The 95,000-nt window shown below is 63.5% G+C and carries 83 protein-coding genes and 2 rRNA genes (1 of these 85 running past the window's edge); 51 read left to right on the top strand and 34 right to left on the bottom strand.

Features of this window, described 5'->3' with window-relative positions:
* The 3 genes from R3E49_RS03990 to R3E49_RS03980 all read left to right on the top strand — a co-directional run.
* Positions 1-2,309: ribosomal RNA gene (locus tag R3E49_RS03990) — 23S ribosomal RNA — on the top strand (it extends 594 nt beyond the left edge of the window).
* 209 nt (positions 2,310-2,518) lie between these two features.
* Positions 2,519-2,634, top strand: a 5S ribosomal RNA gene (gene rrf / locus R3E49_RS03985).
* Between the two features lie 429 nt (positions 2,635-3,063).
* Complete coding sequence (locus R3E49_RS03980; protein ID WP_371293868.1) at positions 3,064-3,459, top strand: hypothetical protein; 396 nt, start codon at positions 3,064-3,066, stop codon at positions 3,457-3,459.
* Positions 3,460-3,581: 122 nt separating this feature from the next.
* Here the strand turns inward: R3E49_RS03980 and R3E49_RS03975 are convergent, their stop codons facing one another.
* Positions 3,582-4,850: a choice-of-anchor F family protein gene (locus R3E49_RS03975; protein WP_371293867.1), complete on the bottom strand. Its 1,269-nt coding sequence runs from the start codon at positions 4,848-4,850 to the stop codon at positions 3,582-3,584.
* 335 nt (positions 4,851-5,185) lie between these two features.
* Between R3E49_RS03975 and R3E49_RS03970 the strand changes: the two genes are divergently transcribed.
* Complete coding sequence (locus tag R3E49_RS03970; RefSeq protein WP_371293866.1) at positions 5,186-6,289, top strand: MipA/OmpV family protein; 1,104 nt, start codon at positions 5,186-5,188, stop codon at positions 6,287-6,289.
* 4 nt (positions 6,290-6,293) lie between these two features.
* Here R3E49_RS03970 and R3E49_RS03965 read toward each other — a convergent pair whose 3' ends face one another.
* Complete coding sequence (locus R3E49_RS03965; protein ID WP_371293865.1) at positions 6,294-8,126, bottom strand: ferrous iron transporter B; 1,833 nt, start codon at positions 8,124-8,126, stop codon at positions 6,294-6,296.
* Complete coding sequence (locus R3E49_RS03960) at positions 8,123-8,389, bottom strand: ferrous iron transport protein A (protein ID WP_371293864.1); 267 nt, start codon at positions 8,387-8,389, stop codon at positions 8,123-8,125. Before R3E49_RS03960 ends, R3E49_RS03965 begins: the two co-directional genes overlap by 4 nt.
* 227 nt (positions 8,390-8,616) lie before the next feature.
* On the opposite strand from R3E49_RS03960, the gene R3E49_RS03955 reads away from it, so the two are divergent.
* The 3 genes from R3E49_RS03955 (at position 8,617) to R3E49_RS03945 (ending at position 10,375) form a co-directional block, all read left to right on the top strand.
* On the top strand, positions 8,617-8,835 hold the full coding sequence (locus tag R3E49_RS03955) for an EF-hand domain-containing protein (RefSeq protein ID WP_371293863.1): 219 nt from the start codon (positions 8,617-8,619) through the stop codon (positions 8,833-8,835).
* 71 nt (positions 8,836-8,906) lie between these two features.
* Positions 8,907-9,344: an alternative ribosome rescue aminoacyl-tRNA hydrolase ArfB gene (gene arfB / locus R3E49_RS03950; RefSeq protein WP_371293862.1), complete on the top strand. Its 438-nt coding sequence runs from the start codon at positions 8,907-8,909 to the stop codon at positions 9,342-9,344.
* 71 nt (positions 9,345-9,415) lie between these two features.
* Positions 9,416-10,375 (top strand): hypothetical protein, encoded by a 960-nt coding sequence (locus R3E49_RS03945; protein WP_371293861.1) that lies wholly within the window; start codon positions 9,416-9,418, stop codon positions 10,373-10,375.
* A gap of 2 nt (positions 10,376-10,377) precedes the next feature.
* Here R3E49_RS03945 and R3E49_RS03940 read toward each other — a convergent pair whose 3' ends face one another.
* Positions 10,378-12,714, bottom strand: a complete 2,337-nt coding sequence (locus R3E49_RS03940) for a Tex family protein (RefSeq protein WP_371293860.1) — start codon at positions 12,712-12,714, stop codon at positions 10,378-10,380.
* Between the two features lie 123 nt (positions 12,715-12,837).
* On the opposite strand from R3E49_RS03940, the gene R3E49_RS03935 reads away from it, so the two are divergent.
* Positions 12,838-13,341, top strand: coding sequence for a histidine phosphatase family protein (locus R3E49_RS03935; RefSeq protein WP_371293859.1), 504 nt, complete (start codon positions 12,838-12,840; stop codon positions 13,339-13,341).
* Here R3E49_RS03935 and R3E49_RS03930 read toward each other — a convergent pair.
* Both R3E49_RS03930 and R3E49_RS03925 read right to left on the bottom strand, forming a co-directional pair.
* A complete protein-coding gene (locus R3E49_RS03930) occupies positions 13,338-14,309 on the bottom strand; it encodes a glutathione S-transferase family protein (RefSeq protein WP_371293858.1) in 972 nt (323 codons plus the stop codon). The genes R3E49_RS03935 and R3E49_RS03930 overlap by 4 nt on opposite strands.
* A gap of 109 nt (positions 14,310-14,418) precedes the next feature.
* On the bottom strand, positions 14,419-15,306 hold the full coding sequence (locus R3E49_RS03925) for a LysR family transcriptional regulator (RefSeq protein WP_371293857.1): 888 nt from the start codon (positions 15,304-15,306) through the stop codon (positions 14,419-14,421).
* A gap of 104 nt (positions 15,307-15,410) precedes the next feature.
* Here R3E49_RS03925 and R3E49_RS03920 point away from each other — a divergent pair, with 104 nt between their 5' ends.
* The 4 genes from R3E49_RS03920 (at position 15,411) to R3E49_RS03905 (ending at position 18,647) form a co-directional block, all read left to right on the top strand.
* Positions 15,411-16,250 carry a pirin family protein gene (locus R3E49_RS03920; protein WP_371293856.1) on the top strand — a complete coding sequence of 280 codons (840 nt, stop codon included), beginning with the start codon at positions 15,411-15,413 and terminating at the stop codon, positions 16,248-16,250.
* Positions 16,251-16,349: 99 nt separating this feature from the next.
* The gene (locus R3E49_RS03915; RefSeq protein WP_371293855.1) at positions 16,350-16,664 is read left to right on the top strand and encodes a hypothetical protein; all 315 of its coding nucleotides are present in this window, start codon (positions 16,350-16,352) and stop codon (positions 16,662-16,664) included.
* Between the two features lie 42 nt (positions 16,665-16,706).
* On the top strand, positions 16,707-17,993 hold the full coding sequence (locus R3E49_RS03910; protein ID WP_371293854.1) for a dicarboxylate/amino acid:cation symporter: 1,287 nt from the start codon (positions 16,707-16,709) through the stop codon (positions 17,991-17,993).
* A gap of 3 nt (positions 17,994-17,996) precedes the next feature.
* Positions 17,997-18,647: an MBL fold metallo-hydrolase gene (locus R3E49_RS03905; RefSeq protein WP_371293853.1), complete on the top strand. Its 651-nt coding sequence runs from the start codon at positions 17,997-17,999 to the stop codon at positions 18,645-18,647.
* A 15-nt stretch (positions 18,648-18,662) separates the two neighbouring features.
* Here R3E49_RS03905 and R3E49_RS03900 read toward each other — a convergent pair whose 3' ends face one another.
* The 13 genes from R3E49_RS03900 to R3E49_RS03840 all read right to left on the bottom strand — a co-directional run bounded on the left by R3E49_RS03900 (position 18,663) and on the right by R3E49_RS03840 (position 32,949).
* A complete protein-coding gene (locus R3E49_RS03900; RefSeq protein WP_371293852.1) occupies positions 18,663-20,093 on the bottom strand; it encodes a M48 family metalloprotease in 1,431 nt (476 codons plus the stop codon).
* 9 nt (positions 20,094-20,102) lie between these two features.
* Entirely contained in the window at positions 20,103-20,765 is a 663-nt protein-coding gene (locus tag R3E49_RS03895) for a hypothetical protein (RefSeq protein WP_371293851.1), read from the bottom strand.
* The gene (locus R3E49_RS03890; RefSeq protein ID WP_371293850.1) at positions 20,762-21,418 is read right to left on the bottom strand and encodes a hypothetical protein; all 657 of its coding nucleotides are present in this window, start codon (positions 21,416-21,418) and stop codon (positions 20,762-20,764) included. The genes R3E49_RS03895 and R3E49_RS03890 overlap by 4 nt, the downstream gene beginning before the upstream one ends.
* Positions 21,402-22,397: a vWA domain-containing protein gene (locus tag R3E49_RS03885; protein ID WP_290746566.1), complete on the bottom strand. Its 996-nt coding sequence runs from the start codon at positions 22,395-22,397 to the stop codon at positions 21,402-21,404. The genes R3E49_RS03890 and R3E49_RS03885 overlap by 17 nt, the downstream gene beginning before the upstream one ends.
* Before the next feature lie 8 nt (positions 22,398-22,405).
* Positions 22,406-23,470 carry a VWA domain-containing protein gene (locus R3E49_RS03880; RefSeq protein WP_371293849.1) on the bottom strand — a complete coding sequence of 355 codons (1,065 nt, stop codon included), beginning with the start codon at positions 23,468-23,470 and terminating at the stop codon, positions 22,406-22,408.
* Positions 23,471-23,482: 12 nt separating this feature from the next.
* Complete coding sequence (locus tag R3E49_RS03875) at positions 23,483-24,739, bottom strand: hypothetical protein (RefSeq protein ID WP_371293848.1); 1,257 nt, start codon at positions 24,737-24,739, stop codon at positions 23,483-23,485.
* Between the two features lies 1 nt (position 24,740).
* Positions 24,741-25,538, bottom strand: coding sequence for a MotA/TolQ/ExbB proton channel family protein (locus R3E49_RS03870; protein ID WP_290746558.1), 798 nt, complete (start codon positions 25,536-25,538; stop codon positions 24,741-24,743).
* A gap of 9 nt (positions 25,539-25,547) precedes the next feature.
* On the bottom strand, positions 25,548-25,802 hold the full coding sequence (locus R3E49_RS03865) for a hypothetical protein (protein ID WP_371293847.1): 255 nt from the start codon (positions 25,800-25,802) through the stop codon (positions 25,548-25,550).
* Positions 25,803-25,809: 7 nt separating this feature from the next.
* Positions 25,810-27,879 carry a PEGA domain-containing protein gene (locus R3E49_RS03860; RefSeq protein ID WP_371293846.1) on the bottom strand — a complete coding sequence of 690 codons (2,070 nt, stop codon included), beginning with the start codon at positions 27,877-27,879 and terminating at the stop codon, positions 25,810-25,812.
* Positions 27,880-29,409 carry a hypothetical protein gene (locus R3E49_RS03855; RefSeq protein ID WP_371293845.1) on the bottom strand — a complete coding sequence of 510 codons (1,530 nt, stop codon included), beginning with the start codon at positions 29,407-29,409 and terminating at the stop codon, positions 27,880-27,882.
* Between the two features lie 33 nt (positions 29,410-29,442).
* Positions 29,443-30,636, bottom strand: a complete 1,194-nt coding sequence (locus tag R3E49_RS03850; protein WP_371293844.1) for a hypothetical protein — start codon at positions 30,634-30,636, stop codon at positions 29,443-29,445.
* The gene (locus R3E49_RS03845; protein WP_371293843.1) at positions 30,633-31,505 is read right to left on the bottom strand and encodes a hypothetical protein; all 873 of its coding nucleotides are present in this window, start codon (positions 31,503-31,505) and stop codon (positions 30,633-30,635) included. Before R3E49_RS03845 ends, R3E49_RS03850 begins: the two co-directional genes overlap by 4 nt.
* Positions 31,506-31,728: 223 nt before the next feature.
* On the bottom strand, positions 31,729-32,949 hold the full coding sequence (locus R3E49_RS03840; RefSeq protein WP_371293842.1) for a hypothetical protein: 1,221 nt from the start codon (positions 32,947-32,949) through the stop codon (positions 31,729-31,731).
* Between the two features lie 150 nt (positions 32,950-33,099).
* On the opposite strand from R3E49_RS03840, the gene R3E49_RS03835 reads away from it, so the two are divergent.
* Complete coding sequence (locus R3E49_RS03835; protein WP_371293841.1) at positions 33,100-33,912, top strand: thioesterase family protein; 813 nt, start codon at positions 33,100-33,102, stop codon at positions 33,910-33,912.
* On the opposite strand, the gene ggt is transcribed toward R3E49_RS03835, so the two are convergent.
* The gene (ggt, locus tag R3E49_RS03830) at positions 33,906-35,645 is read right to left on the bottom strand and encodes a gamma-glutamyltransferase (protein WP_371293840.1); all 1,740 of its coding nucleotides are present in this window, start codon (positions 35,643-35,645) and stop codon (positions 33,906-33,908) included. The two genes, R3E49_RS03835 and ggt, sit on opposite strands and share 7 nt — an antisense overlap.
* Positions 35,646-35,739: 94 nt before the next feature.
* Between ggt and R3E49_RS03825 the strand changes: the two genes are divergently transcribed.
* From R3E49_RS03825 to R3E49_RS03815, 3 genes are read left to right on the top strand one after another with little or no spacing between them, the layout of a single operon-like run.
* Complete coding sequence (locus R3E49_RS03825) at positions 35,740-36,045, top strand: hypothetical protein (protein WP_371293839.1); 306 nt, start codon at positions 35,740-35,742, stop codon at positions 36,043-36,045.
* Between the two features lie 27 nt (positions 36,046-36,072).
* Positions 36,073-36,708: a pyridoxamine 5'-phosphate oxidase gene (gene pdxH, locus R3E49_RS03820; protein WP_371293838.1), complete on the top strand. Its 636-nt coding sequence runs from the start codon at positions 36,073-36,075 to the stop codon at positions 36,706-36,708.
* Positions 36,709-36,744: 36 nt separating this feature from the next.
* Positions 36,745-37,200: a lipocalin-like domain-containing protein gene (locus R3E49_RS03815; protein WP_371293837.1), complete on the top strand. Its 456-nt coding sequence runs from the start codon at positions 36,745-36,747 to the stop codon at positions 37,198-37,200.
* Here R3E49_RS03815 and R3E49_RS03810 read toward each other — a convergent pair whose 3' ends face one another.
* Positions 37,201-38,490: a CinA family nicotinamide mononucleotide deamidase-related protein gene (locus tag R3E49_RS03810; RefSeq protein WP_371293836.1), complete on the bottom strand. Its 1,290-nt coding sequence runs from the start codon at positions 38,488-38,490 to the stop codon at positions 37,201-37,203.
* Between the two features lie 117 nt (positions 38,491-38,607).
* Here R3E49_RS03810 and R3E49_RS03805 point away from each other — a divergent pair, with 117 nt between their 5' ends.
* The 4 genes from R3E49_RS03805 (at position 38,608) to R3E49_RS03790 (ending at position 41,997) form a co-directional block, all read left to right on the top strand.
* A complete protein-coding gene (locus R3E49_RS03805; protein ID WP_371293835.1) occupies positions 38,608-39,183 on the top strand; it encodes an NUDIX domain-containing protein in 576 nt (191 codons plus the stop codon).
* A 144-nt stretch (positions 39,184-39,327) separates the two neighbouring features.
* Complete coding sequence (locus R3E49_RS03800) at positions 39,328-39,960, top strand: FKBP-type peptidyl-prolyl cis-trans isomerase (protein ID WP_371293834.1); 633 nt, start codon at positions 39,328-39,330, stop codon at positions 39,958-39,960.
* Positions 39,961-39,965: 5 nt separating this feature from the next.
* Positions 39,966-41,129, top strand: a complete 1,164-nt coding sequence (locus tag R3E49_RS03795; RefSeq protein WP_371293833.1) for an iron-containing alcohol dehydrogenase — start codon at positions 39,966-39,968, stop codon at positions 41,127-41,129.
* Between the two features lie 79 nt (positions 41,130-41,208).
* Positions 41,209-41,997 (top strand): ParA family protein, encoded by a 789-nt coding sequence (locus tag R3E49_RS03790; protein WP_290746510.1) that lies wholly within the window; start codon positions 41,209-41,211, stop codon positions 41,995-41,997.
* 15 nt (positions 41,998-42,012) lie between these two features.
* On the opposite strand, the gene R3E49_RS03785 is transcribed toward R3E49_RS03790, so the two are convergent.
* A complete protein-coding gene (locus tag R3E49_RS03785) occupies positions 42,013-43,140 on the bottom strand; it encodes a nitronate monooxygenase (RefSeq protein ID WP_290746507.1) in 1,128 nt (375 codons plus the stop codon).
* Positions 43,141-43,335: 195 nt separating this feature from the next.
* On the opposite strand from R3E49_RS03785, the gene R3E49_RS03780 reads away from it, so the two are divergent.
* Together R3E49_RS03780 and R3E49_RS03775 are read left to right on the top strand one after the other, a co-directional pair.
* Positions 43,336-43,962, top strand: a complete 627-nt coding sequence (locus tag R3E49_RS03780; protein WP_371293832.1) for a phosphoadenosine phosphosulfate reductase family protein — start codon at positions 43,336-43,338, stop codon at positions 43,960-43,962.
* A 110-nt stretch (positions 43,963-44,072) separates the two neighbouring features.
* Positions 44,073-45,335, top strand: coding sequence for a tetratricopeptide repeat protein (locus R3E49_RS03775; RefSeq protein ID WP_371293831.1), 1,263 nt, complete (start codon positions 44,073-44,075; stop codon positions 45,333-45,335).
* On the opposite strand, the gene R3E49_RS03770 is transcribed toward R3E49_RS03775, so the two are convergent.
* Positions 45,296-45,697, bottom strand: a complete 402-nt coding sequence (locus tag R3E49_RS03770; RefSeq protein WP_371293830.1) for a PPOX class F420-dependent oxidoreductase — start codon at positions 45,695-45,697, stop codon at positions 45,296-45,298. The genes R3E49_RS03775 and R3E49_RS03770 overlap by 40 nt on opposite strands.
* A 98-nt stretch (positions 45,698-45,795) precedes the next feature.
* Here R3E49_RS03770 and R3E49_RS03765 point away from each other — a divergent pair, with 98 nt between their 5' ends.
* From R3E49_RS03765 to asnS, 3 genes are all read left to right on the top strand, one after another.
* Positions 45,796-46,749, top strand: coding sequence for an SDR family NAD(P)-dependent oxidoreductase (locus R3E49_RS03765; protein ID WP_371293829.1), 954 nt, complete (start codon positions 45,796-45,798; stop codon positions 46,747-46,749).
* Entirely contained in the window at positions 46,749-47,306 is a 558-nt protein-coding gene (locus R3E49_RS03760) for a hypothetical protein (RefSeq protein ID WP_371293828.1), read from the top strand. Before R3E49_RS03765 ends, R3E49_RS03760 begins: the two co-directional genes overlap by 1 nt.
* Positions 47,307-47,384: 78 nt before the next feature.
* On the top strand, positions 47,385-48,782 hold the full coding sequence (asnS, locus tag R3E49_RS03755) for an asparagine--tRNA ligase (RefSeq protein ID WP_371293827.1): 1,398 nt from the start codon (positions 47,385-47,387) through the stop codon (positions 48,780-48,782).
* A 76-nt stretch (positions 48,783-48,858) separates the two neighbouring features.
* Here asnS and R3E49_RS03750 read toward each other — a convergent pair whose 3' ends face one another.
* Positions 48,859-50,850: a VacB/RNase II family 3'-5' exoribonuclease gene (locus R3E49_RS03750; protein ID WP_371293826.1), complete on the bottom strand. Its 1,992-nt coding sequence runs from the start codon at positions 50,848-50,850 to the stop codon at positions 48,859-48,861.
* Positions 50,851-51,115: 265 nt separating this feature from the next.
* On the opposite strand from R3E49_RS03750, the gene R3E49_RS03745 reads away from it, so the two are divergent.
* Positions 51,116-52,552: a PhoH family protein gene (locus R3E49_RS03745; RefSeq protein ID WP_290746483.1), complete on the top strand. Its 1,437-nt coding sequence runs from the start codon at positions 51,116-51,118 to the stop codon at positions 52,550-52,552.
* A gap of 85 nt (positions 52,553-52,637) precedes the next feature.
* On the top strand, positions 52,638-53,510 hold the full coding sequence (gene asd / locus R3E49_RS03740) for an archaetidylserine decarboxylase (protein WP_371293825.1): 873 nt from the start codon (positions 52,638-52,640) through the stop codon (positions 53,508-53,510).
* On the opposite strand, the gene rsgA is transcribed toward asd, so the two are convergent.
* Positions 53,498-54,514, bottom strand: coding sequence for a small ribosomal subunit biogenesis GTPase RsgA (gene rsgA, locus R3E49_RS03735; RefSeq protein ID WP_371293824.1), 1,017 nt, complete (start codon positions 54,512-54,514; stop codon positions 53,498-53,500). The two genes, asd and rsgA, sit on opposite strands and share 13 nt — an antisense overlap.
* Before the next feature lie 86 nt (positions 54,515-54,600).
* Between rsgA and orn the strand changes: the two genes are divergently transcribed.
* Positions 54,601-55,146, top strand: coding sequence for an oligoribonuclease (orn, locus tag R3E49_RS03730; protein WP_371293823.1), 546 nt, complete (start codon positions 54,601-54,603; stop codon positions 55,144-55,146).
* Here the strand turns inward: orn and queG are convergent.
* Positions 55,055-56,203, bottom strand: a complete 1,149-nt coding sequence (gene queG, locus R3E49_RS03725) for a tRNA epoxyqueuosine(34) reductase QueG (protein WP_371293822.1) — start codon at positions 56,201-56,203, stop codon at positions 55,055-55,057. The genes orn and queG overlap by 92 nt on opposite strands.
* Positions 56,204-56,309: 106 nt before the next feature.
* On the opposite strand from queG, the gene R3E49_RS03720 reads away from it, so the two are divergent.
* The 12 genes from R3E49_RS03720 to R3E49_RS03665 all read left to right on the top strand — a co-directional run bounded on the left by R3E49_RS03720 (position 56,310) and on the right by R3E49_RS03665 (position 69,106).
* Positions 56,310-57,821, top strand: a complete 1,512-nt coding sequence (locus R3E49_RS03720; protein ID WP_371293821.1) for an NAD(P)H-hydrate dehydratase — start codon at positions 56,310-56,312, stop codon at positions 57,819-57,821.
* The gene (gene tsaE, locus R3E49_RS03715; RefSeq protein WP_371293820.1) at positions 57,818-58,294 is read left to right on the top strand and encodes a tRNA (adenosine(37)-N6)-threonylcarbamoyltransferase complex ATPase subunit type 1 TsaE; all 477 of its coding nucleotides are present in this window, start codon (positions 57,818-57,820) and stop codon (positions 58,292-58,294) included. Before R3E49_RS03720 ends, tsaE begins: the two co-directional genes overlap by 4 nt.
* Before the next feature lie 24 nt (positions 58,295-58,318).
* Positions 58,319-59,644: an N-acetylmuramoyl-L-alanine amidase gene (locus tag R3E49_RS03710; protein WP_371293819.1), complete on the top strand. Its 1,326-nt coding sequence runs from the start codon at positions 58,319-58,321 to the stop codon at positions 59,642-59,644.
* A 20-nt stretch (positions 59,645-59,664) separates the two neighbouring features.
* Complete coding sequence (mutL, locus tag R3E49_RS03705) at positions 59,665-61,467, top strand: DNA mismatch repair endonuclease MutL (RefSeq protein WP_371293818.1); 1,803 nt, start codon at positions 59,665-59,667, stop codon at positions 61,465-61,467.
* A 6-nt stretch (positions 61,468-61,473) separates the two neighbouring features.
* Positions 61,474-62,460: a tRNA (adenosine(37)-N6)-dimethylallyltransferase MiaA gene (gene miaA / locus R3E49_RS03700; RefSeq protein WP_371293817.1), complete on the top strand. Its 987-nt coding sequence runs from the start codon at positions 61,474-61,476 to the stop codon at positions 62,458-62,460.
* A 137-nt stretch (positions 62,461-62,597) separates the two neighbouring features.
* Entirely contained in the window at positions 62,598-62,849 is a 252-nt protein-coding gene (gene hfq, locus R3E49_RS03695) for an RNA chaperone Hfq (RefSeq protein ID WP_290746451.1), read from the top strand.
* A 65-nt stretch (positions 62,850-62,914) separates the two neighbouring features.
* A complete protein-coding gene (gene hflX / locus R3E49_RS03690; protein ID WP_371293816.1) occupies positions 62,915-64,186 on the top strand; it encodes a ribosome rescue GTPase HflX in 1,272 nt (423 codons plus the stop codon).
* 65 nt (positions 64,187-64,251) lie between these two features.
* Positions 64,252-65,412, top strand: a complete 1,161-nt coding sequence (hflK, locus tag R3E49_RS03685; RefSeq protein WP_371293815.1) for an FtsH protease activity modulator HflK — start codon at positions 64,252-64,254, stop codon at positions 65,410-65,412.
* 1 nt (position 65,413) lies between these two features.
* Entirely contained in the window at positions 65,414-66,289 is an 876-nt protein-coding gene (hflC, locus tag R3E49_RS03680) for a protease modulator HflC (RefSeq protein ID WP_371293814.1), read from the top strand.
* A 124-nt stretch (positions 66,290-66,413) separates the two neighbouring features.
* Complete coding sequence (locus R3E49_RS03675; RefSeq protein WP_371293813.1) at positions 66,414-66,605, top strand: DUF2065 domain-containing protein; 192 nt, start codon at positions 66,414-66,416, stop codon at positions 66,603-66,605.
* Between the two features lie 9 nt (positions 66,606-66,614).
* Positions 66,615-67,784: an ATP phosphoribosyltransferase regulatory subunit gene (locus R3E49_RS03670; protein ID WP_371293812.1), complete on the top strand. Its 1,170-nt coding sequence runs from the start codon at positions 66,615-66,617 to the stop codon at positions 67,782-67,784.
* 23 nt (positions 67,785-67,807) lie between these two features.
* Positions 67,808-69,106 (top strand): adenylosuccinate synthase, encoded by a 1,299-nt coding sequence (locus tag R3E49_RS03665; RefSeq protein ID WP_371293811.1) that lies wholly within the window; start codon positions 67,808-67,810, stop codon positions 69,104-69,106.
* Positions 69,107-69,115: 9 nt separating this feature from the next.
* On the opposite strand, the gene R3E49_RS03660 is transcribed toward R3E49_RS03665, so the two are convergent.
* The 4 genes from R3E49_RS03660 to R3E49_RS03645 form a co-directional block, all read right to left on the bottom strand.
* A complete protein-coding gene (locus R3E49_RS03660) occupies positions 69,116-69,514 on the bottom strand; it encodes a helix-turn-helix domain-containing protein (RefSeq protein WP_371293810.1) in 399 nt (132 codons plus the stop codon).
* Positions 69,515-69,664: 150 nt separating this feature from the next.
* A complete protein-coding gene (locus R3E49_RS03655) occupies positions 69,665-71,635 on the bottom strand; it encodes a M48 family metallopeptidase (RefSeq protein WP_371293809.1) in 1,971 nt (656 codons plus the stop codon).
* A 31-nt stretch (positions 71,636-71,666) separates the two neighbouring features.
* Complete coding sequence (locus R3E49_RS03650; protein ID WP_371293808.1) at positions 71,667-72,263, bottom strand: LemA family protein; 597 nt, start codon at positions 72,261-72,263, stop codon at positions 71,667-71,669.
* A 67-nt stretch (positions 72,264-72,330) separates the two neighbouring features.
* Positions 72,331-74,445 carry a molybdopterin oxidoreductase family protein gene (locus R3E49_RS03645; protein WP_371293807.1) on the bottom strand — a complete coding sequence of 705 codons (2,115 nt, stop codon included), beginning with the start codon at positions 74,443-74,445 and terminating at the stop codon, positions 72,331-72,333.
* Positions 74,446-74,586: 141 nt separating this feature from the next.
* On the opposite strand from R3E49_RS03645, the gene R3E49_RS03640 reads away from it, so the two are divergent.
* Genes R3E49_RS03640 through R3E49_RS03630 form a run of 3 tightly spaced genes read left to right on the top strand, consistent with a single transcriptional unit; the run spans position 74,587 to position 78,001 of the window.
* Positions 74,587-76,035: a circularly permuted type 2 ATP-grasp protein gene (locus tag R3E49_RS03640; protein ID WP_371293806.1), complete on the top strand. Its 1,449-nt coding sequence runs from the start codon at positions 74,587-74,589 to the stop codon at positions 76,033-76,035.
* Positions 76,032-76,970 (top strand): alpha-E domain-containing protein, encoded by a 939-nt coding sequence (locus tag R3E49_RS03635; RefSeq protein WP_371293805.1) that lies wholly within the window; start codon positions 76,032-76,034, stop codon positions 76,968-76,970. Before R3E49_RS03640 ends, R3E49_RS03635 begins: the two co-directional genes overlap by 4 nt.
* Positions 76,967-78,001 carry a putative zinc-binding metallopeptidase gene (locus tag R3E49_RS03630; protein WP_371293804.1) on the top strand — a complete coding sequence of 345 codons (1,035 nt, stop codon included), beginning with the start codon at positions 76,967-76,969 and terminating at the stop codon, positions 77,999-78,001. The genes R3E49_RS03635 and R3E49_RS03630 overlap by 4 nt, the downstream gene beginning before the upstream one ends.
* Here R3E49_RS03630 and R3E49_RS03625 read toward each other — a convergent pair.
* The 3 genes from R3E49_RS03625 to R3E49_RS03615 are packed head-to-tail and all read right to left on the bottom strand — an operon-like array spanning position 77,998 to position 81,248.
* Positions 77,998-78,897, bottom strand: coding sequence for a ribose-phosphate diphosphokinase (locus tag R3E49_RS03625; RefSeq protein WP_371293803.1), 900 nt, complete (start codon positions 78,895-78,897; stop codon positions 77,998-78,000). The two genes, R3E49_RS03630 and R3E49_RS03625, sit on opposite strands and share 4 nt — an antisense overlap.
* Positions 78,897-80,489, bottom strand: coding sequence for a thymidine phosphorylase family protein (locus R3E49_RS03620; protein ID WP_371293802.1), 1,593 nt, complete (start codon positions 80,487-80,489; stop codon positions 78,897-78,899). Before R3E49_RS03620 ends, R3E49_RS03625 begins: the two co-directional genes overlap by 1 nt.
* A 3-nt stretch (positions 80,490-80,492) precedes the next feature.
* Positions 80,493-81,248, bottom strand: a complete 756-nt coding sequence (locus R3E49_RS03615; RefSeq protein ID WP_371293801.1) for a peptidase — start codon at positions 81,246-81,248, stop codon at positions 80,493-80,495.
* A gap of 205 nt (positions 81,249-81,453) precedes the next feature.
* On the opposite strand from R3E49_RS03615, the gene R3E49_RS03610 reads away from it, so the two are divergent.
* Together R3E49_RS03610 and R3E49_RS03605 are read left to right on the top strand one after the other, a co-directional pair.
* Positions 81,454-82,587: an efflux RND transporter periplasmic adaptor subunit gene (locus tag R3E49_RS03610; RefSeq protein ID WP_371293800.1), complete on the top strand. Its 1,134-nt coding sequence runs from the start codon at positions 81,454-81,456 to the stop codon at positions 82,585-82,587.
* Position 82,588: 1 nt separating this feature from the next.
* Positions 82,589-85,663 carry an efflux RND transporter permease subunit gene (locus R3E49_RS03605; RefSeq protein ID WP_371293799.1) on the top strand — a complete coding sequence of 1,025 codons (3,075 nt, stop codon included), beginning with the start codon at positions 82,589-82,591 and terminating at the stop codon, positions 85,661-85,663.
* 28 nt (positions 85,664-85,691) lie between these two features.
* On the opposite strand, the gene R3E49_RS03600 is transcribed toward R3E49_RS03605, so the two are convergent.
* Positions 85,692-86,561 carry an FkbM family methyltransferase gene (locus R3E49_RS03600; protein ID WP_371293798.1) on the bottom strand — a complete coding sequence of 290 codons (870 nt, stop codon included), beginning with the start codon at positions 86,559-86,561 and terminating at the stop codon, positions 85,692-85,694.
* A 94-nt stretch (positions 86,562-86,655) separates the two neighbouring features.
* Between R3E49_RS03600 and R3E49_RS03595 the strand changes: the two genes are divergently transcribed.
* The 6 genes from R3E49_RS03595 (at position 86,656) to solA (ending at position 94,889) form a co-directional block, all read left to right on the top strand.
* The gene (locus R3E49_RS03595; RefSeq protein WP_371293797.1) at positions 86,656-87,024 is read left to right on the top strand and encodes a hypothetical protein; all 369 of its coding nucleotides are present in this window, start codon (positions 86,656-86,658) and stop codon (positions 87,022-87,024) included.
* Positions 87,025-87,241: 217 nt separating this feature from the next.
* Complete coding sequence (locus tag R3E49_RS03590) at positions 87,242-88,567, top strand: TolC family protein (protein ID WP_371293796.1); 1,326 nt, start codon at positions 87,242-87,244, stop codon at positions 88,565-88,567.
* Entirely contained in the window at positions 88,564-89,826 is a 1,263-nt protein-coding gene (locus tag R3E49_RS03585) for an efflux RND transporter periplasmic adaptor subunit (RefSeq protein WP_371293795.1), read from the top strand. The genes R3E49_RS03590 and R3E49_RS03585 overlap by 4 nt, the downstream gene beginning before the upstream one ends.
* Complete coding sequence (locus R3E49_RS03580; RefSeq protein ID WP_371293794.1) at positions 89,823-92,960, top strand: efflux RND transporter permease subunit; 3,138 nt, start codon at positions 89,823-89,825, stop codon at positions 92,958-92,960. Before R3E49_RS03585 ends, R3E49_RS03580 begins: the two co-directional genes overlap by 4 nt.
* A 50-nt stretch (positions 92,961-93,010) precedes the next feature.
* On the top strand, positions 93,011-93,745 hold the full coding sequence (locus R3E49_RS03575) for a MauE/DoxX family redox-associated membrane protein (RefSeq protein WP_371293793.1): 735 nt from the start codon (positions 93,011-93,013) through the stop codon (positions 93,743-93,745).
* A 52-nt stretch (positions 93,746-93,797) separates the two neighbouring features.
* Positions 93,798-94,889, top strand: coding sequence for an N-methyl-L-tryptophan oxidase (gene solA / locus R3E49_RS03570; RefSeq protein ID WP_371293792.1), 1,092 nt, complete (start codon positions 93,798-93,800; stop codon positions 94,887-94,889).
* The last annotated feature ends 111 nt before the right edge of the window (positions 94,890-95,000 follow it).

Here is a 95,000-nt window from a genome sequence, read left to right as displayed (position 1 = left end):
TCTGTAGCAAGCTTAACCGAGTAGGGGAGGCGTAGGGAAACCGAGTCTTAATAGGGCGTACAGTTGCAGGCAATAGACCCGAAACCGGGCGATCTATCCATGGCCAGGCTGAAGGTTGGGTAACACTAACTGGAGGGCCGAACCCACGTATGTTGAAAAATGCGGGGATGAGCTGTGGATCGGAGTGAAAGGCTAATCAAGCCCGGAGATAGCTGGTTCTCCTCGAAATCTATTTAGGTAGAGCGTCGTGTCTTACCCTGGGGGGTAGAGCACTGTTTGGGCTAGGGGGTCATCCCGACTTACCAACCCCATGCAAACTCCGAATACCCAGGAGTACAATCACGGCAGGCAGACGGCGGGTGCTAACGTCCGTCGTCGAGAGGGCAACAACCCAGACCGCCAGCTAAGGTCCCCAATACCAGTTAAGTGGGAAACGATGTGGGAAGGCTTAGACAGCTAGGAGGTTGGCTTAGAAGCAGCCATCCTTTAAAGAAAGCGTAATAGCTCACTAGTCGAGTCGGCCTGCGCGGAAGATTTAACGGGGCTAAACTGGTAACCGAAGCTGCGGATGCGTGCTTGCACGCATGGTAGAGGAGCGTTCTGTAAGCCGTTGAAGGTGAATCGTGAGGTTTGCTGGAGGTATCAGAAGTGCGAATGCTGACATGAGTAACGACAAGGGGGGTGAAAAACCTCCCCGCCGGAAGATCAAGGTTTCCTGCGCAACGCTAATCGGCGCAGGGTGAGTCGGCCCCTAAGGCGAGGGCGAAAGCCGTAGTCGATGGGAAACGGGTTAATATTCCTGTACTTCTTCATAATGCGATGGGGGGACGGAGAAGGCTAGGCCAGCGCGGCGATGGTTGTCCGCGTTTAAGGCAGTAGGCTGGTTGCTTAGGTAAATCCGGGCGGCCCAGGTCGAGAGCTGATGACGAGTGCTACTGAGAGGTAGCGCGAAGTGGTTGATGCCATGCTTCCAAGAAAAGCCTCTAAGCTTCAGTTATGAAGGAACCGTACTGTAAACCGACACAGGTGATCAGGTAGAGAATACCAAGGCGCTTGAGAGAACTCGGGTGAAGGAACTAGGCAAAATGGTACCGTAACTTCGGGAGAAGGTACGCCGGTTTGGGTGATGGGACTTGCTCCCTGAGCCTGGGCTGGCCGAAGTGACCAGGTGGCTGCGACTGTTTATTAAAAACATAGCACTCTGCAAACACGAAAGTGGACGTATAGGGTGTGACGCCTGCCCGGTGCCGGAAGGTTAATTGATGGGGTTAGCTTCGGCGAAGCTCTTGATCGAAGCCCCGGTAAACGGCGGCCGTAACTATAACGGTCCTAAGGTAGCGAAATTCCTTGTCGGGTAAGTTCCGACCTGCACGAATGGCGTAACGATGGCCACACTGTCTCCACCCGAGACTCAGTGAAATTGAAATCGCTGTTAAGATGCAGTGTACCCGCGGCTAGACGGAAAGACCCCGTGAACCTTTACTATAGCTTCACACTGGACTTTGACTTTACTTGTGTAGGATAGGTGGGAGGCTTTGAAGCAGTGGCGCCAGTCATTGTGGAGCCAACCTTGAAATACCACCCTGGTATGTTTGAGGTTCTAACTCAGGCCCGTTATCCGGGTCGAGGACAGTGTGTGGTGGGTAGTTTGACTGGGGCGGTCTCCTCCCAAAGAGTAACGGAGGAGCACGAAGGTGCGCTAATCATGGTCGGAAATCATGAGGTTAGTGTAAAGGCACAAGCGCGCTTGACTGCGAGTCTGACAAGACGAGCAGGTACGAAAGTAGGTCTTAGTGATCCGGTGGTTCTGTATGGAAGGGCCATCGCTCAACGGATAAAAGGTACTCCGGGGATAACAGGCTGATACCGCCCAAGAGTTCACATCGACGGCGGTGTTTGGCACCTCGATGTCGGCTCATCACATCCTGGGGCTGAAGCCGGTCCCAAGGGTATGGCTGTTCGCCATTTAAAGTGGTACGCGAGCTGGGTTTAGAACGTCGTGAGACAGTTCGGTCCCTATCTGCCGTGGGCGTTGGAGATTTGAGGAAAGCTGCTCCTAGTACGAGAGGACCGGAGTGGACGAACCTCTGGTGTTCGGGTTGTCACGCCAGTGGCATTGCCCGGTAGCTATGTTCGGACAGGATAACCGCTGAAAGCATCTAAGCGGGAAGCCCCTCCCAAGATAAGTTCTCCCTGGGGACTTGATCCCCCTGAAGGGCCGTTGAAGACTACAACGTTGATAGGCTGGGTGTGGAAGCGCGGTAACGCGTTGAGCTAACCAGTACTAATTGCCCGTGAGGCTTGACCATATAATCCAAGTGATTTGCGTGGCGTATGCCACACGAGCGCTGGATGTTGTGACAAGTCGTAGTGAGATGGATGTAAGCGCCAGTAGTCATGGCGAGATGTACGTCAGTACAGCGCGTGAACAGCGGTATCAGCTTGATTTACCACCCTATTTGACAAGACGAGGGCAGCGCAAGGCGCGCGTAAGACCCGACTCGGTCAAGCCAGTTTGCCTGGCGACCATAGAGCGTTGGAACCACCTGACCCCATCCCGAACTCAGTAGTGAAACGACGCATCGCCGATGGTAGTGTGGGGTCTCCCCATGTGAGAGTAGGTCATCGCCAGGCTTCTAAACCCAAACCCCGAAGTACACTGTGCTTCGGGGTTTTTTATGGCCCGCAGCAGCGGCGTTACACAGGCGCTGACCTACGCTCACACCCGTGTGAAGCAGGGGTAGGCTCTCGCCAGGCTTCTAAACCCAAACCCCGAAGTACACTGTGCTTCGGGGTTTTTTATGGCCGCAGCAGCGGCGTTACACAGGCGCTGACCTACGCTCACACCCGGGTGAAGCAGGGGTGGGCTCTCGCCAGGTTTTAATACCAGGGTTGTATGTCGGCTAAGTATGGCAGCAGACAGACGACAGTCACGTCTGTGTCTAGACTTATAACGCTCGATGCAGCAAGTAACGTGTAGCCAGATTGGTCGCACGGCTTTGTGAAGCAGTACGTGTCGACCAGAGTGACTTACTAATGACAACTATCAAGAAGGAAGTTTCCATGAAGATCAAATCGTTTGCTATGGCTACCGGGTTCTGCCTTTTCGGCGTGCAGCTTGTGTGGGCGCAGGGCCAGGAGCCTGCAATGGAGATGCAGCAAGTTCAGAACCAGGAGCAGGTTTTTGGCGGGCAACTCATGAGTGAGCAGGAGCGTCAGCAATATCATCAGCAGCTGCAGCAGATGGACACGCAGGAGCAACGGGACGCCTTTCGCAGCCAGCACCATGATCTGATGCAAGAGCGGGCGCGCCAACAGGGCATCACATTGCCCAATGAACCGGGTTCCGCCAGCGGAAAGGGCATGAGCGGTAGTAAAGGCATGGGGCAGGGCAGGAATATGGGCTCAGGACAACCGGGGGCAGGCCATTCCGGGGCAGGCAAGGGAAAGGGGTCCTGAGCCTGTCAGAACCGGGTTCAGTCTGGCTTTGGTCGTGCAGGTTGATTAGCTGTTACATAAAAAGCCGCTGGCGACGAGCTACGTCGCCAGCGGCTCCGGCTGAGAAGTATAGATAGCGTTACTCAGCCAGCTGTGGTTTTGCTTCGGCCAGCGCGACGCCAGCCAGCCAACAGGAGTCCCAGCCCCGTTGCAAACAGGGCGAGCGCGCCGGGCTCCGGTACCGCCCTTGCAGAGCCGCTGAGGCGCAAGGTGAAGGTGCTCTGGTCAGCCAGGTCAAAACCCACCGGATCAATAAAGTAGGTCACGTTAAACTTGGCCAGGTCCTCAATTGCTCCGGTGCCAGCCAGGCAGGCAGTTCCCAAAGGAACGTCAGCGCATGCCGAAAGAACAAGACCACTCACCAGCGCTTGCGCCGTTAATGCGGCCTCCACGGCGGCAATATCGTCATACTGAACGCCTTCGTTTCCAACAGCGGTGGGCAAAATATTGCCATCACCATCAATACCCCGGTTCATGATCCATTTGTCCAGGCTGGCATCGTAGTGCGCCATCAAGACGTTATCGGTAGCCGGATCGCCGTCATCGTCGTAGAAATAGCCATCGGGCGTCATGGAATAGGACATCCAGTCACCGAACAGGGCCTCATAGCCGTATTCGTCGCCAAACAGGCCCGTGGTCTGGAACAGGTCCTCGTTCACGAGGTTCAGGTTGAAGCCGCTGCGCTCCCCGCTGAAATAGCCTCGGAGGCGGCCACGGTCTTCGTCCTCACCAAACAGTCCTTGGGCAAAGAGTGAGCTGAACTCGCTGTTCCTTGGGTTTTCGCCGAAGTTGAAAAAGCTCAAGCCGTCGTCGGCGGTGGATGCGATAAAATCATCTCCGATGCCGAATCCCAAGCCGATATTGAACCCGCCAAGGGCGCTGCCTGTATTGTTGCCGTACTTCTGGAAGACCTTGTAGAGTCCATCATTGCCGTCTGCAAGTGTGCCGTCGCTCAGGTTGAACACCAGGTCAATAGGCTCGAAACCGGTGCGGTCCAGTTTGAAACGCTTGCCGCTCTGGAAGGGCCCATTACAGGTGGAGTCGCCAGCGGCCATGATGCAGTTGTCCACCGGTGACGTCGAGTCTTCGGCGGGTGCGTCGCTCACGACCTTCAGTCCGGGTGCCGCGCCTTCATCGAGGTCGTACTTGATGTAGCCGCTGCTGGTCGCACCGCCGCTGGTTGGCGAGGCATCATAAATAGTACTGAAGTAGTTCCCATCAGCGTCGGGCCCTGAACCGAGTACATTGCCGAGGTCCCAGCTGTCTATTGCGGCACCGAACGCGGCGCTCGAGGTGACTCCTGCTATCGCCACTGCCAGCGATGACTGCAGAAAGTGGTGCATCATTTTCATAGTCGTTCTCCTGAACGTTGTCTGAGCCGATGTGCGACTGTGGCGCCAAAACGGATTGTAGGGCGCCAACAGCGAATGCCGAGCAGAGTTCATGCCATTACATTAGAAATAACTAAATAACAGATGGTTATAAACTGTTTGTAGGGGGTGGGGGGGTACTCAGCATGGGGCGTCGGACCTATTGTGTAAAAAAGCCTGACGCAGCCTGCGTGCCCGCCCGAACGCATTCCGCGTCGGTGGCCATGCGCAGGAATGCGCGGAAAATCGCTGTTATCCAGGGCGCGGCCCCGGCGATAATGATTATCGCTTTCTTCGTTGCGGAGCCAGACGCCACAATGCGATACCCTCGACACCTGCTACTGCTGTTCCTGTTGGGTGCCTCGACGGCGGGGGCCAGTGAAATCGTCGTGCAGGTCCGTAATCTGCCTGAGACGGGGACCCTGGTCCTGCAGGTGTACGATGATCCCAATGCTTTCGGTGTGTTCCGCCGGCCCGCGCGGGAGCTGCAGTATGAGATCCGCACCGGGCAGCAATACCGCATTCCCGATGCGCCGTCGGGCGACATTGCGGTACTGGTTTACCTTGATGAAAACAACAACCGGGCGCTGGATCGGAACTTTATTGGTATTCCCCGCGAGCCGCTTGGCCTGTCGAACAACTACCAACCCAAAGGACCGCCGAGTTTTCAGCGAGCTGCGTTCACCGCGCAGCCGGGCAGCCGGATTGACCTGGACATCGCCCTCTTTGCGGTACTGGGCGAAACCGGCCAGTGGGGCGTAGGTCTGGGCGCTATTGGCCGCAGCAGTCCCTATGTCGGCTCCGATACCAACGTTATTCAGCCGATCCCCGCAGTGACCTATTTCGGCGAGCGCCTGCAGTGGGTTGGGCCGAGCCTGCGCTACGGCGTGTGGGGCAGTGATGACCTGCGGCTGGCATTGACAGGGTCCTACCGTGTGGGCGCCTATGAGGAAAGTGACAGTCCTGCACTCGACGGGCTGGGCGATCGCGAGAGCACCCTGATGGGGGGCCTCGCACTGGTTTACGAAGGCGCCCGAGGCTTCACCCTGGATCTGGGTTACGAGCACGATCTGCTCGACCAGATCGGAGGTGGGTCCGTTGTGGCGCGCCTGTCGCGCGGCTTCCAGTTCGGAAATTTGCGTCTCACACCGGGTATAGGCGCAAACTGGATCAGTGGGGGGTTGGCCAATCACGATTTCGGTGTGCCGGCTGCTGCGGCCACGGCAAGTCGGCCGGCCTATCACCTCAGCGACACCTTCACCGCTGAAGTGGGGCTGGGCGTGTTCTATGAATTCACAGAAAACTGGCGCGCGGTGTTCAATGTAGCGCTGGAACAGCTCGGTAGCGACATCACAGACAGCCCGATTGTCGATACCGATCAGGTGATCAAGGGCTTCGCCGCTGTCACCTACACCTTCTGATTCCCTAGAACAGCGTGGCGACCTGATAGACCAGGAAGGCCGCCACGTAGGCCAGCACGAAGTACGCGCCAAACATTTTCAATGCCAGGGTGCCGGAGCGCGCCTCTTTCGACAGGATAGCCATTGTCGACACGCATTGCAGGGCAATGGCGAAAAACACCAACAGGGCCAGGCCCGAAGCGACGGTGAGATCACTGTTCTGGATCTGCTCGACCAGGGGCACCATGTTTTCCTCGGCACCCTCAATACCGAAAATGGTGCCCAGTGTGCCAACAAACACCTCGCGTGCCAGGAAGGAGGTCAGGATGGCCACGCCGTAGCGCCAGTCGAGGCCCAGGGGCGCAAACAGCGGCTCGATCAACCGGCCCAGGTGGCCCAGCCAGGATTGACCGAGGTCGGCGCCAAAATTGGGGAAGTAACCCAGCACCCAGACCACGAGTGTCACCGTAAAGATGATTTTGCCGGCCTTGACCACAAAGTGCTTCGCGCGATTGAAGGCGTTGCGCAGCAGCGGCTTGACCCCCGGTAAGCGGTAAGGGGGCAGCTCGAGGACGAAGGGCAGGTCGTCGAACTGGTCTTTTCGTGCACGGGATACCACGCCGGTGATAATCAGCGCCATCAGCATGCCGAAGAAATAGATACCGAACATGGCCAGCCCCTGCCATCCCACCAGGCCACCGAGGAACGTGTCACCCGGTATAAAGGCGGCGATCAGCAGGGCATAGACGGGGAGGCGGGCCGAACACGGCATCAGCGGTATGGCCATGTAGGTGAGCAGGCGCTTCCGCGGCGAGTCCACCGCCCGGGCCGCATAGATGCCCGGAATGGCGCAGGCGACGCCGGACAGCATGGGCACAAAGCTCTTGCCGGTCAGCCCGAAGTAGCGCAGCGGCTTGTGACAGATCAGCGTGGCCCGCGCCATGTAGCCGGAATCCTCCAGCAGGCCAATCACAAACGTCAGCACAAAAATCTGCGGTACGAAGACAAGAAATGCCCCGATGCCGCTGAACAGCGCGTCGGCGGTAAAATCCTGCAGCACCTGACTGCCGATGAGCGGTACGATCCTGTCGGCAATCCACGCCAGCGAACCCTCGATGGCATCCATGGCCGGTGTCGACCAGGTGAAGATCGACTGGAACAGCAGGTACATGATCCCGAAGAACGCAACACCTCCGGTCAGGGAGTGGAGGAAGAAAGCATCCAGTCGATTCTGTGTGCGTACCAGCACATCACCGCGCGGCCCAAGGCGTTGCGCGAGCTGGTGCGCGGTGCCCCTGAGAAGCTCGTCCGGTGTGCCCGTGAGGTGTGGTCGCTGCCGCGGCCTGTCTGCCGTGCGGGTGGCCCTGATGTGCTCGGAGATCTCCGCCAGCCCCTTGCCGGAACGTGCCGAAATCGGCAGCACCCGGGTGTGGATTGCAGTCTCCAGCGCCGGCAGGTCAATGCTCAGATTGTTCGCTTCCAGCACATCGATCATGTTGGCCAGCACGGTGACCGGCTTGTCGTGCAATTCGCACTCACGGATTACCTGCAGCGTGAAAAAGAGGCTTTTTTCCAGCCGCGTGGCATCGATCAGGCACAGTACATGCTCGACGTCGGCATCAGCGAGGGCCTTTTCGAACTGGGCCACCGCCACCTTTTCCTCTGCTGAAATCGCTTTCAGGGAGTAGGTGCCGGGAAAGTCGACCAGGTACACATCGTCCATACCCTGCAACTTGCCACTGGCGACATCGACGGTTATGCCAGGGAAGTTTGCAACCTTCTGCGACAACCCGGTGAGGCGGTTGAACAGCATGCTCTTGCCCGAGTTGGGGCTGCCGATCAGCAGGACCTTGGTCACAGCCCGGTACTCTCTACAAGAATGTGATCCGCAATCTCGTCATCCAGCGAATAAATGGTGTTGTTGACGCGGTAGACCTTGGGGGCACCGAACCCCGGGGACTGCAGGCAGGACACCGTTTCGCCGGGGTAGAAGCCAAACTCCATAAGGCGTACCTTGTAGGCCTCTGCCAGCAGATCGTCATAGCCGGCGATGGCACAGTGTTCCCCGCGGCGCAGTGACCACAGCGTTTTCGGCGCCCCCGAGGGCTGCGTTTTCTTCATTGGCGGTGTCACCCGAGTGTGGGGAGTGGTTGTCGCGATCTGTGCGCGCACCATAACGCGAACGATTCCCATTTGGAAGGGTTTTCCTCGGCGACGGGCCGGGTATCATGTGCGGGCTACTCCATTATACTCCACGTGTTGGCGAACCGGTGCCAGAGACTGGCGGTTGGCCGGGAGCGTAGCCACGTGTTTACTGTCACCCTGGTGCACTTGTGAGGAGTCAAAAAATGTCCGACGTGTCAGAGCAGGAACTGCGGGAAAACTTTGATCATTTTGACCGCAATGGCGACGGTAAAATTGAGTTGAAGGAGTTTGCGGCATTGCTGGAAGGCCTGGATGCTCTCGAGCCCGGGGAGGACCCACAGGTCGGGTTCCAGGCCATCGACAGCGACGGCAGCGGCGTGGTCGAGTTTGATGAGTTTGTCGCCTGGTTCCAGGACCGCTAGGCGCGCCACCCTCAGCGCAGCACGCCCCGGCAGCTGCCGCGTGAACCGCTACATTCGAGGTGCGACACTGCATGGCAGAACAGGACACACTGCAGATCAGCGCAACGCTGGCCGTGCCGCTGGATGAGGTTGAACTGCATGCGATTCGGGCACAGGGTGCCGGGGGGCAGAACGTGAACAAGGTCTCCACCGCCATACACCTGCGTTTCAATGCTGTGGCGTCTTCCCTCCCCGAAAACTGTATTGCCGCGTTGCTTGCCTGTCGGGACAGCCGTATTTCGGAAGAAGGGGTCGTTACCATCAAGGCGCAGCGATTCCGCAGTCAGGCGAAAAATCGGGAGGACGCCCTGGTGCGCCTTGCCGAGTTGATCGCCGAGTGCTGCCGTCCGCGCAAAGCGCGCAGGCCGACGAGGCCCACCCTCGCCTCCAGACGCAAGCGGCTGGATAAGAAGCAGCAGCGCGGCACCCTCAAAGCCCAGCGCCGTCCCGTCAGGCGGGGAGACGAATAATACCTTTCCTGCGTCGACCGCGTATGTGGGCAGCTTCAACCAACCGCCGCGACCGTTACCTGGTACCGTCATTGTATCGAGTGTTGGTCGCCTCGCTACTGATGGCGGGGATGGCGGGGATGGCGGCCGAGCCCGGCGCCACGCCGGTCATGGAAGCCTCCCGTTTTCAGCGTCTGGTAGAGCAACTGGCGGCTGACGACGCCGGTCGGCAGCAGTTTGCGGATATCGCGCTGATGGAACTGGCCGAGGTGCTGCTCGCGGAGGCGGCACTGGCGCGGCGCCAGGCCGCAGATGGGGAAGCCGGCGCTCGCAGCCCTCTCGGCTGGGCGGTCGCGGTCGAACAGTACGCGGGCGAGGTGCTGCGCCTGCAGCGCGCGGTGCAGGCAAACAAGCCGGTCCAGCTGCTGTTGCCGCCGCTGGCGGACCCGGCGATACAGGTGGGCGCTGCCAGCGTTATGCTCAGTCACCCCCGCCGAGACCAGCAGGGGGTACTGGAAGCGCGCATTGCCTCGGCGTTCTGCGCAAACAATGACTGTGCCCGCGTGTTGGCCCCAACAACGGCGCCGCAGGCCGCCAAACAGGAACCGATACCCATCACGGCAGAGACGCCGGAGCCCACGTGGAGTTTCACGCGCGATGGCAATGTCTGTGCACAGCGCGGATTGCGCGTGGAATTCCCGCCGCCCGCGGAGCGCGCGGGCAGTCGGTTGGTGGATGAGCGTGCGCTGTGCCAGCAGCTGTTCGCTGAGCTGAACAACCTGGCGCTGGAATTGCGCTGGCAGATGCGCCAGGGCGTGACGCTGGAGTGGTCCGCGATGGTGAGCACGTCGCTGCCGCAGCGCACCGATCATGCGCTACTGCTCAACAGTGCCGGTGATACCCTGCTCATTGCGCTGCCGCTACTGCACGGTACCCCCGGCCTACTGTACGTGTTGTTGCCCTGGCTCGCCGCCGAAGTGGGCAGTGGGCCCCCGGCAGACATCACCCTCGACGCGGTCAAGCTGGGCTGGACAACGCCCGCTTCGCGCTGACCCTAGCGGTCGCTGCGCGCCCTGGCAAACGCCGCGGCGAGAGCCGTTGAGGGTTCTGCACCCTTGCTGGCAGCCTTGTGCGTGGCGCTGCCCCGCGCGGCTGATTTTGGCCCGGCGCCTCGCGGTTCCTGCCGCCGCCCGCCCGGTTGGCGTGCAGCGTCCTGCGCCTTGTCGTTGAGGCGCATGCTCAGGGCAATGCGCTTGCGCTCCAGGTCCACTTCCATGACTTTAACTTTCACCACGTCACCGGCCTTTACCACCTCATGCGGATCCTTGATGAAGCGGTCAGCGAGAACCGATATGTGCACGAGGCCGTCCTGGTGGACGCCGACATCCACAAAGGCCCCGAAATTGGTCACGTTGGTCACCGTGCCCTCCAGCACCATGTCTGGCTTCAGGTCGGCGATCTTCTCGACGCCGTCCTGGAAGCTCGCCATGCGGAACTCCGGACGGGGATCGCGCCCCGGTTTGTCCAGTTCACGGAGGATATCGAGTACCGTGGGCAGGCCCACCTGTTCGGTGACGTAGTCGCTGGGCCGCACGCTGCGCAGGAATGCGGAGTCGCCAATCAGGCTGGACAGGGATCGCTGCTGGCGCTCTGCAATGCGCTCGACCAGCGGGTAGGATTCGGGGTGTACGGCGGAGGCATCAAGCGGGTTGCAGCCGTTGTTGATGCGCAGGAAGCCCGCCGCCTGCTCAAAGGTTTTCTCGCCGAAGCGCGGCACCTGCAGGAGGTCTCTGCGGCTGGCGAAGCTGCCGGCCTGGTCGCGCAGTGCCACAATGTTGTTGGCCAGATTCTGGTTCAGGCCCGATACCCGCGCCAGCAGCGGTACCGACGCTGTATTCACGTCCACCCCCACGGCGTTCACACAGTCCTCGACGACGGCGTCCAGCTGGCGTGCCAGCTGGACCTGGCTGACGTCATGTTGGTACTGGCCGACACCGATGGATTTCGGGTCGATTTTCACCAGCTCGGCCAGTGGGTCCTGCAAGCGCCGGGCAATGGACACAGCGCCGCGTATGGTCACGTCGAGGTCGGGGAACTCCCGCGCAGCGAACTCCGAAGCGGAGTAGATGGAGGCGCCGGATTCGTTCACCATGACCTTGCGGCAGTTCAGCTCGGGGTGTTCCTGCAGCAGGTCGCCGACGAACTTGTCAGTTTCCCGGCTGGCGGTACCATTGCCGATGGCGATGAGTTCGACCCCATGCTTCTGTATCAGCCGCAGCAGTTCCGCGCTGGCCTCGCGCGTGCGCTTTTGCGGCGGGTGGGGAAACAGTGCGCCGTGGTCCACCACTTTGCCTGTGGCATCAACAACGGCCAGTTTCACGCCGGTGCGCAGACCCGGATCGAGCCCGATCGTGACATGGGCTCCCGCGGGTGCTGCCAGCAGCAGGTCCTTCAGGTTGCGGGCGAAGACGCCAATCGCTTCCTGCTCGGCACGCTCCCGCAGCTGCGTGAGCAGATCGGTCTGCAGGTGGCTGAGCAGTTTGACCCGCCAGGTCCAGCGCACCGTATCTGCCAGCCAGCGATCAGCGGCGCGTCCGGCGTCGCGAATCGACCAGTGATCCGCGATCATGGCTTCGCAGGGGTGTGCATCTCCCGGCTTTTCTTCCGGGTCGAGCAGCAGGTCGAGCTGCAGGAAACCTTCATTGCGTCCGCGGAACATGGCCAGTGCCCGGTGCGAAGGCGTCGTTGCCAGCGGCTCTGTGTGTTCGAAGTAGTCGCGGAACTTGGCGCCCTCGGCTTCCTTGCCGGGCACCAGGCGGGAAGCGAGCAGGGCGTTCTCCAGCAGGAAGCTGCGCAGGCGCGCCAGCAGGTCGGCATCCTCTGCAAAGCGTTCCATCAGGATCTGTCGCGCACCGTCGAGAGCCGCCTTGATATCGGCAATACCCTGATCCGGGTTCAGGTAGGATTCGGCGAGTGCCTCGGGGCTCTGCTGCGGATCCGCGAGCAGTGCCTCTGCCAGCGGTTCCAGGCCCGCCTCCCGGGCAATCTGCGCCTTGGTGCGGCGCTTGGGTTTGTAGGGCAGGTAGAGGTCTTCGAGCCGGTTTTTGGTGTCGGCCTCCAGCAGTGCCTGTTCCAGCGCCGGGCTGAGCTTGTCCTGTTCAGCAATCGACTTGAGAATGGCTGCGCGGCGCTCGTCCAGTTCCCGCAGGTAGCGCAGGCGTTCATCAAGGTGGCGCATCTGCGTGTCATCCAGCCCGCCCGTGACCTCTTTCCGATAGCGTGAGATGAAGGGCACGGTGGCGCCGTCGTCCAGCAGGCCGATGGCGGCGCTGATCTGGCTTTCGCTGACGGCGAGTTCTTCGGCGATACGCTGGGAAATGCTCTTGCTCATGGTGTCCGGTGCGGTCCTGTAGTGTCGCGGCGCGCCATTATGCGTGACCCCGGCGCCGAAAACGATCTGGTTTTTTTCGTCGTTTTGTGCGTGACTAGCCGGGTGGGGAGAGAGGAAAACCCGATGAAAATCCTGCACATCCTGCGTCACGCCAAGTCCGATTGGGGGGAGCCGGGTCTCGCCGACCACGAGCGGCCACTGAACGCCCGAGGGCTGCGTGACGCACCGCGCATGGGTGCGGCGTTGCAGCGGCAGCTGGCGCCCATGGGTATCCATGCCAGCACGGCGCGGCGCGCGCAGATGACCCTGCAGGGCCTGTGCGCGGGCTGGCCCGGACTGGCCGCAGCATCACATTGCAGTGAACCGGATCTGTACACCTTCAGCGCAACGGACCTGCTGGCCTGGTTACGCGCCCGCCCCGACGAGGCGCAGCTGTTTCTGATCGGGCACAATCCGGGTCTGACCGACCTGGCCAACCAGCTGCTGCCGGCGCTGCGGCTGGCCAACCTGCCGACGGCGGGCTATCTGCGCATGCAGCTGCCTGTGCAGCACTGGGCGTCCGTGGGCGACGTCGCCGGGACCCTGCAGCAGCAGCTGTTCCCCAGGGACCTGCCGCCGGGCGGTTAGCGGCGCCCGTGGGCTGATGCGTAGTCGATGTCGGGGCCGACGGGCACCACGCCGGTTGGATTGATGTTGCGATGCGACGCGTAGTAGTGGGTTTTGATGTGGTCGAAATCCACCGTGTCCGCCACGCCCGGACGCTGGTAGATATCGCGGATGTACCCCGGCAGGTGCCGGTAGTCCTCCAGCCGCTGCCGGTTGCACTTGAAATGCCCGTGGTACACGGCGTCGAAGCGGATCAGTGTGGTGAACAGGCGAATGTCTGCCTCGGTCAGGGTGGTGCCGGTCAGGTACCGCTGATGCGCAAGGTGTGCATCGATGTGGTCAAGCTCCGCGAACAGGGCATGGTAGGCCTCTTCGTAGGCCTGCTGTGTGGTGGCAAAGCCCGCGCGGTATACGCCGTTGTTGATGGCGGGGTAAATGCGCGCATTCCAGTGGTCAATGGCGGCGCGCTCGGACGGGCCATACAGGTCGAGCGTGTTCCCGGTGATGTCATTGAAGGCACTGTTGAACATGCGAATGATGTCAGCGGATTCGTTGCTGACAATGGTATTGCGTTCGCGGTCCCAGAGCACCGGCACCGTTACCCGCCCGGTGTAGGTGGGGTCCGCCCGGGTGTAGACCTGATGGTGGAAGTCGGCGCCGCCCACCCTGTCGCCGGTGCTGCCTGCGTCACGATCGAAGGTCCAGCCGTTCTCCAGCATCAGGGGGCTGACCACCGACACATCAATGAGCGCTTCCAGGCCCTTCAACGCCCGCACGATCAGCGTTCGATGGGCCCAGGGGCAGGCGAGGGATACGTACAGGTGATAGCGCCCGGATGCGGCGGCAAACCCGCTGTCTCCCGTCGCGCCCGCCGCGCCGTCGGCGGTGACCCAGTGCCTGAACCGGGCGCTCTCGCGGACAAAGCGTCCCTCGTTGCTGTCAGTGTCGTACCAGACGTCCTGCCACTGCCCGTTAACCAGCATACCCATCGCACTGCTCCTGTCGTGTCTGTTTCTCAGGAGTGTGAATTCGAAGAACTGCTTTTAAAAGCGCATAATTTTGACAAAATCTTTCTAAAAAATAGAACCAATGTGCCCTTTATGCTGCCGCGGGGCCTTGCCGGCTGAATAGCTCAGCGAGGTAACGCGCGGCGGGGCCGGCACAGTCGGGGTCGGCAACCGTCAGGTACAACGTCGCGTGGCGGCGGGCTCCCTGCTCCAGCGGCAGTGCTTCCAGCTCGCCTGCGTCCAGGGCGGTTGAGATGCGCGTGCGCGGCAGCCAGGCGAAGCCGAGTCCACGACTGACCAGCTCAATGGATGTGGCCACGTGGCTTACGGTCCAGCGCTGCTCCGCGCCGAGCCAGCCGGCGTCGGTGCGCCGGTCCTGGGCGGAGTCGCGAATGACGATTTGTCGCTCCCGCGCAAGATCCTGTAGCGTCAGGGTGCGGCCCAGCGCGTGCAGAGCGTGCCCGCGCGCCGCGACGGCAACGAATTCGGCCTGCATGACGGGCTCGCCGAGGAAGCCCGCGGGAACCGAGCTCGCAATCAGTAACCCGACTTCGCCCCGCAGCAGGCGCTCCTCGCCACCGGAAAGGACAGTCTCGTAAAGCGCTATCCGGGTATTGGGATAGCGATGGGAGAACGCCGCCATCACCTGGGCCAGTTGTGCCGTGGGGTATAACTCATCCACCGCCAGATGAATCTCCGCCTCCGTACCCTGCGCGAGGCTGCTGGCGACGTCCTCCAGCTGGGCTGCCTGTGTCAGCAGCTGGGAGGCACGGCGCAACATTAATGTGCCTGCCTCGGTAAGCTGCGCCTTGCGGCCCACGACTTCCAGCAGTCTGACGCCCAGCTGGTCCTGCAGTTTGTGCACCGCATGATTGATGGTCGACTGGCTCTTGTGGATGGCCGCGGCGGCCTGGGCGAATCCGCCGTGTTCGATCACGGCCTGCAGCATGCGCCACTGTTCAAGTGTTGTGCGGTTCACATCCTGACCTTTCTTTATTATCGAAAGTAACAGGCGAAATAATGCAATTTATTTTCGCAAATAACGAGCTTAATCTGCGCCAACAGCCACCGGGAGCAATGTGTATGAACGATCGTTCGGTACAGGAGATACGCCGGGCCAGGCCTGCCCAGGACGGAGACGGCGTGGCGATTCAGCGGGTGACCGGCATGCGGCATGCGGCGATGGACCCGTTTCTCATGCTCGATGAACTCCGCGCGCAGCGCCGGGAAGATTTGGGGGGCGGTTTCCCGCCGCACCCCCATCGGGGTATGCAAACGCTGACGTACATGAAGCACGGCGGCATTATCCACGAGGACAGCCGGGGCAATCGCGGTGAGATTCGCGATGGCGGCGTGCAGTGGATGTCGGCTGGGCGCGGCATTATCCACTCTGAGATGCCCACCGCGGACACCGAGGGCCTGCACGGCTTTCAGCTCTGGATCAACCTGCCCGCGGCGGAAAAGCTGAGTGAGCCCCGCTACCGGGATATTCCGGCGTCAGCGCTAACGCATGTCGAGGGCGACGGCTACGTCGCTGCCGTGATCGCCGGTGAGTGGCAGCTGGGTGAGTGGCTCGGCCATGGACCCTTGCGGGAACTCGTCCCGCGGGCCGCGCTGGTTGACCTCACGCTGCATCCCCGGGCGACCCTTGCGCTGCTCGTGCCGCCCGGTGATGCCCTGCTGGCCTATGTGTATGCAGGGTCGCTTGACCAGTCGGCCCAGCCCATTACGGCGGGGGAGCTGGCCATTACGACGCACGGGGATCGCTGGTCACTGCGCGCCGGTAGCGCAGGGGCCTCCCTGCTACTGCTGCGTGGGGAGCCGGTTGCCGAACCTGTTGCCCAGTACGGCCCCTTCGTGATGAACACGCAGGCCGAACTTGAGCAGGCGATTCGCGACTACCAGTCGGGCGAGTTCGGCTGATCGCTGGCGGACCATTGTCTGCCGCGGTAACCGACAGGACGGCTGCGTTTATGTGGTGGCGGTGGTACCCTAGCGCTTTGCCATGGGAAAGGATGAGTCATGCTGCGATATCCGGCGCTGTGCCTGATTTTGCTGCTCACGGGGTGTGGTGTAAACCAGCCTCCAGCGCCAGAGCCACCGCAGGAGCAACCCGCCGGGGTGGCATCGCCTGAGGTGGTGGACGCGCCGTTGCAGAGCGCGAGTAGTGAACAGGTCTGCACGGAGCCTCGACCGCAGGTGTGCACGATGGAATACAACCCCGTGTGTGCGCTGCGCGACGGCGGACAGCGCGAGACGCTGTCCTCGCCCTGCAATGCCTGTGCCGATGCGGGCGTGGTCAGCCATACACCGGGAGTGTGCGACAGCGATGCCTGATGTCGTGATCCGGGCGCCAAGCGGCTGGAGGCTCGCCCTGCAATGAGCCTGACCAAGCGCATTCTCCTTGCGATGGTGGCCGGTATTGTCCTCGGTTCCCTGTGCAACCTGTTGTTGCAGAGCAGTGAGCTGGCCGACGTCTGGCGTCGGGTGGTCAATGAGTGGCTGGTGCTTGGCGTTTTCGACGTCGTTGGCCGCATGTTTGTGGCCTCACTGAAACTGCTGGTAGTGCCCCTGGTGCTGGTATCGCTTATCTGTGGCTCGAGCTCTCTGGGCGACAGTGCCCGCATGGGCCCCATCGCGGTGAAAACCATCCTGTTCTACCTGGCGACCACGGCCATCGCCATCAGCATCGCCCTGCTCGCGGCGGTGGCCATCGGCCCGGGTGCCGGCGTGGAAATGGCGGGGGATGCGCAATTTGAGGTGGCCAAGCCACCGCCGCTCACTGATGTGCTGGTGGGCATCGTGCCCTCCAACCCGATCGCCGCCATGGCCGAAGGCAACATGTTACAGGTGATCGTGTTTGCGCTGCTCTTCGGTTACGCCATTTCCCACGCCGGTGAGCCGGGGCGTCGCATCGCCAGCTTTTTTACCGACATGGAAGCGGTGATCATGAAGATGGTGGGCCTGCTCATGGAGCTGGCCCCCTGGGGAGTGTTTGCCCTGCTCGCCAAACTGTTTGCCGAGATGGGCATCAGTGCCATCATGGATCTCGCCGCCTATTTCTTCACGGTCCTCGCGGTGCTGCTGTTCCACGGTCTGGTGACCTACAGCGCCATGCTGGCGACCATCGCCCGGGTGTCTCCGCGAATGATGATGCACAAGATGCGCTCGGTGTGGGCCTTTGCCTTCAGCACCGCCTCCTCGGGTGCCACCTTGCCGATTACCCTGCGTACCGTGGAGCGCCGGCTGGGTGTACACAGTTCCGTTGCCGGGTTTACCGTGCCACTCGGGGCCACGATCAACATGGATGGAACGGCGATCATGCAGGGCGTTGCCACGGTGTTTATCGCCCAGGTGTATGGCGTGGAACTGGGCATGGCGGCGTATCTGACGGTGATTCTTACCGCCACTCTCGCCTCCATCGGCACTGCGGCAGTGCCCGGTGTCGGTCTGGTTACGCTGGCGCTGGTGCTGGAACAGGCCGGTCTGCCGGTTGAGGGGATCGCTCTCATCATCGGTGTCGATCGCCTGCTGGACATGGTGCGCACCGCAGTCAACGTCACTGGCGACGCCACCGTAGCCGTGATTGTGGGTAAAAGTGAAAACCAGCTCGACATGGCGGTCTTTGGTGACCCCCGTGCCGACCTGGAGTCGAACCGGAAGTAAACCATGTCTATTCAGGTGACGATCGTGCCGGTCACGGCCTACCAGCAGAACTGCTCCATCATCAAATGCCTGGACACCGGGCGCGGGGCCCTGGTGGACCCCGGTGGTGATGTCGAACGCCTGTTGCAGGCCGCAGAAAAAATGGGGGCAACACTAGAGAAAATATTGCTGACCCATGGCCATATGGATCACTGCGCTGCAGCGGATGTGTTGCGCCAGCAGCTGGGTGTGCCGATTGAGGGGCCTGAAAAAGAGGACGCGTTCTGGATTGACCGTCTGCCCGAGTGGTGCAGGATGTCAGGCTTTCCGCACGCCGATGCCTTTGTTCCCGACCGCTGGCTGGAGCAGGGTGACACGGTGACAGTGGGCGCGCAGACCCTGCAGGTCTTTCATTGCCCTGGCCATACCCCGGGCCATGTGGTGTTTCTGCACGCGGGACAGCGGGTGGCCTGGGTGGGCGATGTGCTGTTCCAGGGCTCCATCGGGCGCACCGATTTCCCGCGAGGCGATCACGACCAGTTGATTGCCAGCATTCGCGAAACGTTGTTTCCCCTGGGCGACGATATCACCTTTGTCCCCGGCCACGGCCCCACCTCAACGTTCGGCCAGGAGCGTCGCAGCAACCCGTTCGTGTCTGACACACGTTACGGCTGACGGTGGTTCCGCCGACTACTGGATAATCTTGATCCAGTCCCCGGTGCGCGGCTCACCACTGGGATACAGCCCATTCAGCAGCCGCAGCTGTGCTTCCGCATCCGGTAGCCGAATACTGGCAGCGAGGCTGGCCATGGTGGCGCCCCGTGGTACCTGGATATAGCGCACATAACGCTGTTCACCGGCATTGCGTTCCTGTGGATGCAGCGGGCGGAAGCTCTGGATCATTGCCAGCAGGTCGGCGTCCGCGGCTTTGAATTTGTCAGCCTTGCCCTCAAACAGGAATTGCCAGTTGTGATTGATCACCGCCAGGCGCCGTGTCTCTCCGCCGCCACTGGCGAGGGCGCTGTACCCCTGCAGACCCGCCTGCTCAAGGTCCAGGCCATGGCTGATGCCGCCGCTGGCCGCCGCCTCCAGGGCCTGTTGCGGGGTTTGTTGCGGGTCCGGTTTCTGCAGGGTAATGGTGAGGCTGGCGCTGCCATCTGCGGCGCTGGCGACGATCGCGCGGCTGCCACTGCTGACCTGCCAGCCCGGCGGGTAGGCAAAACTGAACGCCAGCTTGTTGTGGTAATAGCGGTTGTCTTCACGTTTTATGCGCGGGCCCCAGGGTAGCCCATCCGTGCGCCGCTGAAACTCGCCGGGTATACTGGGATCCTCTAGCACCTGCCCGGTGTCCAACTCGCTGGCGGCGCGGATCACGGTTTGCAGACGCTGGTCGTTGCGCGGGTGTGTGGCGTAAAGCCCGTGGTAGGTGCCGGCGGGCTTGCCGCCCGCCTTGGCGCGCACGCGCTGATACTGCTCCTGGTCCTTGAGCACGCCAATCACGTTCAACAGTGCGTCGGGCTCATAGCCGCTCAGGTACATATAACGCGCCCCCAGACCGTCCGCCTCCAGTTCGTGCTCCCGGCCGTAGCCACGAACCAGCTCGGTGCCGTACATGCCCGCGGAGTCCATGATGTCCCGGCTGCCGGTGAGCACACCGGCGGTGACTGCCAGCACCTGTGTGGTGAGTGATCCGGCGCGCTGGCGGGCGGCGTGCCGCGCCGTAACGTGGGCGATCTCATGGCCGAGCACGCCGGCCAGTTCGGCTTCGGAGTCGAGGTAGGCGAGCAGTCCGCGGTGGATATAGACATAGCCGCCCGGTGTTGCGAAGGCATTCAGGTCCGGGCTGTCGATGACGGTGAAGGTGAAGGGCAGGTCTGGCCGGTCGCTGTTGGCGACCAGGCGCTGACCGACACGGTTCACGTAGTCCTGCAGCTCCCGGTCATCGTAGATTGCACCCTCTTTCTGGATCTCGGCGTACATCTCCTGCCCGATCTTCGCTTCCTTGGATTCACTCATGACCACCACGCTGGCACCACCGGTTGCGGGGTTGCCGGCGCAGCCGGTGAGCGCGGCGAGCAGTGCAAGGCCCAGCGCGGCGTGACGTATGAGTGCGGTCATCATGGGCGGCTCCTAGGGTGTGTGCGAGAGGAACTCCAGCAGCTGGTCGCCCACGCTGTCGCAGGCAGTGCCCTGAACCGGAGCGATAATGGGAATCGGCAGCACCACGGCGGGCATATAGGACTGGCCACTGGCCGTGGCGCTGATGCGGCCGACCTCGGCGCGCTGAGTAAAATCCCAGATGGTGGCTTCGTAGCTGGCGTCGTCAGACCAGGTGCCGAAGCCGAAGCAGCCAGCGCCGCCCGGACCGATACCGCAGGTCATGGAACCCGCTGAGTCGCCCCGTACCGTGCTGCCGTCAATCCAGATCATGTACCGCGTCTGCAGGGCCGCAAACTTTTCGGCCACATCGCGGTGCTCGAAGAGTTTTTCCAGATCCGAGGGGCGCAGGGGCGCGGTGCGCGGTTCGAACCATGGGTAGAGAGCATTGAGAAACTCCAGTTCATCGATCACGCGAATCGAGGGGTCGCGTGCTTCGATATGCCCGCCGACACAGCTGATAAAGCCCGGTTCAGTCTCGTAGTCGCTGGCGTGGCGGCGACCGAGAATCACCACCGAAGCGTTACCGATACCGGCCGTCGGTGAATTGAATACCATCTGGTCCACGGTGGCGTTCACGCAGCCGGTCAACCAGGGCAGGAGCACGGCACCCATCAGCAGGAGACGCAGGCTCACGGTAGCACCTGGGCCTGGCCGCCAGCACGGGGCAGGCTGTTGAGCCAGGCCTCAACCTGCGGCACACGGGTAAAGGTGGTGGCGAAATGCGCACCTGCATCGCGCAGGGCGACGATGGCGGCCAGCCGTACGGCACCTTCATCGCTCTGCATGAACGCTGTGGGGGTTTTGCCATACGCCGGCATGGTCCATTCCGCAATGGGGTCTCCGCCCATAGTGACCAGTTGGAAACGGTAGCGCATCCAGATCTCGTAGACCTTGACGTTGGTGTGCGCCGGGATGGCGTACTGTAATTCATCGACCGAGGGCAGCAGGACGGCATCCACCAGCGGATTCATCTGCCCCGGCCCCGGTTTGCCGTTCATGAACACCACCTGGCGGAACATGCCCCTGAGCAGGGTGTGCCACAGTTCCACCTGTGCCTGGCCGGTATTCACCAGCCAGCTGGATTCTGCCCGTCCGCTGGCCTCGTCGAAGAACTCGTGATTGGCGAAGTCGTCGTCGTACCAGATGCCCAGCGTCAACGGCAGCGGGTTCATCACCGGGTCGGGGAACTCGCTCTCGACAACCACCTGTTTGGTGCCGCAGCCCGCGAGCAGGCAGGCGAGCACCAGCGCCGCGAGCCAGAGGCCGCGCTCAGGGGCGGTAGTCATTGAGCCCGACAAAGGTGCCTCCATTGCGATACGTCATCTCTCTCATCAGCGCCGCGAAGCGGTGTGCGGTGTTCTGCTGGGCGGGCGCCTGTGAATAGAGTACGGGAAAACCCACGGCATGGATGCGTATCAGGCGCTGGTCACCGCTGTCGCGGTTGAGCCGGTCAACGGTGGTAAGCACCTGGCTGATCGAGTTGCCGGTAAAGTCGTCGCCGAACACGTAGATGCTAATGCGTTTCTTCCCATCGTAAAAGCTGCGAATGGCCTGGGTGATGCCCTCCACCGGGCTCGAGTTGCTGAACACGTTCCAGTTGCGCAGATTCTGGATGATCGCCGTGCGCCGCGCGGCGGTATCCGGTATCCACTGGCCGCGATAGCGGCTGAACATGTAGTCACCCATATCGTTCATCACCTGGATACCCTTCACCTCCGGGTAGATACTCAGCACGGACTCGACCTCTCTCAGCACTCGCTCCCAGGCGTAATAGAACATGGAGCCGGACGTGTCGATAACAAAGATGATGTACTCGCTGTCGACCGGTATGCCGCCAATATAATTGTTTTTTGCCTGCGACTGCTGGGCCTGCAGGCGCTTCTGTTCCTCGGTGAGCGACTGGCGTGCAATGGCCAGCTGCTCGGCGATCACATCACTGGTGCTGGCGTTGACCTGCAGGCTGTCGTGGCGGGAGCGCGTGCTGGCCAGTTGTGCCTGGAGAATGGCGATGCGCTCGCGGTAGGCCGACAGCTGTTCCTGGCGCGCGTTCAGGTCGCGGTTGAGGATGCGCGTTTCGCCCCGTATCTCGAACACTTGCTCCTGCAGCTCGGCAACCTTGCCCTGCAGGTTGACGGTGGACGCCTCTATGATTTGCGGCTGCACCGTTTTGGTAATCATCAACAGCAGGATCACGGCGCCAAAGCCACAGCAGATGACGTCGAGAAACGACAGCGAGAATTCTTCGGTGGTGCGTCGCTTGCGCATGTCGACTCCTAGGGCCAGTCCCGCGAGGGCGTCATGAAGCTGCCACGGGTCGCCTGGGCAAGTTGCCAGAACGCCGAAGCCGCCATCGGGTCCCCCTCCATCGGCGCAAGAATGATATTCACGGGCACGTTCCGTGGCAGCCGCCGCAGCGCCTGCTGATAGAGGTCCAGGCGCTGTTTGCCGCTGACGGTGCTGCCACGCGGCGCCGTGGTGCCCTGGGTCGGCAGGCCGTCCGTAATCAGGAATATGTTATCGGCTGCCGGGCTCAACCGCCCCAGGGCGATGAAGGCATTTTCCAGGCTGGTGCCGCCGCTGGGCAGGATGCTGCGCAGGGCGCGTGTGGCGGATTCCAGCTGCGGCTGATTGGCAACCTCCAGCCACTTGCCGGCGGTTTCCGGCAGCGCAAAGCCGGCCTCCGAATTGAAGGTAATGATCTGGTAGCTGCTGCCGACCGGCAGCTGGGCCGTCAGCCAGTCAACGGTGCTCAGTGCGCGGCTCCACTTCTCCGCTACACGTTGTATTTCGGCACCCATATTGCGCAGGCGGATAATATTGACCAGGCGATCAGCCAGCATGCTGGATGAAACATCCAGCAGGATCACGATATGCCGCCCGCCCAGATTGAGCCCGGTCAGGTACTGGCGGTTGCCGTCGCCGCTGGTGTCCTCGGTGGATTCCCGCAGGCGCTGCACTTCGGCCTCCAGTGCCTGAATCTGGGATTTGAGCCGCTCCAGGTCGGGGCTGCTGCTGGTGGCATCGCGCAGGCCCGCGATCAGCGCTTCATACTCGTCGATCTCCTCTGTCACCCGTGTGGCCCTGCCCTGGGCCTCCACCATCTGCTGGTCGATGTCACTCAGGGCGTTGCGCAGTTTCACCAGCCCGGCTTCGCCGTCGGCGATATCCTCCTCCAGCAGGTTGACTTCCGAGAGCAGGTCGCGGTTCAGCTCGCGCGATTGCACTTCTATGGAGTGGTCAATGATCAGAAAAACCAGCACGACTGCGCCGAAGCCGCAGGACATGATGTCCAGAAAGCTCAGGTTGAAGGTGGTAAAGCCGCGCTTGCGCCTTGCCATGCTGAGCCTCGCCTACTCGCTGACCCGGATCAGCAGGGCCTCGGTGCCGTCCGCCAGTTGCAGGCGATCCCCGCTCGCAACGCAGTCCCCGTCGTGACACGGCCCGTTGTTGACCGTCAATTCCCCCGCATCCGGCCCTGCATGCAGCCGCCAGCCACCAGCGGCATCCGCCACCAGGGACCAGCCTGCGCCCAGTGAGGTGCCATCAACCCGCAGTGCGCGGGCCTCGGCATGACGCAGCAGGTGCGTTGCGCGGGGCAGCGGCTTCGGCGCCGCCGGCTCTGGCGCAGTGTTGGCCGCTGCGCCTGCCGCGGCGGGCAGGCGCTCGACAAAGACCAGGGCTTCGGCGCGCTGCAGCAGGCGCGGCTCGTGCAGGGCCAGTGCACGCTGCATATCGCCGTCCTGCAACACGATCGCCGCCAGGCGTGACCGCAGCTCTGGCAGGAGGGCAGCCACAGGATCCAGCATCAGTGTCGGTGGGTGTTCGCGGGGCAGGTTGCCGGTGACCGCGTCGAGCAGGGTGCGGCTGGCGGCCTGCAGGTCATGGCGCGTCAGTCGCGCGTGGTAGCCGTTCACGCTCAGGCTGGTCTCGGCGGCGTCGCGCAGGGTGCGCAGGGTGCCGGGCAGGGCATTGTAAAGCTGCTGCTCGGTTTCCGCACGGCGGCGGGGATCGAATCGGGTCTGGCGAATGAACGCGCTGGCCGCTGCCTCGACCACCCGCTCCTGCAGCGCCAGCAGCCCGCAGCCGGGCAGTGGCGTTACCTTGTGCAGGAGGACCTCCGTCCCGTCGCGACGTACTTCGCTGAGCAGCGCCTGATGCAGCTGGATCTCCAGGTGGAACAGGGTGGTCTCCGGAGGGTGAAGACTGGCCAGGGCGACACTGCGGTTGACCAGGCCCACCGCCGCAAACGGGCACTGCTGGATAATCCCCAAAAGCAGCGCGACCTGTTCCTTGCGCATGCTGCCTGGCGCGGCCAGCAACAGCTCATCCGGTGCACCGGCCTCCCGGTGCAGCGCCTGCAGATGGGCGTGGACCAGGTCGGCGGTGTGTCTGGCCGGTCCCAGCGCGGGCTGCAGTGCGTCGGTATTGAGTTGCCACCAGTAGCGCGTGGAAATGTCACGCGGCCGCAGCCGTGCTGCCGCGCGCGCATCCTGCCCGAACCGGTACTGCCCGGCGTCCAGCAGGGCATAGCCGGGGCTGCTCAGGTGCAGGTCACCGTGCCAGATCTGCAGGTTACTGTCGTGAATGTCGAGCCAGGCGACCGGCATATCAGTGAGCCACCAGATGGCGCAGCAGTCGCTTGTCGGCGTAGCGCTGGCAGTCCAGCACCAGTTTCTCCTGCGACTGTTGCAGCTGGTGCAGGCAGAACATGATGATGATGCTCAGCACCAGCGCGACGAACGTGCTGTTGAAGGCGACGCCGAGGCTCACCGTGACACCGGAAATATCGCCCTCGACGGCCTTGTAGGCCTGCGCGAGTGCATCGCCGATGCCGCGCACCGTCCCGATGAAGCCGATGGAGGGAATTGCCCAGGCAATGTAGCGCACCATCGACAGTTCCGAGTCGAGCCGATCGGACTCCACTTCGCACTCCTCCTTGATGGTGTTGGACACCGCCTGGATGCTGCCCGTGGTGGCGAAACGCTGCAGTGCGCTTAACAGCGTGCGCGGCAGCAGATAGTCCTGCTCCGCGGCGGGAAGCGCCTCCAGTGAACGGCTGTACTCGCGCGCATCCTCCGGCAGCAGGGTGGTGCCATCGGGGATATCGAGCAGTGCACGTTCCAGCAGCGCCTGTTCGCGCAGGGTACTGCGGCCCTTGTAGGCCATGATGGCCAGGGCCCACAACAGCAGAATGAAGCAGGCTTCCTGCTCGAAGTCCCGTATGACAACCGCCAGGCTGCGCTCTGGCACGATGTCCTCACCGGCGGCCTGCAGCGCCATCTGCTCCTGCAGCTGTGCGTCCGCGCTGGGTCGGATCACGCCGACATACAGGCCGTGCACAACGATGATGGCAATCAGCAGTGCGAAGAGCTGGAAGGTGAATTCCGGGGATAACTTGATTTTCATGGTGGTGTCCTAGATATCCACGGGGAATGAGACGGAAAGGTCTTCCGAGATCTGCTCGGAGGCTTCGTACTCCAGCGGCGATCCCGGGGGGGGTGTTGTGCCTGCGCTGCCTGTCGCTGCGGGTTCAGGGGGCTGCGGTGTCGTCGCTTCGCTGGCTTGCGCACCGGCGTCGTCCGCTGTGTCCTGGCCCGCGGCCGGGTGCGCGGTGGCCCAGCCAACCAGCAGCAGACAGGTCAGCAGTGTAGTGCGTGTTCCGCTCAGCATGGTCGGCCTACTCCGCATAGCGCGCGATCCGGAATCCTACGTCATCGCGCCCCGCTTGCCCATAATCGCGAAACGGGAGCCGCAGTTCCGACATCCTGCTCATGGCCCAGCTGGCGCCGCGTATGACGTAGTTGTCACCACTCTGCGGGCCCAGAGGATCCGTTTCCGCCGGCGCGTTTGCGGCGGGAATCTGGTAGACATCGTGCACCCACTCGGCGACGTTGCCGCCCAGGTCGTGCAGGCCGTGGTGATTCGCGGGAAAGCTGGCAACAGTGGCGCTCACCACCTGACCGTCGTTGTACCCGTTCACGGTCCTGCCGGTCACATAGGCCGAGCTGCTGTCGGCATAGTTTTCGAGGACTGCAGTGGGTGGGAACGTGTCGCCCCAGGGGAAGGTGAGCCGTGTTTCCCCTTTAACGCGCGCGACCCAGGCCCACTCGGCCTCCGTGGGCAGGCGGTAACCCGTTGCCGCGGGATTGAAGCCGGTGACAATGCCCTGGTTCTGCGTGTAGAACGGCGGCAGGCCTTCGCGTTGGCTCAGCCAGTTGCAGAACTGAGCGGCCTGCTGCCAGCTCACCTGAGCGACGGGCTGGTGTTCGCGGTTCAGGCTGTTGCCTTCGATCTGGCCCGAGTTGTGGCTCGCCAGGAACTGCCTGAACTGGGCGTTGGTCACCTCTGTGGTCTGCAGGTAGAACATACGGCGCAGCGTGACCGGGCGCAGAACCTCGTTGGCGCGGCGCCCGGGCTCGCGGCGCGAGGCACCCAGGGTAAAGCTGTCCGGGCCATGTTCGCCGGGGATAAACAGGCGCAGCGTTTGCCCCAGCGCTGAAGTGACCTCTGGCTGCAGCTGTGCTACCCGGGCTTCCTGCTCGGTCTGCAGGGCAACTTCAAAGCGCTGCTCCAGCCCCTGCCGCGGGGTAATACGCCGGGACTCGCTGCGATGCCCCGGCAGACTGATTTCCACGCGGTGTTCAACAGTCGGCAGTGACAGGGACTGGTTGCCACGCCCGACCAGGCGACCGTTGACGCGTACTTCCGCCTCGGGCGGACGCACCCGCAGATCGATTTCGCCCAGCTGGGCGGCCAGCGTGATGGCCTTGCGCCCCGTGGCGCCGGCGGCCAGCTGGACGGTTTCACTGTGGCGTCGGTATCCCGGCCGGGTCAGCATCAGCCGTTGCGGTTTGTCCGGAACAAGGTTCAAGGTGAGCGGCGTCTGGCCCTGGAAATCGCCATCCAGGGTGACATTGGCACCGCTGGGCGTGCTGGCAAGTTCCAGCAGTCCGGCAGCGGGTTGCAGGGTGACGGTGCCCAGCTCGAGGTCGGCGCCCGCCTTTGCCACCAGCGTTTGTTCCCAGGGGGCATAGCCGGGCAGCCGCAGCTGCAGTTGCCGCTCGCCCTGCATGACTTCGACCGAGGCGGGGGTCGTCGCCACCGGCTCGCCGTCGAGGAGCACGTCGGCGCCGGCCGGCTCGCTGTTGATCGACGCCACGGCCCAGGCCGGTGACAGGCGGTACTCGAAGGTCTCCTCGCGGTCGCGGCCGGCGACCTGCAGCGTCTCGTCCAGTGGCAGGTAGCGTGGGTGGCGCAGTTGCAGCGTGTGTGTGCCGGCAGCCAGCTCCAGTGCAGCCAGGGGTGTACTGCCGGCCTGTTCGCCGTCAATGGTTACGGTTGCCCCCTCCGGCTCTGCCAGCAGAGTGACCCGCCCCGGGCGCGGCTGCAGGGAAAAGGGCCAGCGCTGGCTGGCGGCATCGCCGACGGTGATGCTGGTCTCGAGCGGAACGTAACCGGGTGCGCTGACTTGCAGTGCATAGACACCGGGCAGCATCAGGTAGCGGCCCCCCAGCGGCAGGTGGAAGCCGCCCAGGTCGATGTCGGCGGGGGCGCTGGACTCTACGCTGATTTCCACTGAACGTGCGGTAAACAGGAACGCCATGACCAGCGCGAACAGCAGGATGACTGCCGGTAGCAGCCAGCGCCGCCAGCCCCATCCACCCTTCGTTTCGGGCTGCTGCCCCTGATTCAGAGGCTCGAAGCTGCTCGGTGTGATGGCCTGCGTCGTGTCGCGGTCAGTGCTCATTCAAACAGGGTCCGTGCAGGCGATAAAAATGGGTTCCGGTGGACTGCCGGGAGTCACCGTGAACGTCTTGCGTACATCACGGTAGCCATCGCGGGTGCCGACCGCCGTGTAGGTGCCAGGGCGCAGCGCCAGGCTGTGTTCGCCGAACTGTCCCAGCCGTGCCACGCGCTGTACCAGCACCGCGGTGAGCTGATCCGAGCGCAGCGTGACGATGACCGGGGTGCTGGCCCGTTCCAGCAGCTGCGTCAGCTGTTCGATCTGGTTGCCGAGCAGCGTCCCCTGAGGTGTCACCGTACGGGCCTGTGCCAGTACCTGTTCCAGGCTTCTGGCAACCGCCGGATCGGACAGCCGCTCGGGTGCGGCCAGTGCCTCGCGCAGCTGGCTGTCCAGCCGCGCCCGGGGTTGCGCACGTGCCAGGCCCTCCTGGGCAAAGACCAGGGTTGGATCCACCGCGAGGGCTTCCTCATAACCGGCGACGGCGTCGCCCCAGGCCTCTTGGGCCTCGAGTTCCTGCGCCTTGCGTCGCAGCTTGCCGAGACGGTCGGCAGTCTGTGTGGCGCGCAGCTCCGTCAATGCGGCTTCGGTTTCCGGGCTGTCAGGTTGCAGCGAACGGGCCTTGGCGAAGGCGCTCGCCGCGGCGTCAAAACGACCGTCATCAAGCGCAGCATAGCCCTCACTCATCGCGCTCTGGTAGCGCTGCTCCGTGTGCGCGGCCTGCACGCGCTCGAGTGCGTTCGCCGCGCGGCGGCTTGCCGGATCGAGTTGTGTGGCAGCGCGCAGTGTGGCCTCCGCGCCCGCCAGGTCGCCGTCGCGCTCCAGCGCCAGCGCTGTGTCGAGCTTGTCCTGCAGTGCGGTCATCACGGCAGCCCTCTGGCGCAGCGCCTCCAGCGCAGAATCGGCCGGTGCAAGCAGCTCCGCCGTCTCCAGTGCGGGTTGCAGCGCATCTGCATCGCCCCGCTCCAGCGCATCCTCCGCCGCCGTCAGTGCGCCTTGCAGAATATCCGGAATACGTGTTTCCAGCGCCTGAAGCTGTGCCAGACTGTCCCGGTACTGCTCGGTCGCGTCTGAAAACTCGCGGGCCTGATAGTGCGTATCGCCGCGTGTGGCGGCCGCTTTGGCGTTGTCCAGCGCGGGGCCCGCCCAGGACGCCGCTCCCCGCTCCTCCAGTGTGAACTGCAGTTCCACCAGCTGTGCCAGTACTTCCTGCGCTTCCTGCCTCAGGCGGGCCTGCCGGGCATCAGACCAGGGGCTGGCCGCCGGCTCCGGCGCGGGCGGCGCGGCTGCCGCGGGCGGTGCGCCGGAGGCAGCTGGCGGCTTGCCATCGACAGCCAGCCGGGCCGCTGACTTGTCATCGCCCAGCTGGCCCGGCAGCCAGAACACCACGGCCAGCGCCAGTATCACCAGCAACAGCAGCGCGGGGACCAGCCAGCGTGACTGGCCGCTGGTACTCGCAGGGGCAGCAGCCATACCGGGCGTGGGCTCGGCGACGCTGAAGGGTATCGGTTTGACGGGATCGCTGGGTCTGGTCATGCAGAGTCTGGCCTTGTGTCGGCTGTCCCCGAATCAGGGGTTGCTGGTCGATGGCGTGGCTTCCAGCAGGCCGACCTCAGCCTGGTAGATATCGGCCAGCAGCTCGCGCCACTGGGCGTATTGTTCCTCAACATTGCCGCTGAGCATCACCGTGCGGTCCTCCAGTTCGATGACCTGCGGGGTGATTTCCGCCTCCAGTGACATGCCGAGTTCTTCCAGTGCGGCCACGTGAATCTGCGCTTCGGCGCGTTTCTCGAGGCCGCTTTTGAGCAGGTAACCGCCACCGATGATGGCCACATTGCCTGCCGCACGGCTGGAGCGATCGCTGCTGCCCGCGGCGTAGATGCCGGCCAGGATCGCCGCGCCACCGGCAATCAGGTTGCGACGGCTCTCGGCCTGCAGCTCCTGCAGCGCGATGGCCTCTTCATAACTCATCTTGCGCCATTCCTGGTAGGGCACCTGCATTTCGCCACTGAAGTGACCGTAGTGTTCCTGCAGTGTGTCGACAAACAGCTGGTCGCGCTCGCGAATGCTGCGAATGCGCTCCAGCATCGGGTCGCCCTCGGCCGGCAGGCGTCTCACCTCCATCACACCCTTGCGGTTTTCCTTGAGGTAGCCATCGAACGCCTCGGGCGAGAAGCTGCGGGCAAACTGCAGTTCAGTGACCAGGCGGATGTCCTCGCGCTGGGCCAGGGTCAGTGACTCCTGATACCGCATCAGGTCGTTGGCGATCATGTGATAGATCGCCTGGAAGGGGTCGTAGCTGTTGCGGGTGGAGGGCGCATAGGCATACTTGCTTGCGTTTGCCTTGTAGCGCTTGTCCAGCCACTCTGCGCCGCGGGCATCGTTTGCGGTGATATGCAGTTCCAGGGTTTCCCCATCCGATGCCACGATGCGCCCGCGCACCAGCAGATCAACGGCCTGTCGGTCGGAGGGGACGACGCGCACAGCGCCCCAGGCCCCGCTGTTCTGCATGGCCTCCGCCAGCAGGCGCGGCATGAATCGGGCTTCGGCCTTGCGCACTTCGGGGTAGACCTGCTGGTCTTCATCGTAGTCGTCGAGGCCCGGGTCGAAGACCAGTACACCCACGTCCAGCAGCGCGCTTTCAGGCGCCGCCTGTGCCGGCCGCTCCAGGGAGGGCACGGAGGCGGTTTTAACGGTCTGGTTGACGCAGGCGGTCAGGCTGACCAAAAGCAGCAAGACAAGCGCCAGCCGGGCGGTAGTCATGGAGTGATTCCCTTGTATTTTCGGTATTCTTCCCAGAGCTTCTCGCGGACGGCGGGGTCGGGCTCGCGCATGGCGGCCTCGCGCAGCTGCCGAGCAACCACGTCGTCGTCATTGCCGTTGGGTATGTCGTCGGGCGGCGGATAGCGTGCCGGATTCACCGGCCCTGAGCGTCCCGGGGTGTTTACGCTGCCCTGGCCGCCGCCCGCGCCGGCAACTGTGATCTCCTCGCCGTAAGGGCCTTCAAGGCCCCCGGGCGCTGCGCCGCTGGCGGCGTCCTCGCTGGCGGCGTCCGTGCTCGCGTCGTTGCTGCTGGCACGACGCGCACTGCGCTGGCGGGCCTGCTCCTCGAGAATCATGGTGTCGAACTCCCCGGTGCCCGCCTCCAGCCGGGCATCCAGGATGGCCACCTGCTCGGCCGGCGTGAGCGGTCCGGCGGTCGTGCTGGTGTCGCCCGCGCCCGCAGTGTCAGCGGGCCACTGTCCGGAAGTACTACCCGGCGTCGAGCCGCTGTCCTCGCCACGCTCGTTGCCCGCCCCGTTGCCGCTCGCGGCGGCCGCTTCCATGGCCGCCTCAAGCGCGGCCAGAGTGCCGGGATCAAGGGTCGGCGTATCGCGCATGTCAGGCAACACATCACCGCCGGTACCTGTCTCGAAACCTGGCTCTCCTGCGACCTGCCCGTTACCCGCCTCTGGGGCGCCCCCTGTTTCGCTGCCATCCGTCTCAGAACCCGGGGGGGATGATGCGCGCCCTGTGCCATCTTCCAGCGTAGTGCCCTGGGTACCCGCTTCCGGCGCGCCGGCGCCGTCAGTGCTGGCAGTGCTGGCAGTGCTGGCAGTGCTGGCGGCTTCGCCGTTGGAGGTAGAGGGCATCGACGAGCTGCTACCAGTCGCGGGAGCGCTTTGGCTGCCGCTCGCAGTGGGGCTTTGGCTGCCACTGCTGCTTGAGCTTTGACTGCCGCTACTGGAGGAGGATGGCGGTGTGCTGGGTGTCGAGGAAGGCTGTGTGGGATTGCTGGCGCTGGGGCAGCCCGCCAGCACCAGGCACAGCGCTGCGCAGCCTGCGCTGCGCAACAGGGTCAGTGCAATCGATGTCTCAGCGTTTACTGTCATAGGCCATAACCAGGTTGTCGGTTGCTACCGGGGTGCCGGAAGCGAGATCAAATCGTGGACGGAACGGCGTTTTGCGCAGCGCCCGCATGAGCCGATTGGCCAGTCCGTTCGCTTCGCCGGAATCATCCAGCCGCTCAAGGTTGGATACCTTGCCGTCAGCCGCCACGGCAAGCCCTAGCAGTATATCCCCATCGCCTTCAACAGCGAGAGGCCCATGCACATCGATTCCTTCCAGTGCCGGCAAGGGTACGGGTTCGCCAAACAGCTCAGCGCGCAAGGCTTGGGCAGCGGTATCGTCGGCAAGTTCCGCGAAAACCTCAGCATACTCAGCCATCGCGCCCTCCCGATCGCCATGGAACAGCAGCCAGTCGCCCATCAGGGTGCGTGCGCGGGCAGGCGCTGAGGGATCGGTATCGCTGTGCAGCCGCTCCAGGTCGTAAATGGCCTTGAGTACCGCCTGACCCTTGCTGAAATTGTCGCGCAGATAACTGTTGGCAAGCGGGCGTGTGCTGCTACCGCTGAACCCGTTGCCAAAGTCGTCAGCGGCCTCTGCCCAGCGGTAGCCGGCGATAAGGTACTGTGCCTGCAGCATGCCGTACAGCGGTCGCAGAAGGTCGCGGGATGCTTCGCCCTGGTGCTCGAGCACCTCGCTCAGGGCGAGCCGATAGTACTCCCACATCTGCAGCAGGCGCAGGCCGGGCTCTTCGTCGAGACTGAGCAGAAAGGCCTGCCGCTGCCAGTCGCCCTGTTGCAGGAGGCCGCGCACGCGCTGTTCCGGCGTCAGCTCAGCCTTGCTTTGCACGCGGTCGAGATAGCGCTGCCGCTCATCGACAGCGCGGTAGTCTCCCAGCGCCTGCAGGCTGATGATTTCCGACTCCAGCAGAGGCAGCTGGTCCGTGCTGTACAGGCCGGTGCTGACCCGGGCCAGGTGGGTGCCGCGTTTGAACACGGCAGCTGCTTCCGCATGCCGCCCCTCGGCTTGCAGGGCGAGCCCGAGGCTCAGCAGGCGCTCGGGCAGCACGGGGCTGTAGGCGCCGTACTCGCTTTCCAGATCGGTGATGGCCGCCTGCAGTGCGCGGCGCTGCTCCAGCGCACGGGTAGCGGCGGCATCGGCATTGCCGGTCGCCGGTAGAGCGTCTGCGAGAGCCGAGCTCGCTGCCAGCGCACCTGCCATCAGGAGCGCCGTAAGATACAGTCCTTTCATGGCACAGATCACCATCGCGAAGTCGCTTGCGAAGTCCCTGCAGGGTCGGCAAGCGCCATCCAAGTATATACATTTCCCGTTGCTCCACTCAAAATACGCGGCCGCGCCTGTTTTGGTGCATTCCCCAGTGAAGCGGATGCCGGAGTTGTCATGCCCACCACACCTCAACCCAGTCAGTTTGCCCGTGAGACCGCTGTCGAGCGGCGTGGCGAGAACCTCTGGAGTGCCGAGTTGTACGCCGGTTGGCGTATTGGTGCGGTGCCCAACGGTGGCTATGTGCTGGCCATCGCGGGTCGGGCGCTGAGCGAGGCGCTGCCCCATAAAGATCCGCTGGCCGTCAATGCGTTCTATCTGGCGCCCACCGCGCTGGGCTCTGTCGAGATACAGGTGGAGGTGTTGCGAACCGGGGGCAATACCAGTCATGCCAGCGCTCGCCTCTACCAGGACGGTGAGCTGAAAGTGGTGGTGACAGCGGCCTATACCACCTTCGAGCGCCTGCAGGGGCCCAGTTGGTCGGCCCAGCCGCGACCCGGATTCCCGGCCTGGGAGGATAGCGTGGCGGGCGGCGACAGCAGTCTTGAATTCAGGCAGCGTGTGGATATTCGTCTGGTGGACGCGGCGGATGTGTTTCGCGGCGGCGCGCCGAGCGGGGCGGGCGAGTTCCGCGGCTGGGTGCAACATGCGGATGGTGCGGCGCCGGACGCCATCTCCCTGCTGATGTTCGCAGACGCTTTCCCGCCACCGGTGTTCGACGTCATCGGTCTGGTGGGCTGGGTGCCGACCGTGGAGCTCACCGTGCAGCTCCGCGGGCTACCGGCGCCCGGTCCGCTGCAGGCGCGCCTGTTTTCCAGGCACCTGACAGACGGTGTGGTCGAAGAGGATGGTGAGTACTGGGACAGCACCGGCAAGCTGGTTGCCATCAGTCGCCAGACGGCCAAAGTCCGGGTGCCTCGCCCTCAGTAGCCGGCGACGTGTCCGCCCGGCCTGCGCGTGTCGGTCGCACCCAGCAGGTAGCCCCGCTCCAGCATGATCGACTGCGTGCGGCCGAGGGTGCGCCCGGCGACATCCACGTTGTGGCCCAGGGCGCGCAGCAGGTCCAGGGTATCCGGGCTGATACCCTGTTCGACGACGAGTTTGTCCGGCAGCCACTGGTGATGAACCCGGGGCTCGGCCGCCGCGGTGGCGATATTCATGTCAAAGGCCATGGCATTGAGTATGGTTTGCAGTACCGATGTAATGATCAGGCTACCCCCGGGGCTGCCGGTTGCCAGCCACGGCTTGCCGTCGCGGAACACCATGGTCGGGCTCATTGACGACAGCGGGCGCTTGCCGCCTTCGATGCTGTTGGCGTCGCCCTCCACCAGTCCGAAGGGGTTGGGCTGTCCCGGGTTGGCGGCGAAGTCGGCCATTTCGTTATTCAGCAGCATGCCGGTACCCGGCACGGCGATGTGGGAGCCGAAGCTGAAGTTCAGTGTGTAGGTGTTGCTCACGACATTGCCGAAGCGGTCGGCGACCGTGTAGTGGGTGGTGTCATGGCTGGCGTCCACCAGTACCTCGCCCGGAGCGACCTCCGAGGACGGTGTGGCCCGGCCCGGCTTGATCAGGGCACGTTGCCGCTCGGCATAGGCCTTGTCGATCAGATCCGCTACCGGCACGGGCTCGAAATCGGGGTCCGCCAGATAGCGGCTGCGGTCGGCATAGGCCAGTTTCATGGCCTCCGCGAGGTGATGGATGTAGGCGGCGCTGTTGTGGCCCATGGCGTGCAGGTCATAGCCCTCCAGAATATTGAGGATCTGGAGGATATGGATACCCCCGGAGGAGGGCGGCGGTGTGGAAATCACCTCAAAGTCGCGGAACCGGCCGCGCACGGGCTCGCGCTCGACCGCCCGGTAGCCGGCGAGATCGGCGGCGGTGATCAGGCCATCCCCTGCCTGCATTTCCGCCACGATGCGCTCTGCCACCTCGCCCGTGTAAAACCCGTCGCGCCCCCGCTCCGCGATGCGCTGCAGGGTCTGTGCCAGATCGGGTTGTTGCCAGGTGGTGCCGACCTCGGGCACACGCCCCTCGGCGTCCAGGAACAGTCTGCGTGCTTCGGCGTTGAGCGCCAGGCGCTCGGCGCGCGCGGCAATCTCCTGGTTGAGGGCGAAAGATATCTCGAAGCCGTCGCGGGCCAGGGCGATCGCCGGTGCCATGACTTCGGGCAGGGACAGCGTGCCGTAACGCTCCTGCGCCAGCACCAGGCCGGCGACAGTGCCGGGAACACCGGCAGATTTGTGGCTGAAATAGGCGCGTTGCTGGTCGACCTCGCCCTCGTCGTTCAGGAACAGGTCACGCGTGGCGGCGGCCGGTGCTGTTTCGCGGTAGTCGATCAGGGTTTGCCGGTTGTCGTTGACAAGGTGAACCAGCATGAAACCGCCGCCCCCCAGATTGCCCGCGCGGGGATAGCTCACGGCCAGGGCAAAACCTGTGGCGACCGCCGCGTCTACGGCATTGCCCCCGCGGCGCAGCATGTCCAGACCGATCTCGGCGGCGAGCCGTTCCGGGCCGACGACCATGCCCTGACGCGCCACCGTGGGCAGAAAACGGCTGCCGAAGTCGATGATCGGTGTTTCCGCAGCGGTTCCCTGCGCCCGGGCGAAGGAGACCGGCAACAGGCAGATACCGAGCAGGATGATCAGGTAGCGGGTCAGTTTCATGAGTGTGGGTCTCCGACGCTGAAGGGCCGCACTTTAACTGTTTTGGCTGGCAACGCATACTCACAGCCTGTTGCACTGCTAACGAGGGATCGTAGTGAATACGCTGCTCAGGGAAATCGAATTGCGTCTCGATGCGCTTTTCGCGCAGCTGGCTGAGGGTTTCGACGCGCCGCCGGCGCAGCGCCTGCGACTTGAGGGCTTGCTGGAAGCCGCGGCCCTGTTGGAGGTCGCGAGCCAGGCGGAACTGGAGGCTTTGTTGACCGACCGCTTTTGTGCCGTGTTCTGTCGTTCGCCTGCAGAGGATTTCGGTGCGCACTGGCAGCGCCTGTTTCCGTTTCCGCAGATACCCGCCATGCAGCAGCGCGCGCCGGTCGTGCCGAGTACCTCCGATGCTCTATAATCAAGCCTTGGCTACGGGAAGCACAGTGTGAACTACGAAGAATTCCGGCGCGAGTATCTGGCCGGTGGTCTCAGGCGCGAGATGCTAGCGTCCTGCCCGATTGCCCAGTTTGAAACCTGGCTGCAGCAGGCGGTGGCGGGCAACATCGCTGACCCTACCGCCATGGTGCTGGCCACCGTCGACGAGCACGGTGGACCCTGGCAGCGGATAGTCCTGCTCAAGGGTGTCTCCACCCGCGGCTTCGTGTTCTACACCAACTACAGCAGCGCAAAAGCGGCCGACATCAGTCGTGAGCCGCAAGTGTCACTGCTGTTCCCCTGGAATATGCTCGAGCGTCAGGTCATCGTAGCCGGGCGGGCGGAGCGCCTCTCGGCACTGGAGTCGGCGCGCTATTTTCTCAGCCGGCCGCGTGAAAGCCAGCTCGCAGCACTGGCCTCGCGCCAGAGCCGCCCCATATCCGCTCGCGCTGTCCTGGAGTCGCAAATGAACGCGCTGCGGCGTAAATTTGCGGAGGGCGATATTCCGGTGCCGGATTTCTGGGGTGGATACCGCGTGGTGCCGCAGCGCATCGAATTCTGGCAGGGCGGCGCGCACCGCCTGCACGACCGTTTCCGGTATTATCGTGATGGTGATGGCTGGCGCATCGAGCGCCTGCAGCCCTGAACAGACAGCAAACTGAGCGAGGAGTAGAGCAGAGCGATGGTTGAACAGCAGCAACTGGTTGGAGCGTGGCAGCTGGAGTCGTGGTCCATCGGTTACGAGGGGCGGGACGATTTCAGCAGCCCCTTTGGCGAGGACCCGCTCGGGCTTCTGGTGTACACCGAAGACGGCTGGATGAGCGCCTCCATCAGCCGCCGCGACCGCGTGCGGCTGCCAGAGGACGCCAGCCCGCGCAAGGTGCCTGATGCCGAGCGCGCCGCCGCGTACAGCAGCTATTTCCACTACGCGGGGCGCTATCGGGTGATCAGGGGCAGCGTGGTGCACTATGTCACGCAGAGCCTCAACCCGAATTTCCCGGGGACCGAGCAACTGCGCCACGCAGAGCTGGATGGCCAGACCCTGGTGCTGACTGGCAAGGATGAAGCGGCGGGCACCGTGCGTTACCACACTCTCGTCTGGCACCGGGCGCCGGTGACCCAACCCGCCACGGAGTAATCAGCGCGCGCGGCGCTGTGCAAAGTAACGCGGCTCGCTTTCGAGGCCGAGGAGTTGCCGGCGCAGCATATCGAGACCGGCCGCGGCGATCATGGTCTGGAACAGGGTGCGTTCCACCGGCCAGACGAGGCACCGGGTGCGCAAGTCCTGCGCGCTGCCCCAGGCCAGCCACACCGTGCCCACCGGCTTGTCTGCGGTGCCGCCCTCCGGGCCGGCGATCCCCGAGACGGCAATGGCGTAGTCGGCGCTGGCGCGCTCCATGGCCCCCAGGGCCATTTCCCGCACGACGGGCTCGCTCACCGCGCCGTGGGCTTCCAGGGTCTCCTTGCGAACGCCCAGCACACTTGCCTTGATGTCGTTGGCGTAGGTCACAAAGCCGGCGTGGAAGGCCTGGGATGAGCCGGGTATGCGCGTCAACTCGCTGGCGATCAGCCCGCCGGTGCAGGACTCCGCCGTGGTGACCGTCGCCCCCCGGGCGGAGAGCAGCTCCAGTACGCGGGCGGCGAGCCGCGTATCGCCCTCGCCGATGATGTGGTCGCCGACCAGTGCGCGCAGCCGCTGCTCGCACTCCGCCCGCAAGGGCAGGTCGGCGGCATCGGCAACAGACAGCTTGATTTCCATTTGCGGCGCACCGGCGCGAAAGCCCAGCTTTACTGCCGACGGCCAGTCCGGGATGGCGTCGTTGATCAGCTGCTGCGCATTGGATTCGCCCAGTCCGAAGGTTTGCAGGCGCAGGATATGGCGCTGCGCGGGGCGATCCAGTGACGCCGCGAGGTCCGCAACGATCTGCTCGAGCATGCGTCGCAGTTCGCCGGGCACCCCGGGGGTGCACATCACCCGACAGTCGCCCAGCATCAGTTCGAAGCCCACCGCGCTACCCACGGCGTTGTCGAGGATGCGGGATCCGGCGGGCAGCTGTGCCTGCTTGCGGTTGGCGGCATCCAGCGGGATGTTGCGCTGGGCACACCAGGCCTCCAGGTGCGCGACTGCCTGCGGATGCTCCTGCAGCGGCACCCCGGCCGCCTCGGCGAGGACCAGGGCTGTCAGGTCATCCACCGTCGGTCCGAGGCCGCCATTGACGATCAGGACATCCGCGCTGGCGGCCATCGCCCTGAGCTCGCGGCAGAGCAGCGTCCGGTCGTCACCGACCGTGACCTTGCGATAGATGCCAAGCCCGATTTCTGCCAGACGCTGGGCGATCATTGCCGAGTTGGAGTCGACGGTATCGCCACTCATGATTTCGTTGCCGGTGAGCAAAAGCTGCACCTGGGGGTCGCGATGCACGGCCATACTCCTCACAGGGAAAGGCGCACAGTGTAGTGCCGATGCTTTTGTCGAGGCAAAGTGCTATTTTTGCGTATTCCTTTACCCGTCAGGAGACTTCCGCCCGTACAGGGCACTGCGCCGATGACCCGTTATTGCCCTCATTGTGGCGCAACGCTGGAGCAGCACATGGTTGGTGGCGAGTTGCGCAACCACTGGCGCTGCACCGCCTGCGCGCGGTTACACTACGATCACCCTATGATCGTGGTCACGACCTTCGTTGCCTGTGGCAAGCGTCTGCTCTGGGTGCAGCGGGCACTGCCACCGAAAGTCGGGGCGTGGGCCATCCCCGGGGGCTTTCTCGAACAGGACGAGACGCTGGCCGAGGGTGCCGCCCGTGAGCTGCGCGAGGAGTCGGGTGTTGTGTTGCCGGCCTCCGCGCTGACGTTTTACATGATGGGCACGATCACTTTTATCAATCAGGTCTACGTGGCGTTCCGGGCGCGCGTCACCGATGAATCGCTGAATCCGGGCCCGGAGTCGCTCGCGGCAGGTTTTTTTTCACGGGATGAATGCCCCTGGGGGCAGGTGGCCTACCCGGAGGTGAACGACTCCATTATCCAGGCCTACGACGATCTGGACTCCGGGCGTTTTGATGTCTGGCACACAGAAATGACGGCCCAGCGCTATGCGCGGCAGCGGGTGAGTGAATTGCCCTAGGCTGATCCAGCGGTCAGCCTGGGGGCGTCTTTGCGGGGCGGTCTGCGGCGGTGCAAGGCGGCCGCAATCCGTGTCGGGCAATTCAGTCCCAGGCCCGGATATGCTACGGTCAGCGCCTTTACACAGGCGATAATGGAGCCCCGCATGTCACTACATCCCGAGGTCGAACTGGCCACCGATGAACAGAAGGTCAGCTATGGCTTCGGCCTGCAGTTTGGTGACCAGCTGCTGCGCAACAACTTCCCGGGGCTGGATCTGGCCGCCGTGATGGCGGGTCTGCAGCACTGGTACAACGAGCGCCAGTCGCTGCTTGCCGACGGCGAGTTGAACCCGAGTTACGACGCCATCAAGGCAAAGCAGCAGGCGATTGCAGCCGATCAGGCGGCCAAGCGTGAGGCACTGGCCGCCCAGTTCATGCAGGCCAACGCGGCCCGCCCGGAGGTCAGCACCACAGCCAGCGGCCTGCAGTACGAGGTGCTGGAGGCGGGAGAGGGTGCCAGCCCGGGACCGCGCAGCAACGTGGTCACGCATTACCATGGCACCTTCATTGACGGCAGCGTGTTTGACAGCTCGGTAGAACGCGGTGAGCCTGCGCGTTTTGGCGTGCACGAGGTGATCCCGGGCTGGACCGAGGCCCTGCAGTTGATGCGCATTGGCGACAAGTGGCGCATTGCCTGCCCCCCTGAACTGGCCTACGGACAACAGGGTGCAGGGGATGCCATCCCGCCGAATACGGCGCTGGTCTTCGAGATTCACCTGCTCGGCATCGAGGAATAACCGGCGTGGTGCCGGCCAGTGTGCACCTGCCGCGCATCCTGCGCATCGGCGCCGGTGCCAGTGAAACGCTGGTGGATACCTTGCGGGAGCTGGATCTGGCACGCCCACTGCTGGTGACGGACCCCTATCTGGCGCAGCAGGGATTTGCCCAGCGGCTGCTGGCCCCGTTGGTGCAGGCCGGTATTCGCTGTCCGGTATTTGCCGACTGTGTGCCAGACCCAACCACTGACAGCGTTGCGGCGTGCCTCGCCATGCTGCAAGAAGGCGATTTCGATTGCCTGGTGGCGCTCGGTGGCGGGAGTTCGCTGGATACCGCCAAGGCGGCTGCCGTGCTGGCGCGGCACGGCGGCGTCATGCGCGACTACGCGGTGCCGGCAACGGTGGCCAGCGGCCTGCCGGTGATTGCCATACCAACCACCGCGGGTACCGGGGCCGAGGTCACGCGGGCCGCGGTTATCACCGACACAGTAACCCAGGAAAAAATGCTCTGCATGGGGCTCGGCCTGGTGCCGGTGGCGGCGCTGGTGGATTTTGAGTTGACCATGAGCATGCCGCGCCGATTGACTGCCGATACCGGGCTGGACACCTTGTGCCACGCACTGGAAGCCTTTGTCAGCCGCAAGGCACATCCGTTCACTGACAGCATCGCGCTGACAGCGCTGGCCGGCATCAGTCAGCACCTGCGCACGGCCTGCGACGACCCGGGAAACCGGGTCGCCAGGGAGGCGATGATGCTCGCTGCCACCCAGGGTGGTATCGCGTTTGCCAATGCCTCAGTGACCTTGATCCACGGCATGAGCCGTCCTCTCGGCGCACTGTTCCATGTACCCCACGGACTCAGCAATGCCATGCTGCTGCCCGAGGTCACCGCCTGGTCCGTATCCCATGCGCCTCAGCGCTATGCGCAGTGCGCCCGCGTGATGGGCCTGGCGCAGGCAGGCGACAGCGACGCCGCCGCCTGTGAGCAGCTGGTGACCGGCCTGCGCCAGCTCACCGTCGATCTGGACGTCCCCAGCCCGGCTGACTGGGGCATTGCCGAAGAGGACTGGTGCGCCAGTCTGGACACCATGGCCGAGCAGGCGCTGGCCTCCGGTTCGCCCGCCAACAATCCGCGGATCGCCGACGCAGCGGACATCGTGACCCTCTATCGCCGTATCTGGGCGGGTTGACGCCGGGGCCCTACCCAATATCGGGCGCATTGGCTACACTCCCCGACCCCAGCAACAGGCAGCCCGGAGGCATCAGCAGATGAAACGCGTCGTATTCAACCAGAAGGGCGGTGTGGGCAAGACCAGTATCACCTGCAACCTGGCGGCAATCAGCGCCGCTCGGGGTCTGCGCACACTGGTTGTGGACCTCGACGTGCAGGGCAATACCACCCATTATCTGGTGGGAGAAATTGACGCCGATGCGTTTCCGGCAGAGGCGCAGGGAGCGGCAGGGCTGTTCAAGCAAACCGTGGGTTCCCGGAAAATGCGCCAGAACCCGGACTCCTTTGTCTGGGAAACCCCCTGGGAGAATCTGTTTCTGCTACCTTCCAGCCCGGTGCTCACGCAATTGGAACGCGAACTGGAATCCCGCTACAAGATCTACAAGTTGCGCGATGCGCTGCAGAAGCTGGATGCAGAATACGATCGGGTGTATATCGATACACCGCCCAACTTCAATTTTTACTCAAAATCCGCGCTGATCGCGGCGGATACTGTGCTCGTGCCCTTCGACTGTGACAGCTTTGCCCGCCAGAGCCTGTACTCCCTCATGGACAACATTGCCGAACTGCAGGAGGACCACAACCCCGACCTCGAGGTCGAGGGTATCGTTATCAACCAGTTCAACAGCCAGGCGCGACTGCCGGGTGAGCTGGTGGCTGAGCTGGAGGAGGAGGGCTACCCGGTGTGCAAAACGTTCCTCAGCGCGTCAGTCAAGATGCGCGAGTCGCACCACGAACATCGCCCGCTGGTAGACCTGGCACCCAGCCACAAGTTGACACAGCAGTTCCTGGCCCTTTACGACGAGTTGGAGAGCGCTCGCGCCTGAGGGCTTTGGTGCGGGCTAGACCTTGGGTAACAAGCTGCCTGCTTTTTCCACCGCGTCCACGTACTCGTCCAGCAGGCGGAAGATCACCTGTCGGCAGGACTCTACGGTATTGAGCTGACCGATCACCTGCCCGCAGGGGTTGAATGCGATCTTCTGGCAGTCTCCCGCATCCGCATAGACCGCGGTGCGGCGGATGCCATCGGAGGTGACCAGCCCCTGTAAGGGCATGCCCAGCGGGTCTGGGGTGTCAGGGCGATCCCAGGCTGCAGTCCACTCGTTTTTCAGCATGCGGCAGGGTTTGCCGGTCCAGGAGCGTGAGCGCACGGTGTCCTCACTGCTGGCGTTGAGCAGGGTCTGTTTCTGTGCCGGTTGTGTGTGCGCCTCTTCGACGGTCAGCCACAGGGAGCCGGTCCAGACGCCCGCCGCGCCCATGGCCATGGCCGCGGCGATCTGGCGCCCGTTGCCGATTCCGCCGGCTGCCAGCATGGGCAGGTCGCCGATGGCGTCGACGATTTGCGGCCAGAGCACGATAGAGCCCACTTCACCCGTGTGGCCGCCACCTTCGCCGCCCTGGGCAACCACGAAGTCCAGCCCCGCTTCCTTGTGTTGCACGGCCTGCTTCACCTTGCCGCAAAGTGCGCCAATCAGCCGTCCGGAGTCTTTCACCTGCTTGATTTTATCGGCGGGAGGCGTGCCCAGCGCATTGGCGATCAGGCGGCATTTCGGGCGGGTCAGGGCTTCCTCCAGCAGGGGTGTGGCGGTGGCATCGGTCCAGCCCATGAGCCCCATGGTCTTGCTGCCGTCGGGCCACTCGGGTACGCCCGCATTGGCCAGCAGCTGCTCGGCAAACTCAATGTGCTCCTTCGGCACCATCGCCCAGAGTTGTTTTTCCATGTCTTCGGCGGACAGGGCGTCCATCCCTTCATACTTCTGGGGGATCACGATGTCCACGCCGTAGGGGCGGTCGCCGATGTTGGCATCAATCCAGTCCAGCTCTTCTTTCATCTGCTCCGGCGTGAACCCGACAACGCCAAGCACGCCGATGCCGCCGGCCTTGCTTACAGCGACCACGACATCGCGGCAGTGAGTAAAAGCAAAAATGGGGTAATCGATACCCAGGCGTTCGCACAGTGAGTTGGTCATTGGGTGTCCTCCATCGGTCTACTGGAGGGAGAGTATTATCCGCGCCGCCTGCGGAGGCAATGGTCTTGTCGGGTCTCTCCAGCGGATGCGCCGGACCAGACCTGACTATAACCTTATAAAAACTGGTTATTTGTCAGCCCTGTTTTGATTCTTTAGAGTTCGCGTTCTTCAATACCCGTGGCTCGCCAGGTGGCTGTGAACATAGATCTGAAAAGCGTTAACGACAGGCTGAGAGGCGCCAGTGCGCCCGCAGTGGTGGAGTGGGCGCTGGCACAGGGGCGCCCGACCATCGCCACCACCAGCATGGGGCGTAATGCCGCTCTCATGCTGCACCTGGTAAGCCGGGTCGACCGGTCCGTGCCCACGGTCTGGATCGACACGGGCTACAACCTGCGCGATACCTATGTGGTCGCCGAACGCCTGATCCGCGAACTCGATCTCAACATCCACGTCTACAGTCCGCTGATGACCTCTGAGCGGCGCAATGCCATCATGGGGGGCATTCCCACTGTGGATGAAGAAGAGCGGCATCGCGAATTCACCCGTCAGGTCAAGCTGGAGCCCTTTGCCCGGGCGCTGGACGACCTGCGCCCGGAAATCTGGCTCACCGGTATCCGCCGCGAAGAAACGGAACACCGCAAAACCCTGGACATCGTATCCATGGACGATCGCGGTATTCTCAAGGTGGCACCCATCTTCTACTGGTCGGAAGCCGAGGTCGAGGACTACATGCAGCGCCACCAGCTGCCTACGTGCCGCCACTACTTCGATCCCACGAAGGTGCACGATGGCCGCGAGTGCGGCCTGCACACCGCCGCCTGATACGCCTTTTCCCGCTATGCCCAGCGTACGCTGCCCGGGCGGGGCGCGCGCGTGGGCTCCGCTATACTTGAGGTGAGGGTCACCGTGTGTCGTGGGCAGCGGAGGAGAGCATGTACGCAGGGCGGGTGTTGCGGGCCGGCATTATCGCGTGCCTCACAGCAGGCGCACTCGGCTGCGCCTCGCAGGGCGCGCCGCCGCTCGACCTGAATACACTGCCCGCCCTGCAGGTGGCGCAAGCCGGGCCCCTGCGCGCTGTCGATGCCGCGGCGAGGCTGGATGCTCGCGACCTGCTGGCTACGACACCCGCAATGCGTGACTTTGTCGCCCGCTATGCCCCCGATGGCAGCAGTCCCCGGCATCGGCTACTCAGCCTGCATGAAGCGGTGCGCGGAGCCGGTGGGCTATCGATCCGCTATGACCCGGCCGCCGATGGCAGCGCAGCGTGGGCATTTACCCAGGGCGACGCCAATTGCCTGTCCTTCGCCCACCTGTTCGTCGCCCTGGCCCGTGACACCGGGCTGGAAGCCCACTACCAGTGGCTGGATGTTCGGCCGCAATGGACGCGTGTCGGTGAAAGGCTGACCATGCGTGTGCACGTCAATGTCATGGTGCGTATGCCCCGGGGCGAGCAGTTCATGGTGGATATTGATCCACTGCAGCCGCGTGATGTGGCGGGGTCGCGCCTGCTGGCGGACCACGAGGCGGCGGCGCTGCACGACAATAACCTGGCCATGGCGGCACTGGCGCAGGGCGATCTTGTTGCGGCCTTTGGGCATGCGGTCAAAGCCCTGCAGTTGAGTGCCGACCTGCCGCTGCTCTGGGTCAACCTGGGGGCAATCTACCGCCAGACCGGACAACTGGATGCGGTGGAGTGGTCGCTGCTGCAGGCGCTTCAGCGGGACAGCAGCGAGCGCTCGGCGATGAACAACCTGGCTCTGCTGTACGACCAGGCCGGGCGCATCGCCGAACGCGATGAGTTGTTGAGTCGTATCCAGCGCCACCGGGAGCGCAACCCGTATTTTCACGCCTGGCGGGGGGACCTGGCGGGAGAGCGCGGTGACTGGGGGGAAGCGCTGGCGCACTACCGCGAGGCCCTGCGGCTGCAGCCGCAGGACAGTGCGCTGCTCGCGGCAACCGGCATCATCCATTTCAAGCTGCAGCAGTACGCTGCAGCGGAGCGCCTGTTGCAGCAGGCCATTGATGGCGCCAGCCTGCTCAGTGAGCGCAGCGAGTATGCTGCGCAACTGGAGCGGGTTCGCCAGGCCGGGCTGCGCTCAGTCGGGCCGCGTCAGGCCGGGCTGCGTTCAGTCGGGCCGCGTCAGGCCGGGCCGCCTCAGGTTGCAGTGGAAGCGACAGGCTCAACGCGGATATAGGCCCGCTTGTGCAACTTGCCGCCGAGGCGCGACAGCGCGTCCAGGCCGCGCATCTGCCAGCCATATTTGCGCCGCAGGGCGGCCAGTGCGCGGTCGATTTCCGCTGGCGAGTCAACGAGAAAGGCGCTCGCGTCGTGCCAGTCGCCGGTGAGGCGCCCGGTTACTGTGCAGGGCGCGATGCGCGCGGCGCTGAAATTGCGCAGGCGCTTGACCTTGCCGGCATCGCCCGCGGAAAACAGGTAGTACACGTCACGGTCTGGGGCAAACCACACTGGGGTCGGCACGAAGTCGCCACTGCGCTTGCGCGTGGCAAGGCTCAGGTAGGCGCAGTGCTCAAAGGGGTTGTCATGAGGTTTTTTCATGGGGTTTTCCGCGCACATATTGACGGTTTGGGCTTACCGGGCGCAGCATAGCCCGGCACAATAAGCCACCATAACAGAACAGCCAGGGGAAACAGTAGATGCGCACATTCGGATTTGAATCCACAACAGAGGACGTGATAGCCGGGCAGGACCTGACTGGAAAGGTGGCCCTGGTCACAGGTGCCTCCGCCGGGCTGGGCGTGGAGACGGCACGCGCACTGGCCGGCGCAGGGGCCACGGTATGCCTGCTGGCTCGCGACCGGACGAGGCTCGATGCGGCACTGGCAACCCTGCGCGCGGAGAATCTGCCGGGGCGACTGGAGTCGGCACTGCTCGACCTTGCGGATCTGGACCAGGTCCGGGTGGCCGCGGAGGGCTTGCTGAAAAGCTTCCCGAAGATCGATATTCTGGTCAATAACGCCGGGGTCATGGCCTGCCCCTTCGGCCACACCGCCCAGGGATTCGAGATGCAGCTGGGCACTAACCATGTTGGTCATTTCCTGCTTACGGGCCTGCTGTTGCCGGCGCTCAAAGCCGCCGGGACGGCGCAGCATGCGGCGCGGGTGGTCAACTTGAGTTCCGCGGGCCATCGTTTTTCGGCGATGGATTTCGATGACCCGAATTATGAGCGCCGCCCCTACGACAAATGGCAGTCCTATGGGCAGTCGAAGACCGCCAACGTGCTGTTTTCCGTAGCGCTGGACGCGCGGCTTGCAGACAGCCACGTGCGCGCGTTCGCCGTACACCCCGGAGCGATCAGCACGGAGCTTGGCCGGCACCTGAATCCGGATGACATGGCACAGATCGCCGCCTCCTTCCCCGGTGGCAAAATGGCCTTCAAGTCGGTGCCGCAGGGCGCGGCGACGTCGGTCTGGGCGGCCACCGCGCCGGAACTGGAAGGAAAAGGCGGCCTCTATCTGGAAGACTGCCAGATCGCGCAGGCGGGTGGTGAGGACAGCATGGCCGGGGTGCAACCCTGGGCGACAGACCGGGAGGCTGCCGAGCGTCTCTGGCAGTTGTCACAACAGTGGGTGGAGCAGGAGTTTGCGTGATGATGCAGTTGAAGCGATGGGAGAGGCTCTTTGCGGCGGTCATGGTGACGCTGTGCTTCGGCCTCGTCGCGGGGGCCGCCAGCGCGGATAGCCGCGAGGATATCGAGGCCAAATCCGACAGGGCGCTGGATGAACTGCGGCGCTACTCGCCGGGGGTCAACTCGCTGCTGAGCAAGGCCAGGGGTGTGCTGGTTTTTCCTGACATCGTCAACATGGGCTTCGGCGTGGGCGGGCAGTATGGCGAGGGTGCGTTACTGGTCGATGGCGATCCCGTCGCCTATTACGCCTCCTCAGCCGGCCCTGCCGAGTTGCCACCGGGCGCCACGCGTGCGGCCAAGGTCATTCTGTTCATGACCACCGATGCACTGGTGTCATTCCGCAATACGGTGGGCTGGCAGGTGGGCCTGCACGGCGAGGTCGACCTGGTGCAGACTGCCGGCGGTAACGTGCGTCTGGCGCGGGCGGAGCACCCCGTGCTGGCTCTGAGTTTTTCCGACAAGGGCATCATTGAGGGTGCCGACCTGAACGGCAGCACCATCAACCGCATCGCGCGCTGAACGGTGCTGCTGTGGCGGCCGCGCCGGGCATTGGGTATGCTGCGCGGCTTTCCACCCTAGCTCACACGGAGCCCCTTCATGTCTGACCACAGTCCGGTTGTTGCTGTCCTCAATGGTGAGCTGCCTGTCGGCAGTGAGGTGACCGTCAAGGGCTGGCTGCGCAGCAAACGCGATTCCAAGGCCGGTATTTCGTTCCTGTCCATTCACGATGGCACCAGCTTCCACCCGGTGCAGGCCGTAGTGCCCGCGAGTCTGGACAATTACGAGCGTGAGATCATCAAACTCTCCACCGGTTGTGCAGTCGCGGTCCGTGGCGAGCTGGTGCCCTCGCAGGGGCAGGGGCAGGCGGTGGAGATCCAGGCCAGCGCGGTGCAGGTGCTCGGCTGGGTGGATGACGCCGAAACCTACCCGATTGCCAAGAAACGCCATACATTCGAGTATTTGCGCACCCAGGCGCATCTGCGTCCTCGCACCAACACCTTCGGTGCGATTACCCGTGTACGTCACACGCTGGCAAACGCGATACACAGTTACTTCCACAACCAGGGTTTCTACTGGATCAATACGCCCATCATCACCGGCAGTGACTGTGAAGGTGCAGGTGAGCTGTTTCGGGTGAGTACGCTGGATTTCGCCAATTTGCCGCGCAACCCGGACGGCTCGGTGGATCATCGTGAGGACTTCTTCGCCGGCGATGCGTTTCTGACGGTTTCCGGGCAGCTGGAAGTGGAGTCGTACTGTCTCGCGATGAGCAAGGTCTACACCTTCGGCCCCACCTTCCGCGCGGAAAACTCCAATACCAGCCGACATCTGGCGGAGTTCTGGATGGTGGAGCCGGAAGTGGCCTTTGCCGATCTGCAGGACAACGCGGATCTGGCGGAATCGCTGCTCAAGCATGTATTCAGCCGCGTGCTGAACGACTGCGAAGACGATATGGCCTTCTTCCAGCAGCGTATCGACAACACGGTCATGGAGCGGCTGCGTACGGTGATAGACAGTCCCTTCGAGCGTATCGATTACACCGAGGCCGTAAAGATCCTGCAGAACTGCGGCAAGACCTTCGAGTTTCCGGTGACCTGGGGGACGGATCTCGCGTCAGAACATGAGCGCTACCTGGCAGAGACCCACGTCGGGCGGCCAGTGGTAGTGATGAATTACCCGAAGGCCATCAAAGCCTTCTATATGCGCCTGAACGATGACGGCGAGACGGTAGCGGCCATGGACGTGCTGGCCCCCGGCATCGGTGAGATCATCGGTGGCAGCCAGCGCGAAGAGCGGCTCGACGTGCTCGACGCGCGCATGGATGCCCAGGTGCGGGAAGAGCTGTGGTGGTATCGCGACCTGCGCCGTTACGGCAGTGTGCCGCATGCGGGTTTTGGCCTGGGCTTTGAGCGCCTGCTCAACTATGTGACGGGGATGGATAACGTGCGCGATGCGATCCCCTTCCCGCGCACCCCGGGCAACGCAAGTTTTTAGGCGCCCGGCCAGGGGCGCCCGGCCAGGGGCGCCCGGCCAGGGGCGCCCGGCCAGAGGTGCCTGGCCAGGGACGCGACTAGTTGGCAGGGGAACTGGTCGCTGGCTCCTTCGGCGGCTTCAGGCCACTGCCCGGCCGCACTGCAAACAGTGTCTGGTAGCCATTCTCGCTGTCGCAGCCCAGGTAATCCACGTCAATCGTCTGCTCGAGGTGAAAGCGCCGAGTGGTGCTGGTCAGGCTCGCTGTCCACTTGTCGTAGCTGAACTTCTCGGGATCCTTGCGCAGGTCGACAAACCCCTCCAACCCGCAGTCAAGCAGGCGCACGCTCATGCCGGAGCTGTTGATGTGCACAATGCGTCCACTGAAGCCGTCGGTCCTTTCACCGGCGATCCGTGCCAGGTATCTGCTGGCCAGCCACCGTTCGGCCTCCTGCGTCGCGGCGCGCACGTTACCCAGGCGCTCCTTCAGCGCGGTTAATTCCGCAGCACTGACCAGCTGTGCCGGCTCACCGCGCAACACAGCCTTGATCTGCAGGTGCACGAGGTAATCAACGTACTTGCGCAGAGGCGAGGTGCAGTTGGTGTAACACTCCAGGGCCATGCCCATGTGCAGCCCGGCGCGGGTTGATAGCTCCGCACGGGTCAACAGGCGGTTGATCATGGCCCGCAGTGGTAGCTGGTTCTCGCTGGCGGCGAGGCGCCGCATGATGTCGCGGTATCCCTCGCGCGAGGTCGGGTCGATATCGGCGACCTCCGGTGCGTGCAGGGCAAGGAATTTACGGCATTCCTCGAGGCGGTCGCTGCGAAAGCCCGGGTGGGTGACAAACGGGCCACTGCCATCATGTTCGGCAAGAAAGCGCGCGGCACAGCGGTTGGCGGCGATCATGCACTCTTCAACCAGCTTCTGCGACAGCAGCTTCTCGTGGGGCTCAATCGTCTCAATCTGCTTCTGGTCGTTGAGGATCCAGCGATACTCGCGGCGATCTTCCATTACCAGCTCTTCGGCCTCGCGCTGGGCACGCAGCGCGCGGTACACCTGATAGAGCGCCTCCAGCGGTGTGGCGTGGCTCATGAGGTCGTCGCCGTGACCGTTGAGGTAGCGATCCACGGCGAAGTAGGACAGTTTGGCCCGTGAGCGTACAGTGGCTTCAATAAACTCGAAGGCGCCGACGCGGCCGCTGTCACTGACGGAAATCTTGCAGACCAGGGCCGCGCGATCATTCCCCTCGGACAGCGCGCAGGTGTCCTGGGCCATCTGCTCGGGCAGCATGGGCAGTACATCGCCGTGGAAATACACAGTGGTGCCGCGTGCCGCAATGTCCTGGCGCAGGCTGGAGTCGGCGGGCACCCAGGCACTGGGGTCGGCGATCGCTACATACAGCGTCCAGCCGTCGCTGCTGATGTCGGCGTACAACGCGTCGTCGATATCCTGCGTCTTGGCGGCATCAATCGAGACGAATTCCAGGTCCGTGAGGTCCCTGCGCCGCTCATCGTCCAGTGGCCGAGCTTCAGCGAGCCGCTTTTCCATGTCGCGCAGCGCCGGTGGACTCCAGCCGGCGGCAAGCCGGTACTTGGCAATACTGTAGAGGTTCTCGATGCCCGGGGTGCTGTCGTTACCCAGCACCTGCAACACCTTGGCCTGTGGCTTGCCGTCACGGATGGGGTGGCGGAGTATCGCGCAGCGCAGATAGTCGCCCTCACGCACACCGTTGCGGGCGTGTGGCGGTATGAACAGCCAGCGTTTCAGCTGGGGCAGGTCCGGCTGCACGAACAGCGCCTTGCCCTTGCGCACACAGCGGCCGCTGAAGTCGCCCAGCGGACTGTCGATCAGCTTTTCGATATCGGCAATCAGCTTGTTGTCGCCCGAAGGGCGCACGCAGACGCGAACGCGGTCGTCCGGGAACGCTTTCAGCATCTCGTCCGGTGGCACAAAGATCTCCCGGCCGTCAGCGAGCACGGCAAAGCCGTAGCGGGACTGGGTGCCCTTGATCACCGCGTCGGCGCGCTCTTTCTCGGCCTCCATCTGGGATTTGAGGCCCTTGAGCTGGGCGAGAGAGTCCGGGTTGAGCATCGCGGCAATCGAGTCTTTGGCTGGTGGCTGAACAAGCTGGCTATCCTAGCCGAAAACGGCGGTGCTGTCAGGATTCCCCGGGCGTTGACATTGTGGGGCGCAGGGTTTGTAATCAAGGCACGCTTTGGTTTCGCTGTTACCAGGAAGCGCATTTGAGACAACCCGGTTGTTTTCGCTCATCCCCACCCCGGCTCCGGAAGCCGGCAGTACGCCCCGCACACCACTTGCCCCCCAGTTCTGAACGCCCACCCATGAGGATGTCACTATGGACTCAGGCTCACCCCTGCGCGTCGAAAAAACCCCACTCAAGGCCGTCGTCAAGAAAACCTACGTGTTGGACACCAACGTCCTGCTGCACGATCCCACGGCGGTAACCGCCTTCAATGAGCACCACGTGGTCATTCCCATGACGGTGCTGGAGGAGCTTGATCACATCAAGGACCGCCATGAGAAAACGGTGAGCCGCGAGGCGCGTATCGCGATCCAGATGATCGACAAGGTCGTCGATACCGCGTCACCGCAGGCCATCCAGGCAGGGGTGCCGATCCCCGGCAGCAACATGGACGGTGTGCCGGGTACATTGGCCATCTACCCCGACCAACTGCTCAGCGATGCCAGTGATGTGCCTTACCTGGATGTGACCCAGGATCAGGCCAACGATAACCGCATTATCAATGTGGCCTTGCGGCTGCAGGCGGAAAACCCGGCGGCTTTCGTTTGCCTGGTCACCAAGGACATCAACATGCGCATCAAGGCCAAGGGGTCCGGCCTTGTACATGTGGAGGACTATCGCCGCGACCGGGTGCTGGATGATATCGACCTGCTGGCGCGCGGCTATGAACACATCCAGGGTGATTTCTGGTCGGATATCTCCGAGGTGGATACCCTGCGCGAAGGCGATTGCACGCTGCACCGTATTCCGCGCCGGTCCCTGCCCGATGTCTACCCGAATATGTTCCTCTACGACGACCAGGCGTTCATCGCGTTCGTCAAGCGTATCGACAGTGAGTACGTGTATCTGCACTGCGACAGCCGCGACAAGTTGATGCACCGGCGCTTCTGGGGATTGGCGCCGCGGAATCTCGAGCAGGCGATGGCGATGTCGTTACTGGAGAACGACAATGTCGACATGACGGTGATGACTGGCCCGGCCGGCTCGGGCAAGACGCTGCTGGCACTGGCCTATGGTTTGCACGCGATCCTCGAGCAAAAGCGGTTCAGCAAGCTGATCGTAGCGCGCTCAACGCCACCCATCGCCGAGGATATCGGTTTCCTGCCGGGTACCGAAGAGGAAAAGATGGCGCCCTGGCTGGCGGCCTTCGATGACAATCTGGAGATCCTGCACGGTACGGACGAATCCTGCCACGGCAGCATCGCCTATGTGAAAGAGCGCGCCAACATCCAGTTCAAATCGCTGAATTTCATGCGTGGCCGCTCCTTCAACAACGCCTACATCATCATCGACGAAGCCCAGGGTCTCAGCCAGTTTCAGTTGAAGTCGGTAATCAGCCGGGTGGGAGCAGACTCCAAGATCGTGGTGCTGGGGAACCTGGCGCAGATCGACAACAAATACATATCGCCGTTAACCTCCGGACTGACCTACCTGGTGGAGAAAACCAAGGCATACCCCCATGCGGGCATCATGCACGTAAACGGCATTGTGCGTTCCCGGCTGGCAGCGTTCGCCGAGGAGCAGCTGTAGCGCTGCTCCGCTGGCGCTTTTCTGCTAAGGTACAGGGCGCTGCGCGCAAGCGGCGCCCCGTACCCAATCCCGGAATTCATAGCCTATGAACGCTGTTTTCATTCTGCTGCAGTACCTGGTTCCACAGCACGCGCTCTCCCGCCTGGTAGGCTGGCTGGCCGAACTGCGTTACCCGCGCTGGTTGAAAAACGGGATGATCGCCGCGTTTGTTCGCGCGTTTGGCGTGGACATGAACGAGGCTGAGGAGCGCTATCCGGAGGCCTACGCCAATTTCAACGCTTTTTTTACCCGCCCGCTGCGTACTGGGGTGCGGCCTCTGGCGGGTGCCGGCCTGGTGTGCCCGGCCGATGGCGCTGTGAGCCAGATCGGGCGCATAGAGGAACACAGCCTGCTGCAGGCCAAGGGCCGACGGTATTCCACCTGGGCGCTGCTGGGCGGGGACGAGGCGCGCGCGGCACAGTTTCGCAACGGGCACTTTGCCACTATCTATCTGTCCCCCCGCGATTATCACCGCGTACACATGCCCATTGAGGGTGAGCTGGTGGCGACCCGCTACGTGCCGGGGAAGCTGTTTTCGGTCAACGGCACGACGGCTGAGGGCGTTGACCGACTGTTCGCCCGCAATGAACGACTGATCTGCTATTTCGATACGCCCGCCGGGCCGATGGCACTGGTGCTGGTGGGCGCCATGATCGTGGCCGGTATCGATACCGTGTGGGAGGGCCAGGTGGCGCCGCCACCGCGCGCTGTGCGCGATCGCGACTACCGCAGCCTGCCGGCGCCGGTGCGGCTTGCACAAGGCGAGGAGATGGGGCGCTTCAAACTGGGCTCAACAGTCATCCTCCTGTTCCCGGAGGGCGCCGTGGAGTGGGACCCTGCGCTGCAGGCGGGCGGTGTCACCCGGCTTGGCCAGGCGCTGGGCAGCCTGTCGCAGGGCGAAGCCGGTCAAGCAGGCTGATCGAGGCTCTCCACAATGTGCCGGTAGCTGTTCAGTCGGACAGGGCTGATCGCGCCGCTGGCCGCCGCTTCCAGAATCGCGCAGCCGGGCTCATGTTTGTGGCAGCAATCGCGAAAGCGGCAGTGCCCGAGCAGGGGGCGAAATTCCCGGAAACCGTATTCAACCTGCTCACGTTGCATGTGCCACAGGCCGAATTCGCGAATGCCCGGTGAGTCGATCAGGCTGCCTCCGCCCGGCAGGTGAAACAACTGTGCGGTGGTCGTGGTGTGGGTGCCTTTCTGGCGCAGCGCCGACAGTTCGCCGACCCGCAGCGCCACCCCGGGCAGCAGTGCGTTGACCAGAGACGACTTGCCAACCCCTGATTGCCCAACAAACACGCTGACACGCTCCTGCAGGGCTTCCCGAAGCTGGGCCAGGCTGCCGCTCTGGCTGCTGACTTCCAGCACCCGGTACCCCAGCGTGGGGTAGATGGCGAGCAGTTCGGCCAGGCGCGCCCGCAGATCAGCGTCTTCCGCCAGCAGGTCACATTTGTTGAGCACCAGCACCGGTTCAATGCCGACAACTTCGGCAGCTACCAGATAGCGGTCGATCAGGTTCGCATGAGGCTCCGGCAGCGGCGCGATCACCACCAGTATCTGGTCGATATTGGCAGCGATGGCTTTCAGCTTGCCGTAGGGATCGGGTCGGCGCAGTTCACTGTGACGCGGTTCGCGCGCCACCACAACGCCGGTGCTGTCACCGGGGCACCAGGTCACCCGATCTCCGGTGACCAGGCCATCCAGATTGGCGCGCAGGTGGCAGCGCTGGCTGTGCCCGGTGTCATCCTCGATGTCCACCTGGGTGCCGTAGTGAGCGATCACCAGTCCGCTCTGCTCCGGCCCCAGCTCGCCTGCCCCGAGCGCTTCGTCCGCCCTCGCTTCCCGTCGCTGTGCACGCGCCGTGCGCTCCTCCTGGATCCTGCGGATGCGGAAGCTTTGCTGACGACTCAGTTTGCGTTTGCTCATGGCAGCATTATTGGTGCCCGACGTGGCGCTGTACAGGCAATTTGTTACACTGCCCGGCCGCGCGGAATACAACAGGGTGTGAGGGTATGCAGCAGCAGGGGAACCTGATCTGGGTGGATCTGGAAATGACCGGCCTGGACCCGGAGCGTGATGTGATCATCGAGATGGCGACGATTGTCACCGACAGTGCATTGCACACCCTTGCCGAGGGGCCTGTGATCGCCGTGCATCAGCCCGATTCCGTGCTGGCGCAAATGGACGAGTGGAACACGACCCACCACACGCGTTCCGGCCTCGTGGAGCGTGTCCGCAACAGTCGCATTGATGCCGCCGCGGCGGAGGCTGCGACCCTAGCCTTCCTCGCTGAGTGGGTCGCCCCCGGCAGCTCCCCCATGTGCGGCAATACCATCTGCCAGGATCGCCGCTTCCTGGCCCGGTACATGCCGCAGCTGGAAGCCTTTTTCCACTACCGCAATCTGGATGTCAGTACCCTGAAAATACTCATGCGCCTGTGGCGGCCCGAGCTGGAAGCAGGGGTGGTCAAGGCGGGGAGTCACCAGGCGCTGGACGATATTCGTGAATCGGTTGCCGAGCTGCGCTACTACCGGGAGCATTTCCTGCGCGCGCCCTGAGCATGTCAAGCGCCCACTGCACATGTTCACGTACCAGCGCTGAAGGGTGTGCAAGGCGGGATTCCAGTGCCGCCATGGCGCGCGGCGTCGCCGGGCCGTTGCCCAGGCCCACGGCCAGGTTGCGCAGCCACTGTTCGTGTCCGATGCGGCGCAGCGCGGAGCCCTCCGTCCGTGCCAGGAAGGTCGCCTCGTCCCAGAGAAACAGTGCCACCAGTTCACTGTCCTGCAGCGCGTGGCGCGGCTGGAAGTCTGCCTCTTCGCTGTGCCGCGCGAACTTGTTCCAGGGGCAGACCAGCTGGCAGTCATCGCAGCCGAATACCCGGTTGCCCATGAGGGGGCGAAGCTCCGGGTCGATGCTGCCGCGGTGCTCGATGGTCAGGTAGGAGATACAGCGGCGCGCATCCAGCGTGTATGGGGCGATAAATGCCCGGGTCGGGCAGATGTCGAGGCAGGCCGTACAGCTGCCGCAGTGCTTGCTCGCCTGCGGCGGATCCGGGCTCAGGGGCAGGTCGGTGTAGATTTCGCCGAGGAAGAACCAGGAGCCTGCACGTTCGTTGATCAACAGTGTATTTTTCGCCAGCCAGCCCATGCCGGCGCGCTCTGCGAGCGCGCGCTCCAACACGGGTGCACTGTCCACGAAAGCGCGGTAGTGCCCCCCTGCCGCGGCGCCCTCTATGAGCTCCGCGAGCCGCGCGAGCCGCTTGCGCACCAGTTTGTGGTAGTCCCGCCCCAGCGCGTAGCGTGAGATATAGGCCTTTTCCGTGGATGCAAGCACCTGCAGCGGCCGGGTGTCTGCAGCGAGATAGTCCATGCGCACGGTAATGACTCGGCAGGTGCCGGGTACCAGCTCCGCGGGCCGCGCGCGGCGCAGCCCGTGTCGCGCCATGTACTCCATGCTGCCGTGATAGCCAGCATCCAGCCACTTCTGCAGGTAGGGCTCGTGGGCAGTGAGGTCGATGTCGCTCACCGCCCACTGACTGAACCCCAGCTCCCGGGTCCAGGTGTCGATGCGCTGGCGCAGCGCGCTCTCCTGGTGGGGAGTCAGTGTCGGTGCCATCGGGCTTTGCTGTGCATAGGGCTGGGCCGGGCAGGGAAAGCTGCCTATAATCCGCGGGTTTGCGGGCGTATCCTGGGCTCGTCAGTGTAGCAGCGCGAGGTTGGTTTTGGCGACGTCAGTCAGGCAGGGTTTCAGCGGCTCGGAGCACGAAGGTTTGTACAGTGCCAGCGAGACGCGCGCGCTGGATCAGTGGGCCATCGAGCGCGCTGGCATTCAAGGCGCGGTGCTCATGTCCCGGGCCGCCGCTGCCGCCCTGCATCAACTCTCGCTGCGTTGGCCGCAGCCTGCCTTGCTGCAGGTGCTCTGCGGCACCGGGAACAATGGCGGCGATGGCTATCTGCTTGCCGATCAGGCCCGTCGTCGCAATATACCGGTGCGGGTGCTGCAGGTGGGAGACCCGGCGAAAATCCGCGGCGACGCGTTGCGTGCCCGCGCGCAGGCGCTGGCCAATGGCGTGCCCGTGGCGCCGTTTACCGGCAATGCGCTGGAGGCCGAGGGTGTACTGGTCGACGCCCTGCTTGGCACCGGTCTGGGAGGCGATGTTCGCGAGCCCTTTGCCGCCGCGATCGACGCCTTGAACAGTGCAGGCCAGCCGGTGGTGGCGCTGGATATACCCTCCGGGCTCTGCGCCGACACCGGGCGCGTGCTCGGCACGGCGGTGCGCGCCGACCTCACGGTCACCTTCATTGCCCGCAAGCGCGGTCTGTTCACCCTGCACGGTCCCGATTGCAGGGGCCAGCTCGAGTACGCTGATCTCGCAGTGCCCGCAGAGGCAGTGCAGTCGCTAGTGCCTGCCTGGCGCCGCCTCGATCTGCAACGCCTGCTCAGCGCATGGCCGCAGCGCCCTGCGGCCAGCCACAAGGGCGATTACGGCACGGTGCTGGTGGTCGGCGGCGATTACGGCTTTCCCGGCGCGGTGGCACTGGCCGCAGAAGCTGCACTGCGCTGCGGCGCAGGTCTGGTGCGGGTGGCGACGCGGCCAGAGCATCTGCCCGCAATCGTCGCGCGCACACCGGAAGCGATGGTCAGCGCGGTGCGCTCAGGGCAGGAACTGCAGCCGCTGTTGGCCGGCGCGGATGTTATTGTGCTGGGGCCGGGCCTCGGTCGCAGCAGCTGGTCCGGCCAACTGCTGCAGGTGGCGCTGGCGGCACCGCAGCCAGTGGTCATTGATGCCGACGCCCTGAACCTGCTGGCGGAATTGCCGCGGGAAGCCGCGCTGTTGCGCGATAATCGGGTCTACACCCCGCATCCAGGAGAGGCCGCGCGTCTGCTGGGCAGTTCCACGGCGGCGGTGCAGGGTGACCGGTTTGCGGCGTCGGGCGCGTTGCAGACGCGGCTCGGCGGGGTTGTGCTGTTGAAGGGCAACGGCAGCCTGATTGTCGACGGGCAGCAGCAGTTGCTGGCGGATTACGGTAATCCCGGCATGGCGTCGGGAGGCATGGGCGATGTACTCAGCGGTGTGATTGGTGCGCTGCTGGCGCAGGGCCTCAGTCCCTTGACGGCCACCGCGCTGGCGGCCTGTGCACACGGTGCAGCAGCGGACATGGCGGCCTCTGCAGGGCAGCGCGGCCTGCTGGCCAGCGATCTGATGCTGCCACTGAGGAAACTACTGGGATGACCGCAGAGGCAACGTTTGCGGCGCTCGATGAAGCCGCCATGGTACGGCTGGGTGCTTTACTCGGCGCGGCCAGCGAGCCCGGTGTGATTGTGTATCTCTACGGCGGCCTGGGTATGGGCAAGACGACCCTGAGCCGCGGTCTGGTGCAGAGTTTTGGTCATCGGGGTGCGGTGAAAAGCCCCACCTACACGCTGGTAGAGCCCTATCAGTTCGGTGAGCTGGAGGTTTTTCATTTCGATCTTTACCGGCTCGCCGACCCGGCGGAGCTCGAATTCATGGGTATACGGGACTACTTCACCCCTCACAGCCTGTGTCTGGTGGAGTGGCCCGAACGTGGCGCGGGAGTTTTGCCCCGGGCAGATTTAGCGATTACCATAACCGCAGCGGGTAGCGGGCGTAGCCTGCAGGTGCAGGCTGGAAGCGATGTGGGTCACCGCATCCTGGCGCGCTGGCAATCCGCTGCCCGAGCATAGCGATGGATACGCGTCTGGAGTGAGATGAACAGGGGTTTCTGGGCGAGTCTGGTGCTGTGGTGCCTGAGTGTATCGACGGCGCTGGCGGTGGAGGTGCACGATGTCCGTTTGTGGCGTGCGCCGGATCACACACGTGTGGTGTTTGACCTGAGCGGCCCGGCAGATCACCGCCTGTTGACCCTCAGCAACCCCGATCGCATTGTCCTTGATGTCAGCAACGCTGCGCTGAAAGCCAGCCTGAGTGGTCTGGAACTGGCCAACACGCCGATTTCACTGGTGCGCTCGGGCGTCCGTGAAGGTCGCGACCTGCGCGTGGTGTTCGATGTGCGTGCCGCCGTGGACCCACGCAGTTTTGCGCTCAAGGCCAACGCGCAGGCGGGCGACCGGCTGGTGCTGGATCTCTACGACCGGAACCCCGTTAGCGAGAAAGCTGTTGCAGCCGAGCCGGTGAAAACCTCTGCGGCTACGGATCGCGGCAGTCGCGACATCATTATTGCAATTGATGCGGGGCATGGCGGCGAAGACCCTGGCGCCATCGGCCCCAACCGGCAGCGCGAGAAGGACATCGTGCTTGCCATTTCCCGGGAACTGGAGTCATTGCTCAAGCGCGATGAGGGGTTTCGCCCGACCATGATCCGCTCAGGCGATTACTACGTCAGCCTCAAGGGGCGTCGCGACCTCGCCCGTCAGCGGCAGGCTGACCTGTTTGTCTCCATCCACGCAGACGCGTTTACGCGCCGTGAAGCCAACGGCGCGTCGGTGTACGCGCTGTCGACCCGCGGCGCCACCAGCACCGCCGCCAGTTACCTTGCGCAGCGTGAAAACGCGGCAGACCTGATCGGCGGTGTGCGTCTGGGTGACAAGGATGACGTGCTGGCCAGCGTGCTCACCGATCTCTCCATGACCAATACACTGGACCACAGCCTCAAAGTCGGCGCCAAGGTGCTGTCGCGTATGGATACGGTGGCCCGGCTGCACAAGCGCAATGTCGAGCAGGCCGGCTTTGCGGTACTGAAGTCACCTGACATTCCCTCCATCCTGGTCGAGACCGGTTTTATCTCCAACCCCGGTGAAGCACAAAAGCTCAGCACCCGTGCCTATCAGCAAAAGGTGGCACAGGCCATCCACGCCGGTATTCGTGACTGGTTTCTGGCCCAGCCACCACCGGGCACGCTGATTGCCCAGCGCAAGCAGCAGGGTGATCAGGAGTACACCATCGCCCGAGGTGATACACTCTCGGGCATCGCCCAGCGTTTCAATGTGCCGGTTCGCCGCCTGCGGGAACACAACGGCCTGCGTGATTCCTCGCACATCATGGTAGGTCAAACGCTGAAAATACCTGCGACCTGAGCCCGACTGAAGCCCCATTCATGTCCAGAATCCAGCGCCTCAGCCCGAGGCTAGCCAACCAGATCGCCGCCGGCGAAGTGGTTGAACGGCCCGCCTCCGTCGTCAAGGAAGTGCTTGAAAACAGCCTTGATGCCGGTGCCACGCGAGTCGACATCGATATCGAGGCTGCGGGTTGCAAGCTGATCCGCATCCGGGATAACGGCTTCGGGATTGATCCGGAAGACCTGCCGTTGGCGCTGTCCCGCCACGCCACCAGCAAGATCGCCTCCCTGGACGACCTGGAGCGCGTCGGCAGCCTCGGTTTTCGCGGCGAAGCACTGGCCTCCATCGGCTCGGTGTCGCGGCTGACGCTCACCAGCAATCACCGCGACGGGACCAGCGAGGGCTGCAGCGCACTCTGTGAGGGGCGTGACATGGACGTGCAGCTGCGTCCCGCACCCCACCCGCGAGGCACCACGGTAGAGGTGCGCGACCTGTTCTTCAACACGCCGGCGCGGCGCAAGTTCCTGCGTACGGAAAAAACCGAGTTCAATCATCTGGAAGAGGTGGTCAAGCGCCTTGCCCTGTCGCGCTTCGATGTCGGCTTCACCTTGCGCCACAACGGCAAGGTGATTCACAGCCTGGCAGGTGCCGCCTCGGACGCGGAGCGGCAGCGACGTGTCGCCGCAGTGTGCGGCCCGGCCTTCATGGAGCAGGCACTGTTTATCGAAGTCGAGCGCGGCGACATGCGACTTTGGGGCTGGCTGGGACTGCCGACGTTTTCCCGCAGTCAGGCGGACCTGCAGTATTTCTTCGTCAATGGCCGGGTGATTCGCGACAAACTGGTGGCGCACGCGGTGAAGCAGGCTTACCGCGACGTGCTCTATCACGGCCGCCATCCCGCCTTTGTGCTTTTTCTCGAACTCGATCCGGCCCAGGTGGATGTCAATGTCCATCCCGGCAAGCACGAGGTGCGCTTCCGGGACAGTCGTGCCGTACACCAGTGTATTTTCAGCGGTCTGCACCGCGCGCTGGCGGATGTCAGGCCCGCCGCGGCGCCACCGCCGGTGGCGACGCCCGAGGGCCTGGCGGTGGATACGGCGACGGGTGAAATTGCCCGCCAACCCGGCCTGGGCTGGGGGCCGCCTGCGGCCTACCGGCCGACATCCGCGCCCCTGCCCGGGCAGTCCGGGGAGCAGCTGCGCAGCTATGCCGGCCTGCATCCCCGTGCGCTGCCCGAGGTGGAAACCCCGGAGGAGGTGCCGCCGCTGGGCTATGCCCTGGCGCAGTTGAAGGGCATCTATATCCTGGCGGAAAACGCCGAGGGCCTGGTGCTGGTCGACATGCACGCGGCCCACGAGCGCATTACCTATGAGCGGCTGAAGGCCGCCAGGGCGCTGGATGCCATTCCCGGTCAGCCGCTGCTGGTCCCCGAGGCGATCGCGGTCAGCGAGCGCGAGGTGGCCCTGGCCCAGGACCATGCCGAGGTGTTCGCCCGCCTGGGGCTGCTGGTGGAGGTTGCCGGTGAAGAGTCGCTGCTGGTGCGCCAGATCCCGGTGACGCTGCGCGGCTCGGATGTGGCGGCGCTGGTGCGCGACGTGCTCTCGGATCTGGCCGAATACGGCAGCTCGGACCGCATAGAAGCCCATATGGATGACATTCTGTCGACCATGGCCTGCCATGGTTCGGTGCGCGCGAACCGGCGCCTCAGCGTGCCGGAAATGAATGCCCTGTTGCGGGACATGGAAGAAACGGAACGCTCGGGCCAGTGTAACCACGGGCGCCCCACCTGGACGCGCATGTCGCTGGAGGAACTCGACAAACTGTTCCTGCGGGGCCGCTAGGCGCTCATGGCCCTGCGGGAGACGCAGAAGCCGCTGATGCTCTGTATCACCGGGCCGACGGCCGCCGGCAAGACTGATCTGGCGGTGGGGCTTGCCGAGGCCCTCGGGGGCGAATTGATCAGCGTTGACAGCACGCTGGTGTATCGCGGCCTGGATATTGGCAGCGCGAAACCGGACTACCCCCATCACCTGGTCGATATCCGCGACCCCACCGAGAGCTATTCCGCGGCGGACTTCGTTCAGGATGCGCTGCGCGCCGCCGCCGATATCGTCGGGCGCGGTCGGGTGCCGATTCTGGTGGGCGGCACCATGCTGTACTTCCGTGCGCTGCTGGATGGACTGGCGCCGATGCCTGCGGCCGATCCGCAGCTGCGGGTGTCGTTGGCCGCCGAGGCCGCGGCGCAGGGCTGGCCGGCGCTGCATGCGCGGCTGGCGGAGGTGGACCCCACGTCCGCCGCGGCAATCCACCCTCACCACTCGCAGCGTATAAGCAGGGCATTGGAGGTTTTTATCAGCAGCGGTGTGCCACTGAGCGTGTGGCACGAGCAGGCGCCAGAGAGTCCAGTGCGCGACTATCGTGTGCAGCAGCTGGCCCTGTGCCCCCGGGATCGCGGCGTGCTGCACCGGCGCATAGCCCTGCGTTTTGCGCAGATGATGGAACAGGGGTTTCTGCAGGAGGTCGCCGCGCTGCGTGAGCGGCTGGCAGGGTACGGCGAGGTCCCGGCGCTGCGTGCCGTGGGCTATCGCCAGCTGTGCCGGCACCTCGACGGCGACTGCAGCCTGGAGGAGGCGGTGCAGCAGGGCGTTGCGGCAACCCGGCAGCTGGCGAAGCGGCAACTGACCTGGCTGCGCAAGTGGCAGGACCTGCACTGGCTGCTGGCCAACGCCGCGGGGAACATTTGTGCCGAGGGAGAGTCTGAACACAGCGCAGGCGAACGAGATGAAAATTCGCTCACCTGTGCCTTGAAGTATCTGCGGGAGAGCCCCATCTAGGGGGGAATACCAGCTATACTGTCAACAATCGGTCGGGGAGCGCCCCGGGGGCTGGCAAACCGGCCCGCCAGGGTGAGAGAAGGCGAGAGTACATCCATTATTATCAGGCTCCAGTTGAGCCAGCCAAGGAGAGAGCTATGTCAAAAGGGCACACGCTACAAGACCCTTACCTGAACATCCTGCGTAAGGAGCGCGTTCCGGTATCCATCTATCTGGTGAACGGCATCAAGCTGCAGGGCCAGATCGAGTCATTCGACCAGTTTGTTGTGCTGCTGAAGAACACGGTCAGCCAGATGGTGTACAAGCACGCCATTTCCACTGTGGTCCCCTCCCGCGTGGTGCGCATGCCCATGCAGAATCCGCCGGAAGATGATGACGGCGACAGCTAATCTGTCCAGATTGTGCGGGCGCTGCGGCGCCCCCACCTCACCCACAGCCGATCCCCGAGGCGAGCGTGTTCTTTGAGCGTCCAGCATCCGGCGAGCGCGCCGTACTGGTGCACCTCGCCATTGCCAGCGAAGACGAGCGTGAAGATCCCCGCGAGTTCGAGGAGCTGGTCCTGTCGGCCGGTGGTGACCCGGTGGCGTTTGTCGTGGGCAGCCGCGATGTGCCCGATTCGCGCACCTTCATTGGCTCCGGCAAAGTCCAGGAAGTGCTGGACGAGGTGCAGCTGCACGAAGCGGAGCTGGTGATATTCAACCATGCCCTGAGCCCCAGCCAGGAGCGCAACCTCGAACGGCAGTTCAAGTGTCGCGTGCTCGACCGTACCGGGCTGATCCTCGATATCTTCGCCCAGCGCGCCCGCACCCATGAGGGCAAGCTGCAGGTGGAGCTCGCCCAGCTGCAGCACATGAGCACGCGCCTCGTGCGCGGCTGGACCCACCTCGAGCGACAGAAGGGCGGTATCGGCCTGCGCGGGCCGGGCGAAACCCAGCTGGAGACCGACCGGCGCCTGCTTCGGGTGCGTATCAAGTCGATTCTGGCCCGGCTGGAGAAAGTGCGGCGCCAGCGCGACCAGGGCCGGCGCTCCCGGCGGCGGGCGGACGTGCCCACCATCGCGCTGGTGGGGTACACCAACGCCGGCAAGTCGACGCTGTTCAACCGCCTCACCAATGCCGAGGTGTATGCCGCCGACCAGCTGTTTGCCACCCTCGACCCCACGCTGCGCCGGCTGGAGCTGGATGAAGTCGGGCCGGTGATCATGGCGGATACCGTGGGCTTCATCGCCCACCTGCCGCACAAGCTGGTTGAGGCCTTCAAGGCCACGCTGGAAGAGACGGTCAGCGCCGATCTCCTGCTGCATGTGATCGATGTTGCGTCAGGGGCGCGCGAGGACAATATCTACCAGGTTCAGGCGGTGCTGGAGGAAATCGGCGCACAGGACATCCCGCAGCTGCAGGTGTTCAACAAACTTGACCTGTTGGAGCAGGAGCCGCGTATTGATTACGATGAGCACGGCGTTCCCGAACGCGTGTGGCTGAGCGCGGCCACCGGAGCGGGCTGCGATCTGCTGCTGCAGGCCATCGGCGAGCGTGTCGGGGCTGACATGGTGGAAGAAGAGCTGCACCTGCAGCCGCAACAGGGCCGCCTGCGTGCCGCGCTGTACCAGATGGGTGCGGTGGCCGCGGAACAGTACGGTGATGACGGCATAGCGCACCTGAGTGTGCGTCTGCCGCGCGCCGACTGGAATCGACTGATGAAACGGGGGCCAGAGCTGGTGCCCTAGGAACCCGGGTCTGGGGTTCAGGTATTATTGGTAAACTGCAAACATGGTGAAAATGGGAGTTCAGTATGGCTTGGAATGAGCCGGGTGGTGGAAATAACAAGCCGAAGGATCCCTGGGGCGGCGGTGACCAGGGGCCCCCAGACCTTGATGAGGCGCTGAAGAAGTTGCAGGAGAAGCTCGGCGGCCTGTTTGGCGGTCGCGGCGGTAAACGCGGCGGATCATCGGGCGGCGGTGGCGGGCTCTCCGCCGGGCTGTTGGGCGTGATCGCACTGGTTGCAGTTCTGGTCTGGGGCCTGATGGGGCTGTACCAGGTCGACGAGCAGGAGCGCGCCGTGGTGCTGCGTTTCGGCAAGTACCTCGAGACTGTGCAGCCTGGCCTGCAGTGGAACCCACCGCTGATCGATGAAGTGATTCGCGTCAACACCACCAAGGTGCGCGCCGCGACCTTCCGCGAGATCATGCTCACCCAGGACGAGAATATCGTCGAGGTGCGCATGTCGGTGCAGTACGTGATCGTCGATCCCACCAGTTTTGTACTGAAGGTGCGCGACCCTGAGGATTCCCTGCAGCATGCGGCCCAGAGCGCATTGCGGCATGTCGTCGGCGATACCCGCATGGACTCGGTGTTGACCGAGGGGCGTGCCCAGATCGGTACCGACGTGCAGGTGCGCCTGCAGCGCTACACCGACATGTATGAAACCGGCATTCGTGTGATCAAGGTCAACATCGACGAATCCAAGCCGCCGAGCCAGGTGCAGGCCGCATTCGACGACGTGATCAAGGCGCGTGAGGATGAGGAGCGGCTCAAGAACGAGGCCCAAGCCTATGCCAATGGCATCGTGCCTGAAGCGCGCGGCCGTGCCCAGCGGGTGCTCGAGGAAGCCGGCGCGTATCGCGAGCAGGTAGTCGCCAGCGCCGAGGGTGAGGCGGAACGTTTCAAGGCGCTGTTGGCCGAGTACGCCAAGGCACCGGAAGTGACCCGCGAGCGCCTGTACCTCGAGGCTGTGCAGGAGGTGCTTACCAACACCAACAAGGTGATGGTTGACGTGGAAGGCGGCAACAACGTGATGTACCTGCCGCTGGACAAAATGACCAGTTCGTCCGGTGCCAGCGTGCCGCGCAGCGGCCGGCTGGATGCCAACACGGTGCGCGAGCTGACCGACGCCGTGACCGAGCAGCTGCGTCAGGACGCCGCTGCAGCCAATAACCGCAGAGGAGGTCGCTAAGATGGGCGGAAAAGGTATGACCTGGCTGCTGGTAGCTGCCCTGTCGCTGTTCGTGTTGAGCAACACGGTGTTTGTAGTCAAGGAGACCGAGCGCGCCGTGATGCTGCAGTTTGGTGAAGTGGTCAACCCGGACATCAGGCCCGGTTTGCACGTCAAGGTGCCGTTCGTCAACAACGTGCGCAAGTTCGAGGCACGGCTGCTGACGGTGGATTCAACGCCCGAGCGCTTCTTCACGCAGGAGAAGAAGGCCTTGATTGTCGACTCCTACGCCAAGTTCCGCGTGGCAGACACCGCGAAGTTCTATACCGCGACCAACGGTGAGGAAGCGCGAGCCAGCGCCCTGCTTGGACAGCGGATCAACGACGGTTTGCGTAACCAGGTAGCGGTGCGCACCATTCAGGAGGTGGTGTCGGGCCAGCGCGACCAGTTGATGGAGGCGCTGACGGAAGAGCTGAGCGAAGTGGCATTGGAGGAATACGGTGTCGAGGTTCTGGACGTGCGGGTCAAGCAGATCGACCTGCCGCCGGATGTGTCCGAGTCCGTGTACCGCCGCATGAATGCCGAGCGGGAAAAAGAGGCCCGGGAGCACCGCGCACTGGGCCAGGAGCTCGCTGAGGGTATTCGCGCCGCAGCGGACCGTGAAGTCACGGTACTGGAGGCGAACGCCTACCGCGATGCGCAGCTGATCCGTGGTGAGGGCGACGCACTGGCGACCAACATCTATGCTGAGGCCTTCAACAGCAATCCCGAGTTCTACTCGTTCACCCGCAGCCTGCGGGCGTATCGGGAGTCGTTCCAGAACAGCGGCGATATCATGCTGATTCAGCCAGACAGTGACTTCTTCCGCTATCTGAAGGATTCCGAGGGTAGCCAATAGGGGTAAAAAACGCAGGTGCCTTCAGCGGCGCCTGTGGTAGAATTCTGTAACCGTGGGATCCGGCGTTTTACCCACAAACGCTGGCCCCGCGGTTTTTTTATGAGCACGGCTTCAGGGGGATGATGTGGAATTCTGGCAGGTTCTGCCAGCGGCCCTGGCGCTGGTACTGATTATCGAGGGTATCTTGCCCTTCCTGAGCCCCCGCGCCTGGCGACAGATGGTGATCGGGGTTGCGCAGCAGCAGGACAAGGTCATCCGCAATGTCGGCCTGGGCAGCATGCTGCTCGGTGTCGCCGTGCTGTATTGGGTGCACTAAAGGGCGTTTATGACAACGGTGGATCGCTGGCAATTGCCCGATGGGGTGGAGGAAGTGCTGCCCCGGCAGGCGCGCATTGTCGAGCGCCTGAGGCGTGAACTTCTAGACCTCTATCAGCGATGGGGCTATCAGCTGGTCATCCCCCCACTGATGGAATTCACCGAGTCGCTGCTGATTGGCCTGGGACGTGATCTCGACCTGCTGACCTTCAAGATGACGGATCAGCTGAGTGGCCGCACTCTGGGCATTCGTGCCGACATCACGCCGCAGGTGGCGCGCATCGACGCGCACAGCCTCGCTGAAGCCGGCGTAACGCGCCTCTGCTATGCAGGGTCTACCCTGCATACCCGGCCCAAATCCCTGCTCGCGTCGCGCTCGCCCATTCAGCTGGGCGCCGAACTCTACGGCGACGACAGCCTGGCGGGCGACGTGGAGATCATCCGGCTTATGCTCGCCACCCTGGGTGCCGCCGGCGTCACCGAGGTGACACTGGACCTGGGCCATGTCGGTGTGTACGAAGCCGTGCTTGCGGCGGCGACATTGACCGCGGAGCAGGAGGCGGAGGTCTTCGACGCCCTGCAGCGCAAGTCGCGTCCGGATTTGCTGCTGGCGCTGGCCGACGTCGCTGCCCCGGCCGCCGGGCTGATTCTCGGCCTGCTGGAGCTGCACGGCGATGCGGCGGTGCTCGATGCGGCGCGCGAGCTGCTGGCGCAAGCGGCGCCGGACGCGCTGCTTGCCGTGGCGGCACTGGAGTCCGTGGCCGCTGCCATCGCGCGCAGCCACCCCGCCATTACCGTGTATTTCGACCTCGCAGAATTGCGCGGTTACCACTACCACACGGGCATGGTGTTTGCGGCCTACGCCCCCGGGCACGGCCAGGCGCTGGCGAATGGCGGACGCTACAACGATGTCGGTAAGGTCTTCGGCCGCGCGCGACCGGCGACCGGCTTTGCCACTGACCTCAAGGCCCTGATGGCCCTGGTGCCGGCAGCGACAGACGAGCCCGGCGCGGTAAGTGCACCGGATATCGACGATCCCGCACTGCTCGCGGCGGTGGCAGCGCTGCGCAAGGGCGGTGAGATCGTCATTCGCTGTGCCGGCGAGCGCCCCGATCCGCGGTGTGACCGCGAACTGGTAAAAGCTGACGGTGAGTGGGCGCTGCGCCCGCTCGATTCCTGATCAATCACATGAGTTGAATGTTCATGAGCAAGAATGTAGTGGTTCTCGGCACCCAGTGGGGCGATGAGGGCAAGGGCAAAATCGTCGACCTGCTGACCGATCGCGCCAGCGCTGTGGTGCGCTTCCAGGGTGGGCACAACGCCGGCCACACACTGGTCATCGATGGGCAGAAAACCGTATTGCACCTGATTCCCTCGGGTATTCTGCGGGCCAATGTGCAGTGCCTGATCGGCAATGGTGTGGTGCTGGCGCCTGATGCACTGCTCAGGGAGATCGGCACACTGGAGGAGAAAGGGGTGCCGGTGCGCGAGCGGCTGCGCATTTCACCCTCCTGCCCGCTGATCCTGCCGTATCACGTGGCGCTGGACGTGGCGCGTGAGGCCCGCCGTGGGGAGGGCAAGATCGGTACGACCGGGCGCGGCATCGGCCCCGCTTACGAGGACAAGGCGGCCCGTCGCGGCGTGCGCCTGGGTGATCTGAAAGACCCCCAGCGCTTTGCAGAGAAGCTGCGTGAGGTAATGGATTACCACAACTTCCAGTTGCAGCACTACTACAAGGTTGCGCCGCTCGACTACGACACGGTGCTGGCCGAAACACTGGCGATGGCGCAGGAGTTGCTGCCCATGATTGCCGATGTGACCGCCATTCTGCACGAGTGCCGGAAAACCGACGCCAATATCATGTTTGAGGGCGCGCAGGGTTCGCTGCTGGATATCGACCACGGCACCTATCCCTTCGTGACCAGTTCCAACACGACAGCGGGCGGCACGGCCACCGGCTCCGGCTTTGGTCCGCTGTTCCTCGACTATGTGCTGGGCATTACCAAGGCCTACACCACCCGCGTCGGCTCCGGGCCTTTTCCCACGGAGCTGTTTGATGCAACCGGCGCCCACCTCGCCGCACGCGGGCACGAGTTCGGCGCTACCACGGGTCGGCCTCGCCGCTGCGGCTGGTTCGATGCGGTCGCCCTGCGCAATGCCGTCAACATCAACTCGGTGTCCGGCCTGTGCCTGACCAAGCTCGATGTCCTGGATGGCCTGGAAACCATCCAGATTTGCGTGGGCTATGTGGATGCCAAAGGCAAGCCGGTACCGAACCCCGTGGATTCTGATGATTATGACGGCCTGGTGCCTTTCTACGAGGAGGTGCCCGGCTGGAGCGAGTCCACAGTGGGTGCACGCTCGCTGGATGAGCTGCCCAAAGCCGCCCGCGACTACATCCAGAAAATCGAGGATGTGGTCGGCGCCCCCATCGATATCATCTCGACGGGACCAGACCGGGTAGAGACGATCGTGCTGCGTCACCCCTTCGACGCGGTCTGAGCCCGCGCATTACAATTGCTGTGCTTTCCAGTCGCTGAACCCGACCCCGGTCCAGCGTCTGAAGGCCCGGTAGAAACTGTTCACCTCCAGATAGCCCAGTTCATCGGCCAGGCATTTGCCGGGTAGCCGCGCCGTCCGCAGTGCCTGCTCACAGCGGTATTGCCGGGCGCGGTCGAGCAAAAACTGGTAGTGGGTGTGATCCATGCGCAGGCGGCGTCGCAGCGTTGTCGGGCTCATCCCCAGCTGGCTGGCAACTGATTCGACCCGCAGCCGGTAGAGGTCTCCCTGCAGCAGAATCTGCAAGACGCGGTCGGTCGTGCGGTACTGGCTGTCGCCGCGCTGCGCATGGTTCGACGTGGTGTGGGTGTGGGCAACCCGCGTTAGGGCTGCACTGTGCAGGTGTTGCATAACCGGAACCTCCCTGTTCTGGTGTCGTCATGAAGCGGGCAGCGCTCGTGCGCTCCATCCTTGGAGCTCGCGCCGCATTAAAAAAGATAGCAGAGAAAATGTGCCTCCGCGTCTCGCACGTCGAATACGGGCGAAAATGATGGGGAGGGCTTAACGATCGTTGTTCGTCAGATTCCCCAGGGCGTCGGGCAGGGGACAGTCCATGGCGGCCGCAATGGCGGCCAGCAGCTCCTGCTCCAGCGCGCTCACACGGCCATCGGCATTCGCGGCCTTGCGCATCGCCTTGAGGATTCTGGGTTTGAGCAGGGGATAGCAGTCCGCAAGTTCCCGCACGGCACGGGAGAAGGCGGCGAGTGAGCAGTCTGCCTGTGGCAGCAGCGTCAATGCGGGATCATCCAGCGCTTCCACCGCCGTGCGAAAACAGAGCATGGTGTCCCCACTGCTGTTGTGGGCGAGCATGGACAGCACCACGCGCAGGTGCTCGCGCACCTTGCGCAGGCTGCGGTAGCGGGCCGCAGCGGGTTTCACCTGGAAAAATTCGGGGTCTATGTAGTGGCGCAGCAGCTGGTACAGGCACCACTCCAGCAGTTCGGTGCGGCGGTCCGCGCGGATCAACCCGAGCAGCAGGCGCTTGAACTGCCGGTATTGCCCGACGGACTGGGTTTTCAGAGCCGGCAGGCACAGTTCCAGCAGTGGCAGCCGCTGCCCCGCCGCTAGCGCTGCGACCCCGGGTGCCAGTGTGTGTGTGAGGTCCTCCAGTCCCTGCACGCCGCTTTCCCTGAGCAGTGCATACTGTGTGGCCTGCACTGATGCGTCGTCGCTGATCAGCAACGCGAGCATGAGTGCGCTGGCGCCCAGTGGTTCGTGGCTGTAGCTCAGGAACGCCTGCGGCAGGCCATGATGCGCAGGGAACACCGCCTCGGCGCCGTCTTCGGCAAAGTGCGCATCCGCAGTGTCGGACGCCTCCGGTTGGCCGTTTCCGGCCTCCACTGCCGCCAGCGCCGCGGCTACCAGTGCTGCGCGCCCTACACCGACCTCGGCCGCGGCGGGGTGTGGTTGGGCGTGCTCGTAGTGCTCGATTTTGCGCGTGATATAGGTGCCGTTCCAGCCCGGCTCCAGGCGCCGAATACGGTTCGGCAGTGGCGGGTGGGTCGCGAACAGTTGCCACAGGCGGTGGCGGATCTGGCCGAAGAAAATGTGTGAAAGTTCATCCGCCCGCGCCGCATGCACCAGGGAGCCGGGCACGTAGCCACCGATAACCTTGAGGGCATCAGCAATGCCGCTATTATCGCGGGTGTACTGCACGGCACAGGCGTCCGCCAGATATTCTTTCTGGCGGCTGATGGCGGCCTTGATAAAACCGGATGCGAGCCCCCCGAGCCAGCCGAGTATCCACAGCCCCAGTCCCAGCAGAGGCAGGGCCGGGCCGCCGTTGCTGCGATCCCGGTCATTGCCGGTGCGGTGGTGGCTGCTGGCACGCATCAGGATGTAACCGACATCGCCGATGAAGGTAATGCCTTTCAGCAACGCTGCGAGGCGAATGTTGAGGCGCATGTCGCCGTTCAGGATGTGGCTGAACTCATGCGCGATCACGCCCTGCAGTTCGTTGCGCCGCAGGTGAGTGATGGCGCCCCGCGTCACGCCGATGACTGCATCGGCCGGCGACAGTCCCGCGGCAAAGGCATTGATGCCGCGCTCCGCATTCATCACGAACACGGGTGGCACGGGCATACCGGCGGCCAGCGCAATTTCGTCGACGATGTTCAGGCAGCGACGTTCGGCGCTGTCGCTGGTCTGGGGCAGTATCCGCGTGCCGCCCATGGCTTCGGCGACAACCTTGCCGCCGGCAGCGAGTTGCAGCCACTTGACCGTTGCCACAAGGCCCACGGTGGCGGAAATACCCAGCCCGATTGTGCCGAAGCGCTCCCAGCTGAAATAGCGCAGAAAATCCCTGAAGCTGCCGCGGCTGCCCGCGTACAGGTTGTAGTGGTCGCCCCACCAGAGAAAGCCGGCGACCAGGGCGTTGGTCAACACAATGAGTGCGGCAACGGCACACAGGAACAGCAGGGTGAGCAGGCGCGTATTGCGGCGCGCCAGGTCCTGCTGGGCGAAGAAGTCCATCGCAGCCCTTCAGGCGTCGGCAGCGATAACCCTAGAAGCTGACCTGCGGTGCTGCCTGGATCTGTGCCGAGTCGTCGAACTCCAGCAGCGTGGCATCCTGTCCGTGGCCAAAGGTGGATGCCACCGCCACCGGTGGGAAACTCTGGCGGTAGGTGTTGTAGGCCATCACCGCGTCGTTGTAGCCCTGGCGGGCAAAGGCGACACGATTCTCGGTGTTGGTCAGCTCTTCGGAAAGCTGCTGCATGTTCTCGCTGGCCTTGAGATCGGGGTAGGCTTCCATGGTGACGTTGAGTTTGCCGAGTGCACCCTGCAGCGCGTTTTCGGCGCTCGCCAGCCGCGTCATGTCGGCACCACCGATGGCGTCCGGCCCCAGCGCCTTGAGCAGCGCGGCGGCATCGTTGCGCGCCGCGGTCACCGCCTCCAGCGTCTCGCGCTCGTGGCTCATGTAGGCGCGCGCCGTTTCCACCAGATTGGGTATCAGGTCGTAGCGCCGTTTCAGCTGCACTTCAATTTGCGCAAAGGCGTTCTGGTAGCGGTTTTTCAGGGCAACGAGGCGGTTGTAGATACCGATGACATACATCACCAGGCCCAGCAGGACCAGCCAGAACACAATCGTAGAAACGTCCATGCAACACCCTCCCAGGCGGTAGTTGTAGATCGATTCTACCCGAAAACGGCGCGGGTGCGAGGAACGCTCAGGCCAGCGCCACCTCGACCTCAACGCCGTTGACCGCGGCGTTGCCGGACAGGACGTCCAGGGCGAGGTCATCGGTGACGTCGTTGCAGCTGACGCCCGCATGCCCGGCCGCGGTGTGCAGGCGCACCCCGGGCCGGCCGTGGCCGTAGCCGTGTGGCAGGCTGACCACCCCGGGCATCACCCCGGCGCTGGCTTCCACGGCCACGGTAACACGACCGGCACGGGAACTCAGGTGCACGCGGTCACCGTCTTTGATGCCGCGCACCGCCATGTCCTGCGGATGCATGAGCAGGGTGCAGCGGTCTTTCCCTTTTACCAGGCGGTGATAGTTGTGCATCCAGGAATTGTTCGAGCGCACGTGCCGGCGTCCAATCAGGCGCAGGGCGCCACTGTCGCCTGCGCTGAACGCTGCGCGCAGGCGGTCTAGGTCTGCCAGCGCCTGTGGAGTGGCGCAGTCGATGGTTTTGTCCGCGGTCTGCAGCCGTTGGGGTAGTTGCGGCCGCAGGGCCCCGAGGTCGATGCCCGAGGGGTGCTCCCGCAGCTTGTCCAGGGTCAGCGCGTGTTCGCTGCCCCTGCGTTCACTGTAGGGCCCGATCTGCAGGCCGAGGTCGATGATCTCGTGGGGCGCCATCACCGGTTGCATGGGTTGGCCCAGCAGCTCGGCGACCCGGTTGCCCAGCTCGGTGAAGATCTCCCAGTCGTGCAATGTACCTTCCGGTTTGGCGAACACTGCGTCGTTGTACCGGGCGGTGTTGCGTATCGCGTTGAGGTGGAACGCGAGGTCGTAGTGGTCGTGTTCCAGCGGCGATGTCGGCGGCAGGATGATGTCCGCATGGCGTGTGGTTTCGTTGAGGTAGGGATCCAGGCAGACCATGAATTCCAGTTGTGCCAGCGCCGCGTCCAGCTGGCGGCCGTTTGGCGTTGACAGCACCGGGTTCCCTGCCCCCACAAACATCGCGCGAATCTGCCCCTCGCCGGGTGTGGTAATTTCCTCGGCCATGGCCGAGGCGGGCAGTTCACGGTCAAACTCCGGTAGCTGGCGCACGCGGCTGTGGTGCCGGGCAAAGCCGCCGGGACTGATGCTGCTGACCTGGTCCACAGCGGGCAGTGTGAACAGCGACCCGCCCTCCCGGTCGAGGTTGCCGGTGAGGATATTCAGCAGCTGTATTGCCCACTGGCACAGTGCGCCATAGCGTTGTGTTGACACGCCCATGCGCCCATAGCAGATGGCGGCCCCGGCCTGCGCGAACTCGTGCGCGATGCGACGGATTGTGCTCGCCTCGATGCCGGTGTGTGCGGCGGCAAAATCGGGCGTGAAGTCGGCAAGCGCCGTCGCCAGTTCCGCCAGGCCGGTGGTAAACGCTGCCAGGGGACCGGGCGCCACCAGGTCGTCCGCGAACAGCGTATGCAGCAGTGCCAGCAGGAACAAGGCGTCGCTGCCGGGACGTATGAAGAGATGTTCACTGGCCAGCTCTGCCGTCTCGGTGTAACGCGGGTCGACCACGACCAGCTTGCCGCCGCGCTTGCGCAGGGCCTTGATCCGCTTGCGTACATCGGGCACGGTCCAGATGCTGCCATTGGAGGCGATGGGGTTGGCGCCGAGCATCAGAAAATATGCGCTGCGGTCGATATCGGGAATCGGGAACAGCGACTTGTGGCCGAACAGCCAGAGGCTGACCAGATGGTGCGGCAGCTGGTCGACGGACGTGGCGGAGAAACGGTTGCGGGTGTGGAAATGGCGGAACAGGTTTTTCTGGTGCGTCATCATCCCATAGTTGTGCACCGTGGGGTTGCCCAGATAGACGCCCAGCGCATCCACGCCGTCCCGTTGCGTAATCTCCACCAGCCGTCGCGCTGTGGTATCCAGCGCGTCCTCCCAGCTGATTTCGCGCCACTGGTCGCTGCCACGTGTGCGCTGCACTGGCCGGCGCAGGCGGTCGGGGTCGTTGTGGATATCCTGCAGGGCGACGGCCTTGGGGCAGATATGGCCGCGGCTCAACGGGTCGGCCGGGTCGCCTTTGATCGACACGATGCGATTCCCATCAGTTTCAATGCGCAGCCCGCAGATAGCCTCGCACAGATGGCAGGCGCGATGGTGCACGGTAGCCGGCATGGCGGGCACTCTCGTGTTATGGGTGTGATCGAAGTGTAGCGGCTGCACGAATAAAGTGCACTTGCCATGCGGTGCGCGAGTAGTCGGGTCAGCGCTTTTTGTGTAGTGTGGATGCAGGGTCCATTATCGGTTGCCAGAACGATGAACGAAAGCTGGAAGTCGTATGCGTCGGGTAGTTTCTTTGATGAACTGATCACGCCCCAGGGTCAGCCGCGCGCTGCGGCGCGGGGTGTAGTGCGCTTGTTACAGAAACTGCCGGGGCAGGAAATGGCAGAGCGCCGCGCTGCGGCGGAGCTCGCCATACGGGAAATGGGGATTTCCTTTACCGTCTATAACGAAGCCGGCAATATCGATCGCGCCTGGCCTTTCGACATCATCCCGCGTGTGATATCCGCGCGGCAGTGGCAGGCGGTCAGCGACGGTTTGCGCCAGCGGTCGCTGGCGCTCAATCACTTTATCCAGGATATCTACAACCAGCAGAAAATCCTCGCCGACGGCGTGGTGCCGGCGGATATCGTGCTGGAATCCACCAATTTCAAACCGCAGTGCATGGGCATGTCGCCGCGCTTCGGTGTGTGGGCGCATATCTGTGGTTCCGATCTGGTGCGCGATGGTGATGGTCGTTTCCGCGTACTTGAGGATAACCTGCGGGTACCCTCGGGGGTGTCCTATATGCTGGAGAACCGCGAGATTACCAAACGGGTGCTGCCGGAGCTGTTCGAGAACTACAGTATCCTGCCGGTGGACGATTACCCCTCGCAGCTCTACCAGACACTGGCATCGCTGTCTCCCCGGGAACGGCGCCGCCCCTGTATCGTCGTGCTCACGCCGGGTATTTTCAACTCAGCTTATTTTGAACACGCCTATCTCGCCCAGGGTATGGGGGCGGAGTTGGTGGAGGGGCGCGACCTGATGGTCGCAGACGACAACTGCGTCTACATGCGCACCGTGGATGGTCCTGTGCGCGTGGATGTGATTTACCGGCGCATTGATGAGGACTTCATGGACCCGGAGGCGTTCCGACCGGAGTCACTGCTCGGTGTTGCCGGACTGATGCGTGCCTGGAAGGCGGGCAACGTGGCCATCGCCAACGCGCCGGGCAGCGGTGTGGCAGATGACAAGGTCATCTACGCGTTTGTGCCGGAGATGATTCGTTATTACCTCAAGCAGAAACCGCTGCTCGCCAGCGTGCCCACCTGGCTGTGCATGCGCGAGAAGGATCGTGAGCATGTGCTCAAGAATCTCGATCAACTGGTGGTCAAGCCCGCCAATGAGTCGGGCGGCTACGGCATCATGGTCGGTCCGCACAGTACTGCCGCCGTGCGTCGCAAGTTTGCCCGCCTGATCGAGGAGAACCCGCGCAACTATGTCGCACAGCCGACCCTGGCCCTGTCGACCGCGCCCACCTACATCGACGATACCGTCGAGCCGCGCCACCTGGACCTGCGGCCGTTTATCCTGCAGGGACGGGATACCTGGGTGACGCCAGGAGGTCTCACACGTGTGGCGTTGACCAAGGGGTCACTGGTCGTGAACTCATCCCAGGGCGGCGGCAGCAAGGATACCTGGATTGTGGAGGGTAAGGCATGACAATGCTTTCCAGCGTCGCCGAGCGCCTGTACTGGATGGGGCGCTACCTGGAGCGCGCGGAGGACAGCGCTCGTCTGGTGGCAGCCTATAACCACCTCATCATGGATATTCCGCGCGCAGCCGAGCTGGGCTGGGACGTGCTGGTCCGCATTCTCGACGCCGAGCCCGTTTTCTATCAGCAGTATCGGGTGGGCAATGAACAGAATGTCCTGCGCTTTCTCATGGCAGAAGAGGACAGCTGTGCCAGTATCCCCTTTGCCGTGCGCTGGGCGCGTGAAAACGTACGCACGACACGCGATGTGCTGCCCGAGGAGACCTGGGAGCAGATCAACGAACTGCATTTGTATGTCAGTGATGCGGCGGAAAAGTCTGTAGGTCGGCGCAATCGCCAGGCCTTCCTTGAGGAGGTGATCAGTCGCTGCCAACGGGTGAACGGCATGTTGTCCTCCAGCCTGCCACGGGACCATGCGCATCGCTTCCTGCGCCTCGGGCACCTGCTCGAACGCTCCGATATGACCACCCGCCTGATGGATGTGGGCACGGGGGAGATTCTCGGGCGGGCCGGCACCCATGAGGCCACGGACCCGCTGATCTGGACTTCCCTGTTGCAGGCCCTGTCCTCTTTCGGGGCCTATCGGCGGATGATAGGGCCTCTGGTGGAGGCGCAGGAGGTGGTGGAGTTTGTGTTTCAGGAGCCCCTTTTGCCGCGCTCGGTGGCCTTTTGCCTGGCGGAAATCCGCCTGGAGCTGAAGCCGCTGAAAAACCATGAAAGCGCCATGCGCATTCTGAATCGCGGGCGGCGCAAGCTGGGTAAGCTGCAGCCGGAACAGATGTCCCGTGAAGCGCTGCATGCCTATATCGATGAGTTCCAGGCGCTGCTGGCCGACCTGCATGACGCGATCACTGCGTCCTGGTTTCATCCGGATACACCATGAAGCGCCTTGAATGCAGCTGCGGTAGCCAGGTGTTTTTCGAGAGCCGGGACTGCGTGCACTGTGGCATGGAGCTCGGCTTTGACCCCCTTGCGCTGGAGATGCGCTCCCTCAGTGATGTCGGGGGCGGCATTCTGCAATCCGCAGTGGGCGGTCGTTACCGCATGTGTGCCAACGGCACGGAGTGGGATGTCTGCAACTGGCTGTGCGCGGAAGAGGATACTCACCCCCTGTGCTGGGGCTGCCAATTCAACCGCACCATTCCCGACCTCTCGCTGCCGGGCAACATCCAGCGCTGGTGGGTGCTGGAACAGGGCAAGAAGCGTCTCCTGTACACTCTGCGCAGTCTGGGTCTGCCATTGATCAGCGGATGGCAGGACCCGGAGCATGGGCTGTTGCTGGACTTCATAGAGGACGGGCGCAGCCGGGAGGAGTACGCGGAATCATTCGTCAGCACAGGGTTTGTCGGCGGGGTGATTACCATCAATACCCTGGAAGCGGATGACGTTGCGCGTGTTGCAGTACGTGAGCAGATGAACGAACCCTACCGCACGGTCCTCGGGCATATGCGTCACGAGTCCGGACATTACTACTGGGCCCGTCTCGCTCGGGACGAAACGATTCGCAGCGGCTTTGCGCAGTTGTTCGGTGACGAAACCATGGACTATCGTGGGGCGCTGGACCGTCACTACCGGGAGGGCCCGTCACCCGACTGGCGCAAGTATTACATCAGTGCCTACGCCAGTGTGCACCCCGTGGAGGACTGGGCGGAAACCTGGGGGCATTACCTGCACATTCAGGATGCGCTGGAGACGGCGGCGGCCTACGGTGTCATTCGCAAGGATGTGGCCAGCCTGGAAGTCGGCGAACGGATTGGGCTCTGGCGTGACCTCAGCATCACCCTGAACGAACTCAACCGCAGCGTCGGTAGGGGAGACGCCTATCCCTTTGTGATCAACCACTTCGTGGAATCAAAACTGGCCTTTGTCGACACGGCGATTCGTCGCCTGCAGCAGCAGCCGGGGCAGCGCTAGCCCGCCCAGCGCTGCAGCAGGGGGCGCAGCGCCGTGGCCAGCAGGGGTGCCATGGAGACGGCATTGCTGTGATGCTGGATGCAGTCTGTGCTCCACACAGTGCCGATGCCTGCGCTCTTCATCACGGCCAGAGCGTCTCCGGCAAAGAGGGCGTGAGTCACCGCGACATCCACCGAGTTGGCGCCCGCCTCCAGCAGCAGTTGCGCCGCGCCGGCCAGGGTGCGCCCGGAGCTGGCTACGTCATCCAGGAGGACCACCGCACGCCCCGCGACGGCAATGTCAGGCAGGGTGATGACCACATCGCGGTCACCGTGTCGCTGCTTGCTGCACACGGCGTGGTCCAACTGGCGGCCCGCCGCCGCGCTCTCTACCCACTGCCGCGACTCGGCATCGGGGCCCACCAGCAGCGGATGGTCGCGTTCACCCGCCACCCGCTCCGCCAGACTGCCCGCAGCCGACAGGGCGATGGCGTCCTGCAATGGGATGGCCTCATCCAGCCGGCTTATCCTGTGCAGGTGGGGGTCGACAGTGATGACCGCATCAAACAACTCGGCGAGAAAGTTGCCGACGATGGTCTGGCTCACCACCTCGCCGGGCTGGAAGGCAATGTCCTGGCGCATGTAGCCGAGGTAGGGGGCGACCAGCACCAGCCGACGTACGCCGGCACGACGCGCATGTCGCGCCAGCAACAGCAGTTCCACCAGTTTTTCGTTGGGTCGGTCCAGGCTGCGATAGATCACCAGCGTCTGTGTGCCCGCCGGCAGGTCCAGCAGCAGCTTCAATTCTTCGTCGGGAAAGCGGTGCCGGGCAACGGCGAGGGTGGGCAGTTCGCAGGCGCTCGCGAGGCGCAATGCCGGCGCACGCTCGTCCTCCAGGTAGGTCAGCAGCGCACTCATCAGAACTCCATGAATGCCGGGGTAATATCAGCGGCCTGGCCCAGGGTGAAACCGCTGCTGCGCTCGCACAGCCTGCGGGCAAAGCCCAGCTCGGTCGGGTAGGCCGCGTAGACCGTATACAGAAGGTCGCCTGCCTGCACCGGGTCGCCGAGCTTGGCGCGCAGGTCGACCCCTGCCCCCTGTGCCCGCGGTGCCCCGGCCTGCCGCGCAATGCGCGCCAGCTGCAGGTTGTCAATATTGACCACCGTGCCTGCAGTGGGTGCCCGGACGGAGTACGTCAGTGGCGCCAGCGGCGGGTTGCCGAGGTCAAATGGCTTGCTGCCCTGGGCCTGGATAATATCCTGCATCTTGCGCAGGGCGCGCCCGGAATCCAGGATGTCCCGGGCGATAGCGAAGCCGTCGCCACCGCGCACATCGGGGTCGAATTCCAGCATGCGACCGGCCAGGCGCAGCGACTTCTGACGCAGATCGGCAGGTGCTGCAGGGCTGTTTTCCAGCACCTGCATCACGTCCCGTGCTTCCAGGGCCGGGCCGATGCCGTTGCCAATGGGCTGTCGTCCGTCGGTGATCACGACTTCCAGCACCAGCCCCATGCGTTTGGCGACGTACTCGAACAGGCGGCGCAGCCGCTGTGCTTCGGGCATAGACGTGACTTTCGCAGTGGGGCCGACCGGGATATCCAGAACCAGGTGGGTGGAGCCGGCTGCGACCTTTTTGGACAGAATGGATGCCACCATCTGCCCCGGTGAGTCGATCGACAGCGGGCGCTCAACGGCGATCAGCACATCGTCTGCCGGCGATAGATCGCTGGTGCCGCCCCAGGCGAGGCAGCCCCGGTGGGTACGCACGATGCTGTTGAGCTGTTCGAACTGCAGTTCGACGTGCGCCAGCACCTCCATGGTGTCGGCGGTGCCGGCCGGTGAGGTGATGGCGCGTGATGAGGTTTTCGGGCACAGCATGCCGTGTGCCGCGACAATCGGTACAACCAGCATCGAGGTGCGGTTGCCCGGGATACCGCCAATGCAGTGTTTGTCCACCACGGGGTGCTCGCCCCAATTCAGGCGGCGCCCTACGCGGCTCATGGCGTCACTGAGGAAAAACACCTCCTCGCGGTCGAGTTCAGCCTGGTTGCAGGCCACGACGAAGGCGGTCAGCTCAATCTTCGAATAGCGGTGTTCGGCGATGTCGTTGACGATGGCGCGAAAATTCTCAGCGCTCAAGCGCTCCCCGGCGATCTTGCGGTGCAGGGCCGGTATCGACTTCGGCGGTTCCGCCTGCGCTACACTCACCCGATGTCCCTCGGAAAGGCCCAGCAGGGCGAAGGCATCTTCCGAGAGGCCAAGCTCATTGCAGCCCACGATCGTGTCGTCATCGACCACGTTGACGCTGGCGAGAATGCGCCGGCCATCGTCGGACACCTCGACTTTCGCCAGCGCCTGGAAACCCTCGGCCCGGTACAGCTCGCAGTCCCGGTGCAGATAGGCGACGTTTTCCCGGTAAGTGTCGATGGCTACGCGTTTCAGCACGAGGGTGGATGCTGCGTCTGCTGCATGCAGTGCATCCTGTTGGCCCGTCGCGTCGCTTTTCGTCATACCTCAGTCGTCCTCACCGATGACCTCGCCCAACGAGGGCAGTTTGGCGAAGGCCTCGCGAATATTGTCGTCCCAGCTCTGGCGCAGCTTGGCCAGATAGGGATGATGCTCCTCCAGCGCAAAGTAGCGCGCATGCGGTTTGAGGCTGTCGTTGCGGTAGAACAGGCACTCCAGGGGCGGCCCCACGGTGGCATTGGAGCGTATGGTGGAGTCCATTGAGACCAGGGCACAGCGCATGGCGGTCTCATAGGGTGTGTCCGGGCGCACGATACGGTCGAGAATGGGCTTGCCGTATTTGGTTTCGCCAATCTGCAGGTAGGGGTAGAGCTCCGAAGCGGTGATGTAGTTGCCCTCGGGGTAGATCAGGTAAAGCGCCTGGGCGTGGCCCTTGATCTGGCCGCCGAGTATGAAGGTGGCAGAGGCATCGAAGCTCGCGCCTGCGCCCGGCCCCGACGGCTTCTTGTGCCGTGCCTGTTCGGCGACATTCAGCTCACCGATATAGTCCGCGACGTCGGCGACATAGCGCGCCTTGAGAATGTTGAATTCGGCATCCTCCTCCAGATCTCGATGGATATGGGCGATCACGGCCTGGCTGGTTGCCAGGTTGCCCGCCGTCATCAGCACCAGCGAACGGTCGTAGGCCACTGAAAAGCGATGCATTTTGCTGTAGGTGCTGACCCGGTCGGGCCCGGCATTGGTGCGCGAGTCCGAGCAGAAGATCAGGCCGTCCTGGACGGCGATGGCGAGGCAATAGGTCATGGCAGCAGTGTCTTCGCTCCGGGGCCGTGTTGAGCGGGCAAGCATACTCATAGCGAGGCGGCAATGCCACAGTCCTGCTCAACCCCGGTGATCTGTGCATGGTATCGACCGCATCCCCCGCGTATCATTGGCGCCCTGGCGTTTCGGCGCAGTGGCGGTTGCGTGATACCCCCTGCGCCCCTGATCACGGAAGTCGGTGACTATCATGTCTGGAAAAAAGGTGCTCTTCAGTCTGCGTATGTGGCTGATGCTGCTGATCACACTGCTGGTGTTTGGCGGGCTGTTCGGCATGCAGTGGTTCGGCAACAAGAAGATGAACGAGTTCATGGACAACATGCCGGTGCAGCCCGCCACGGTGACTGCCATGGAGGCGGGCACGGCCCTGTGGCGTGACAGCGTGGAGAGCGTTGGCACGCTGGTGGCGATCCGCGGCGCTGAACTGGCAACGGAAGTGCCCGGCACGGTGGAGACCATCCACTTCGAAAATGGCGCTGCGGTGGAGGCCGGCGACGCCATCATCACGCTGAATTCGGCGCCGGATCGGGCGCAGTTGGCGGAGCTGCAGGCCGCGGCGGAGCTGGCCCGGCTGGAACTGGAGCGTGCCAGGCGGCTGGTGGCGCAGCGCAATATTTCCGAGTCGGAACTGGACCAGCGCAGCAGTCTGCTGGAGCAGGCCCGCGCCCGTGTAGCGGCTCAGCAGGCGCGTATCGAGCAGAAAACCCTGCGCGCGCCCTATGCGGGGCGGCTGGGCATCCGCCGGTTCAATGTGGGCGACTACGTGCAGGCAGGAGACACGGTGATTGCCCTGCAGGCACTGGATAGCCTGTATGTGAACTTCTCACTCCCTGAACAGTATAGCCAGCAGGTAGCGGCGGGGATGCCGGTGCAGGCGCGACTGGAGGCTTTGGACGGACGCATCTTTGAGGGCACCCTCACCGCCATTTCGCCCGTGGTAGACCCGAATACCCGGAATTTTACGCTGCAGGCGACCCTGCCCAACCCGGAAGAATTGCTCCGCCCGGGTATGTTTGCCCGCCTGGTGCTGCCAATCGGCATAGAGCTGGAGAGGGTCGTGGTGCCGCAGACGGCGATTGCCTACCGCCCCTACGGAGACTCGGTGTACGTCATCACGGAGCAGGATGGTGCCTTGAGGGTATCGCAGCGGTTCGTCACCCTGGGTCCGGTGCGCGGCGATCTGGTGGCGGTCGAGGAGGGGCTGGATCCGGGTGAGCGGGTCGCGACCAGCGGCCTGCTGAAGCTGGATGGCGGGATGCCGGTGAACGTTGACAACAGCTCCCTGCCAGCGGCGGAACTCGAGCCGCAACCGGACAACGGCTGACATGAAATTCACCGATATATTCATCCACAAGCCGGTGCTGGCAACGGTTGTCAGCCTGTTCCTGCTGATCCTCGGCCTGCGTGCGGCAACCGAGCTCAACGTGCGGGAATACCCCATGATCGAGACGGCGGTGATCACAGTGAGTACGCCGTACATCGGTGCCGACGCGGAGCTGATCAAGGGGTTCATTACCACGCCGCTGGAACAGGAGATTGCCACAGCTGAGGGTATTGATTACCTGACATCCTCCAGCACGCGGGGGCTGAGCACCATCTCCGCCTATGTCAGCACCGAGGCCGACCCCGACGAGGTCCTGACCCAGGTGGTCACCAAGGTCAACAAGCTGCGCAACGAGTTGCCCCGAGAGGCCGAGGATCCGGTGCTCGACCTGGCGATCGGCGAGCAGGTGGGCAGCATGTACATCTCTTTCATCAGCGACCAGTTGCCCACGAATCGTGTAGCGGATTACGTGATCCGCGAGGTGCAGCCCAAGCTGTCGACTCTGCCAGGCGTGCTGCGCGCCAGCGCTAATTCCACCAGCGTGTTTGCCATGCGCATCTGGCTGGACCAGGAGCGCATGACGGCACTCGGGATGACGGCCAGTGGAGTGCGCGCCGCCCTCGCGGCCAACAACGTGCTTTCGGCGGTGGGTGCCAGCAAGGGCAGCATGGTTGAAATAAACCTGAAGGCCGATACCGATCTGCGCTCGGTGCAGGGTTTTGAAGACATGGTCCTGCGCGAGCGGGACGGCGCCATTGTGCGCCTGGGCGACATCGCAGAAGTCGAGCTCGGTAATGAGGGATACGGATCCTCATCCATGTTCATCGACCAGGAAGCGGTATTCATGCAGATCGACGTCGCGCCCGATGCCAATGCCCTGGAAGTGATTGCCAGGGTGCGGCAGGTCTACGCCGAGGATATCGCGCCACGGTTGCCGGAGGGCATTGTCGGCAATATCAACTATGACGCAACCGTCTATATCCAGAACGCCATCGACGATGTGGAAGCCACCATCATCGAGGCTATGATTATCGTCATCCTGGTGATTTTCCTGTTCCTGGGCTCCCTGCGCTCAGTGCTGATCCCGGCGGTGGCAGTGCCGCTGTCGCTGGTCGGCGGACTTTTCCTCATGCAGCTGATGGGCTTCAGTATCAACCTGCTGACGCTACTGGCCATCGTACTGGCGATTGGTATCGTGGTTGACGATGCCATCATCGTGCTGGAAAACATTCACCGGCACATTGAAGCGGGTATGGCGCCCAAGGAAGCGGCGCTGCTGGGGGCCAGTGAGCTGGCCTGGCCGATCGTGGCGATGACGACCACGCTGATCGCGGTCTATATTCCCATCGGCTTCGTCGGCGGCCTGACCGGCACCCTGTTCACGGAGTTTGCCTTTACTCTGGCCGGCGCGGTACTGATCTCAGGGGTTGTAGCCCTGACACTGTCGCCGATGATGTGCGCGCGGCTCCTGAGCAAGGATGAAGGCGACAACAGCAATCGGCTGGAGCACTGGCTGGACCAGCGTTTCGAGGCGCTGCGCCGGGTCTACCAGCGCGATCTGGATCGTGTGCTCGATGACCGCGGGGGGGTTCTGCTGTTCGGCGCCATCATTATCGTCTCCTGTTATTTCCTGTTTGTGCGTTCACCCTCTGAGCTGGCGCCGTCCGAGGATATCGGGCTGATCTTCTATCTTGCGGAGTCCGACCCGTATGTGACGCTGGACTATATCGAGCAGTACACGGCGGAGATTGGCCAGATCACCCGCAGTACACCGGAAATCGATGTCAACTTCCTCTTTAACGGCGTGAGTCCCGGCGGTGGCGGCACCACCAACGGCGCCTTCGGTGGGTTCATCTTCAAACCCTGGAGTGAACGCGAGCGCAGCTCGGAGCAGGTTCTGCAGGAAAGCATCCTGCCACGTACGCAGCGTATAGCCGGTTTGCAGGTGAACGCGGTTAACCCGGCGCCGCTGCCCTCAAGCGGGGTGCTGCCGGTGGAATTCGTGCTGACGTCCACCCTCGATTTCAACATCATGTTCGAGGATGTGCAGCGCGTGCTGCAGCGCGCGCGGGAGAGCGGCAAGTTCATTTTCATTGACCAGGATCTGCAGATCGATAAGCCGCAGCAGCGCCTGACGGTGGACCGCGACAAGGCCGCGTTACTGGGCGTGGAAATGCAGCAGCTCAGCGCCGACCTCTCGGCACTGTTGTCCGGCGGCTATGTGAACCGCTTCACCATGAATGACCGGTCCTACAAGGTGATCCCCCAGGTGCGGCGCGCGCAGCGCATGACACCGCAGGACCTCGAGGGTTACTACACCCGTACACGCAGCGGCGACCTGATCCCCATGAGTACGCTGGTGCGGCTCGAGAGCGAAGTGGTGCCGCGCTCTCTGAAGGGTTTCCAGCAGCTCAATGCGGTCACCCTGAACGGGATTCCGCGCCCGGGTATCGCGCTGGGTGATGCGCTGGCCACCTTGGAGCGGATCAGTCGCGAAGAGTTGAATCGGGAATACAGCGTGGACTACGGGGGCCAGAGCAGGCAGTTCAAGACAGAAGGCAGCGCCCTGATCATGACCTTCTTCTTTGCCCTGCTGTTGATTTACCTGGTACTGGCGGCGCAGTTTGAGTCTTTCCGTGATCCGATCATCATGCTGGTGACGGTCCCCATGTCGGTGTGCGGCGCCCTGCTGTGCCTGAATGTCCTCGCGCTGTTTCAGGTCACCGGTGCCACGCTGAACATCTATACCCAGGTGGGTATCGTCACCCTGATCGGTGTGATCTCCAAGCACGGCATCCTGATAGTGGAGTTTGCCAACCGACTGCAGGAAGAGGGCATGCAGAAACGCGAGGCGATCGAGGAGGCCGCGTCAGTGCGCCTGCGCCCCGTGTTGATGACCACCGCCGCACTGGTCATTGCCATGGTGCCGCTGTTGCTGGCATCCGGCCCGGGTGCCTCTGCGCGCTTTTCCATGGGTCTGGTCATCGCGTCCGGCATGACGATCGGCACGCTGTTTACCCTGTATGTGCTGCCTGCGGTTTATCTGTACCTGGGGCGCGACCTGGCGGCAAGGTGATGGGCGTCGCCAGCATGCTTTGGCCGGCCTAGTGCTCAGCCGGGGCGTTCAACAGCGCGAAATACTGTCGCAGCGCCTGCTCACCCAGTACCTGCCGTGCGCAGAGTTCGCGCAGGCAGTACACCGCCAGGTCCGGGCTGTCGAAGAACAGGTCGGCAAACAGCACCTGTCGCTTGAGCTGGTTGTCGCTGTAGTGCTGCAGCGCAATAGGGTTCTTGATGTAGACCGCGTCGGCTTCCAGAAGCTGGTTGAACGGGATACGGAAGTTGTTGTTGCGGACTGTGGGGGATATTGACCAGCGTTTGATATCCATAAAGCGGTGAGGGAGGTAGCCGTTGTCACGCATCCAGTGGTCGATATCGCCAAAGGTGGGTTGCCCCTCGTAGAGGCCGATGAAAGACACCTCAAGCTGGATCGCCACACACTCGCGCAGTTTTTCGCGACCATGTTGTAAAACCCGCAGCTCGGACCCCTGGATATCCATTTTCAGAAAGTCGATCCGTTCAATGGCATCGATGGCGTCCAGCCGCGTGGTGTGTACGGTCTCGGTTTTCAGCACCCGTCCGAAGTCATCAAAGCCGTTGAAGAAGTCCAGGGCTGCTGGTGAGGGTTTGAATAGCGATGTCATGCCCGATGCCGCGTCGCACACGTAGGCGGTGTGAGGCTCGCCATCACCGACGTAGTGCTCCAGCACGGTCGCCTTGTCGCCATAGTGCGCCTGTAAAGCGGCAATCTGTCGCGGGTCACCGTCGAAACTGTATAGCTGCGCCTGTGCGTACTCCTGAACCAGCGGGGCGTACACCGGTGTTTCAGCCAGCAGGGCGGCACCGATGTCGGCAATATGAATGTGTGTGTCAAGCTCCAGTAGCCCGGAGAGTTGCGAGATGCGTGCTGCCACCGTTCCTGGATCTCCTGCGCAGAGGATGGGTCATTGTTGGAACAATCTTCTGGAACAGCTATACTGTAGGGGTGTTTGTCGTGTCGTGTAGCACATGTTGCAGCGCAAAGCCGGAATAGTCATCGTACTCCTGGTCCTGGTGGCTCTCACCGGTCAGATGGTCTCGGCTGCGTCTGCACCCTGCTCCATGATGGACGCAGGTAGTGTGCCCGAGTCTGCCCATTTTGCAATGGGCATGGATCATGCGGGCCATATGGCGGCCGCTGGCGTTATGGCCGACGAGCCAGCCTGCTGCGACGCGCTGCAGTGTTCCCTGCTGCATTGCCTGTCGTCCGGTGCCGCGCTGCTGGCCACCCCGCTCTCGACGCGGCTGGCGTTTTCTTCCGTTCTCAACCCCGGCGACGCACTGTCCAGTGTTGTCGCCGAAGGTGCCTCGCTGTTTCGCCCACCCATTTTCCGCTGACACGGGGTTAGTGCGCCCGAAATTCGGGCCCACACCGGGTTAACGCGGGAGCCTCCGACTCCCAGACCTGCAATTTGCTGCTCTGCTGCTGCCCCTGGTCCGAGTGCCCAGTGACATGCCGCTGCAGACGGCGAGTGCATTGCCGCCCATAGCCTGCTGGATGAGCAGCATGAACCGGTGGCGGCGTGGAGACATGCGAGAACATCGAGGATACACCATGAGAAAATTGCACCTGGCCTGCTGGTTGTTCCTGTGGCTCTGCTTGCCCGCGTTTGGCGAGTCGGCGCCAGCGGCACTGACGCTGGGGGACGCACTGCGGCTTGCGGTGACGGCAGACCCCTGGCTGGTGGGCAGCCAGTACCGCGAGGAAGCCCTGCTCAGTGAAGCCACCGCCGCGGGCAGTTTGCCAGACCCGACGCTGAACATTGCCGCGGGCAACCTGCCGCTGGATACCTTCGATATCAACCAGGAAGCGATGACGCAATTTACGGTGGGGGTGAGCCAGGCCTTCCCCCGCGGCGACAGCCGGGCGCTGTCCCGGCAGCAGAGAATGCAGCTGGCGGAGCAGGAGCCCCTGCTGCGTGAGGAGCGCAGCGCCCAGGTGCAGCGCACGGTGACCCAGCTGTGGTTCACGGCGTATCTGGCCCAGGAGACGATAGGGCTTGTCGAGCAGAGTCGAGGTCTGTTTGATCACCTGCTGGCGGCCGCCAGCACGCGCTATTCAGCAGCACTGGGCAGTACCCGGCAACAGGACCTGGTGCGGGCGCAGCTCGAGTTGACGTTGCTTGAGGACCGGCTGACGGGCCTGCAGCAGCGACGCGACGCGGCCCAGCGGCAGCTTGCCGAATGGATTGGCGCGGATGCCGCGCTGCCTCTGGCTGCGCCGCCGCCCGACAGTTCCCCCGTCAGTGAAGCGGTGCTGCGCGCATCTCCACAGCAGCACCGTGAGTGGATCGTTCGCCATCCCGCGGTGCGGGCCGTGGACAGTCGTATCGACGCGGTCACGACCGAGGTTGAACTGGCTCGGCAGGGCTACCGGCCCGCCTGGGGTATCAGTGCACAGTACGGCTACCGGGATGACGATCCGATGGGTCGTGACCGCGCCGACCTGTTCAGTGTCGGTGTCACCTTTGACCTGCCGCTGTTCACCGATGAGCGTCAGGACAAACAGGTGAGCGCGACTCTGGCGCGCGTTGAGGCGCTGCGCACCGAGCGTCAATTACTCGCGCGCAGGCTGCTGGCTGAGCTGGAAACTGCACTGGCGCGCCTGCAGCGGGTTGACGAAAGAGCCGATCTGTACGCGACACGCCTGCTGCCGCAGATGGCTGATCAGGCGGAGGCGGCGCTGGCGGCCTACAACAACGACGACGGTGACTTTGCCGAGGCGGTGCGCGGGCGCATCGCGCAGCTTGATGCCCGCATGGCGTCACTGGCCATTGCCATAGAGCGACAGCAGCTGATGGCAAGCATCGAGTACCTCACGGTTGCTGCCGAGCACGAGATTCGGGAAGCGCCTGCACAGATGACGGGAGCAGCACAATGAATATCACGATGAAATTGATCGCCGCGGCGACCCTCGGTGTGATGGCAGGCATTGCGGGCATGCGCTGGTGGGGAGGCGAATCCGGGGCGTTGCAGGTGACCCGTGGCGAACCTGAGCCCCTGTACTGGGTGGCGCCCATGGACCCCAATTACCGACGTGATGCGCCCGGCAAGTCACCGATGGGCATGGATCTGATTCCGGTCTACGCAGATAAGACCGAGGACAGGACGGCGGGCACGGTTCGTATCTCGCCCGATGTGGTCAACAACCTGGGCGTGCGCACCGCGGAGGTGGTCTTGGGGCGACTTCCCGCCGGGGTCGAAACCGTGGGCTTTGTGCAGTTCGACGAGGACCGCCTGCAGCATGTGCACCCCCGTGTGGAAGGCTGGGTAGAGGAATTGTACGTGCATGCATCCGGTGAGCCGGTGACGCAGGGAGCGCCATTGTACACCCTGTATTCGCCCACGCTGGTCAATGCACAGGAGGAGTTGCTGCTGGCCTGGCGGCGCGACAATCCCGCCTTGATTGCCGCCGCAACGGAGCGGTTGCAGGCGCTACAGGTGCCCGCTGCGGCCATCCGTGCGCTGCGGGAAAGTGGCCGTGTCAGCCGTACCATCACGGTAGAGGCACCCATGAGCGGTGTCGTCGAGACGCTGCAGGTGCGCCAGGGTATGTATGTCAAACCGGGTATGGAGACCCTCTCGATTGCATCGCTGGAGCAGCTGTGGGTGATTGGTGAGGTGTTTGAGCGGCAGGCCTCGCAGGTGCGACCGGGTGACACGGTGCGCATGCAGTTTGACCACCTGCCGGGCCGTGATTGGCAGGGCGAGATCGATTACGTATACCCCACCCTGAACCCGCGCACACGGACCCTGCAGGTGCGAGTGCGCGTCGCCAATCCGGATGGCGCACTGCGTCCCGGAATGTTCGCGCGCCTGCAGATTGCCAGTGATCCCGGAGAGCAGGCGCTGCTGGTCCCCCGGGAGGCGCTGATTCGTACGGGCGCCCAGTCCCGCGTCGTGCTAGCGCTCGGGGACGGGCGCTTCAAATCGGTCGCCGTGACCCCCGGGCGCGTGGGTGCGGAGCAGGCGGAAATTCTTGACGGTGTGCAGGCGGGGGACCGCATTGTCACGTCGGCGCAGTTCCTGATCGATTCCGAATCCAGCAAGACGTCGGATTTCCGGCGCATGCAAGCTGCGCCGGATGACAGTCATGGCATGCACGACCACAGCGGGCACAGCATGGGGCACACGCCATGATCACCTCGATTATTCGCTGGTCGGTGTACAACCGCTTCTTTGTGTTGCTGTCGACCCTGGTGCTGGTGGCTGCCGGCGCCTGGTCGCTGAGAAATACCCCGGTGGACGCCATTCCCGATCTCTCCGACGTACAGGTCATCATCAAGACCCGGTATCCTGGACAGGCGCCGCAGGTAGTGCAGGATCAGGTGACCTATCCGCTGACCACCGCCATGCTCGCGGTCCCCGGCGCGGAAACCGTGCGCGGCTTCTCCTTCTTCGGTGACTCCTACGTGTACGTGATCTTTGATGAAGACACCGACCTCTACTGGGCTCGTTCGCGGGTGCTGGAATATCTGTCACAGGTGGCGCCCACGCTTCCGGACGGCGCCCGGCCGCAGCTTGGCCCGGATGCGACGGGTGTGGGCTGGGTGTACCTGTACGCGCTGGTCGACCACAGTGGCCGACACGACATCAGCCAGCTGCGCAGCCTGCAGGACTGGTTCCTGAAGTACGAGCTGCAGACCGTGCCGGGTGTCGCCGAGGTCGCCACCCTCGGCGGCATGGTCAAGCAGTACCAGGTGAGGGTGAGGCCGGAGAAGCTGCGCGCCTACGGCATACCCCTGTCGCTGGTACAGACGGCGATCCAGCGCGGCAATCAGGAAATCGGTGCTTCAGTGGTGGAGATGGCCGAGGCGGAATACATGGTGCGTGCGACCGGGTATATCGCCAGCGTGGAGGATCTGGCCGAGATTCCGCTGGGCCTGGATGCCAACGGGACGCCGCTGCGTCTGCGGGATATCGCGGATATCCAGCTCGGCCCGCAGATGCGCCGCGGCATCGCCGAGCTGAATGGCGAGGGTGAAGTGGTCGGCGGCATTGTCGTTATGCGTTACGGCGAAAATGCGCGGCAGACGATTGAGCAGTTGAAGGCGCGCCTCGAGCAGTTACAGGCCGGGCTGCCGGAGGGTGTGGAGGTGGTGACCGTCTACGACCGCTCCGCGCTGATCGAGCGTGCCGTGGACAACCTGTGGCGCAAACTGCTGGAGGAGTTTCTGGTGGTGGGGCTGGTGTGCATGGCGTTCCTGTTCCATGTGCGCTCGTCGCTGGTGGCCATTATCAGCCTGCCGGTGGGCATTCTGGCGGCCTTCACCGTCATGCACTGGCAGGGCCTGAACGCCAACATCATGTCGTTGGGCGGCATTGCCATCGCCATTGGCGCCATGATTGACGGCGCCATTGTCATGATCGAGAACATGCACAAGCACATGGAGCGCACCCCGCTCACCGAGCAGAATCGCTGGCGTATCGTCGCAGACTCCGCCACGGAGGTCGGGCCGGCGCTGTTTTTCACGCTGCTGATCATCACTGTGAGCTTTTTGCCGGTGTTTACCCTGGAAGCCCAGGAGGGTCGTATGTTCGCGCCCCTGGCCTTCACCAAAACCTATGCCATGGCAGCCAGTGCCGCCCTTGCCATCACCCTGGTGCCGGTGTTGATGGGCTATTTCATTCGCGGCAAGGTGCTTGCGGAGGATCGCAATCCGATCAATCGCGCGCTCACGGCAGGCTATCTGCGTGTACTGCAGTTAGCGCTGCGCTATCCCGCAAGGACCCTGTGCCTGGCCGCGCTGGTGACAGCGGTGGGGTTCTGGCCCGCCGGCAAGATTGGCAGTGAGTTCATTCCCGATCTCGATGAAGGCGACCTGATGTACATGCCCACCACCTACCCCGGGCTCTCCGTTGCCAAGGCTCGCGAGTTGTTGCAGCAGACCGACCGGCTGATTGCCACGGTGCCCGAGGTGAAAACCGTGTTCGGAAAAATCGGACGGGCGGAGACGGCCACCGACCCCGCTCCGCTCACCATGATCGAAACCTTCGTGCAGTTGCATCCGAGGTCTATGTGGCGCGAGGGTATGACCACCGACAAACTGAAACAGGAGCTCGATGCGCTGGTGAAGCTGCCGGGTTTGACCAATGCCTGGGTGATGCCGATCAAGACCCGCATCGACATGCTGGCCACCGGCATCAAGACACCGGTGGGCATCAAGGTCGCCGGTCCGGACCTGCGACAGATCGAGCGTATCGGAGAACGCCTGGAGCAGTTGCTGCAGGATGTGCCCGGTACAGCGTCAGTTTACTCAGAGCGCGTGGCGGGCGGGCGCTACATCAAGGTCGACATACAGCGGCCCAGCGCGGCGCGCTACGGGCTCAACATCGCCGATGTGCAGCAGGTGGTGGCCACTGCGATCGGCGGTGCCAACGTCACGCAAACCATAGAGGGTCTTGAACGCTACCCGGTGAACCTGCGCTACCCCGAGGACTACCGCGACTCACCGGAACAGCTGGCGCTGTTGCCAATCGTCACGCCCGGTGGCCAGCACATCGCGCTGGGCGACGTGGCGAGGGTGTACATCGAGGAGGGTCCGCCAGCGATCAAGAGCGAGAATGCGCGGCTCAACGGCTGGACCTTTGTGGACATCGAGGGTGTGGATGTCGGCAGCTTTGTCGAGCAGGCGCAGAGCATCGTCGCCGAACGGATTGAGCTGCCGCCTGGGTACTCCCTCACCTGGTCCGGCCAATATGAGTACATGCTGCGCGCCAAGGCAAAACTCACTTACGTGGTGCCACTGACCCTGGGCATCATCGTGGTGCTGCTGTACCTGAACTTTCGCAGCGTGGCCGAGGTCGCCATCATTCTGGGCACGCTGCCACTGGCACTGGTGGGCAGCATCTGGCTCATGTATCTGCTGGGTTACAACTACTCGGTAGCGGTCGGCGTTGGCTTTATTGCCCTGGCCGGTGTGGCCGTGGAGATCGGCGTCATCATGCTGGTGTATCTCGACCAGGCCTGGCGCCGATTGCTGCAGGACAGCGGCGGGCAACCGACGTCGACGCAGCTTGTCGAGGCGGTGCTCAGCGGCGCCGGGCGGCGTATTCGACCGGTCATGATGACCTCGGCAACCATCATCCTCGGCCTGCTGCCCATCATGTTCGGCAGCGGCACCGGCACGGAAATCATGCAGCGTATTGCAGCGCCGCTGGTGGGAGGCATGGCGAGTGCCGTGGTTCTGACACTGTTGGTGCTGCCCACGGTGTATCTGCTCTGGCGGCGACGGGGCTTGCAGTCAAGCGCAGAGGGCGCACAGGGCGAGTAAGGCGTACAGCGTCTACACTGTCTGGCAACGACGTGAGAGAGGAGTCGCTCATGGCACAACAGGCAACGCTATACCGCATGGAAACGGCGGAGCATATCTGTCCCTTCGGGCTGAAATCGCGAGACCTGCTCCGGCGCGAGGGCTTCGAACTGGATGACCGCGTACTCACCTCGCGACAGGAAGCCGATAGCTTCAAGCGGGAGCACGGTGTGGACACCACACCGCAGGTATTTATTGAGGGTGAGCAGATCGGTGGTTACGAAGCGCTGCGCGCGCATCTGGGCCTTGATCAGGAGGGTGATTCGGGCACCACCTACAAACCTGTCATCGCCATCTTCGCAACCTCTGGGCTGGCGGCACTGGCACTGGCGTGGGGCGGTGGCGGCGAGCTGGACCTGCCGGCTGCGGTGTCGACGTTCATCGGCTTGAGCATGGTGGTGCTGGCCATCCAGAAACTGCAGGATCTCACCGCCTTCTCCAACCAGTTCGTGACCTACGACCTGCTCGCCATGCGTTACGTGCGCTATGCTTATGTCTATCCCTTCGCGGAGGCCTATGCCGGTATTGGCATGCTGGCCGGCGTAGCGCCATGGGCATTCGCGCCGGTCGCGCTCTTTATCGGCTCAGTGGGTGCGGTCTCGGTGTTCAAGGCAGTGTATATAGACCGGCGCGAACTGAAGTGTGCGTGTGTGGGTGGTGACAGCCAGGTGCCGCTCGGGTTTGTTTCCCTGACGGAGAACGTGTTCATGGTATTGGCTGGAGTCTGGATGCTGGTCGGGATGTGAAAACCCTGCTATTTTGCCCGAGAAATCCTCAGCCCGACTGGTCGCTGCAGTCATGAGCCACTACGATCTTATTGTGCTGGGCACGGGCGGTGTGGGCAGTGCCGCCCTGTATCACGCCGCGCGGCGGGGGCTGCGTTGCCTCGGGCTGGACCGCTTTCCGCCGGCCCACGACCGGGGCAGTTCGCACGGTGAATCAAGGTTGATCCGTCTGTCTTACTTTGAGCACAGCAACTACGTGCCCATGCTCAAGCGCAGTTATGCGCTGTGGGAGCAACTCGCTCCCTCCCTGCTTCACCGCAGTGGTGTCTTCTATTTCGGTCCTGCTGGCGGTCAAATCGTTGAGGGCGTTCGGAATTCGGCGAGCGAGCATCAACTGGATGTCCAGGTGGTGCCCGAGAACGCCCTGCCTCAGTTCTGCGCGCCGGCCGGCTTTGCCGCGCTTTACGAAGCTGACGCCGGTTGGCTGCCCGTCGAGCGGTGCGTACTGACGCATCTGGAACAGGCAGTAGCTGCCGGGGCCGAGCACCGATGGGGCGAATCAGTGGTTGACTGGCAGGCCACTGCCTCGGGCGTGGTGGTGACCACGGAAGGTGACAGTTATAGCGCCGACTCCCTGGTTGTTGCCGGAGGGGCATGGAGCGCTCGCCTGTTGCAAACACTGGAGCTGCCGCTCACCGTGCAACGAAAGCACCTGCACTGGTTTCGCTGCGACGACAGCCGCTACCAGAACGGCTTCTTCTTTGACCTTCCGCACGGTCAATTTTATGGCTTTCCGGTAATGGACGGGCGCTTGAAGGTGGCTGAGCATAGCGGCGGGGAGGTGGTGAGCGATCCCATGAACGCCAGCAGGGCGCCGGACACGTTGGACAGCGAGCGTATAGAGGCTTTCGTGCGCGACCACCTGCCTGGTGTAGTGGGCGAACGTTTGAATCATCAGACCTGCTTTTACACACGCTCGCCGGATGATCACTTCATTGTAGACCGCTACCCGGGCAGCAGTAACGTCGCGTTTGCCGCCGGGCTATCGGGGCACGGCTTCAAGTTCGCACCGGTGTTGGGGGAGATACTCGTGGACCTGGCGACTGGACAGGCCCCCGCTGTGGATTGTGCATTTTTGGGATTGTCACGTTTCCAGCGGCCATAGATCGGGGTCGCACGTGCACCTGGAGGGCGCCGGACGGCGTGCTACTGCGGATTCTGCGGAAATGTTCTGAAGCGTCGTGTTCGGGAAGATGGTGCCCAGGAGAGGACTTGA

This window comes from Haliea sp. (genome assembly GCF_041395985.1).
In the GTDB taxonomy this organism is placed as follows: domain Bacteria; phylum Pseudomonadota; class Gammaproteobacteria; order Pseudomonadales; family Halieaceae; genus Haliea.
The sequence above is the reverse complement of the archived record's forward strand: the minus strand, read 5'-3'. Positions and strand labels throughout refer to the sequence as shown.

What these genes read in the sequence shown, in the direction of transcription:
- R3E49_RS03595 (WP_371293797.1), top strand. Translation starts at nt 86,656, where the DNA reads ATGTTGCAGCGCAAAGCCGGAATAGTCATCGTACTCCTGGTCCTGGTG.
- R3E49_RS03605 (WP_371293799.1), top strand. Translation starts at nt 82,589, where the DNA reads ATGAAATTCACCGATATATTCATCCACAAGCCGGTGCTGGCAACGGTT.
- R3E49_RS03905 (WP_371293853.1), top strand. Translation starts at nt 17,997, where the DNA reads ATGTCTATTCAGGTGACGATCGTGCCGGTCACGGCCTACCAGCAGAAC.
- R3E49_RS03880 (WP_371293849.1), bottom strand. Translation starts at nt 23,470, where the DNA reads ATGGCAAGGCGCAAGCGCGGCTTTACCACCTTCAACCTGAGCTTTCTG.
- ggt (WP_371293840.1), bottom strand. Translation starts at nt 35,645, where the DNA reads ATGAAACTGACCCGCTACCTGATCATCCTGCTCGGTATCTGCCTGTTG.
- R3E49_RS03870 (WP_290746558.1), bottom strand. Translation starts at nt 25,538, where the DNA reads ATGAAAATCAAGTTATCCCCGGAATTCACCTTCCAGCTCTTCGCACTG.
- R3E49_RS03810 (WP_371293836.1), bottom strand. Translation starts at nt 38,490, where the DNA reads ATGGCCGTGCATCGCGACCCCCAGGTGCAGCTTTTGCTCACCGGCAAC.
- R3E49_RS03910 (WP_371293854.1), top strand. Translation starts at nt 16,707, where the DNA reads ATGAGCCTGACCAAGCGCATTCTCCTTGCGATGGTGGCCGGTATTGTC.
- hflK (WP_371293815.1), top strand. Translation starts at nt 64,252, where the DNA reads ATGGCTTGGAATGAGCCGGGTGGTGGAAATAACAAGCCGAAGGATCCC.
- R3E49_RS03785 (WP_290746507.1), bottom strand. Translation starts at nt 43,140, where the DNA reads ATGACCAACTCACTGTGCGAACGCCTGGGTATCGATTACCCCATTTTT.
- R3E49_RS03665 (WP_371293811.1), top strand. Translation starts at nt 67,808, where the DNA reads ATGAGCAAGAATGTAGTGGTTCTCGGCACCCAGTGGGGCGATGAGGGC.
- R3E49_RS03850 (WP_371293844.1), bottom strand. Translation starts at nt 30,636, where the DNA reads ATGACTACCGCCCGGCTGGCGCTTGTCTTGCTGCTTTTGGTCAGCCTG.
- R3E49_RS03750 (WP_371293826.1), bottom strand. Translation starts at nt 50,850, where the DNA reads ATGCTCAACCCGGACTCTCTCGCCCAGCTCAAGGGCCTCAAATCCCAG.
- R3E49_RS03710 (WP_371293819.1), top strand. Translation starts at nt 58,319, where the DNA reads ATGAACAGGGGTTTCTGGGCGAGTCTGGTGCTGTGGTGCCTGAGTGTA.
- R3E49_RS03800 (WP_371293834.1), top strand. Translation starts at nt 39,328, where the DNA reads ATGTCACTACATCCCGAGGTCGAACTGGCCACCGATGAACAGAAGGTC.
- mutL (WP_371293818.1), top strand. Translation starts at nt 59,665, where the DNA reads ATGTCCAGAATCCAGCGCCTCAGCCCGAGGCTAGCCAACCAGATCGCC.
- R3E49_RS03745 (WP_290746483.1), top strand. Translation starts at nt 51,116, where the DNA reads ATGGACTCAGGCTCACCCCTGCGCGTCGAAAAAACCCCACTCAAGGCC.
- R3E49_RS03650 (WP_371293808.1), bottom strand. Translation starts at nt 72,263, where the DNA reads ATGGACGTTTCTACGATTGTGTTCTGGCTGGTCCTGCTGGGCCTGGTG.
- R3E49_RS03625 (WP_371293803.1), bottom strand. Translation starts at nt 78,897, where the DNA reads ATGAGTGCGCTGCTGACCTACCTGGAGGACGAGCGTGCGCCGGCATTG.
- R3E49_RS03840 (WP_371293842.1), bottom strand. Translation starts at nt 32,949, where the DNA reads ATGAAAGGACTGTATCTTACGGCGCTCCTGATGGCAGGTGCGCTGGCA.
- arfB (WP_371293862.1), top strand. Translation starts at nt 8,907, where the DNA reads ATGGCAGAACAGGACACACTGCAGATCAGCGCAACGCTGGCCGTGCCG.
- R3E49_RS03620 (WP_371293802.1), bottom strand. Translation starts at nt 80,489, where the DNA reads ATGACGAAAAGCGACGCGACGGGCCAACAGGATGCACTGCATGCAGCA.
- R3E49_RS03585 (WP_371293795.1), top strand. Translation starts at nt 88,564, where the DNA reads ATGAATATCACGATGAAATTGATCGCCGCGGCGACCCTCGGTGTGATG.
- R3E49_RS03980 (WP_371293868.1), top strand. Translation starts at nt 3,064, where the DNA reads ATGAAGATCAAATCGTTTGCTATGGCTACCGGGTTCTGCCTTTTCGGC.
- R3E49_RS03635 (WP_371293805.1), top strand. Translation starts at nt 76,032, where the DNA reads ATGACAATGCTTTCCAGCGTCGCCGAGCGCCTGTACTGGATGGGGCGC.
- R3E49_RS03885 (WP_290746566.1), bottom strand. Translation starts at nt 22,397, where the DNA reads ATGCGCAAGCGACGCACCACCGAAGAATTCTCGCTGTCGTTTCTCGAC.
- R3E49_RS03955 (WP_371293863.1), top strand. Translation starts at nt 8,617, where the DNA reads ATGTCCGACGTGTCAGAGCAGGAACTGCGGGAAAACTTTGATCATTTT.
- R3E49_RS03770 (WP_371293830.1), bottom strand. Translation starts at nt 45,697, where the DNA reads ATGAAAAAACCTCATGACAACCCCTTTGAGCACTGCGCCTACCTGAGC.
- R3E49_RS03860 (WP_371293846.1), bottom strand. Translation starts at nt 27,879, where the DNA reads ATGAGCACTGACCGCGACACGACGCAGGCCATCACACCGAGCAGCTTC.
- R3E49_RS03930 (WP_371293858.1), bottom strand. Translation starts at nt 14,309, where the DNA reads ATGGGTATGCTGGTTAACGGGCAGTGGCAGGACGTCTGGTACGACACT.
- R3E49_RS03815 (WP_371293837.1), top strand. Translation starts at nt 36,745, where the DNA reads ATGGTTGAACAGCAGCAACTGGTTGGAGCGTGGCAGCTGGAGTCGTGG.
- queG (WP_371293822.1), bottom strand. Translation starts at nt 56,203, where the DNA reads ATGGCACCGACACTGACTCCCCACCAGGAGAGCGCGCTGCGCCAGCGC.
- orn (WP_371293823.1), top strand. Translation starts at nt 54,601, where the DNA reads ATGCAGCAGCAGGGGAACCTGATCTGGGTGGATCTGGAAATGACCGGC.
- R3E49_RS03835 (WP_371293841.1), top strand. Translation starts at nt 33,100, where the DNA reads ATGCCCACCACACCTCAACCCAGTCAGTTTGCCCGTGAGACCGCTGTC.
- R3E49_RS03630 (WP_371293804.1), top strand. Translation starts at nt 76,967, where the DNA reads ATGAAGCGCCTTGAATGCAGCTGCGGTAGCCAGGTGTTTTTCGAGAGC.
- R3E49_RS03575 (WP_371293793.1), top strand. Translation starts at nt 93,011, where the DNA reads ATGGCACAACAGGCAACGCTATACCGCATGGAAACGGCGGAGCATATC.
- asnS (WP_371293827.1), top strand. Translation starts at nt 47,385, where the DNA reads ATGTCTGACCACAGTCCGGTTGTTGCTGTCCTCAATGGTGAGCTGCCT.
- R3E49_RS03590 (WP_371293796.1), top strand. Translation starts at nt 87,242, where the DNA reads ATGAGAAAATTGCACCTGGCCTGCTGGTTGTTCCTGTGGCTCTGCTTG.
- R3E49_RS03900 (WP_371293852.1), bottom strand. Translation starts at nt 20,093, where the DNA reads ATGATGACCGCACTCATACGTCACGCCGCGCTGGGCCTTGCACTGCTC.
- R3E49_RS03640 (WP_371293806.1), top strand. Translation starts at nt 74,587, where the DNA reads ATGAACGAAAGCTGGAAGTCGTATGCGTCGGGTAGTTTCTTTGATGAA.
- hflC (WP_371293814.1), top strand. Translation starts at nt 65,414, where the DNA reads ATGGGCGGAAAAGGTATGACCTGGCTGCTGGTAGCTGCCCTGTCGCTG.
- R3E49_RS03615 (WP_371293801.1), bottom strand. Translation starts at nt 81,248, where the DNA reads ATGACCTATTGCCTCGCCATCGCCGTCCAGGACGGCCTGATCTTCTGC.
- R3E49_RS03610 (WP_371293800.1), top strand. Translation starts at nt 81,454, where the DNA reads ATGTCTGGAAAAAAGGTGCTCTTCAGTCTGCGTATGTGGCTGATGCTG.
- R3E49_RS03890 (WP_371293850.1), bottom strand. Translation starts at nt 21,418, where the DNA reads ATGACTACCGCCCCTGAGCGCGGCCTCTGGCTCGCGGCGCTGGTGCTC.
- solA (WP_371293792.1), top strand. Translation starts at nt 93,798, where the DNA reads ATGAGCCACTACGATCTTATTGTGCTGGGCACGGGCGGTGTGGGCAGT.
- R3E49_RS03970 (WP_371293866.1), top strand. Translation starts at nt 5,186, where the DNA reads ATGCGATACCCTCGACACCTGCTACTGCTGTTCCTGTTGGGTGCCTCG.
- R3E49_RS03865 (WP_371293847.1), bottom strand. Translation starts at nt 25,802, where the DNA reads ATGCTGAGCGGAACACGCACTACACTGCTGACCTGTCTGCTGCTGGTT.
- R3E49_RS03915 (WP_371293855.1), top strand. Translation starts at nt 16,350, where the DNA reads ATGCTGCGATATCCGGCGCTGTGCCTGATTTTGCTGCTCACGGGGTGT.
- R3E49_RS03845 (WP_371293843.1), bottom strand. Translation starts at nt 31,505, where the DNA reads ATGCCCTCTACCTCCAACGGCGAAGCCGCCAGCACTGCCAGCACTGCC.
- tsaE (WP_371293820.1), top strand. Translation starts at nt 57,818, where the DNA reads ATGACCGCAGAGGCAACGTTTGCGGCGCTCGATGAAGCCGCCATGGTA.
- rsgA (WP_371293824.1), bottom strand. Translation starts at nt 54,514, where the DNA reads ATGAGCAAACGCAAACTGAGTCGTCAGCAAAGCTTCCGCATCCGCAGG.
- R3E49_RS03920 (WP_371293856.1), top strand. Translation starts at nt 15,411, where the DNA reads ATGAACGATCGTTCGGTACAGGAGATACGCCGGGCCAGGCCTGCCCAG.
- R3E49_RS03760 (WP_371293828.1), top strand. Translation starts at nt 46,749, where the DNA reads ATGATGCAGTTGAAGCGATGGGAGAGGCTCTTTGCGGCGGTCATGGTG.
- miaA (WP_371293817.1), top strand. Translation starts at nt 61,474, where the DNA reads ATGGCCCTGCGGGAGACGCAGAAGCCGCTGATGCTCTGTATCACCGGG.
- R3E49_RS03935 (WP_371293859.1), top strand. Translation starts at nt 12,838, where the DNA reads ATGAAAATCCTGCACATCCTGCGTCACGCCAAGTCCGATTGGGGGGAG.
- asd (WP_371293825.1), top strand. Translation starts at nt 52,638, where the DNA reads ATGAACGCTGTTTTCATTCTGCTGCAGTACCTGGTTCCACAGCACGCG.
- R3E49_RS03645 (WP_371293807.1), bottom strand. Translation starts at nt 74,445, where the DNA reads ATGCCGGCTACCGTGCACCATCGCGCCTGCCATCTGTGCGAGGCTATC.
- R3E49_RS03580 (WP_371293794.1), top strand. Translation starts at nt 89,823, where the DNA reads ATGATCACCTCGATTATTCGCTGGTCGGTGTACAACCGCTTCTTTGTG.
- R3E49_RS03775 (WP_371293831.1), top strand. Translation starts at nt 44,073, where the DNA reads ATGTACGCAGGGCGGGTGTTGCGGGCCGGCATTATCGCGTGCCTCACA.
- R3E49_RS03790 (WP_290746510.1), top strand. Translation starts at nt 41,209, where the DNA reads ATGAAACGCGTCGTATTCAACCAGAAGGGCGGTGTGGGCAAGACCAGT.
- R3E49_RS03960 (WP_371293864.1), bottom strand. Translation starts at nt 8,389, where the DNA reads ATGAAGAAAACGCAGCCCTCGGGGGCGCCGAAAACGCTGTGGTCACTG.
- R3E49_RS03765 (WP_371293829.1), top strand. Translation starts at nt 45,796, where the DNA reads ATGCGCACATTCGGATTTGAATCCACAACAGAGGACGTGATAGCCGGG.
- R3E49_RS03975 (WP_371293867.1), bottom strand. Translation starts at nt 4,850, where the DNA reads ATGAAAATGATGCACCACTTTCTGCAGTCATCGCTGGCAGTGGCGATA.
- R3E49_RS03855 (WP_371293845.1), bottom strand. Translation starts at nt 29,409, where the DNA reads ATGACCAGACCCAGCGATCCCGTCAAACCGATACCCTTCAGCGTCGCC.
- R3E49_RS03875 (WP_371293848.1), bottom strand. Translation starts at nt 24,739, where the DNA reads ATGCCGGTCGCCTGGCTCGACATTCACGACAGTAACCTGCAGATCTGG.
- R3E49_RS03670 (WP_371293812.1), top strand. Translation starts at nt 66,615, where the DNA reads ATGACAACGGTGGATCGCTGGCAATTGCCCGATGGGGTGGAGGAAGTG.
- R3E49_RS03660 (WP_371293810.1), bottom strand. Translation starts at nt 69,514, where the DNA reads ATGCAACACCTGCACAGTGCAGCCCTAACGCGGGTTGCCCACACCCAC.
- R3E49_RS03655 (WP_371293809.1), bottom strand. Translation starts at nt 71,635, where the DNA reads ATGGACTTCTTCGCCCAGCAGGACCTGGCGCGCCGCAATACGCGCCTG.
- R3E49_RS03940 (WP_371293860.1), bottom strand. Translation starts at nt 12,714, where the DNA reads ATGAGCAAGAGCATTTCCCAGCGTATCGCCGAAGAACTCGCCGTCAGC.
- R3E49_RS03805 (WP_371293835.1), top strand. Translation starts at nt 38,608, where the DNA reads ATGACCCGTTATTGCCCTCATTGTGGCGCAACGCTGGAGCAGCACATG.
- hfq (WP_290746451.1), top strand. Translation starts at nt 62,598, where the DNA reads ATGTCAAAAGGGCACACGCTACAAGACCCTTACCTGAACATCCTGCGT.